Here is an 86,414-nt window from a genome sequence, read left to right on the forward strand (position 1 = left end):
CCCGCACTATGTCTGACATAGTGCGGGAATCAACGCATCATGCGAGAACGGACGCCGGGGCCTGCGACGCAGGAGTCGGGACTGCTCGTGTCGCGTAAGTTCTGTGCCCCGATCAGGCTGCGCCGCAAGGTCTGACACACTGGATGTCGTGATCAGAGTGGGCCTGACCGGCGGCATTGGAGCCGGTAAATCGACCGTCGCGAAAACCTTCATTGAGCGGGGCGCTTATCACGTCGATGCCGATAAAATTGCGCGGGAAGTCGTCGAACCGGGGACACCTGGTCTAGCCCAACTTGTGGAAGCATTCGGACCAGAGATCCTCGACGAAGCGGGCGCTCTTGACCGCCCGTCGTTAGCAGCGCGGGCCTTCGCTGACGACGACAGTCGCAAGCTGTTGAACTCGATAACTCATCCCCTGATCGGTGCTCGCACCCAAGAACTGACCGACGCCGCCCCAACGGGATCAATCATCTTGCACGACGTTCCGTTGCTGGTGGAAGGCCATATGGCGCCGTTCTATCACCTGGTGGCCGTGGTTCATACCGACGCCGACGTGCGACTCGATCGCCTGGTCAATCTACGCGGCATGGACGTAGACGACGCGCGATCGCGCATCGCCGCGCAGGCAACAGACGAGCAGCGCCGCGCCGTTGCCGATCTGTGGCTTGAAAACTCGGGGGCGCCGGAAGCGTTGGCGGCACAGGCCGTCGCGGCTTGGGACGAGCGCCTGATCCCGTTCCGCGACAACGTTGCTTCCGGGACCGCGGCGCCAATGCCGACAGACGTCGTCTCCTACGACCCCGAGTGGGCCGCTTTGGGGCAGCGCGTCGTGAACCGCATTTGGGCACTGGTCGGCGGAAATGCGTCGGCGGTGGTCCATGAGGGACCGACTTCGGTGGTGGGACAAGCCGCGGCGCCCGTCGTCGACATTGCCGTTACGGTCTCCGACTTCAGCGTTGCCGATTCGTTGGCCGAGGCGCTCGCGAAGGGCGGTTTCCCACTGGTGTCGTCGACGCACGACGAACGCCTTCACGCCAGCGCCGACCCCGGTCGCCACGTGCGAGTGCACGTGCGCGCTTAGGTTTCCGGCCCCATCACCTGACGCAATAGGCTGCAGGTCCACAACGAGAAATGCGCTGAGACTCGTAGAGTCCCAGCGCATTTCTCTTGAGATAACTGGTCGCTATGCGACTTCCTCGCCGTCGCGCTCGGCAACGAGGTTGAGGGCGATGTCGACAATCATGTCTTCCTGGCCACCAACCAGGCGACGCTCGCCGCACTCGGTCAGGATGTCGCGGACGTCGAGGTCGTAGCGCTTAGCTGCGGTCTCGGCGTGACGCAAGAACGACGAGTACACACCGGCGTAGCCCAGGGTGAGGGTCTCACGGTCCACGCGGACCGGACGGTCCTGCAGCGGGCGAACGATGTCGTCAGCGGCATCTTCCAGCTTGTTGAGGTCGCAGCGGTGCTCGAAGCCCGACAGGTTCGCAACCGCAACGAAGGGCTCGATCGGGCAGTTGCCTGCACCGGCACCGTGACCGGCGAGCGAAGCATCGACGCGGTACACGCCGTTCTCCACGGCGACCACCGAGTTCGCGACCGACAGCGACAGGTTCTCGTGAGCGTGGATACCGATCTCGGTTTCCGGCTTCAGCGCACCGCGGTACGCCTTCACCCGGGCCACGACGTCGTTCATCGTCAGGCGGCCGCCCGAGTCGGTGATGTAGACGCAGTTGGCGCCGTACGATTCCATCAGCTTGGCCTGCTCGGCCAGCTTCTCCGGGGTCGACATGTGCGACAGCATCAGGAAGCCCGACACGTCCATGCCAATTTCGCGTGCGGCGGCGATGTGCTGTGCGGAGACGTCAGCCTCGGTGCAGTGCGTGGCGATGCGGACCGAGCGGACACCGAGGTCCCAAGCGTGCTTCAGCTCTTCGACGGTGCCGACGCCCGGCAGAAGCAGCGTGGTGAGGCGAGCGTTCTTCAGCACGCTCGCCGCAGCTTCGATCCACTCCCAGTCGGTGTTGGAACCGGGACCGTAGTTGACCGAACCGCCGGCCAGTCCGTCACCGTGTGCGACCTCAATGGCGTCAACACCAGCTTCGTCGAGCGCCGAAACGATGCGCTTCACATCGTCGGTGCTGATCTGGTGGCGGAGGGCGTGCATGCCGTCACGCAGGGTGACGTCCTGAACGAAGATCTTGTGGCTCATGCCGTTGCTCCTTCTTCTGCGCTGTTGGCCTTCAGCGCCGCGATCCGCTCGGCGTACTGCAGGCCTGCGGAGGTCATGATGTCGAGGTTGCCTGCGTAGGCGGGCAGGTAGTGGGCAGCGCCCTCCACTTCGAGGAACACCGAAACCTGGTGCGTCGGAGCCGATTCCGGCTCTTCGGTCATCAGGGTGCCGACGGTGGCGTCGGGCGCGATCTCGTTGATCTGCACCTTCTGCTTCAGGCGGTAGCCGGGGACGTACGCCGACACATCGGCAACCATCTTCTCGACCGAATTGCGGATCTGATCCTGGGTGTCCAGGTCGGGGGCGTCGACCAGCGCATACACGGTGTCGCGCATGATCAGCGGCGGCTCGGCCGGGTTCAGGATGATGATGGCCTTGCCGTTGCGGGCACCGCCAACCTGCTTGATGGCTTCCGAGGTGGTCTCGGTGAACTCGTCGATGTTGGCGCGGGTGCCGGGACCCGCCGACTTGGAGGCGATCGACGCGACAATCTCGGCGTAAGCGACCGGTGCCACGCGGGAAACAGCGGCGACGATCGGGATGGTGGCCTGGCCACCGCAGGTCACCATGTTCACGTTCTGGGCGTCGAGGTGATCGTCAATGTTGACGGCGGGCACCACGTAGGGGCCGATCGCGGCGGGCGTCAGGTCAACCATGCGCTTGCCGAGCGGTTCCAGGATCGACGCATTGTGCTTGTGCGCGCCAGCCGAAGTCGCGTCGAAAACGATCTCGATCTCGTCGAAGTTCGGCAGCTTGACGAGGCCCTCGACACCCTCGTGGGTGGTCGGGACGCCGAGACGCTTGGCGCGGGCCAAGCCGTCGGAGTCAGGGTCGATGCCGACCATCGCACCCATTTCCAGGTACTTGGACGTGCGGATCACCTTAATCATCAGATCGGTACCGATGTTGCCCGAACCGATGATGGCGACCTTGGTCTTATTTGAGTCGGTAGAACTCATTGGGGGTTCCCTTCACTAAAACGAGCATTCACCGATCCGAGGCCCGAGATCTCAACGACAACCTCGTCACCGGATTCGATAGGACGCATGGGGCCGAGCGCACCGGACAGGATGACCTGGCCTGCGCGCAGGGGTTCGCCGAAGTCGCGGGCGGCCTTCGCCAACCACGCCACAGCGTTGAGCGGATCACCGAGGCAGGCCGCACCGTTTCCGGTCGACACTTCCTCGCCGTTGATCAGCATGGACATGCCGGTCTCGACCGGGTTGAACTCGTCGAGAGTTTTGTGGACGGTGCCGAGAACGTATACGCCGGACGACGCATTGTCGGCGACCGTGTCAGCAAAAGCGATATCCCAGTTCTTGATCCGGCTGTCGCAAACCTCGATGGCCGGGACACCGTAGTCGATGGCATCGCGGATCTGCGCGACGTCGAGTGGTCCGTCAGCGAGATCGGCCTTCAAGACAAAGGCGATCTCAGCTTCGGCTTTCGGCTGTAGCAAACGGTCCATCGGAACCAATTCACCGTTGTCGTAGGCCATATCGTCGAACAGCACACCGAAGTCGGGTTGGTCGACACCCATCTGCTCCTGAACGGCCTCGGACGTCAGGCCAATCTTGCGCCCGATGATCGTGGCACCCCCGGCGACGCGGCCGGCGGTGAGTCGTTCCTGGACGCGGTAGGCGGCCGGAAGGTCAGTGGGTCCGATGAATTCACGAACTGGGGCGCAGGCCTCGCGGGTCTGCAGCGCGGTCAGTAGCCGCTGGGCCGCCTGCGCTTCGGCGGCATCGCGATCAGAGTTGTCGGTCATGTTCACTATGCTCACCGCTCAACGATCAAGTGAGAAGCCTGGCGTCTCACTGAGCGAGACGAACCCACGTAAACTTGCCCCATGTCCCGCGCCACGCCTCCACGACCGCCGTTGACCTCGGATTCTGCGATCGTCGACCTGGATACGGTCGTCGGCAAAGTTGTGACAATACTGCGCGCATTCACCGTTGACGACGCTGAACTCACGCTCGCCGAATTGGTCCGTCGAACCGGACTCCACAAGGCGACGCTGCATCGTCTCGCCGGTGAGCTTGTCGGCGTTCGACTGCTCGATCGCACCGACGGCGGCTACCGACTGTCCGGCGGCCTTTTTGAGCTCGGCATGTTGGCGTCGGTGGAGCGGAGCCTGCTTGAGATCGCCATGCCTTTCCTTCAAGATCTCTACGCCCGCACCCATGAGACCGTCCACCTTGGCGTTATCGATGGCCACGAGGTGGTGTACGTCGCGAAAATCGGTGGTCATCGACAGGCGTCGGCTCCGTCACGTACCGGCGGTCGTATGCCGCTGCACTGCACGGGAATCGGGAAAGCCCTTCTGGCCCACAGTGATCCGAGCTTGCAGGCCGAGGTTCTCGCGGGCCCCCTCGAGCGCCGGACGCCGCGCACCATCGTCGCCCCAGGCATCCTGTCTCGACAGTTGCATACGATCAGGGAGAAGGGTGTCGCCTTCGAATACGAGGAGTCGGCACCCGGAATCGCCTGCGTCGCAGCGCCCATCCTCGACGTCGGTGACAACTCCGTCGTCGCCGCGATCAGTGTGACCGGGCCACTAGCTCGCTACCGGCCCGAAGCACACGCTGACGCCGTCCGAGCTGCAGCCACCGGCATCGGGTCAACACTCGACCGACGTCGCGCCCTGCGTTAAGCCCGTCCACGACCAGAACGATTGTTAATGTTGCGGATATGTCCGCAACCGAGGCCGCCTCCGACAGCGCGGAAAGCTATCCGCAACTCCCCGCCACCAGCTGGGCTGTCCTCGGCATGCTCACCCTGGGCGAAGGGCTCACCGGTTACGACTTGAAGAAGTGGGCCGACTGGAGCATCGGCTACTTCTACTGGAGCCCCTCGGTGAGCCAGATCTATGCCGAGTTGAAGAAGCTCGAGAAGGCCGGCTTCGTCACGTCGGAGGTCGTTTCTGAGCCTGGCGAACGTGGTCGGCGCGTATACCAAATCACCGAAGCCGGAACACGTGCGGCGCGCAACTGGTCTCGCGATGCACCGGTCGAACAGCCCGTCCTCAAGCACGGTCTCATGCTGCGACTGTGGATGGGCCATCTCAACGACCCCGAGCACCTCAAGCAACTCGTTCGTACGCACATCGCCAATTTGGAAGACCTGCGCGATCAGACTGTTCGGCGCGGAAAGTTGGCCAGTAACGAGCCAGCCTGGGCGTACACCGTGATGAGCCTGGAATGGTCGCAAAAGTACTTCCAGAACGAGATCGACCTCGCCCACGACCTTCTCACTCAGATCGACCGCGCCACCGAAATCTATGCCGAAGCCGATCCCGTCGACCGGTTCGGCAATCCCGTTCTGCGTGAGCAAGGGGTCTGGCGCAGCGGCGACATCTAGACCCCAATTCATTGGCCTCGAAGCTTAGGCCTCGAATCTGGCAATCACCGTTCCGAGTCCGTCAACGGTGCAGTTGGCAGTGCGGTCGACGATCGCCGATTGAGCGCCAACGTCGGCGACGAGGACAATCATGTCAGCGGCGAGATCGATTCCATGACTGCGGCATCGATCAAGGACCCCAATGAGTTCTCGGGACCGCATCCCCAACTCCCCATCTTCCGCAGGTACCCACTCACCGATGGCGAATCCAGCTAGCGACGCATTATCGGCGATCGCGTCGGCGTTGGTCGCGAACCGTGAGCCGTACCGCGAGTCCGTGACGATCAGGGCCACCGCGACTGCGGAAACTTCGTCGATCGAGGATGCGGTCGTGGTCGAAAGCCGGTACGCCACTGCAGGTTCCACCTGCGGACTGATGAATCTGGAGAGCGAAGCCACTGCCCCACCGTCGTCAATCGCCATCGCGTCCGTGACTCGACCAACCATCCCCGCACGCCCGACGACGCCCACCACGCGTTCCCCCCGCATGGCGCGGCGGTTCACCAGCGCCTCTTGAACGCGGTAGGCGGCAGCGTCGTCGAATACCGCACGCACCCGATCGTCGGAGGCGATACTCGGCGTCTCGGCGCATCCGCGTTGGGCCGCATCCAGCACGATGGCCAGGGCCCGAATCTCGTGTTCGTTGAGGGAAGTCATTGCCCCCACTGTGATACCTGCCACTCAATTGTTCAAATCGCCGGGTAAGGAGCAACCGCCCCAGGCCGAGGCCGCGGTTCTGCAAGCAACACGGCACCATCCCTGGAACGATAGGCAAACACGCGCGGGCTTTAAGTGGCGGGGTTTGCGCCCCAGGGACTGTGCCCGTCGAGATTGTGCCCGTCGAGGTTGTTGCGCTTTCGATTTAAGGAGCCGTGAAATGTTCAACAAGATTCTGGTCGCCAACCGCGGAGAGATCGCTATCCGCGCCCTGCGCGCAGCAGTTGAACTCGGTATCGCCACCGTCGCCGTCTACCCTCACGAAGACCGCAACTCCGCGCATCGCTTCAAGGCTGACGAGGCCTACCAGATCGGTGAGCCCGGTCATCCCGTGCGCGCCTACCTCGATGTCGACGAGATTCTCCGGGTTGCCCGCGAATCTGGCGCCGACGCCATCTATCCCGGCTACGGCTTCCTGTCGGAGAACCCCGATCTCGCTCGCGCCTGCGAGGAAGCCGGCATTACCTTCGTCGGACCGTCCGCCGAGGTACTTCAGCTGACCGGTAACAAGTCTCGGGCCATAGCCGAGGCCAAGGCAGCCGGGTTGCCGGTACTGGCATCGACCGAACCCTCCACCGACCCCGCTGCCCTGCTGGCCGCCGGCCTGGAAATGACATTCCCGGTGTTCGTAAAGGCCGTCTCCGGCGGAGGTGGTCGCGGTATGCGTCGCGTCGACGATCCGCGCCAATTGGGCTCTGCGCTGCAGGAAGCTTCCCGCGAGGCCGAATCGGCGTTCGGCGACGGTGCCGTGTACATCGAACAGGCGGTGACCGCGCCACGCCACATCGAGGTACAGGTATTCGGCGATGCCTCCGGTGAGGTGGTCCACCTCTACGAGCGCGACTGTTCCGTTCAGCGACGCCACCAGAAGGTCATCGAGCAAGCGCCCGCCCCCGATCTCCCGGCAGACTTGCGTGACCGCATGTGCGCCGACGCCATCACTTACGCGCGCCATATTGGCTACACCCTCGCCGGAACCGTCGAATTCCTCCTCGATCGCCGCGGCGAGTACGTATTCATCGAGATGAACCCGCGCATCCAGGTGGAGCACACCGTGACCGAAGAAGTCACCGATGTTGATCTGGTTCAGACCCAGTTGCAGGTGGCTGCGGGTGCCAAGCTGGCCGACCTAGGCCTCACGCAGGACACCATTTCCATCCACGGATTCGCGATGCAGTACCGCATCACGACCGAGGATCCGGCCAATGGGTTCCGCCCCGACACCGGACTGGTCACCGCGTACCGGTCGCCGGGTGGTGCCGGAATTAGGCTCGACGGCGGCACTACCGTCGGTGCCGAGGTGGGGGCCTACTTCGACTCCATGCTGGTCAAGCTCACGTGCCGAGGCTCCAATCGGGAAATGGCGTTGGCCCGGGCCCGTCGTGCGTTGAAAGAGTTCCGCATTCGCGGCGTCACCACAAACATTCCGTTCCTGAAGGCGGTGCTCGACAATCCGACGTTCCGCGCGGGTGCCGTCGATACGGGGTTCCTTGCTGAGCATCCGGAGTTGCTCAATGCTCACGCGTCCGCCGACCGCGGCACCCGACTCCTGAGCTATCTGGCTGATGTCACGGTGAATGCCCCGCATGGTCGGGCACCGAGCGGTGTCGATCCGATCACCAAGCTGCCCCCACTCAGCAAGGAGCCGGTGTCGAGCGGCTCTCGGCAGCGCCTGTTGGAATTGGGTCCGCAAGCATTTGCCGCAGATTTGCGCGCGCAGTCGGCCCTCGCGATCACCGACACCACATTCCGCGATGCCCACCAGTCACTGCTCGCCACGCGCGTTCGTACCAAGGATCTCACGGCTGTCGCTGGCCACGTGGCAAGCAGCCTGCCCAACCTGTTTTCGATTGAGGCCTGGGGCGGTGCCACCTACGACGTCGCCCTTCGCTTCTTACATGAGGATCCGTGGGATCGGCTCGCGAAGCTCCGCGAGGCAGTGCCTAATATCTGCTTGCAGATGCTGCTGCGCGGCCGCAATACGGTGGGCTACACCCCGTATCCGACGGAAGTCACGGATGCCTTCGTTGCGGAGGCTGCCGCGTCGGGTATCGACATCTTCCGAATTTTCGATGCCCTCAACGACGTCGAGCAGATGCGTCCGGCCATCGAAGCCGTCCGCGAGACGGGGAGCGCCGTCGCTGAAGTAGCCCTTTGCTATACCGGGGACCTGTCGAATCCCGCAGAGAATCTGTACACGCTCGACTATTACTTGCGGCTCGCGGATCAGGCTGTCGAAGCGGGTGCCCACATCCTGGCAATTAAGGACATGGCTGGCTTGATGCGCGCTCCGGCGGCAACCACGCTGGTCACTGCCTTGCGTTCACGGTTCGATCTGCCCGTTCACGTGCACACGCACGACACCGCTGGCGGCCAACTCTCGACCTATCTGGCCGCATGGGCGGCCGGTGCGGATGCCGTCGACGTCGCGGCAGGCCCGATGTCGGGCGGCACCAGCCAGCCGTCGATGGCCGCCGTCGTTGCTGCGACCGCGCACACTGATCGCGACACCGGAATCAGCCTCGACGCTGTCTGCGACCTGGAGCCGTACTGGGAGTCGATGCGCGGTTTGTATCACCCGTTTGAGGCGGGGATTCCGGCACCGACGGGCCGCGTGTACACGCACGAAATCCCCGGTGGCCAACTGTCGAATTTGCGCGCCCAAGCCAAGGCGCTGGGGCTCGCCGATCGGTTCGAGGACATCGAAGACGCTTACGCTGGTGTCGACCACGCGCTGGGCAGGCTCATCAAGGTGACGCCGTCGTCGAAGGTCGTTGGCGATCTGGCACTAGCGTTGGTTGGCTCGGGAATTTCCGCCGAGCAGTTCGCGGCCGATCCACGCGTCGTCGACCTTCCGGCATCGGTCACCGGATTCTTCCGCGGCGAACTCGGAACCCCTGCCGGTGGTTGGCCGGAACCGCTGCGCACCAAGGCACTCGGCGGGGCACCCGCGGTAGTCCCCCCGTTGACGCCACTGTCGGAGGATGACCACGCTGGTCTCGCCGGCGAGCCGGAGACCCGCCGAAACACGTTGTCCCGGTTGTTGTTTCCTGGTCCCACCCGCGACTTCAATGACCACTGCAGGCTATTTGGCGATACGTCGGTGATCGGTACTCGCGAGTTCCTGTACGGACTGGTCCACGGCACCGAGCACAACGTGCAGTTTTCGCCCGGCGTCACCATGCTGTTGGTGCTGGAATCAATTTCGGAGGCCGACGAGCGCGGTATGCGCACCGTGATGTTCTGGATGAATGGACAACTTCGCCCGGTCCGCGTTCGCGACCGGTCGATCGAGGACGCGCGCCCGCGCGCCGAGAAGGCCGATCCGAATGTGCCCGGCCAGGTGCCTGCACCGTTTGCTGGCGTCGTGACGCTGACCGTGGCCGAAGGCGATGAGGTTGCTGCGGGCGACGCCATCGCCCATATCGAGGCCATGAAGATGGAAGCTGCCATCACCACGCCGGTCGGCGGCACCGTCTCCCGCGTCGCTGTGCCGGAAGTCGCGCAAGTGGAGAACGGCGACCTGCTGATCGCTATCACGCCAAGCAGGTAGGTTCGGGTTCGCTCTCACCCGCATCCTCAGCACCATCCGCCAGGCGGCAATGGAGGTAACCGAAGCGGCGGCGATTGCGCCCGCAGCATCCGGTGACAGTGTCCTCCGAGTTCGGAGTCGGGGCACTACCACGAGCTGACTAGAAATCGACTAGATGAGGGGGCTCTGAAAATGGGCGAGGACGTCTCACGCCACTACTTCACACGCCAAGATCGATCGCGCTTTCGGGAGCGGGTGAATCGCTGTCTGGAAGCGCTCGCCCAGATGCTGGCACAAGATGAATTTGATGTCGCCGAGCCCAAGATCGGCATCGAAGTCGAGCTGAACCTTGTCGATTCTGATGCCGAGCCGGCGATGGCGAACTCGCAAGTGCTGGAGGCAGTCGATGACGACACATTCCAATCCGAGCTCGGGCAGTTCAATATTGAGATCAACATGCCCCCGCACCCGCTGCGCGGCCAGCACCTACTTAAGTTCGAATCGAGCCTGCGCGGCGTGTTGAATTCGGCGTCCGGCCACGCCCGGACGTCGGGACATGAATTGGCGATGATTGGCATCCTTCCGACGCTGCGCGAGGAACACCTGACACGCAAGGCGATTTCCGACGACCCCCGCTACGGGCTGCTCAACGAGCAGATGGTCAACGCCCGCGGAGAGGGTATCGAACTGCACATCACCGGCATGCCACTTTCAAATTGGAGCGCGCCAGAGCAGCTGGATACCAGCTTCGAGACCATCGCGCCCGAGGCCGCCTGCACGTCACTGCAGTTGCACCTACAGGTACCACCCGACCAGTTCGCCGCCCATTGGAATGCCGCGCAGGCGATCAGCGCGGTGCAAGTTGCCGTCGGTGCCAACTCCCCCTTCCTATTCGGCCGCGCCCTCTGGCATGAGACGCGTATGCCCCTGTTCGAGCAGTCCACCGACATTCGTCCGCCAGAGCTTGTCAACCAGGGAGTGCGGCCGCGAGTCTGGTTCGGGGAACGGTGGATCACCTCGGTCTTCGATCTATTCGAGGAGAACTCGCGCTACTTCACGGCATTGTTGCCCGTGTGCAGCGACGAAAACCCGCTAGAGGTCCTCGCTGCGGGTGGAACTCCACGCTTGGCCGAACTCCAGATGCACAACGGCACCATCTACCGATGGAACCGCCCCGTCTACGACACCGCCGACGGTGGACACCATCTGCGCCTAGAGAATCGAGTGTTACCGGCGTGCCCGTCTGTGGTCGATACCCTCGCCGACGCGGCGTTTTACTACGGGCTGGTGCGTGGGCTAGTCGACTCGGATCGGCCGCTGTGGTCGCAGATGGACTTCGACATGGCGAGCGAGAACCTCACCGCGGCTGCGCGCGGCGGATTCGACGCACGGCTGCATTGGCCGGGCGTGGGCTCTGTGGGGCCTAGCGCTCTGGTGCTGCATCGGCTGCTGCCGATCGCGCACGCCGGCCTCGCCTCCTTTGGCGTGGATAGCCCAGTGCGCGAACGATATCTCGGCATCATCGAGCAACGGTGTGCCGCAGAGAGAAACGGTGCGCGATGGCAGCGGGACGCGGTGCGTGCACGGGAAGACGCGGGCGCATCTCGAAAACAGGCGCTCACCGAGATGCTCCATGACTACCTCACCCTGATGGGAGAGGGCGAGCCCGTGCACACCTGGCCAACATAGGCCGCGTCAACGGCCGGATCGCCGCGCCTCAGTCGTTCTTCCTGTCGTGCTCCCGGCCGATGTGGAGCTTGTCCTTCACCCGCGCAAGGCCCTCGGACGCGAGTGCCTTCGCCGAGTCCCGGATGACATCCAACTCCTCCGGGTCGCCCTTAAGCAGCGCCTCACCGGTGTTCTTCGCGAACTCGAAGGCGATGTGCGGCGGGAGCGGCGGCACGTTCTTGCTGGTGTACGCGTCGATGACGGTGACACCACGGGTGGCGAACGCGGTGTCCCATGCTGCGGCCACATCGTCGTCGTGCTCGACGCGAATTCCGGTGAAGCCGAGCAGTTCTGCCCACCCGGCGTAATCGACGGATTCGACGTCCTGCGCAGTGGACCACACCGGGTTGGCGTCCTGCGTGCGCATCTCCCACGACACTTGGGTGAGGTCGTTGTTGTGCAGCACCATGATGATCAGCTGCGGATTGTCCCACTCCGTCATGTACTTCTTGATGGTGATGAGCTCGTTCAGGCCGAGCATCTGGAACGCTCCATCACCAATCGTGCAGATGACCGACCGGTCTGAGTACGCGAACTTCGCCGCGACCGCGTACGGCATGGCTGCGAGCATGCTCGCGAGCCGCCCAGACAGATCGCCCATCATGCCGCGGCGAAACCGGATGTGGTGGCCGTACCAGTCCGCGGTCGTTCCGGCGTCGGCGGTGACGATGGCGCGCGGCGGAAGCCGCTTGTTGAGTTCATGGTAGACCCGCCGCGGGTTAACGCCGTCCGGATAGGTCAGCATTGCCTGGGCCTCCATCTCGTTCTCCCATTCGACCATCTCGTCTGCGACCGTGCTCTGCCACGACAGGTCGGTCTTCTGTTCGAGATGCGGGATCAGGGCGGCCAGGGTCGCCTTCACATCACCCCAGAGGTTGAGCTCGGTGGGATAGCGCAAGCCCATCTGCTCCGGCTTGAGGTCCACTTGGATGGCCCGCGCCTGTCCGCTGGCCGGCAGGAATTGGCTGTAGGGGTAGTTGGTACCCAGGAACACGAGAGTGTCGCAGCCGCTCATCTGATGCAGACTCGGCCTGGAACCGAGCAGCCCCAGCTGCTGGGAGTGGTACGGCACGTCGGAGGGCACGACCTGCTTGGCGCGCAGCGCGGTGATGACGCCGGCACCGCACAGCTCGGCGGCCTTCACCACCTCGTCGGTCGCGCCGTTCGCGCCGTGGCCGACGATGAAAGTGACCTTGCTGCCAGCGTTGATGATGGCGGCGGCCTTCAGGATCTCGACCTGCGGCGGGATGATCGAGATGGACGGCGCAACGGCACTTGAGCGCGAGACCCAGTTCGTCGGGATCAGCTCAGGCATTTTCATCCCCTGCACGTCGTGGGGAATGATGACCACCGTCGGCCCGAGCCGCACGCGTGCCGTCCGGAACGCCGTGTCCACGACGGCCTGCGCCTGTTCCGGAGAGACGATAGTCTGCGCATACAGCGCGACGTCCGCCACGACGCGTTCTATGTTGCTTACCTGCTGCGTGAACGTGCCCAGCGCGTTCACCCCCTGCTGCCCGACGATGGCCACCACCGGTTGGTTGTCCATCTGCGCGTCGTACAACCCGTTGAGTAGGTGGAATACGCCTGGGCTCGAGGTGGCAATGCACACGCCGATCTCGCCGGTGAACTTGGCGTGCGCTGTCGCCATGAGCGAGCAGATCTCCTCATGCGTCGGGCGCACATATTTCAATCCTTCACCCGCGCGCCCGGCCTTCTCGAGTGCGCCGTCGAACTCGCCAATGCCATCTCCTGGATAGGCGAAAACCCGACTGACGCCCCATTCTCTCACCCTTTGGATCACAAAATCGCTGACAGTTGCCATCGGATTCACCCTTCGTAGGACACCTGCGCCAGTCGGCTGGCCCCTCTACTTACTACTTTTGTTCGGCTCGCACCAGCGCCTCTACCTTGGTGCCAAGTTCGGCATCGACGTGCTTCCAGTAGTCGAACGCGCGCGCCAGCACCGGCTCTGTCACCCCGGCCAACAGATGCCCGGCGATGTTGTCCGCGAGTCGCTGCCGGCCAGCGTCGTCGAGCACGTCACGGACCAGCGTCCCCGCCTGGCCCCAATCGTCGTCCTGCTCATGCAGCGAGTACGCCTCCCGCACCATCTCGCCGCCGGACTGCCAGCCTGCCGGTTCACCAGCGACGGCGGGATCCGCGTGCGGCCCGCCTTTGGAGTTGGGCACGTAGACCGGGTCACCCGGATTTTGGTGGCGCATCGCGCCATCCTTGGAGTATGACCGCACCGTTGTCGCGCGCGGAGTGTTGACCGGCAACTCCTTGTAGTTGGCGCCGATGCGATGGCGATGGGAGTCCGGATAGGCGAATAGCCGCCCGAGCAGCATCTTGTCCGGGCTCGGGCCCGTGCCCGGCACCATGCTGCTGGGCTCGAAAGCCGCCTGCTCAATCTGCGTGTGATAGTCGTCCGGATTGCGATCGAGAGTCATCTTGCCGACCTCGATCAGCGGGTAGTCCGCATGCGGCCAGACCTTTGTCAGGTCGAACGGGTTAAACCGATATTCCGCCGCGTCCTCGAAAGGCATAATCTGCATCTTCAGCGTCCAGCTCGGCGCGTCCCCGTGCTCGATCGCCTGCCAGAGGTCGCGCACGTGGTAGTCGCCGTCCTCGGAGGCCAAACGGTCTGCCTCTTCTTGGGTAAGGCACTCGACACCCTGGTCGGTCTTGAAGTGGTACTTGACCCAGAACCGTTCCCCGCCTGCGTTCACCCACATGTAGGTGTGACTGGAATACCCGTTCATATGTCGCCAGGAGCGCGGTATCCCGCGATCACCCATCAGCCACGTGACCTGGTGGGCGGACTCCGGGGACAGGGTCCAGAAGTCCCACTGCATATCGTGATCGCGAAGGTTGTTGTCCGCTCGGCGTTTCTGCGAGCGGATGAAGTCTTGGAACTTCATCGGGTCTCGCATGAAGAAGACCGGCGTGTTGTTGCCGACCATGTCGAAGTTGCCTTGCTCGGTGTAAAACTTGACGGCAAAGCCACGGGGGTCGCGCCAGGTGTCGGGGCTGCCACGCTCGCCCGCGACAGTGCTGAATCGAACCAGTGTCTCGGTCACCTTCCCTGGCTGGAACAAGTCTGCCTTGGTATAGGCGCTGACATCGTTGGTGACCTCGAACCGGCCGAATGCGCCGCCGCCCTTCGCATGCGGTTGACGCTCAGGCACCCGCTCTCGGTTGAACTGCGCCATCTTCTCGATCAGGTAGTGATCCTGCAGCAAGATTGGGCCGTCCCTACCGACCGTCAAGGAAAGTTCGTCGCTGTACACCGGGACTCCGGCATCGTCTGTCGTGAAGTTGTTGTCAGTCATCGTTCTCCTCGGTTGTCTGCCATCCGGATAGCCGTTGGTCGACGTGCCACGCCAGCGCGTGATGGACCAACAGGTCACTCCTTGAAGGTGCCAGCAGCGGCCGCGTGCTCCATATGCCACACACCCAAACTCTGGTTACCCGTCTCGTCGGTTTTCAAACACTTCGACAATTGGTCCGCCCGGCTACAGGTCATCCCATGCAAGGTCTGCGAGCTCAGCGGGTCATTTCGAGGTCCAGACTGCTTGTACCGCAACGCCTTTCAGTTGACGTTCGAAGCAACCTCCGCGCCCGCAAATACAAAAGTGCCCCGAGAGCCGGAGCTCTCGGGGCACTTTTGTTAGCTAGCTAGCAGATCAGGCGTTGCCACCCGACAGCTTCTCGCGCAGAGCAGCGAGCTGCTCATCGCTGGCCAGCGAGCCACCGGTCTGAGCCGGTCCGCTGGTCGACGACGAAGACGAGCTCGAGGTCGATGCGGCCGCAGGGGCCTCGCTCGACGACGAGTAGTCGGTCGGAGCGTTCTCTGCCTCGGCAGCAGCCGCGGCGAACTTCTCCATCTGCGTGGTGTGCAGCTTGTGGCGACGCTCAGCCTCTGCGTAGCGGGCTTCCCACTCTTCACGCTGCTTGTCGTAGCCTTCGAGCCACTCGTTGGTGTCGGCGTCGAAGCCCTCGGGGAAGATGTAGTTCCCCTGGTCGTCGTAGCTGTCTGCCATGCCGTACTTCGAGGGATCGAATTCCTCGGTGTAGTCCTCGTTGGCCTGCTTCAGCGACAGCGAGATGCGACGACGATCGAGATCGATGTCGATGACCTTCACCAGCGCGTCGTCGCCGACAGCAACAACCTGGTCCGGGACCTCGACGTGGCGCTCGGCCAGCTCCGAGATGTGGACCAAGCCCTCGATGCCCTCTTCGACGCGCACGAATGCACCGAACGGAACCAGCTTGGTGACCTTGCCCGGCACGATCTGACCGATCGCGTGGGTGCGGGCGAACTGACGCCACGGGTCTTCCTGCGTTGCCTTGAGCGACAGCGAAACGCGCTCGCGGTCCATGTCGACGTCGAGAACCTCGACGGTGACCTCGTCGCCAACGGTGACAACCTCGGACGGGTGATCGATGTGCTTCCAAGAGAGTTCGGAAACGTGGACCAGGCCGTCGACGCCGCCGAGATCGACGAAGGCACCGAAGTTGACGATCGAGGAGACGACGCCCTTGCGGACCTGTCCCTTCTGCAACTGGTTGAGGAACTCGCTGCGGACCTCAGACTGGGTCTGCTCGAGCCAAGCGCGGCGCGACAGAACGACGTTGTTGCGGTTCTTGTCGAGCTCGATGATCTTGGCTTCGACCTCCTTGCCGATGTACGGCTGCAGGTCGCGGACGCGGCGCATCTCCACCAGCGAAGCGGGGAGGAAGCCACGGAGGCCGATGTCGAGGATCAGGCCGCCCTTGACGACCTCGATGACGGTGCCCTTGACGGCCTCGTCCTTCTCCTTGAGCTCCTCGATCGTGCCCCAGGCGCGCTCGTACTGTGCACGCTTCTTCGAAAGAATCAGGCGGCCTTCTTTGTCCTCTTTGGTGAGAACCAGGGCCTCGACCTCGTCACCAACGGTGACAACTTCGTTGGGGTCGACGTCATGCTTGATCGACAGCTCACGCGAAGGGATAACACCCTCGGTCTTGTAGCCGATGTCGAGCAGAACTTCGTCGCGGTCAACCTTGACGATGGTGCCCTCGACGATGTCGCCATCGTTGAAGTACTTGATCGTGGAGTCGATAGCGGCGAGGAAGTCCTCCGCAGTGCCGATGTCGTTGACGGCTACTTGCGGCGAGGTGATCGTGGGGGACGACATATGTTGAGTTGCTCCGGACAGGTATCTAGTAGGTACGGTAAACCCGGCAGTCTTCGCAGGCTGGACCCGGTTTCCTTGTTGTTCGCGCACCGCCTTGACGAGACCGCCCCGGCTGGTGCAAAGTATGCGCTCCGCGCACACACGTGGATCAGCGTACTACCCCCGGTCGACCTGCACAAATAGGGCTGACAAGCGCGCTAACCCAAGGAGTCTCAAGTTGCCGCATTCGATAGAAATTCTCCTCGATTCGGACACTGATGCAGCCATTCGTGACCAGTGGCACACCTTGGAGGAGGCTGGCATACCCAATTCGGGTCAAATTCGCGCGGGTACCGTGTCGCCACATTGCACACTCCTGGTGGGAACCACCATTTCGCCCGCGGCCGACACCGCCGTCGCGAGCACCGCCCAACGCCTCCCCTTTACCCTGAGCGTCGGTGGTGCTCTCGTGTTTCCGACCAAGAATCGATTTATCCTCGCCCGGTCGGTGGTGCCGTCGTCAGAATTGCTGGCGGTGCACGCAACCATGTTTCGCCTGGCCGACGACCACGTGACAGGGTTGGTGCAGCACTGCGCCCCGGGACAATGGACCCCGCACGTCACACTGGGCCGTCGTCTTACTGCCGAGCAGGTGGCGACAGCGCTCGACGTTCTGTCGTGGTCGAAGATCGACGGTCGTGCCGCGCGCCTGCGCCGTTGGGACAGTGACGAGAAGGTTGAAGTTGTCGCACCAGGTCGTGCCTGTTGAAAGGATGCCGACTCCCGTGAACTCCACTCCCCGCCCACCCCGCGTCCTGAGCGATGTCGATTCCGACGTAAGCCAGCGGGCGGCGCGCAACTGGTGGAACGACGAAGCCGCCGACTACCAGTCTGAGCATGGCCGCTTTATTGGCGACTCAACACCGGGCGGCGAATTTGTTTGGGGCCCCGAACGCTTCCGCGAGGCCGACGCACACCTACTCGGCGACGTCGAAGGTCGTGCCATTTTGGAAATTGGTTGTGGCTCGGCACCCTGCTCACGGTGGCTAAAAGCGCACGGTGCCAACGTGATTGGGCTCGACGTTTCCATCGGCATGCTGCGCAACGGCATTGAGGCGATGAAGCTCGACGACGCCCCCGTACCCCTGATCCAAGGTGGCGCCGAACACTTACCGTTTGCCGATGCCTCCTTCGACATCGCGTGCTCGTCGTTTGGTGCCGTCCCGTTTGTCGCCGATTCAGCGCGGGTGATGCGCGAAGTTGCGCGGGTTCTGCGACCCGGCGGCCATTGGGTATTTGCCACGAACCATCCGATGCGGTGGATGTTCCTCGATGACCCCGGTCCAGACGGCCTCGTTGTGCGGATGTCGTACTTTTCGCGGACCCCGTATTCGGAGGCCAACGACGACGGCGAGATCACTTACGTCGAACATCACCGCACCATCGGCGACCGAGTGCGCGAGATCGTCGGAGCTGGCTTAGTCCTGGAGGACATCGTCGAACCTGAATGGCCGGACGACCTCGAAGACGAATGGGGTCAGTGGTCCCCGCTGCGGGGGTCGTACTTCCCCGGCACCGCGATCTTTGTTTGCCGTAAGCCCTAACCCGTTCGAGCGGCGATTCGCGCCTGGACTTCGGGCCGTCGCAATGGCGGGACGGTCTGCGGTGGTTGTCGTCGTGCGGGAAGCTCGCCGAGTAGTTCCCGGGTTGCCGCAGCAACTGCTTCGACGGCCCGCTCCATCGGTTCCCGATTCGCCTCAGTAATTTTCCGAATCCCCGACACCTTCCGCACATATTGCAGCGCGGCGGCCTCAATCTCTTCCTCGGTCGCGGCAGGCTCCAGCCCTCGCAGTTCAGTGATGTTTCGGCACATAAACCAAGGCTACGAGCGTCCGCGGCGGGTGTCGATAGGGCGAAGGTTCGCCACGAACATCCGTTGCAATCCCATCGGACCACGTCGATTCCGAGGGCTTTGAGACGCGCTTCTCGACGTTTCTCGTCCCGTAGAACGTCGTACGCCGTCCTGGTGCCGGAGTTGTAGTCGAAGTACTTTCCGTAGCCGTCGAACTCACCGACTACCAAGCCGTCCCAGTCGAAGTCAGATCGCGCGACGAAGTCTCCATGTGCATCACGGAATCGGTGCTGCAGTCTCGGCACGGGAAGACCTCCGAGGATCATCTGCGCACGACTCCAGGACTCCCCCGGATTCGCAGCACCGGAGTCGGCGAACTCGAAAGCACGCCGAGCGATGCCAATCCCCTTGCGGTTGGACTGCAGTGCTGCCTCCAGCGAACGACGAGAAACCCCGGCGCGTAAAGCCGAATCCAGAACGGTCAGCGCGCCGGCGAAACCCATCGGCGAAGTACAAGCGACGGTGATGGCAGTCAAAGCCCGTGAGGTCGCACGTATGCCATCACGCTCATCGACGTCGTCGTCCTGGAGATCAAGAACCCGGCGCTGTAGTCCCTGCGCCCGAACGCGCCTCGGGGCGACGATCTCGACGGCATCGAAAGCAGGCTTCAACATCGAAAACCCATGGACCACGGCTGCAGCCTCATGTGAAAGCACCATCTCCGGATGAGCCTGAGACACTGCGCGGGCTTTCAACAGGTGTAGTTGCCCAGGAGTCCGGTCCTCTGAGACCACGAATACGCCCGTCAGGAGGCGCGTCAACTCGCCAGCCTGAACTGCCCTCGATAAGCGGGACCTATCCACCCCAGCTTTGACGGCACGACGCGCGTGCAGAATTCCGTTGGCATCGAATGGCAAGCTTTCAATCTTCATGCCAGTTAGACGCAGCAACGCCCGGATTGGTTCAAAAGTCGACACGTCAGCGTGTCGACGCGTGCCACGATCGTGCTTACAGCAGCTTCGACAGGAACTCTTGCGTTCGTGCTTCCTTCGGGTTGCTCAGCAAGTCGCGGGGGTCGCCGCGTTCGACGACGACGCCGCCGTCCATGAAGACGAGTTGATCGGCGACTTCTCGAGCGAAGCCCATTTCGTGGGTGACAACGAGCATCGTCATGCCTTCGGAGGCGAGATTTCGCATGACCTCGAGGACATCACCGACAAGTTCGGGGTCCAGGGCCGACGTTGGCTCGTCGAAGAGCATCAGTTTTGGATCCATCGCCAACGCACGCGCGATCGCGACTCGCTGCTGCTGACCACCGGAGAGTTGCGCGGGGTAGGCATCCGCCTTTGCTCTCAGACCCACCTGGTCGAGAAGATCGAAGGCACGCTCAACGGCCTGCGCTTTCGACTTGCCGCCAACGAGAACTGGTGCCTCGGTGATGTTCTCAAGTGCCGTGCGATGCGGGAACAGGTTGAAGTGCTGAAACACCATGCCAATCTCGCGGCGTTGGCGGGCCGAATCGCGCGGGCTCATCTCGTACAGCTTGCCGTCACGCTCGCGGTAGCCGATCAACTCACCATCGACGACGAGACGGCCAGCGTTGACCTTCTCAAGATGGTTGACGCATCGCAGGAACGTCGACTTACCCGAGCCCGATGGCCCGATCAGGCAGGCGACCTCACCTCGCTGGACCTCGAGGGAGACACCTTTGAGGACCTCGAGAGCCCCAAAGTTTTTGCACACGCGGTCGGCGGAAACCATCGGCACCGCTTTGGTCCCGGCGTTCGAAGCGGCGGTCATTTACCTTCCTCCACGATCGTCGTATTCGCCGCAGCCAAGGCAGCTAGCTGCCCGTCGGTCAGCTGGCGCGAAGCACCCTTTTGATAGTGCTTCTCCAAGTAGTGCTGACCGACCATCAGGATCGAGGTGACCACCAAGTACCACGTGGAGGCCACCAGCAGCATCGGGATTGGTTGAAAGTTGACGCCCGAAATATCGCGCGAGCGACCGTAGAGTTCCAGGCTGAACGGCACGGCCGCCACCAAGCTCGTTGTCTTTAACATGCTGATCACTTCGTTGCCCGTCGGCGGGATGATCACACGCATAGCCTGCGGCAGCACGGTTCGACGCATTGTCTGCCACCACGACATACCCAGGGCAACCGACGCCTCCATCTGGCCCTCGCCTACCGAGCTGATGCCGGCACGCACAATCTCCGCCATGTACGCGGCCTCGTTCAGGGCCAAACCAATCACGGCGAGGACAAATACGTACTCGAGGCTGAGTTGCTGAATGTCGATCGTGAACGCTGTCGGCCCAAACGGGATACCAACATTCACCGTCTTGTAGATGGACCCGACGAGGCCCCACAGCACCAACTGGACGTAGATCGGCGTCCCGCGGAATACCCACAGGTATACCCACGCCGTTGAACTGAGGACTTTGTTGGGTGACATCCGCATCACTGCCACGATGACGCCAAGCACCACACCGATGATCATCGCGAGCACAGTCAGCGCGAGCGTGTAGCCGACACCCGACAAGATTCGCTGTTCAAACAGGTAGTCCCAGTACGTGCCCCAGCGGAACGCGGAGTTGGTGGCGGCCCCGTAAATGAATAGGCCAGCCAGGGCCAGCACAATGACCGACGCCACCCACTGCCCGGGGTGCCGGAGTGGGATGGCCTTAATCGGCTGCTGGTCGTGCGGGGTGCCTACGGGTTCAGTGATCGTCATCGGTTCAGCCCTTCGCCCCGTTGATCGTCGACCGGGTAATCATTCCTGCTTCCACTCCCCAATGTTCGGCAATCTGCTGGTACTGGCCGTTGTCGATGAGGTACTGCAATGCCGCTTGAATCGCCTTCGCCAGCTGCGACCCCTTGGGCACCGGATACCCGTAGGGAGCGGCATCGTAGAGCGGACCCACCTGGACCAATTGGCCGTCGGTCTTCTTCACCGCGTACGCCGTAACTGGCGAGTCGGCTGAAAACGCGTCGACCTGCCCCAGTAGGAGTGCATTGACCACCTGGTCTTGCGTTTCGAACTTGACCTTGATGATCGGGTCCTTGCCCGCCTTGACGCACGCCGCACTCTTGGCAGGCACCTCGTCCGTATCTTCGACCGTCGTGCTCTGTACGCCGACACGCAATCCGCAGGCATTGTCCGGGTCGACGTTGTCGCCCGATCGCTGCGCCCACTGGATGCCCGCGCTGAAGTAGTCGACGAAATCGACTTCCTTCTCCCGCTCCAGCGAATCGGTGAACGACGACATCCCGATATCGAAGGTGCCGCCCTGCATGGCCGGAATAATCTTGTCGAAGTCGGCCTCGTTATAGATGGCCTTGATACCGAGGACGCTAACGATGGCGTTCATCAGGTCGACGTCGAAGCCAATAATCTCGCCGTCGCGGTTCTTGAACTCATTCGGCTGATAGGGCGGATTAGTGCCGACTTGGAGGACCCCGGCCTCAGCAATCTTGGCTGGCAGCAATGCGGCGATCTCCGGCTGTTTCTCCACCTGCAGGGACAACGGTTGGGTGTCGAGCGCCGACTCGTCGACGACACACCCCGTCAACGACGGTAGTGCCACCAACCCGGCGACTACGCCCGCCAGCACGGTGGCCCGCAACGATCGCTTTCGCATCCATTACCCCTGAAGAGACTTTGATCCGGTTTGCTCGCTCCGATTCACCGGTTTGGCGAGTCAATTGAGTATGGCGGATTGGCGCCCGACAGTCGCAGAGAGGGCCGAGAGTGCGCAGAGAGGTCCGAGAGTGCGCAACGAGGGCCGACAGTGGTGGCAGCTGCGAACCGGTTCATGTCAGGTGAGCGACGACCGCAGCGCCAAAGTCGCGAGTCGATGCCTTGCCGCCCAGATCTGCGGTGACCGTTCCGTCCGCGAGTACGTGCGCGACCGCACCGTCAATCGCATCGGCGGCGGCTTCGGCCCGAGCATCACCGGAACGGCGACCGTGCCACCGCAACAGCATTGCGACCGACAAGATCATGGCCACCGGGTTGGCCGTCCCGGTCCCCGCGATTGTCGGTGCCGCCCCGTGCACGGCTTGAGCCATCGCCTGCGTGTGTGAGGCGTTGATCGACGGTGCCAACCCGAGCGACCCAGACAACTCGCCCGCCAAGTCGGAAAGGATGTCGCCGAACAGATTCTCGGTGACGATGACGTCGTACTCTGCGGGCCGACGGACCAACAGCGCAGCCATGGCGTCAACATGCTCGGTGTCGACCCGCACGTCTGGATAGTCCTTCGCCACTTCGAGGCACACGTCGCGGAAGAGTCCAGTCGTTAACGCGAGCACGTTCGCCTTGTGAACAATCGTGACATGACCGCGACGGCGACGAGCCGCGTCGAAGGCTTCTACCGCGATCCGCTGCGACGCGGCTCTCGTCACCACGCCGACCGCCATCGCGATATCGGGTGTTGGCATGAACTCGCCGCTGCCGATCGTCATGTTGCGGTCGGCGTAGAAGCCTTCGCTGTTTTCCCGAACAATCAGCACATCAATGTCGGGCGAAGTTGCCGCCACGCCTGAAAGTGCTTGGGCCGGTCGAAGGTTCGCGTAAAGACCGAATTGCTTGCGGAGCACCGCACCGGGCGGTGGCGTCTGCAGTTCCCGCGGATACGCCGCATTATCGTGCGGTCCGACAACCCACAGGTCGAACCGTTCGAGCGAGTCGAGGGTCGCCGCAGGAAGCGGAGTGCCGTCACTGTCGATCGCCGTCGCTCCATAGGCGAGTGGAACTGCGTCGACGGTCAGTCCGTGGGCCGCGAGCGCCGCTTTCGCAACGTCCATGGCCACCGGAACCACTTCCGGACCCACGCCATCGCCTTCGAGGACCGCGACCCGCAGCACATCGCTGTGATCATCGTTGTGCTTGCTGGTCACTGACCGCTCCTCACGTAGCAGGATCCTTCGGCAAACTTTGCACAGACTCGTTGGGCCTCGGCCTCGCTGGCTGTCGGCCTCACCACGACATACGCGGACGTTGAACCGACGCGTGAACCGGGCAAGATCACCGCACCGTCGTGGAGCGACACTTCGGCCTGCGCATTGTCGTAGTTGTTGTACGCACCAAATTGGGCGTACCACGGACTCGATGGTGACTGAACCGGAGGCGTCGCCGCCGTTGCGGGGAGTGACGTCGGTGCCGTCGCGTGGGCGGTTGCCGTCGGCACGGGGGTGGCGTTCACGATACTTGTCACGACGGGCTGTTGAGCCGCAGCCGGTTCCGGTTCGCCGCCCGCATTGGTTTTCAGCAACCACAACAGCATTCCGGCCACACCAACGACCACCACACTGATGGCCGAAATCGCCACCACTAGCCAGTTGGCGGGTTTACCCGGCGGTCGTGGCGGCGGCGGGTACGAGGACAGTGGAAGCGGCTCTCCGTGCAGCGTCGAGTGCCGGTCAACATGTCCCCGATCGAAATCGTTCATGTGCACGGCTCACTTTCAGTGTGCGGCGTCGTCCCAACTGCGACCGTAGCCGACGGACACTTCCAGCGGCACCGACAATTCAATGGCACCGCCCATCTCTTCGCGAACCAGACTCTCTACGAAATCACGTTCGCCAGCAGCCACTTCGAGGACGAGCTCGTCGTGTACCTGAAGCAGCATCCGAGTCTGCAAGCCTTCCGACCGCAAACGCTTCTGCACGTTAATCATTGCGACCTTGATGATATCGGCGGCAGTGCCCTGAATCGGTGCGTTGAGCGCCATTCGCTCGGCCGACTGACGGCGCTGGAAGTTGTCGGAGTTCAGGTCGGGCAGGTAGCGGCGGCGGCCGAAAAGTGTTGCCGTGTACTCGTTTCGCCGTGCTTCTTCGACGACATTGTGCAGGTAGTCGCGGACGCCACCGAAGCGGTCGAAGTACGCTTCCATCTGCTGTTTGGCTTCCTCGCGACTGATTCCGAGCTGGGCCGCTAGGCCGAACGCCGACAATCCGTAGGCCAAACCGTACGACATCGCCTTCACCCGCGATCGCATCGTCGCGTCAACCTGGTCGACGGGTACCCCGAAGGCGCGAGAGCCAACGAAATTGTGGAGGTCCTCACCCGTGTTGAAGGCTTCGATGAGTCCGGCATCTTCCGACAGGTGCGCCATGATCCGCATTTCGATCTGCGAATAGTCCGCTGTCATCAGCGACTCGAACTCCGTGCTTCCCGCACCTCGGGCAACCGGTCCCGGCGCCACGACGAAGGCGTGACGAATCTGCCGGCCCGCCTCGGTACGCACCGGAATGTTCTGCAAGTTCGGGTCCGTGGACGACAGTCGCCCGGTAGCTGCGACCGTCTGATTGAACGTGGTGTGGATACGGACATCGTCGGCGATGGTCTTCTGCAGGCCTTCGACGGTGACGCGCAGTCGTGTCGCGTCACGGTGTTCTAGCAAGTGGCGCAGGAAGGGGTGCTCTGTTTTCTCGTACAGCGAGGTCAGCGCATCCGCGTCGGTGGTGTACCCGGTTTTGGTCTTCTTGGTTTTCGGCATGTCCAGCTTGTCGAACAAGATGGCCTGCAGTTGCTTCGGCGAACCGAGATTCACTTGCTCACCGATGACCTCGTAGGCGGCTTCGGCGGCGTCGCGCACCCGCTGCGCAAACTCCGATTCCAGGGCATCGAGATGGTCGACGTCAACCGCGATGCCCGCGCCTTCCAACTCGGCGAGCTCGAAGGCAAGCGGAAGTTCCATGTCTTTGAGCAACGCCAACGAATCGATGCGCTCGAGTTCGGTATCGAGGGTGTCGGCGAGTTCGGCGACGGCCTGCGCGGACAGCATCAGCTGGTCTGCTGCGCGCTGCGTATCGGCATCGTCGTCGAGGAGCGACAGTTGTCCGTCGCCGCCTGCGGAGTCGTCGGCCTTCAGTTCCCGACGCAAGTAGCGCAATGCCAGGTCGTCGAGATTGAACGACCGCTGCCCCGGACGGACCAGGTACGCTGCCAGCGCGGTGTCGGACGTCACTCCCTTGAGGGTCCATCCACGGCCGCGGAAGGCATGCAGCGCCCACTTGACTTCGTGGATGGCCTTGGGCCGAGTGGCGTCGGCGAACCAATCGGCCAGTGCCGCATCATCTTCGACGGTCAGGATGGTGGGATCGATGAACGCTGCTTCGCCGTCGACGCCGGCAATCGCCAACGACTCGACGTCACTGCCAACCACCTGGCGCGGCGCCGAGATTGCCAGCCCACTCCGACCGGTACCGGTGTGCTCAGCCAACCAGTCAGCAACCGAACCGGGAGCAAGGCGCGTGCCGCGGAGGTCGAAGCCCGACTCGGCTTCCGGTTCCACCGAGGTGAGTGTCGAGAAAAGCCGATCGCGCAAAACTTTGAACTCGAGATCGTCGAACAGCCGATGAATGCGGTCACGGTCCCAACCGTGAAGTGCGAGATCTTCCGGGGCTGCCGGAAGCGTCATGTCACGAACCAACTCCGTGAGCCGCCGATTCATTATGACGCCGGCCAAGTTCTCGCGTAGCGAGTCTCCAACCTTGCCGCGAACTTCGTCGGCTCGGTTAACGAGTTCCTCGAACGAACCGTATTCGCGGATCCACTTGGCTGCGGTCTTCTCGCCGACCCCGGGAATACCGGGGAGATTGTCGCTGGGGTCGCCGCGCAGGGCGGCGAAGTCGGGGTACTGCGCGGGCGTGAGACCGTACTTCTTCTCGACTTCTTCCGGCGTGAAACGGGTGAGTTCGGAAACCCCACGCTTCGGGTAGAGCACGGTGATGTTGTCGTTGACCAATTGCAGCGCATCGCGGTCGCCAGTCACGACCAGCACTCGGTACCCCTCGGCATCGGCCTGAGTCGCGAGAGTGGCGATGATGTCGTCGGCTTCAAAACCTTCGATCGCCATGACGGGGATTCCCATCGCCTCAAGAACGTCTTTGGTGAGGTCGACCTGGCCGCGGAACTCGTCGGGTGACTTGCTGCGCTGCGCCTTGTACTCGGGGAACATCTCCGACCGAAAGGTCTGGCGGGAGACGTCGAATGCCGCGGCGATGTGGGTGGGTTCTTCATCGCGCAGAAGGTTGATCAGCATGGACGTAAAGCCGTAGACCGCGTTGGTTGACTGACCGGTGTTTGTCTTGAAGTTTTCTGCTGGCAGCGCGAAAAACGCGCGATAGGCCATGGAGTGGCCGTCGATCAGCATTAACGTCGGCCGACTGCCAGCCTTGCCTGATGTACCGGAACCGGATTTGGTCGTTGTCTGCGCTGCACTCACGCCCACGAGTCTAGGGCTTACCCCCGACAAGATTCGCGGGCGATCGACTTCGGTGTCAGTCCCCGAGAGTTTCGACGACGATCTCGGCGACCGCCTTCATGGTGGCGCGCTTGTCCATGGCGTTCCGCTGAATCCACCGGAAGGCTTCGGGCTCGTTCATTCCGCGCTTGTCCATGAGTAGGCCCTTGGCGCGATCGATCAGCTTGCGAGCCTCGAAACGGCCACTGATGTCTTCGATTTCGGCCTCAAGAACCTTGAGTTCCCGGTAGCGGCTCAACGCGACCTCGATGGCGGGAACCAGGTCGGCCTGAGTGAATGGTTTCACCAGATACGCCATGGCACCGGCGTCGCGGGCACGTTCAACAAACTCCCGCTGACTAAAAGCGGTAAGCATGACGACCGGGGCGATGCGCTTGCGGGCAATCTCGCTGGCGGCGTCGATGCCGTCGCGGACGGGCATTTTGACGTCCATGATCACCAGGTCGGGCTTCAGCGATTCGGCGAGATCGACGGCGACCTGACCGTTCGGCGCTTCGCCCACAACGTCGTAGCCTTCGTCGCGCAGCATCTCGATGAGATCGAGGCGGATCAGCGAATCATCTTCTGCGACAACCACTCGGCTCGCGCGTTGCGCTGGTTTGCCGGTGTCATTCATGGACTGAACTCCGATCGCGGTCGGCGACTGGTGCCGTGAGTGCCCCGGGCCGGACTTGAACCGGCACCTCGTTAGAGACCGCATTTTGAGTGCGGCGCGTCTGCCAATTTCGCCACCGGGGCCGGTGGTGGTGCGAGAGCAAGTGTACGCATATCCCCCGGGCTGCCTGCAAACCCACCCCCGAAAAACGCTTATCTCCGTTTTGGCTCTTCCATTTTCTCGCGACGTCACCCTATTGTTACCTGAGAGTCAGGTAACAGAGCGGCAATTTTGTGCCGCCCATCATCACGCCGGCTTGGTCCTTTGGGGAGGAACCACAGAAGTGAAGAAGTCGATGTTTCGTCGTGCATTTATTGTGCTGATCGCCGGTTTGACGATGGTGCCGCTAGCAGGCAGTCCACCGCTCGCGGGTCCGTCCGAGGCTGCGGTCTACGGCGCGATGGGCGCCAAGTGGACCCGCACCCACGATGGGAAGCAGAAGTACTCCGGCTACCAGGTGACGCCCGACGTACCAATCCGCATGTCGGACGGAACCCTGCTGCGCGGCAACCTGATTCGGCCCACCGATCGATCTGGAAAGCCCGTCAGCACCAAGCTTCCGACCATCGTCAACATGACGCCGTACACCAAGATGGTGTCGGCCCTGGCGTCCGAGGTGATGAACTATCCGGTCTTGGTGCCACAGCTGGTTAACCTGCTGAACGGCATCAACCTGCAGGGCACAGTGCTCTCCGGCTATAACGAGCTGGTCGGAGCACTGCGCGGCGGGCTCGTCCAAACCTTCGCCTACGACCCACAACTCATCAAGAGCGGCTACAACATGCTGGTGGTCGACGTCCGCGGCACCGGCTTCTCGCAGGGCACCTGGCAGGTCTTTGGTGACCGCGAACGTCGCGACACCGTCGAAGTGGTCGATTGGGCATCGAAGCAGCGATGGTCGAACGGCAAGACCGGCATGGCCGGTGTCTCTTACTCCGCGATCAACCAATTGCAGGCCGCGTCCGACGCGCCAGGCAAGTTGGGCGCGATCTTCCCCGTGGTCCCCGGTGCCGACCTGCTGCGCGACATCATCGCGCCCGGCGGCGGCGTCGGCTTTGGGTTCATTGCCCCGTGGTTGTCGCTGGTCAACGGTTCCAAGATGATCCCGAACGTGGCGTCCATGTTGAACGGCACCTTCGACTGGCGGTGGCTGGCCGACCGCGTGAAAGATCCACTCACCTACTTCGACGTGGTCCTTGAAGCACTCACCACCCGCGATGTCCGCGATATTCGTGGCACCACTCGAGCGCTCATCACTGACGATTCCGCACGTCGAAAGTCACTGTTCACCGACGTCAGCAAGGTCACCACGCCCACCTTCGCGATCGGCGGTTGGAACGATCTATTCACTAACTCCGAATCGCGCTTGCTCAGCGGCCTGAAGCAACTGTCCTCGGCGCAGAAGAAGCTGATCATGGATGACGGCTACCACATCACGTCGAGTTCCAACTTTGGTCAACCTGGGCATCCGCCGCGCATCGATGTGCTGGCACGTGCCTGGTACGACAAGTGGCTCAAGGGCATTGACAACGGCATCGATCGCTATTCTCCAGCCACGCTCGCCTCGGAACCCACCGGAAACTTCCTGCAGGGACCGACCTATCCACTGCCCGGCTACAACTACCAGCGCCAGTACTTGCGCGGTACGCCGTCGCGGTCGGTCAACACTCCGGTGGCTGGAGACGGCTCATTGAGTTCGACGAAGCCTGCCGCCCGCGCGACGCGAGAGGTTAAGCCTGGCCTCTCGAGTTTGTGTGACCGGGACGCGGCTCAGGCCGCGGCCGGAATCACCATTCTGTTCGACTTCTGCGGACAAGACACCCGACTGTCGGAGACCGCTGCACAGACCTTTACCGGCAAGCCCGTCGGCACCCTCACCCGGATCAGCGGGACCCCGGTGGTCCACCTACGGCAGCGACTCAATGCCACGGACGGCTACTGGCATGCGACGGTCAACGTCGTTTCACCCGACGGTCGATCACGGATCGTCTCGATGGGCCAGCTGATGGTGTCGTTGCGCACCGTCGACAAAACCAAGAGCGGTTACGCGCCGAACGGTGACCTCACCGACCCGGTGCTATATCTCTCGCTCAATCACTACAACAAGGTCAAGCCCGGCCAAGTCCTCGACATTGACATTCCAATGTCGGCAACGCAGGCCGCGCTACGTCCGGGCGACCGTCTCCGGGTCGACATCTACTCGTTCAACTTCCCGAAGTCGGTTCCGCTTGGGCCCGAACTGTGGTCATCGCAATTGCGTCCGCAGTACATCGAGATTGACCCGGCCAACCCGAGTTGGGTCAACGTACCCCTGTCACGGCCTCTCAATTGAGCGTCGCCGTCGAGATCGCAGTCCAGGATGTGGCGGGCGCCGTCGTCGCTCGCGACGGCGGTGCCGACCGCGTCGAGTTGTGTACGGCGCTCGGTGCAACTGGTGGGCTGACCCCATCGGTTGGTCTGCTCAACGCGGTGTGCGCGGTGGGAATTGGTGTGCATGCCCTGATTCGGACTCGACCGGGCGGATTCGTGTACTCCGAAGCCGAAGTCGATGTTCTGGTGGCCGACGTCCGCGCAGCAGTACGTGCGGGTGCCAGCGGTGTAGTGGTCGGCGCACTGCGGTCAGACGGCTCGCTCGATGTCGAGGCCATGACCCGATTGGTTTCGGCAGCGAGGGAGGCTGAATCGTCAGGTCGCGCAGTCGATATCACCTTTCACCGGGCCTTAGACGCGGTGGCGGATCCGGTGGCAACCATCGGCGAACTCGGGAAACTCGGGGTCGATCGAGTCTTGACCTCCGGTGGCGCCTCGCGCGCCGGTGACGGGTTAGCGGTATTGGCTGCCCTCGTCGGTGCAGAAAGTGGCGTCACCGTGATCGCGGGAGGCGGCGTGGATCTCGCGTCTGTGCCAGCGTTACTCGCCGCCGGAGTCGACGCCATTCATCTGTCCGCCAAAGCCAACATTCCTGATCCCGGCAACACCGGGCCAGGCGGGGGTACCGCGAACACCTTGGAGGTGACCGACGCGGCGACCGTCGCCGGCATCGTGGCAGCAGTCAAGCGAGCCTCATGAATTGCCGCTGCCGCAGCTACAACAGCACTCCACGCCTGAGTTGGTCTTCCGAAACCAGGGTGCGGTAAGTATCGCCGATAGTCAGGGTGTACATGCCAGCGGCGCGAACGTCCTGAACTTCAAACTTCTGCAGGCAGATACCGCTCGGCAACGTCGTGGGGCGGCCCAGTGTGGTAGACCCGTACTTCTCACCGGTGCTGGCGTCGAGAATGCTCAACACTGCCCCGGGCCTGGCCGGACGACTCACGGATTCTTGTGGATCAGTGATGCATGAGACTTCGATCGCACCCGACGCATTGAAGTGACTCGCGGCGATAAGACCCAGGATGCTCGCAATGACACCGCCGGCGACCAGCACGACCGCCGCGAGAATGCTGCCGATGCGGATGCCGCTCTTCCAGCGGTGCTGCCAATTGCGGCGTGGCAACTGCGGTCCCTGCGGGAGAAAGAAGCGCAATTCCGGCGTCGGCGACACGTTGCTGTCGAGTTGATTCTCGGATGTGGTCATAGGCGTCAACTCCGAGGAGGGAAGTACTTAATCAGGGCTTCCTGCACCACCGATGTCGCGAGAGTGCCATCACGCTGAAAGAACCTTCCCGAACCGATACCTCGGGAGCCCGCCGCAACCGGGGATTCCGTCGCGTAAAGCATCCACTCATCAAAGCGGAATTCGCGGTGGAACCACATCGAATGGTTGACGGTCGCCGCGAACAACCGGTCAATCCCCCACGACAGTCCGTGGGTGGTGATGATGGAGTCGAGGACCGTCGTGTCAGACGAATAGGCCATCGTCGCGACATGCATCAACGGGTCGTCGGGCAGGGTGCCATGCGTCTTCATCCACGCGCGATTGTGGTTGAGTTGCTCTCCGGTCCCCTTCATCACCCACGTTGGATCGTTAGCAAATCGAATATCGACCGGATGCAATGCATTCACAAACGATTCGATCTTGTCTTCGTAGCCTTTGAAGTGTTCGGTGATCGGCGGAAGGTCTTCGGGGAAGGGAACTTCCGGAATTTCGACAGCATGCTCCAGGCCAGCCGAATTATCTTGGAAGGCAACGAGCATCGTGAAGACCACCTCACCGTCCTGCTTGGCGGTGACTTGCCTGTTGGCAAAAGCCCGACCATCGCGGTATCGGTCAACGTGGTACTCCAGAGGCTTGGTGACATCGCCTCCGCGGACAAAGTGAGCGTTCAGCGCGTGGACCGGCGGGTTGCCTTTGACGAGCGTCCGGCCAGCAGCGACCACACCCTGCCCGAGCAGTTGCCCGCCAAAGGTGCGCGGCAGGACCTGGTCGGGGTGCTGGCCGACGAACAGGTTGTCGTCGACGCGTTCCACATCGAGCAGTTCGATGAGTTTCTGCAAGTCAGCAGAAGGTGCCGCTGCTTTCGGATCGCCAGTTGTCATGCCGTCCAGACTATGTCAGCGGTGCGGGGTAGCTCACGCCCGCACCGCTGATCTGTAGTCCAGGAAGGTCAGTGGTCCTGTTCACCGATGCGGTGGACGTGCACAAAGTTGGTTGAGCCGATCACCGAGGCGGGGGCACCGGCGATGATGACGACCGTGTCGCCCTTCTTGACCCGGCCATTGGCGGTGAGCACCTCGTCGACCTGATCGATCATCGAATCGGTGTGGTCCATGCGCGGGACAAAGTACGGTTCCACACCCCAGCTAACCGAAAGCTGCTTTTGCGTTGCCTCGGTCGCGGTGAAAGCCAACAGCGGGACGCGCGAATGTAGGCGGGCGACCCGGCGGACGGTATCGCCGGATTCGGTAAAGGCAATAATCGCTGCCGCACCGAGACGCTCGGCGATGTCGCGGCCCGCGTAGGTCACGACGCCACGACGGGTGCGCGGCATGTGCTTGAGCGGCGGAACCTCACGGGTGCTGGTTTCCACTGCTTCGACGATGCGACTCATGGTCCGGACAGTGTCGTGCGGGTACTTACCGACCGAGGTCTCACCCGACAGCATCACCGCGTCGGCACCGTCGAGCACCGCGTTGGCGACATCGGACGCTTCGGCGCGGGTCGGGCGTGAGTTTTCGATCATCGAGTCGAGCATCTGCGTGGCGACAATGACTGGCTTGGCGTTCTCGCGGGCCATCTGGATGGCGCGCTTCTGGACCAGCGGAACTTCTTCGAGCGGCATCTCGACGCCGAGGTCGCCGCGGGCCACCATGATGGCGTCAAAGGCGAGTACCACGGCTTCGAGGTTGTCAATGGCTTCGGGCTTTTCCAGCTTCGCAACCACCGGCACGCGTCGGCCGACGCGATCCATCACTTCGTGGACGAGTTCAATATCTGACGGGCTGCGGACAAACGACAGGGCGACGAGGTCGACACCGAGGCCCAATGCGAACTCCAGGTCCGCGATGTCCTTCTCTGACATCGCGGGAATCGAGATGTTCATCCCGGGCATCGACAGACCCTTGTTATTGCTGACCGTCCCGCCTTCGGTCACGATGCAGACAACATCGTTGCCTTCCACCCGGACGACCGTCAGACCGACCTTGCCGTCGTCGATCAGCAGGCGATCGCCGGCAACTGCGTCCTCTGCCAACTGCTTGTAGGTGGTGGAGACGCGGTCATGGTTGCCAATAATCTCGTCAACGGTGATGCGGACTTCTTCGCCGTCGGCCCAGTCGACAGCCCCGTTGGGTCGACCGTTGTCTTCGAACTTTCCGAGCCGAATCTTGGGGCCCTGCAGGTCGGCGAGAATGCCAACCGGCTTGCCGGTAGCGGCGCTAGCGGCACGAACAGCGTCGTAGACGCTCTGGTGGTCGGAGTGGGCACCGTGGCTGAAATTAAGCCGGGCAACATCCATACCGCACTCTACGAGTTCGGTAATCCGGTCGACGGTGTTGGTAGCGGGGCCCAGGGTGCAGACGATCTTGGTACGACGAGTCACCCTTTAAGGCTAGCCGCCCAACCGCACGGTGTCGCCTCAGCCCTAGTCGCCGCTGGGTGCGGCGTTGTGTGTAGCCTCCGGTTCGTCGGAATCGTCGGAATCGGGCTCGGCCCCCGAATCTTCGGGCTCGTCGACCACATTGTCCGATGCTCGGCGAATCTCGATGGCTCCGGCGGATCCGCCAGGATTCTGCTCGATGATCGTAATGCCGGACAGTTCCTCGTCGTCGGCGGGGACGATCGTGTAGCCGCGGTCGGAGATTGAGTCAGTGATCGACGGTTCCTTCCCCGGAATCACCCGATGCACGGGTTCCGGCGTTGGTTCTGCGGGCGGCTCGGCGGTCTCCGCCTCCGCTGCCTGTTCAGCGTCGACTTCGGCGACCGCAACGTCCGGTTCGGGCTCGACTTCAGCTTCCGGCTCGAGCTCGGCCTCGACGTCCTGCTCGACTTCGGGTTCCGGCTCGAGTTCGGGTTCCGGCTCGACGTCCTGCTCGACTTCGGGTTCCGGCTCGACGTCCGGCTCGGCTTCAGGTTCCGGTTCCGTCTCGACAACGCTCTCCGCTTCGGGCTCGGCGTCAGCTTCGGGCTCGAGTTCGGCGTCGGTGCCAGTTTCGGCGTCGGACCCAGTTTCGGTGTCCGACCCAATCTCGGTGTCCGACCCAGTCTCGGTGTCCGACCCAGCATCGGTGTCCGACTCTGCATCTACGGCTTCAGGTTCGTCGTCAGCCAGTTCGGTCGCCAATAATTCCTCGTCCTCGACGACGCCCGTCTCAGCGTTATCCATTGGCTCGGTGACTGACTCGGGCTCGGCATCGGGTTCGATCACACCGTCATCGACGTTCTCATCTGCGGCGAAGAGTTCTTCGCTTGAGGTTGCTACCTCAAACTCAGGCTCAGCAGCGTCATCTGCGTTGCCATCGAACTCGATGTCTTCGATTTCCCTATTTTCGATATCGCTGTCTTCGAACTCGCTGGTTGGGGCAACCACCGTGCTTCCCGTGGCCGCCGCGTCGCTTGCTTCCCGGTCGAGGTCGTCGTCCGACATTTGCGGGGGTACGTAGCCGACGGCACCTTGCTCAGCGAGTTCCTCGGCACGATGCGGCCAGTACATGCTGAGGCCCTTTTCGCGGCCCCGCGGTGCCAACACCACGTACAGCGCGGCACCCAGGAACACGATCGCCGACGTGAACACGTTAATTCGGATTCCGAAGATGTGGGTCGCGAAGTCGTCGCGCATCAGTTCCACGCCGAAGCGCCCAATGCAGTAACCAGCAACGTACATGGCGAACAGTCGACCGTGACCGATACGGAAGTAGCGGTCGATCAGGACCAGCGCGATCACGATGAGGACATTCCAAATCGCTTCGTACAAGAACGTCGGGTGCACAATCGCGTACACATTGCCGGTGGAGACACCGTCTATCAACTTGTACGAGACAGCGCCGCTCGCATTTGTGCGGTCGAAGATTTCCAGACCCCAGGGTAGCGTCGTCGGACGGCCGAAGAGTTCCTGGTTGAAGTAGTTGCCGACGCGGCCAATGGCCTGCGCCAACAGGATTGCCGGGGCGAGGGCATCGCCAAAGGGCGGCAGTTTGATGCCCATGTTCCGGGCGCCAATCCAAGCACCGACCGCGCCGAGCGCCACCGCACCCCAGATACCTAGGCCACCGTCCCAGATCCGCAGTGCCCCGCCGATGCCCTTGCCGTTGGGCCCGAAGTACACGTCCCAGTCGGTAAGGACGTGGTAGAGCCGCCCACCGATGAGGCCGAACGGCACCGCCCACAGGGCGACGTCAATAACCTCGCCCGGTTGCCCGCCACGCGCCTGCCAACGTCGGCTGCCCCACCAGACAGCAACAACAATTCCGACAATGATGCAGAGCGCGTAAGCGCGAATCGGTACATCTCCGATGTGCCATACACCCTGCGACGGGCTCGGGATGTACGCAAGGACGGTTCCGTCAATCACAGGTGCCACAGTATCGTGTGCCCGCGCCGACAACGGTGCCGACCTCTTCCGGTCCCGTCGAACCAGGCACGATTACCTCCCCCAGTTCCCCGAGTGGAGGTTTTCACTCACCCAGTTTCCCCTTTTGTGTCACAACAACGCATGTCGCGGTCGCCGTTCCGTCACCGATCACGGCCTGCGGTGATGGAACGGCCGAATCGTGACAGAAAAGGGGAATTAGGAGCGGGAGCGGCGGACGCCGGCGGCGAGGTCAGAGACGAGGTCGGCGACGGCTTTCTGGCCGTGGTCGGCGGCCGAGACAATGGCCGAACCGACGATGACACCGTCGGCGTACGCACTGATCTCTGCGGCCTGATCACCATCGCGGACGCCCAGTCCCACCCCAATCGGAATATCCGAGTACTCGCGGACCCTGGCGCACAGTTCCGGCGCAGCGTTCGACACACTGCTCCGCGCACCAGTCACACCCATCGTCGACGCGGCATACACAAAACCGCGGCACTCATCGACGGTCAGTGCGATGCGCTCCGGGGTCGACGACGGCGCCACCAAATAGATGCGGTCAATGTTGTGCGCGTCCGACGCCGCATGCCACTCGGCGCCTTCTTCCGGAATCAGGTTCGGCGTAATCATTCCCGCACCACCGGCCGCGGCCAGATCGCGAGCGAAAGCGTCAACGCCATACTGCAGAATAAGGTTCCAGTAACTCATGACCACCGGTTGTGCACCGGCCTTGGCAATCGCTTCGGCCGCGACCATCACATCGCGCACCCGGGTACCCCCGGCGAGTGCCTTCTCTGCGGCGCGCGCAATGGTCGGTCCGTCCATCACCGGGTCCGAGTACGGGATCCCGATTTCGACGATGTCGCAGCCAGCCTCAACCATGGTGCGGACCGTCGTCAAGGACGTCTCCAAGTCGGGATAGCCGACCGGGAAGTAGCCGATCAGTGCGGCGCGGTTCTCCGCACGGCACGCGGCGAAAGTATCGCCCAAACGAGAGGGCGGAGTGGTGTGGACGCTCACTTGGTCTCCCCCGATGCTGCAGAGTTGGTCGATGCGGACTGGGCCGCGAGGCTGGCCGCATATTCGGCCTCCGACGGCGGTTTCTGGAAGAGGTTGAACCAGTGGGCTGCCGTGTCGACATCTTTGTCGCCGCGCCCGGACAGGCAGACAACGATGATCGCGCCGTCGCCCATCTCGCGGCCCAACTTCAGCGCACCGGACAAGGCGTGTGCCGACTCAATGGCCGGAATGATGCCTTCCTTACGAGAGAGCAAGGCGAGGGCATCCATCGCCTCGGTGTCGGTGACGGGTCGGTACTCGGCGCGTCCGATATCCCGCAGGTGGGCATGCTCGGGGCCAACGCCGGGGTAGTCCAAACCGGCTGAGATGGAATGCGATTCGATGGTCTGACCATCTTCGTCTTGCAGCAGATACGAGTAGGCACCCTGGAACGCTCCGGGCGTACCACCGGCAAAAGTGGCTGCGTGCCTACCCGTTTCGACGCCGTCACCGCCGGCTTCAAAACCGACCATGCGCACGTCGCCGTCTTCGATGAACGGATGGAACATGCCGATCGCGTTAGAACCACCACCGACACATGCCGTGACCGCATCCGGCAGGCGCCCCACCTTCTCCAGCATCTGGACACGAGTTTCCATACCGATGATTCGCTGGAAGTCGCGGACCATCATCGGGAACGGGTGCGGCCCGGCTGCCGTACCGAAGCAGTAGTACGTCGTATCAGCGTTGGTCACCCAGTCGCGGAGTGCCTCGTTGATGGCATCCTTCAACGTTGCCGAACCCGTTTCAACGGCGACAACGGTGGCACCGAGCAACCGCATCCGGGCGACATTCAATGCTTGGCGCTCGGTGTCGACGCGTCCCATGTAGATGAGGCACTCCATGCCGAACAGTGCGCACGCTGTCGCGGTGGCGACGCCGTGCTGACCGGCACCGGTTTCGGCAATGATGCGCGTCTTGCCCATCGACTTCGCGAGGAGCGCCTGACCGAGCACATTGTTGATCTTGTGCGAACCGGTGTGATTGAGGTCTTCACGCTTCAAGAAGATGCGTGCACCACCGGCATCCTCGCGGAGTCGTTCGGCTTCGTACAGGGGCGAAGGCCGACCCGAGTAGTCCCGCTGCAACCGATCGAGTTCGTTCAGGAACTCACTGTCGGTGCGCAGTTTCTCGTAGGTGGAGGTGACCTCTTCGATCACTGCCATGAGTGCTTCGGGAACGTGCCGACCACCGAAATCACCCCAGTGTCCGAGCGCATCGGGTCCGATGGGATGAATATCGGCTACGCCGTCGCTCGCCTGCGGGAAACCGGCTGTTGCGGCTTTGGGATTGTCACTCACGCGTTCAGTATCCTCGTCGTTCGATCCGGGCAGCAACTCAATTTCCGGTTGCCCGAAGGACAACCGGAATGCTGAGAAGAGGGAGCTGCGAAGTGGGTTTAGTTAGCGGGACGGCTTCGGGCACGACGGATGCGAGCCCGCAGTTACCAGGTCCGCGACAGCCAGCCGCGGGTCCCCGCTGGTAACGACGCCCTCGCCAACCAGGATGGCGTCGGCACCGGCACCGGCATAGGCGAGGAGATCGGCAGGGCCACGAACCCCGGACTCGGCAACCTTAATCACACTCGACGGCAGTCCCGGCGCGATCCGTGCGAAAGCATCGCGATCGACCTCAAGAGTCTTCAGGTTACGGGCATTAACGCCCACCACCTTGGCACCGGCTTCCAGCGCCCGGTCGGCCTCTTCCTCCGTGTGGACTTCCACGAGGGCAGTCATGCCCAACGACTCGGTGCGATCGAGCAACGAGGCCAACACCGGCTGTTCCAGCGCCGCGACGATCAGCAAGATAACGTCCGCGCCGTGCGCCCGTGCCTCATGAATTTGGTACGGCCCGACGATGAAGTCTTTCCGAAGAATCGGAATGTTGATGGCCGCACGGACCGCATCCAAGTCCGCGAGCGAGCCGCCGAATCGGCGTTCCTCAGTCAAGACACTGACGATGCGGGCACCGCCATCCTCGTAGGCCTTGGCCAGTTCGGCGGGATCGGGAATGTTCGCGAGCTGACCCTTCGACGGGCTCGACCGCTTAACCTCGGCGATGACGGCGATATCGGACTGGCTGAGTGCGGCCATCGCATTGCGCGGTGCCGGTGCGGCTGCGGCTGCCTGCTTTACGGCGGAGAGATCGAGGATCGCTTCGCGCGCGGCGACGTCAGCCTTGACTCCCTCGATGATCGAATCGAGCACTGACTGATTGGTCACGGCAATCGGCCCCTTTCCTTACGTGCCTTCAAGAGTAAGCATCGCGGCCCACAACAGGGAGGCCGGGGTCACTTCCGGTACGCACGGTGCAGGTGATATCGGACTCAAACGTGACTCGTCAACGCCAACTACTTGGCCGACCCGGGCTCGTCATCGATGCCATCGTCCGTCGGATCAAGACCCTCGTCGAGCGAATCCCACATGATTCGCTCACTCGGGGCCGCCTGGTCTGCGGCAGCAGCACGGTCGCGCGCCGCGAAAACCTGACGTTCGAGTTCTTCCCGGCGGGCCGCCGGCGACGAGTACTTCGACGACATCGCGTCCTTGCGTGCCGTACGCGCCATCGCGATGGCACCGACGATCGCGCAGATCGCCGACGCGATAACGAGATAGCCCGGCGTGGACTCGATCGGGATGCCGAAGAACGCGGCCCGAGCGGGCACGTCGACCATCTTGGTAATGAAGAGATTGTCCTGGCCCTCAGTCAGCAGCGAAATCGCCGGGAACAGGGCCAAGACACCGCCAAGGGCAACCAGGATCGCCACGATTCGCAAGGCCCAACCACGGACCGCGAACTGTGCAATAACCGCGGCAACCATCGCCAACGCCACCGGCACCAGCCACGGACTCCAATCCGATCCGCGCACGGGAATGTCGACACCGGGACCGAGATCAGGCTTCACCAAGATAGTCGCCCACGTCATTCGCGAGGCCGCCCACAATCCCAGTGCCGCCAGCAAAATCAGCAGTGACGCGATCAACTGCAGACGGCGGTTCTTCGACTTTGCCGCTGCTTCCTCCGCAGCGGCCAATTCGGTCGCAGTCGCCGGTTGTGAATCGCTCATTTTCGTTTCCTACCTATTCCTGAGGGTCCGCAGCGCTGGCACCCGCAACGGTCTCCATCGTTCCGGCAGCAGCGACTGCGGCCAGTACCGCCGAGGCCTTATTCGTGGCTTCATTGAACTCATACTCGGCGTCGCTATCGGCGACCACGCCTCCACCGGCCTGCACATACGCGGTGCTGCCCGACATCAGGGCAGTCCGAATAGCGATCGCGGTGTCAGCGTTGCCCGCGAAATCGAGGTAGCCGACGACGCCGCCGTACAGTCCGCGACGCGTGATCTCGTTAGCTTCGATCAACTCCATCGCCCGCACCTTCGGCGCGCCCGTCAGAGTTCCCGCCGGGAAGCACGCGGTCACCGCGTCGAGTGCACCGCGATCATCCTGCAAAGTCCCCGAAACCGTCGACACCAGATGCATCACGTGGCTGTAGCGCTCAACACGGCGATAGTCGTTCACCCGAACCGTGCCCGGCTCACAGACGCGACCGAGGTCGTTTCGTCCAAGGTCAACGAGCATCAGGTGCTCGGAATTCTCTTTCTCGTCCTCCAACAACCCCTTGGCAAGCAAGCGGTCTTCCTCGTCGGTTGCCCCGCGCCACCGAGTACCCGCGATCGGGTGGGTGGTCGCGACCCGGTCGGTCACGGTAACGAGGGCTTCCGGTGACGAGCCAACGATCGAGAACGAATCCCGGCCAATTCCCGGCATCTGCAGAAAATACATGTACGGACTCGGATTTGACGCCCGCAGAACCCGGTACACATCGAGCGGATCGGCGACCGTATCGATTTCGAAACGCATCGACGGCACCACCTGGAAGGCCTCACCGGCCTCGATCTCACCGACCAAGCCTGCGACAATCTCGCGGTAGTCATCGAGTGAACGCTGCGACCGATAGTCCGGCGTGGGCCGATCAAAAGTCGAAACAGTCGACGGATCCGGTGCCGCCAGCGCCGCAGTCATCGCATCCAGACGGGCGACCGCATCGTTGTAGGCCACCTCGGCATTGGCGTCACTACCATCCCAGTTGACAGCGTTGGCGATCAGCGTGATGGTGCCCTCGTGGTGGTCGAAAGCCGCGAGATCGGCAACCAACAGCCAAAACATATCCGGCAGGCCAAGGTCGTCGATAGTGGTCTCCGGCAGACGTTCCAGACGGCGCACAAAATCGTAGGCCATAAAACCAACAAACCCGCCCGTCAACGGCGGCATGTCGGCGAGAGGCTCGGTATGCAGGAGTCGCAATGATTCAGCGAGCGCCTGAACCGGATCCCCGCCAACCGGTGCACCAGCCGGAGCGTCGCCCCACCAATGCGCTTCGTCGTCCACCACGGTCAGCGCAGACCGGGTACCCGCGCCGATAAACGACCACCGCGACCACGACTCACCATTCGGCGCCGACTCCAGCAAGAACGTTCCATCGCGCAGAGTCAACGTCCCCCCGTCGCTTCGCTCGCCCGCTAACTTCCGATAAGCCGACAGCGGCGTCTCCGAATCGGCGAGCACCGTCCGCGTCACCGGAACTACCCGATGATCGACAGCCAAGTCGAGGAAAGTTTCGAGCGACGTTGTTCCGGCGGTCATCCGATCGGCTCCCCGCCCACACCCCAATGTTGGCCGGGGACTTCAGTAATCGTCACCCACACCGAATCCGGGTTCTTACCCGTCGCCTTGGCGTAGGCCTCGGTCACAGCGGCGATCGTCTCGCGCTTCACCCGATCCGACAATCCCGGCGTCTGAGAAATCTGAATCAGCGGCATCGGCTCACCGTCCCTCTTGGTTAAAAACAGCAGCATTGAGATCGGGCGCATCGACGGGCCCCGCATCCTGGAACCTCAGCGGCACCGTGTCGAAACAACTGTGATTACCGGTGTGGCAAGCCGCGCCCACCTGGTCGACCGTCAACAACACGGTGTCACCGTCGCAATCGACGCGGATGTCGTGCACGTACTGCGTGTGCCCACTAGTCTCGCCCTTAACCCAATACGACTGCCGCGACCGCGAAAAATAGGTGGCCTGGCGGGTAGCAAGGGTGCGCTCAAGCGCTTCATCGTCCATCCACGCCATCATCAGCACGATGCCGGTGGACCGTTCCTGCGCGATCGCCGCAAACAGTCCGTCATCATTACGTTTCAGCGAAGCGGCTAACTCTGCTGGCAGAGCCATGGGTTTCCTCTTTCCTGCGTGAAGGGTGCGTCAGCGGACGATGATGTGATCGGCGGCCATCGCCGCTTTCACCTCGCCGATAGTCATATCGCCAAAGTGGAACACCGACGCAGCCAGAACCGCATCGGCACCGGCGTGCACCGCGGGGGCAAAGTCGGAGACCTTGCCTGCGCCGCCGCTGGCGATCACCGGGATGGTGACGGCCGCTCGGACCGCCTCAATCATTCTCAAGTCGAAACCGGCCTTGGTGCCGTCGGCGTCCATTGAGTTCAGCAGGATCTCCCCCACACCCAACTCTTGTCCACGCAGCGCCCATTCCACGGCATCAATGCCGGTACTGCGACGACCGCCGTGAGTGGTGACCTCCCAGCCCGACGGTGTTGCCGCGTTACCTTCCGGAACGGTCCGCGCATCGACCGAAAGGACGATGCACTGCGAGCCGAACCGCCCGCTCATTTCCGAAAGGACTTCCGGACGGGCAATCGCAGCCGTGTTGACGCTGACTTTGTCGGCACCGGCACGCAACATCACATCGACATCATCGACGGTACGAATACCACCGCCGACCGTCAACGGGATAAAAATAGCGTCGGCGGTGCGCCGGACCACGTCGAGCATGGTGCCGCGGCCGGAACTGGAAGCCGTGACATCCAGGAAAGTCAGTTCGTCGGCACCTTCGGCGTCATAGCGGGCCGCGAGTTCCACCGGGTCTCCGGCGTCGCGGAGATTCTCAAAATTGACACCTTTAACCACCCGGCCGTCGTCGACGTCCAGGCACGGGATGACGCGAACTGCCACGGTCACGGGTGGGGCTCCTTGTTTGAATTAATGCTGAAATGAAAAATTGGTCAGTCACCGAGTCCGGGCATGGCTTCGGCGACCACACTGAGCAATTCTCCATGAAGGAGACGATTGCCGGTTACCAGCGACTTGGAATGCACGGTCCACGGGTTGCCTGCGAGGTCGGTCGCCAGCCCGCCCGCAGCACGGACGAGCGCGGCACCTGCAGCGTTGTCCCACGCCTTAGTGCTGAACGAGACCGCGCCACCAAAGACGCCAGCTGCCACATAAGCGACGTCAATGCCGTTAGACCCCGTCATCCGGAGTCGGCCAGCTCGGTAGCTCAAACGCCGCTGCAATTCGGCCCGCGCCGCGCCCGGATAGCGTCCGCCAGCTTTCGCGTTGAACGCGCCGAAACCGATGACGGCCGTTTGTAGCGGACTGTCGGGCACCGGTGGGATCGCCACACCGTTCACTAGCAGCGGCCCGCCGACGTGCCCGGCATAGGACTGCCCGAACAACGGAATTCTGGTGAGACCGAGGACCGGCTCCCCGTCGACGGTCAAAGCCAACAGCATGGCCGCCATCGGCATGCCGACCGAATAGTTGAAGGTGCCGTCGATCGGGTCCAAAATCCACATGGTCCCTTTGTCCGGTGCCGATCCACCAAACTCTTCACCGTGCACCTCAATGCCGGTCCGCCGCTCCAACAGGTTGCCGATTCGATTCTCGAGCGCCAAGTCAACATCGGTCGCAAAATCTCCGACGCCCTTGATGTGGATGCCAGGTGATCCCAAACCGTCAACGAACACACCGGTCACCTCATCAAGGACTGCTTCGGCAATCCCCATCAGCGCCGGCAGGTCGAGGCGATCGATCATCGAAGTGCTCACCGGGTACTGGCAGCTGCCACCGCGTCGAGTGCTTCTGGCAATGTGAAACGACCTGCGTAGAGGGCTTTACCGATAATGGCGCCCTCTACCCCGAGCCCGGTCAGTTCAGCGATCGCGAGGAGATCGTCAACCTTCGAGATGCCGCCCGACGCCACGACGGGCGAATCAGTGGCGCGAGCGACCTGCTCAAGGAGTTCCAGATTGGGTCCGGTCAGGGTGCCGTCCTTGCTGACGTCGGTCACCACGTAGCGAGCGCAACCGTCGTTATTGAGGCGCTCAAGGGTCTCCCACAGGTCGCCACCCTCGGTGACCCAGCCTCGCCCACGGACGGTGTAGGAATCGCCATCGCTGGTGACATCGAGTCCCACGGCAATCTTGTCGCCGTATTCGGCGATCGCCCGGGCACACCACTCGGGGTTCTCAATCGCTGCAGTCCCCAAATTGACGCGGGTACATCCCGTCGCGAGCGCCGCCTTCAGCGAGGCATCGTCGCGGATACCGCCGGACAACTCGACGTTGACCTCAACCTCGGCAGCTACCTGCGCGAGGAGTTCGCGGTTGTCACCGCGACCGAAGGCCGCGTCTAAGTCGACCAGGTGCAGCCACTGCGCGCCGTCACGCTGCCAGGCCAACGCCGCATCGCGCGGCGAACCGTAAGACGTTTCCGATCCGGCTTCGCCCTTCACCAGGCGCACCGCCTGGCCGTCGACCACGTCGACAGCCGGGAGCAATTCCAGAATGCCCATCAGTTCTGCTTCTCTTCTCTTCTGTTAACCGACGCGTCGGCACGACTGTGCTCAGTTGCCAGTTCCGCTCGTCGGCGGTCGATTTCGTGTTGAATGCCGGCCGTCATTTTCCGTGAGACGAGGGCAATAACGGCCACCATCAAGACGATGGCCATGATCGCCACGCACAGTGCCGCTATCGGGTACGGCCGGGCGAGCGCCACGATGATGGGAATCATTACCGCTAGCGTGAGGGTCCCGGCCCCCAGCGCGTAGAACACCAACTTCGCGATGGAGAACTTTTCGGGCGAGAACTGTTTGGGCTCGCTGCTCTTCGCGCTCACGTTAGGCGAGCCCCTTCATCCAGTTCCGCAGCAATTCGGCTCCCACGTCGCCCGACTTTTCCGGATGAAATTGGGTCGCCGACAGTGGCCCGTTCTCGACGGCAGCCAGGAATCGGCCGCCGTGCTCGGACCACGTCAACTGTGGCGCGGTCAGCGGCGAACCTTCCGAGTCCATCCCCCACTCCTGCACCGCGTACGAGTGCACAAAATAGAAGCGAGCATCGTCGTCGATCCCCGCGAAGAGTTTGGTGTCAGCCGGCGCCTCCACGGTGTTCCACCCCATGTGAGGCAAAACGGGCGCGTCAAGTCTGGTCACTGCACCGGGCCACTCGTCACAGCCAGGTGTGTCGACACCGCCTTCGACACCGTGGGAGAACAGGATCTGCATCCCGACGCAGATGCCAAGCACCGGACGGCCACCGGCCAGTCGACGGCCAATGATGCGGTCACCGCGCACGGCCTTCAGCCCAGCCATGCAGGCGGCGTAGGCCCCAACTCCGGGAACCAGCAGTCCGTCAGCGTTCAGGGCCGTCTCAAAGTCAGAGGTGATCTCGACGTCGGCACCGGCCCGTTCCAATGCGCGCTGCGCCGATCGTAAATTGCCCGACCCGTAGTCGAGCAGCGCGACGCTCTTGTTTCCAGCGCCCATCTACAGGGCACCCTTCGTCGAGGGGATACCACTGACGCGAGGATCAGGTTCAACGGCCTCACGCAGCGCACGGGCCACCGCCTTGAACTCGGCTTCCGTGATGTGGTGCTGGTCGCGGCCATACAGGACACGGACGTGCAGGGCGATCCGCGCATTAAGCGCGATCGATTCGAATACGTGCTTGTTCAAGACCGTCGCGTACGAGACGACCGGCTTGTCGCCGCCCGAGAAGCCGCCGATGACCGCGGTGAGCAGATGCTCGGGTTCGCCCGAGTGCACACAATACGGGCGGCCCGACACGTCGACGATGGCCTGCGCGAGGGTTTCGTCCATCGGGATCCATGCGTCACCGAAACGTCGAATACCCTTCTTATCGCCGAGCGCCTCACCGATCGCCTGTCCTAGCACGATGCACGTGTCCTCAACGGTGTGGTGCGCTTCGATGTCGATGTCGCCTTTGGCGTGAACCGTCAGATCGAAACTGCCGTGCGCGCCGAACGCCGTCAACATGTGGTCGAAGAACGGAACCGAGGTGTCGATGTCGGTCTTGCCGGTGCCATCGAGGTTGATCTCGACGGTAATCGACGATTCCCGAGTGGTTCGCTCGACGCGCGCAATGCGCGGGTTTCCGCTGGTGGGCTGGGCTGTGGTCACGGCTGCTACTGCTGCTTTCGGTCTGTTTCGGCCAGTTCGGCGCTCACCTTGAGGAAGGCGTCGTTCTCGGCGGGTAATCCAATAGTCGCACGCAGGTGGCCCTCGATGCCGACATCCCTGATCAGGACGCCGCGGTCGAGGTACCGCTGCCAGCTTGCTGCGGCGTCGGCGAAGTCGCCGAAAAAAACAAAGTTCGCGTCCGACGGTGTCACCCGGAACCCGAGATCGGTGAGCACCGCGACCACGCGGTCGCGTTCAGCGGCGATCGCCGCGACTCCCCCGAGGGTTTCCACGGAGTGCTGCAGGGCGGCACGCGCGGCAGCCTGCGTCACCACCGACAGGTGATATGGCAGTCGTACCAGAAGCAACGCTTCGATCATGGCTGGTGCCGCCGCGAGGTAACCGAGACGACCGCCCGCGAAGGCAAAGGCCTTGCTCATGGTGCGCGACACGATGACCTTGGCCGGATACTCATCGATCAGTTCCACCGCGCTTGCCTGCGATGAGAACTCGCCGTACGCCTCGTCGACGATGACGATGCCCGGTGCCGCATCACCGATGGCGCGCAAGTCGGCCAGCTGCACGCTGCCGCCGGTCGGATTGTTGGGCGAGGTCACAAAGACGACGTCGGGTTGGTGCTGCTCAATCGCGGCGACCGCGGCCGTCACATCGAGGGAGAAGTCCGCAGCGCGCGGAATCGGAATCCACTCGGTTTGGGTGGCATCGCTGATGATCGGGTGCATCGAGTACGACGGGACAAAGCCCATCGCGCTGCGACCGGGCCCGCCAAAGGCCTGCAGGATCTGCTGCAGGATTTCGTTGGAGCCGTTCGCGGCCCACACATTGTCGACCGACAGGTCGACGCCGGTCGCATTGCGCAGGTAGGCGGCGAGGTCTGATCGAAGACCCATGGCGTCGCGATCGGGATACCGGTGCAGTTCCTCGGCTGCCGCGCCAACAGCTTTGGCGACATCGTCAATCAGGGCTTGGCTCGGCGGGTGCGGATTCTCATTGGTGTTCAAGATGACCGGCACCTGCAACTGCGGTGCACCGTACGGCGACTTGCCGCGCAACGATTCACGTAGCGGCAGGTCGGTCAGCGTGACACCGGAGCCCGGGGCCGGCGCGGGTGCCTCGGAGGTCACTTAGTGCCCCGATCATTAGCTGCCGCACCGAACCGCGCCTGCACGGCTTCGCCGTGTGCCGGGAGGTCTTCGGCATTAGCCAGAGTCACCACGCGATCAGCGATCTCGGCGAGGGCGTCCCGGTTGTAGTCAATGACGTGGACCCCGCGCAGGAAGGTCTGTACCGAGAGGCCCGACGCGTACTTCGCCGAACCCGACGTCGGGAGAACGTGGTTGGAGCCCGCGCTGTAGTCGCCGAGGCTGACCGGCGAATAGGTGCCGACAAAGATCGCGCCCGCACTGGTAACTCGATCAGCGACCGCCTGCGCGTCACGCGTCTGGATTTCGAGGTGTTCGGCCGCGTAGGCGTCGACCACCTTCAGTCCGGCATCGACATCGTCGACCAGCACGATTCCCGACTGCGGGCCGGCCAGTGCGGTCTGCACTCGCTCGGAGTGCTTGGTGTTGACTGCTGCCGTTGCGACGGCTTTGTCGACCGCGTCGGCCAGAGCTTCGCTGTCGGTGACGAGCACCGAGGCCGCGAGCACATCGTGTTCGGCTTGGCTGACGAGGTCGGAAGCGACGACCGCCGGGTCGGCGGAGTCGTCGGCGAGGATCGCGATCTCAGTGGGTCCGGCTTCCGAGTCGATGCCGACCACGCCGCGTACCAGGCGCTTGGCCGCGGTCACGTAAATATTGCCGGGGCCGGTGATGAGGTCGACCGGGTCCAGGATTCCACCGTTGGTGTCAGTACCGCCGTAAGCCAGCAGGGCCACGCCCTGTGCGCCACCGACGGCCCACACTTCCTCGACTCCGAGCAGCGCGCACGCCGCGAGGATCGTCGGATGCGGCCAACCACCGAAGTCGGCTTGCGGCGGCGACGCGACCACCAGCGAAGCGACGCCGGCTTCTTGAGCCGGAACAACGTTCATGATGACGCTCGACGGATACACGGCATTGCCACCGGGGACGTAGAGGCCAACGCGGCGGACCGGGATCCACTTCTCGGCGACGGTGCCGCCAGGAACTACCTGGGTGAGAGTGTCCTGCCGGCGCTGGTCGGCGTGGACCAGTCGGGCGCGGCGAATCGCTTCCTCCAACGCATCGGTGACGGCCGGGTCGAGTTCTTCGCGGGCGCGGGCGATGACGTCGGCCGGGACACGCACGGAAGTCGGACGCACTTTGTCGAACTTCTCGGTGTAGTCGAGGGCTGCGGTGGCACCATGCTCAGCGATCGCTTCGACGACGGGAGTCACCGTGGGAAGTACGGCGTTGACGTCGGTTCCGCCGCGAGGCAAGGCCCGACGCAGTTGGCTCAGCGTCGGGGTGGTGCCCCGCAGATCGGTTCGGGTGAGCATGTTCTCTCCACTCCGCATTGTGGTTGGTCGATCCGGGATTCCGCGATCCCGGAGAGCCAACGCTGCATGTTGGTTAACACCAGGATATGCGGTCACCGCAAGTGGTTTCCGCACCGGTCCGGCATGCGTTTTCCGCCCTGCGGCGTCCGTCACACCCGGGGTGCAATGCCCGCCCGACTTCGAGTTAGGTAAGCCTATGCTCTTTAATGGGCTGTATTCGGGATCGAATCCCCGTATGAGTCAACACAAGAGGAGACAACACATGTACACCGACGCCTCGCGAGCTGACGAGTACGACTACCCCACCGAGCCGATCGCTCCTCCTGTTCTCGATGCAACTGATGCGGAACCGTCAACCCAGTCACCGTCGTCAAAACTGATGGGGCCTGCAGCATCGTCGTCAACCAACTGGGCGACGGTCCTCGCCTCCGCTGGCGCCGCCGCGGTGGTCGCCGCACTGATCTTGTCGATCGGCGTCGTGGGATTCTCGATGGCCGGCAGAAATGCCGCTCCGGTCGCGGCACCCGCGACGGTGGTGCAACTCGGGCAGGCAATACCCGCTCCGAGCGCGCCCGCGGCCGCCAGTTCGGCGGCTCCGAGCGCAGACCCGGACGCACCTGCCGCGCCAGCTGCGCCGCCGATTCCGGCGGAAGCGCCTGCTGCCGCTGCTTCGTCGAGCGTCCACGAACCGGCTTCCTCCACGCCTGCGCAACCAGCGAATCTCGGGGCCAACTTCACTGTCACCGCAGTCCGCCCAACCCTGACTGATCTCGGGAACATCGTGAAGTTCCTGGTCGAGACCCAGGCCTCCGATGAAGCCAAGGCCGCCAACGTCGAAGGGGGTATGGCTGCGGTCGTGGTGCCGCGCACCGTCTACAGCCTCGGGTTGTTTCGCGCTCCGCTCGGCTGGAACAAAGTGACCGGCCCCCTGGTTCAGCAGGGCTCGTCGGTCACTGCAACGCTCAACAGCGGTTCGGCGGGCCGGCCCACCATTCGCATGACAATCGAGTTCAAGAAGATTGACGGCAACTGGCGACTCGCGGCAAGTTCCCTCTGTCAGGGTGTGAAGGCCGTCGGGCTCAACATCTACTGCAACCGATGATCTCCACAACCGGCCTGACTGTTCGCTACGGATCGGCCACAGTTCTCGACGACGTGTCGACGCAGGTTCGCGATGGCCGCCTCGTGTACCTTCTAGGCCGTAACGGCGCGGGCAAGTCGACGTTGCTGCGCTCGATGTGCGGTATCGCCCTTCCCGTCGAGGGCAACGTTGCCATCGACGGGATCCCGCCTGGCCGGTTACCCGCTCCGGCATTGGCAATCGGGGTGCATCTGGGTGCCGATGCCGCGGGGTCACCCAGCGGCCCGAATCCGTCACACACCGGCCGCCGACACTTGCGATGGCTAGCGGCCGCCGCGGGAGTCGGCGGTAACCGCATCGACCCGGTCCTCAAGCGCGTTGGCCTGGCCGACGCGGCAGACCGTCGCGTCGCCGACTATTCACTCGGCATGCGTCAACGGCTGGGCATTGCCGCGGCGCTGCTGTCTGACCCGCCGAACCTCATCTTCGACGAACCAGTCAACGGCCTCGACATCGATGGCATCCGGTGGCTGCGGACACTGCTGCGCGGACTGGCCGACGAGGGCCGCGCGATCGTGATCGCCTCGCACCTCTTCGAGGAGGTGACCCGCACCGGCGACGACGTGATCGTGATTGAGCGCGGTCGCAAGGTGGCAGACGCTCCGATTGCTGATTTCATCGGCGCTCACGAAGACCTTGAATCGGCCTACCTACATCTCATCCGTCCGACCGCGGTTGGAAGTATCCGATGACCGCGGCGGTTGGACTAGGTCCGCTCGGCCCCCTCACCCGTGCACTGCGGGCCGAGTTGGTCCGCTTCGGCGGGAACCGCGGGCCTCTCGTCTTCGCGGCTATCCCCATCGCGATCGTGATGCCGCTGGTGGTGACGTTTGCGATCGCGGCGGTCGCCGAACGGTTCGCAACCATGTCGTCGACCATCCAGGTCACGTCGGTCCAGACCAGCAATTCGGTGTACTGGGTCCTCATCTTCGGCGCGATGGTGTGGGCGCTGATCGCTGCGACCGCGCAGGCCGGAGCGGCCCGCGGCGCGGCAGGCGACCTGGAACGTTACCTGTTTCCCCGAATATGGACGGTCCCTGCCGCACGGTGGATGGCATACGGATCGCTCTCCGCTGTCAGTTCATTTTTGCTGGTGACAGTCGTGCTGCTGGTGTTACCGACGGCGTTCCCAACCGTTTACGGCGCGGTGTCGATTGGCTCGCCAGAGGGTCTGCGGTTTCTGTTGACCGTGCCGCTTTACGCCTTTGCTGCCTGCGGAATTGGCGTCGGTGTCGGTGCCATCATCGGGCAACCCGTGGTCACCGCTGCGGTGTTGCTCGGGTGGGCATTCGTCGTCGAGAATTCGATTGCATTGGTACCGAAGGGCTACACCCTGCAGGGATACATGCCATTTCTCAACGGACAGTTCGGTACCGGTCAGGAGTTGGCGTTCACTCCGCCGTGGGGCCTCAACGGCGCGCTGTTCTATACAACCATTGTTGCGTTGGCGTTGTTCGTGCTCGGTTGTTGCCTGCTCCGATGGCGGCGCAGAACCCGATGACCCCCAGCACCCGATGACCCCAGAACCCGATGATTAGGCTCAAGCCATGACCAAGACCAAGCCGACCGCTGCATCGGTGGACGACTTTCTCGCCGGTGTTGCCGATGAACGTCGGCGCGCAGATGCTTACGCCGCTGTCGCATTGATTCGCAAGGTGACCGGCACCGATCCGGTGATGTGGGGAACCATGATCGGCTTCGGTCATCAGCCGTACACGACGGCCGATGGCAAGAAGCATGAGACGTTTGCCGTCGGCGTCGCACCACGAAAGCAGGCGCTGACCCTTTACGGACTCACCTACTACGGGTCTAACGCCGATCTACTCGAAAAGCTTGGCCCGCACACCACCGGCAAAGGGTGCCTGTACCTCAAGCGGTTCGGCGAAGTCGACCGGGAAGTGTTGCGGGAGTTGATTGTCCGCGGCTGGGCCACCAACCACACAGACGGTGACTAGCCCACACAGCAAGGACTAACCGTCGCGCCTCATCGGCACATGAACAATGCCGTTCTCGACGAACTCCGAACCGTAGGCGCGGTAGCCCCACTTCTCATACATACCCACGAGATGCTTCTGGGCGTACAGGATGCTCGAACGATCCCCGAGCACAGCGACGGCAGCGTCCATCATCGCCTGGATGAGTCCGGTCCCCCGCATGTCGCGGCGAACACACACCCGGCCGATTCGGGGTTCCTCGGCGCTGTCACCGTCGTCCGGGTTCAGAATCCGGCGGGTGGCCGTCACCCGGCCATCCGCGTCGACGCACCACAGGTGTGTCGTGGTCGGATCGACGTCGAGCCCGTCCAGTTCGGCGTACGCGCAGTCCTGCTCGACGACAAAGGTGTCGATCCGGAGCCGAATCAGATCGTGAAGAACGAGCGGATCCATGTCGGCTAATCCTGCCGAGTGAACGGGATGAGACACCCCAAGATGATGCCCGGCGATTAGTCCCGAGGCAGCCTCACACACGCCCAATTACATATCGAGACCGAAGTCCACGACCGTCACCGAGTGAGTCAGAGCGCCAACGGCGAGGTAGTCGACGCCGGTGCGGGCGTAGTCGGCCGCGACGTCAAGGCGCAGTCCGCCCGACGATTCGAGTTTGGTGTCCGGAGCGCTATTGTCGCGGCGCTGGACAGCCATTTGCGTGGCCCAGGGTTCAAAGTTGTCGAGCAATACCAGAGCGGGCTTCAACGCCAACACCTCATCGAGTTGCTCTAGCGAGTCCACCTCAACCTCCACCGGAATGTCGGGTGCGGCAGCGCGTACGGCTTCGAGAGCCGCAGCGACGCCGCCCGCAGCGACAACGTGGTTGTCCTTAATCAGCGCAGCGTCGCCGAGGCCCATGCGGTGATTGACACCGCCACCGGCGCGGACCGCGTACTTCTGCAGAGCGCGCAGGCCTGGCAGTGTCTTCCGTGAGTCGCGAATCTGAGCTCCGGTCCCCTCGACGGCTGTCACCCATTCGGCGGTCGCTGTCGCGATACCCGACAGGTGGCAGAGCAGGTTCAACGCCGTGCGCTCAGCCGTCAGCAGGGATGTCGCTGGCGCACGCAGAGCCATCGCCACCGACCCCGGCTCCACCACAGAACCGTCTTCGGCCTGTTCGGTGACGACATAGTTGTCGGGGCCGATCACCGTGTCGAACACGGCACGCACCACCGGCAGGCCTGCGACGACACCGTGCTGACGCGAAACGATCTTCGCCTCGGCAACGGTATCGGCGGGCACTGTCGCGATGGTCGTGATGTCAGGCCCATACCGCAGGTCCTCAAGCAGAGCCGTTCGGATCAGTGCCTCAAGTTCATCGTCGACGATCAACTCGAGGTTGCCTGTGGCCCGCTCTTGTCCGATGAAGGCCCCCATGCGGCTATTCCCCGCTTCCGGGCTGGCCGATGGCGATCATGCGCTCGACGGACTTGCGCGCCAGATCCATGATCTCGGTGCTCAACACAATCTCGTCTTTACCTTCGGTGAGGCATCGCAGGAGTGCGGCCGGGGTGATCATCTTCATGTACGGGCATGCCGCACGATCGTTAACCGCGAGGAAGTCAATCTCGGGCGCAGCCTTTCGCAACTGATGCAGCATGCCGACCTCGGTCGCCACCAGCACCTGCTTGGACTCGCTTTCGCGAGCGGCGTCGATCATGCCGCCCGTCGAGAGGATCTTGACCCGCTCCTCGGGCACGATGCCCTCACCCGACAGGTACAGCGCAGACGTGGCACAACCGCACTCGGGGTGAATGAACAGTTCGGCGTCCGGGTGGCTCTCGGTCTGCGCGGTGAGTTCGTCACCGTTGATGCCCGCGTGAACGTGGCATTCACCCGCCCAAATGTGGATGTTGTCGCGGCCAGTTTCACGCTTGACGTGCGCTCCCAGGAACTGGTCAGGCAGGAAGAGCACGTCGATGCTCGGATCGATCGACGCAACCACGTCGACGGCATTCGACGAGGTGCAGCAAATGTCTGTGAGCGCCTTGACCTCGGCGGTCGTGTTCACGTATGAAACGACCATGGCGTCGGGGAAGTCGGCCTTCCACTCGCGCAGTTCATCGGCGGTGATCGAATCAGCGAGCGAACAGCCTGCCCGCTCATCGGGAATCAGCACGCGCTTGTTGGGGCTGAGAATCTTCGCGGTTTCGGCCATGAAGTGGACGCCGCAGAAGATGATCTCGTCGGCCTCGGTCTCGGCCGCAATCCGCGACAGGGCCAGCGAGTCACCGACGTGATCGGCAATATCTTGGATCGCCGGCAGTTGGTAGTTGTGCGCCAGGATCGTCGCGTTGCGTTCCTTCGCCAGGCGCTTGATCTCTGCGGCCCACTCTGCATTCGGTTCCACGCCACCGTAAGCGGCCGGAATGCTATGCCGCGGGTCGGGCATCCCGAGGTCGGTCTCGGTCCGAGTAATCACCGTTCCAGTAGTCATGCCGACTGCTCTCCCATCGCATGTTCTCCGATGCGGGGCTACGCTCCGGAGGTTTTCGACCATAGGTCGAAAACATGCAGCCATGCTAACACTTGTTACCGAAGACACGTTTTCTCGGACCACGTCGAACGGGCAAAAACAATGGCTCACCGCAGGAAAACCGCTCTGTTGGCCACGGTCGTTGCACTCCTGATCGCCACCGTTGCCGCTGGTGCGGCCATCCTCATCATGGACACGGCCACCGACGACGTCCCCCAAGCTGCGCCCACGACCGCGGTAGTTACCGAAGTCGTAACGCCCCCTGTGCCGTCGACGGTGACGGTAACGCCAGCACCTGCCCCACCGCCAGCAGTCACCATCACCGAGGAACCCTCTGGCTCGGAAGTAATCCAGGGCGGTGTCTGCCAGGCGAGCGAGGTTCGCACCTTCGGCGTTGACCCGTCGGGACAGAGCCTGGTGTGCGGCTACTCTGGCACGCCAACGCCTCATTGGCTCCGCCATGGCCCCGACGACGGTGGCGTTCACGTGGTCGGAGAACCGTGTGATTCCCGCGTCGACAGCGTTTCACGCGACTCTGCGGGTCTCTTCATCATGTGCGGCGGCCAAACGTGGGTGACCCACCCCTGACCCGACGTGACGACCCGCCTCCTCCGCCGGAGTACGACGACTCATTAACCTGGACGCTATGGAACCCGACAGCAAGGCCGCAACGACCGTTCGCGTCGAGGTACTGACCGCGGTGTTCCAGGTCAGCGAACCCGACGCGGGCGAACCGGTCCTACGGGTACTCCTCCGACCCTGCGAGGTCGCTGGCTGGGCATTGCCGGGCGGGCCCATCGTCGAACGCGAAACCCTCGGATCGGCTGCCGTCAGATGGTTGGGAACTCGGGCCGGTCTGACGCGCGTCGCTCACCTCGAGCAACTCTCAGTGTTCTCCGATCCCGACCGCGTTCCCGGAGAACGGACAGTCGCGTCGACCTTCCTCGGACTCGTTCCCAGCGATATTCCCGCTGAAACGGTCGCCGACGCACGCTGGTTCGACGTCAAAGAACTACCGGCCCTCGCCTACGACCACCGCGACGTCATCGACCTTGCCCGTGCGCGCCTGGCGGGCAAACTGTCGTACACGAATATCGCGTTTGCGTTGGCACCCAGCCAGTTCCCCATGTCCGAACTGGCCGAAATCTACGGTGCCGCACTGGGTTACGCGGTAGATGCGACAAACTTGCTGCGCGTCCTGTCGCGGCGCGGCGTCGTCGTCGCCACCGGGACAGTCGGACGCACCGGACGCACCGGCGGACGTCCACCCGCGCTGTACGCATTCGCTGACACGCGACTGCGTGTCACAGACGAGTTTGCGGCTCTGCGTCCCCCGATGTGACAGCAGCGACTCCCCGATCCTCGGTGCCAGCTTCGGCAAGAACCTGCACTGACGGTTGCGCGGACTGATCATCGCCGCGGCCCAGATCAGCATGCGACGACAGCAGCGCGCACGCCAGATAGACAAACAGCGCCACCGTTGGCGCGCACAGAAGCAACACCCAGGAGGGCCCCAAATCATTAGCCATCCAAAGATTGGTGGTGCCCCGGTAGGTCCCCGGAACCGCGGCATCGACGTCGCCGTTCACCATTCGGCCGAATCGACCTGCGAGGTCAAGGGCTATCGCCGATGTCGCGATCGACATCAGGACCACGAAAAACAGGCCGCCCAATCCGCGCGACGACCGCAACCCAAACCACGCAGCGACGGCGATCAACGCGCCCAAACCCATCGTCAGAAACGCGAAAACCGCGACCCCGTCGAACATTTTCGCCGGGTCAAGTTCGGTAGCAAATTGCACCTCGCCGTGACGTTCCACCACGAGATTGACCGCGGGCGCGAGCCACGCCCACAATCCGGCGACAACAAACGTCGCCGCGAGCAATCCGACTACCACCGCAATAACCCGGCGAATGTTCATCGCTGACCGACCTCCGAGGAGTCGACAGTGCCGTGCCGTGAACAACGCGCATCCCAGCCGTCTGGACGCACCTGCACCACCATTCGTCGACCGCATTGCCCGCAGAAACGCGGAGGTTCCAAACCCAACTGCGCGGCCGCAGGCACCGCTTCCGGTGACTGCAGTTCAGCCTCGATGCCCGTGTACACACCAAAGCGCAGGGGTTCCTGCAGTGGTCCCGAACTTTGGGGTCCCGAATTTTGGGGTCCCGAACTTTGGGGTGCCGAACTTTGCGACCCAGAGCTTTGGGCCCCAGGGAATGAAGATCCGGGGATCACACTCGTCATCGTCGACGCCTCCTGAAATCTGATCGCAGCGGCCGACGGAACGTCCGACATACGCGTTAGACCTTCGAGGCTACCGGTGCTCTCACCTGCCGACGCGATCACAGGGTGTCGTTCAGCGCTTTGATGGGCATTTCGAGGTCGCCGAGCAGATCCAAGTCATTTTCGGCTGGCCGACCAAGGGTGGTCAGGTAGTTGCCAACGATGACGGCATTGATACCGCCGAGGATGCCCTGCTTGGCTCCGAGGTCACCGAGGGTAATTTCGCGACCACCGGCGAATCGCAGAATTGTTCGCGGAAGCGCGAGGCGGAACGCGGCGACCGACTTCAACGCCTCCGACGCCGGCAGCACGTCGAGGTCACCGAATGGGGTTCCCGGTCGCGGGTTCAGGAAGTTCAACGGCACTTCGTCGGGATCGAGTGACGCCAGGTCCGAGGCGAATTCGGCGCGCTGTTCAAGGGTTTCGCCCATTCCGAGGATGCCGCCGCAGCAGACTTCCATGCCTGCCTCCCGAACCATCTTCAGGGTGCCCCACCGTTCTTCCCAGGTGTGGGTGGTGACGACGTTCGGGAAGTGGCTGCGCGCAGTTTCCAGGTTGTGGTTGTAACGATGTACCCCCATGGCAGCAAGTTCGTCGACTTGCTCCTGGGTCAGCATGCCCAAGCTGCAAGCGATCTGAATGTCGACTTCGTTGCGAATCGCTTCAATACCGGCGGCAACCTGCGCCATCAGACGCTTATCGGGACCTCGCACAGCGGCGACGATGCAGAATTCCGTGGCACCGGACTTTGCGGTCTGCTTGGCCGCCTCAACGAGCGACGGGATATCGATCCACGCACTGCGAACGGGCGAAGCGAACAGACCCGACTGGCTACAAAAGTGGCAGTCTTCCGGGCACCCGCCGGTCTTCAGCGAGATGATGCCCTCAACCTCCACTTCTGGTCCGCACCAACGCATCCGAACATCGTGGGCCACCTGGAGCAGTTCGGTGAGCCGCTCGTCATCGAGTTGCAGCACCGACAGAACCTGGTCGCGAGTGAAGCCTTCGCCACGCTCGAGCACCTGCTGGCGTGCAACCTCGAGAATGTCAGTGCCTGTCGTCTCTGCGGCGGCAACTTCGGCGGTCGTGGTCATAGGTGAATCTCCTTCAGGGGGACGGTTTCTTGAGTATGTGCAGGATGGAAAGCTCCGGCTTCGACCCAGTCGGGTGCGGCAGCACGGAAGTCAAGGCTGGCGAGTCGACCGGAACCGGTGGGTATCGATGCGACGACCGGGATCCCGGTCAGCCGCGGCAAATCCGCGAGATTGCAGGTCATCGCCAGGTCGGGGGCGTCGGGCCAACTCCCGATCACAAGTCCACGGACGCGGACCCCCGCAGCATGTGCGGCGCGCACAGTCAGTTCGGTGTGGTTCAGGGTCCCCAGGCCGGGGTCGGTCACCACCAACAGATCGGCATCGAGTCGGTTCGCCACATCCAAGATCGTGAGGTCCGATGCCAGTCGAACCAACACACCCCCGGCACCTTCGACGAGGACCAGATCAGCGTTGACCGCGAGTTCGGCGACGGCATCGACAATCTCGGCCAAGGTCACCGGCGGCAGCCCCGCGCGAGCGGCCGCAGTCTCCGGCGCCAAAGGTTCGGGGAATCGGGCCGGTTCGCGGGTCGGCAACGAACCTGCCAGTCGTTCAACCTCGGCAAGGTCGGCCGGTTCCCCCGGGGCGACTCCGGTCTGAGCAGCCTTGCACACGGCCACCCGCAAGCCGGCAGCGCGGGCCGCAGAGGCGACAGCGGCCACGGCAATCGTCTTACCGATGTCAGTCGATGTACCGGTCACGACAACAATGTCGGCGCTCATGACACCTCCACCGCACGCCGGGCACCCACTTCGCGGAGCGCATCGACCACCACACCCGACACCAGGGCCAAGTCGTCCTGGCTGAGGTCGGCTCGGACCGTCAGACGCAGGCGAGAGGTTCCCTCCGGCACCGACGGCGGTCGAAAGCACCCGACGAAGACGCCCCGCGAGCGGCACAGTTCGGCGGCACGCACAGCGGCGACGGGATCGCCGACGATAAGCGAGACCACGGCGGCATCGGGCGTCTCTGCACCGCACGCGCGCGCGAGCTGCCGGACACCGGCGCGCAGTCGTTCCGGCATCAGCGGATCGGCACGCAGCAGTCGCAAAGCCGCATGTGCCGCGCCGACTGCCGCCGGGTTGAGGCCGGTATCGAAAATGAAGGTGCGGGCGTGGTCGATGAGATGGTCGCGCAGGAGGTCCGTGCCGAGTACGATGCCGCCTTGGGCACCGAGGGATTTGGAGGCGACGGTCGTGATGATGAGTCCCGGCGCCCCGGACAGTCCCTGCTCGGCAGCCACTCCGCGCCCACCCGGACCGCGCACGCCGAGTGCATGGGCTTCATCGGCCAGCAAAATGGCACCATGATCGACGGCGGCGTCGTACAGGCCGCGCAGCGGTGCGACCTTGCCATCGATGCTGTAAATCGAATCCGTCACCACCAAGGCGCGTTCTTCGGTGCGCTCAGCGAGGACGCGGCGGACCGCGTCTACGTCACCCCGCGGCACCACCTCAACGCGGGCCCGCGACAATCGGCAACCATCAATCAATGAGGCGTGAGCTCCGGTATCGCTGACGATGAGATCACCACGGCCGACCAACGCGGTAACGGCACCGACGTTTGCCAGGTACCCGGAGGAAAACGCCAGGGCCGCCTCAAAACCCAGAAAATCGGCGAGGTCGTTCTCGAAGTCGAGGTGCGCTTGCGTGGTTCCTGCGACCAATCGCGAAGCCGTCGAGCCGGTACCCCAGCAGTCGAGCGCGGCATGTGCCCCGGCGATGACTTCCGGATGCGTCGAGAGCCCAAGGTAGTCATTCGACGCGAGGTTGATCTCAACCGTATCGGCCCGCCTGGCGACCGGAGAGCGATGCAATCCCGCCGCACGTGTTCGTTCGGCGATGTCGGCCAACCACGGCGCGCTCATGAGACGAGCTCCACCGGGTGGGTTGTCGCCGCCAGCGAAGCGCGAGTCGCCGCTGTCATGCCGTCGGCCAACCGGTCAAGGTCCACGTCGTTGATGATGAATGGCGGCATCGCGTAGATCAGTTTTCGGAACGGTCGTACCCAAACGCCTGCGGCGACTGCGGCTTCGGTCGCGGCAATCATGTCGACCTCACGATCCAATTCGATGACGGCAATGGCACCGAGGGTGCGGACGTCGGTAACTCCGTCGACTGCCAGCAGCGGTGCCAATCGGTCGGCCAGATGGCGCCCGATCGCCGGCACCCGTCGCTGCCAGTCGGATTCTGCGAGTACCGTCAGGGAGGCTTGGGCGACAGCGCAAGCGAGCGGATTGCCCATGAAGGTGGGCCCGTGGGCCAGCCCACCGGCTTCGCCTCGACTGATGACCTCGGCGATCTCGTCTGTCGTCAGCGTGGCGGCGAGGGTCAAGTACCCGCCGGTCAGCGCCTTTCCGACACACATAATGTCGGGGCTAATTCCGGCTGCGTCGACCGCAAACAGCGATCCCGTACGGCCAAACCCGGTCGCAATCTCGTCGCAGATCAACAAGACCTCGTGGCGATTGCATAGTTCGCGAAGGCCCGCGATGAGCGATGGCGAATGAAAGCGCATCCCACCTGCCCCCTGGACCACCGGCTCAATGATGACGGCGGCAAGGCGGTGGCGATGACGCGCGAGATGGTCGTCGAACATCTGCAGGTAGGCCTCGTCGGCGGCACGACCATCGCGCGAATCGGGCGGCGCAGGTACAAAGAGTTGCTCGGCAATCACGCCCCGCCACATCGAGTGCATTCCGCCGTCGGGATCGCAGACGCTCATCGGCGCAAATGTGTCTCCGTGGTAACCGCCGCGCCATGTCAGCAGGGTGCGCTTCTCGGTTTTGCCCCGGCTACGCCAGTACTGAAGTGCCATCTTGACCGCGACTTCCACCGACACAGATCCAGAATCGGCGAAGAACACTTTCTGCAGCGGCGCCGGTGTGATGGCGACAAGCTGTGCTGCCAGTGCGGCAGCTGGCTCGTGGGTGAGTCCACCGAACATCACATGCGACATGAGGCCGGCTTGCTCGGCCAGCGCCCTGTCCAGTTGCGGGTGACGGTAGCCGTGGATTGCGGCCCACCAGGAACTCATGCCATCGATCAGTTCGCTGCCGTCGGCGAGCCGAATGGTGACACCTTCGCAGTCGCTCACCACGAGCGGCGTCGTCGTCGACGGAAATCCGCCGTACGGATGCCAGACGTGCCGCGCGTCGATCTTTGAGATCGTTGCTGCATCCACGGTGATCTCTCCCTCTTTCGCTTCTGAACGTGGTGCCGGGTAAACCGGTAACCCTGGACACCGTACAGGACATACCTGTACGTCGTACAGGGAACTCCTGAACGACGTACACTGCAGGTCAATCGTCTACCGGCAAGCTAAGGTGACATCCGTGAGTAATACGAGGTCCGACATTCTCGCCGCAGCTCGAGGCATCCTTGCCGAGCACAGCCTTGCCGATCTCACGATGCGACGCCTGGCCGCCGACCTCGGCGTGCGCCCGAATGCGCTCTACTGGCACTTCCCCAACAAGCAGACGATGTTGGCCGCGCTGGCCGAGGACATTCTCGCCAGCATTCCGGGACCGTCACCCGACATCGACTGGCTCACGGAGCTGCATCGGTTAGCCACTGATCTGCGCGCCGTTCTGCTAGCCGTTCCCGACAGCGCCGAAGTGGTGTCGTCGGCCTGGGCGTCCGGGCTCGCCGATCGCAGTATCGAGAAGACGATTGCCGACGTCGCAGCACGTGGTCAGCTGTCCGCGCAAGCGTCATCCGGGCTCGCAACGGCCATCTGCCAGTTGACAATTGGTCTCACTATCGAGGAACAAACGCGCACCCAGATGGAAAGACTCGGCGTTACCGGTTCGTCGGGGCGAGTCTTTTCCGCCGAGTTCGACGACGCCCTCGACATCATCCTCGACGGTGCCCGTGCACGCAGCGAGATCAACACCGTCGCCTAACCCGGAATCCCCTTCTTTTGTGTCACTTCGACACGCCACTCCCCGCCCATTCCGTCACCGATCGTGGCGTGTTGTGATGGAACGGTCGAATGGTGACGGAAAAGGGGGAAGCGGCAGTTGCGGCTTCGTTGTGGTGGACGTCGGTACGATCATCAGCGATTAACTATTCGACTGCCCGAGTTGCTCCGTGCCATCGAGAGATCGACGTCCGACGGAGGAGAGGTATGCCACGCACCACCCTCGAACCCGTCGCCACCTATCGGGTACAACTGACGCCCGACTTCACCTTCGCCGAAGTCACCGGAATCCTCGGACACCTCTGCGACCTCGGCGTGAGCCACCTGTATCTCTCCCCCATCCTGGAAGCGATGCCAGGGTCGCAGCACGGCTACGACTGGTCGCCACCGGCTCGAATCGCACAAGCTCTCGGCGGTCTCGACGGCTTCCGGTTCCTGCGTGAGCATGCGCGGGCCCTGGGCATCGGCATGATTCTCGATCTCGTGCCCAACCACGTCGGTGTGGCATCAGTCGCCCACAATCCGTGGTGGGAGCACGTGCTGACGTTCGGCTTCGACTCCCCGTATGCGACCTACTTTGACCTCTATCCGGCCGACACCGACACCATCTATCTCCCCTATCTCGGTCGAGCCGAAGACCTCGCAGATCTCCGCCTCGACGAACGCGATTGGCTGGTACTCGGCGACATTGCCGTCCCCACCGCCCCGGGAACCGTTGCGCCGGGTGATGATCCACTTGAGGTCCATCAACGTCAGCACTACCGACTCGTTGCCCACGATGGCACGCAAATCGGCTATCGGCGGTTTCTCACGGTGAACGGTCTCGCCGCGCTGCGGCAAGAGATCCCCGCCGTGTACGACGCGACACACGGTTGGCTTCAAGAACTCGTAGCGGACGACCTTCTCGACGGCGTGCGCATCGATCACCTCGACGGGCTTCGCGACCCCGTTGGCTACCTCACCCGCCTCCGGGCCGACCTCGGTGCTGACCGCCTCATCTACGTCGAGAAGACTCTGGCAATCGCCGAAGAACTCGACCCTTCCCTACCCGTCGACGGAACCACCGGCTACGAGACTTTACAGCTGATCGAGGCACGTTTTACCGCACCGACAGGTGCCATTGAATTGGAAGAAACATTCCGTACCATCTCCGGTGGCCGCGAAGGCGACGGAGATCGCCTGTGGGAACGAGCCCGCGAACTGCGCGAAAGCGTGTTGGTGAGCAGTTTCCCCGATCGCCTACAACGAATCACGGACCTCCTGTCGGCCCGCGATCACCAGGTTCCGCCGCACATCCTCAGGCAAGCGGTATCTCTGCTCGTGAGTTCGTCGCCGGTCGCCCGACCCGGATATCCGGCGACGACGGAAGCGGTCCTCAACCGGATCGACAACCTGGCGGCCGAAAATCTCGTCGCAGCACCCGGGTGCGAGGTGCTCGCCACGGCGATCGCCGACCCCGACTATGCACCGGAAGCGGTGGCACGTCTCGGCGAAGCGACGGTTGCGGTGTATGGCCAGGCCATCGAAGGGATCGGCTATAACCGGACCGCGCGCCTCGTATCGAGTCAGGAACTCGGCTGTTCGCCCCTGATCCCGGCAATCAACCAGCCCGACTTCGACGAACGCTGCAGTTGGCGGGCCGCGCACTGGCCACGCGGACTCAACGCGCTCTCGACGCACGATACGAAGCGTGCCGAAGACGTGCGGGCCCGGATCGCGGTGATCGCCCAAACCCCGCAGCGATGGCGGATCTTTGTCGACGAGCTTTGGCGTATGGCACCGCCTCCACACAGTTGGGTCTGCTACTACCTGCTGCAGAATCTGGTCGGCGTGTGGCCGGATCAAGCGCTCCCCGACGAGCAGATGCGCGCGCGTTTCTCGGCATTTGCGTCCAAAACCTTGCGCGAAGGTCAGGTGGTGTCTTCGTGGTCCGACCCCAACCCCCGAGCCGAAGCCGACGTCCTGCGGTGGCTCGACACCATTCAAACCGGTATCCCGGGCTTGGCAGTTTCGTCGTTCGTGTCCCTCATCGCCGACGCTGGCCGTGAAGAATCGCTGTCGCGCAAGGTCATCTCGTTGACACTGCCCGGAGTCGGCGACATCTACCAGGGCACTCAATGGTGGGACGATTCGCTGACCGACCCCGACAATCGGCGACCCGTCGACTACACGCGCAGCCTGGACCACCCGAAGGTCCAGGCGGTTCGCGCCGCCTTGGCTGTCCGACGCCGCCACCTCGACTCATTCGGTCCGGGCAGCGACTATGCGAGTCTGACGGTTCGCGGCCCCGCCGCAGCCCATCTGATTGCGTTCTCACGCGGTCATCGCGGAGTGGCCGCGGTCGTCGTCGTGGGTGTCCGTTTGGCATTGATGTTCAACAGTCCCGTGACCCGCGGGAAAGCCTACGTCGAACTACCGCCCGGAATATGGGTCGAGACGACTGCGGGCGAGGAGTTCACCGGCTCAATCTCGGCCGACGCTCTCCTCGCCGACAAGCCATATGCCCTGCTGGAGCTTAAAAGTTAGTCCTTAACCTCCGGGCACGGGTTCCGGAGCAGGTGCAGGTGCAGGCTGTCCCTGCGCAGCACCCACCGTGACTCCCGGACCAAAGTCCATGGCGCTGACCAGCCATTCGCCGTCAACCTTGTCGACCTTCAGTTGCAAGAGCAGTGCGTTCTTGGCGGGGCCACCGCTGGTCGGGCTCACCCCGGTGACATCGACGCCAACCACCACGTCTGCGGTGTTCGCATCGAACGACTCGACCATCGTTGAAGTGACCGATGTGGTCAGATTCGTGATCTTTGAGTCCTGCATAAACTTCACAGCGTCGTCGGCATCGGAATCGAGTCGTGCCTTCAGGTCACCGGTCGTCAACGAGCCAACGGTTTTCCGCAGCGAATCCGGCGTCGCATTCTCTGCGCTCATCGCTTTCAGGTAGGTGACAACGAATTGCGCCCCAGCGGTCTTGCTGGCGTCGAAGGCCGCCAGTTCCTGCTTCTGGTCGTACAACTTCCACCCGCCGAAAGCGAGAACCGCAATCACTACCGCGGCCAGCAAACCTGCTGCGACTCGCTTGATGAGTCGAATTGGAATGGTCACTGCAGAAGTATCGGCAGACGCCGCCTTTGCCTGGCGCGCCGCACGGCGGGCAGCGTTGGATGCGGACCCATCCGCCGACTCGTTGGGGTCGTTTGATACTTCCTCAAGATCCTCGGTTGCCCCAGCATCCGAGATGTCTTTTGCATCAGCTGAACTCATACGTCCTTCATCACTCATCTGGCAGAGAGCACTTACCTGCCAGCGCTCTCAATACTTCTGTCTGGGCCTGTCACTACTTATCGAGCGGAACCGTCCGAGCGTTCGGATCGTAGTTAGCTGGCGGTCCGGCCGTGTCGTCGCCCTTCGGACGTGGAGCATTGGCTGCGCCACGCGTCAGCATCGTCGGGTCCTCGGTCACACAGTACAGATTCTTCGGAATCGCCATGCTTTGGATCTTCGTTGGATCTGACGGCGCAATCGAATAGTTGCATGTGGGGCGTGGGAAAATCGTCGCCAACGCCCACCAGGCGCCGCCGTGGAACATCGCCTGCGACTGAATAACGCCATCGCGGACACTGGGAAACAGGTTTGCCAACGCTGGCGCACGCAACGCACCCTGACGAGCGACGTCGAGGAACTGAGTCAGCACATCCGACAACGGGTCAGTGATCGCCGCGAGCGAACCCGCCAAGCTAGTCAACTGTGCAGGCCCGTTGCCCAACAGTCCGCGCAACTCCGCATCGGCAGCTTTGGTCGCCGAGAACAATTCGTCGATACCGCCAACCATCCGCTGCAAATCCGGTTGGATGCCGGACGTTGTCTTCAGGATGGTTCCGGTGTTCTCAATCAATTTTGTTGTCTGCGGGAGCACCTTCGCGAGATCGGCAAAAATCACGCCACCCGATTGGAAGATCGACTTGAGTTGGTTCGGGCCGTTGTCATTGAGGCCAATCTCAAGTTGCTGCAGTGATGCCGTCAGCTTGGGGGCATCGATCTGGCCAATCACGTCGAGAGCCGACTGGAGCATGCCGGGAAAACCCGCAGTCACGTGCGTTTGCGTTGCCTGAATCTCGTCGCCATCGCTCAGGTATGGCCCGTCGTCGGTAGTTGGCGTGATGTTGACGTACTGCTCTCCGGCTGCGGACAACCCCAACGCCGAGAAGGTCGCGTTCTTGTTGATTTTGAAGTCGTCTCGCAACTTCAACTTCACGTCGACGGTCTTCGAGGCGACCTTGATGCTCTCGACATTCCCAATCTCCGAACCCCGCAACATCACCAGACTGGTTTCCTGCAGCCCTCCGGATGCCGGGAAATGAACGGTGACCGCGTAGGTACTTTGCCACGGACGCCAACTCAAGCTATTGAAAGCCAGGAACGCCAGCCCCAGCAACATCACCAGCACCAGCCCGAGGTTGCCGAGAATGATCTTGTGCTTCCGTAACCAAGTCATCATGAGCAGCATCCCCTCGTACCGGACAGCCGCGCAATAATGCGCGCAAGTGTCTGCTCCATGCTGTTCATACCCTTGGTGATGTCTGACCCCTCAGGCAGTCGGGTGGCCGCGTCGAAACCGACTCCCGGCGTGAGCCAGAAGATCTTTGCCGACACGGCTGCGGCACTACCGGATGTCGCCTTGATCCACTTCGGATTCAACTCGGCCATTCGATCAGCCAACGGCCCAAACATCGGGGCTGACTTGTTCAATGCCACCAGCGTGGTGTTCAGGTGACCGAGCATTTCGGTGAAGTCGTCCTGCTCGGTATTTAAAAAGTCGTTGGTCGCGGTCGTGATCTTGTTCGACTTATCGAGCGTCGTCAAGATCATTCCCAATTGATCGTTCACCACGTTGATTGCGGCAGGCAACTTGTTCACTGCCGCTGAAATCTGCGTGCGACCATCGGCCAACTCTTTGGTGAACTTCGCGGTGTTGGCCATGGCCTCGTCGACCAGTGCCGAGTTTTTGTTGAACTTGTCGATGGCCGTGGTGAAGCCCTCGATCGCACCACGCAATTCCGGGGCATTGCCGCCGACGGCGGTACTCAACTCCGTAAAGATTGTCTGCAGCGAACTGATCGAACCGGAATCAACGAGACCGGTCATCGACACCAGCAGGTCCTCGATGGTCGCGGCTGCCGACGTCGGCCCGGTGATCGTGCCGCCGTCCTTGACCGGCGCGGCCGTCGACTTAGCTGGCGGTTGTAGAGCGATAAAGACATCGCCGAGCGGTGTCGCCTGGCGCAGTTCGGCTGCCGTATCGACGGGGATATCGGCGTCACGTGAGACATTCATTGTCACTTCAGCCCGATAGTTCTTCGCGATGATCGACTCAACTTCACCCACCTCCATGCCACCGAGGCGCACCTTCGCTTTGTTCGGCAAGTTCAGCGCATTGTCGAATGACGTGTGGATGGTGATTGCATCGCCGATGCCACCCGGTGCGGGCAGCGGAATCTGTTCAACAGTGAGGCCTGGAATCGCGCCGCATGCGGCGAGGCTCACAGTAGTTACCAGCGCAACCGCGGCGACCCCGGCCTTCTTCTTCAGTGTCATTTGCTCATCAGCCCCAACAGTCCCGAATAGATACCGAGGTCGGGACCGAAGTCCTTCAACTGACCGGTTTCGCAGCCTCGCTTGTCGAGTTGGATAACTCGGCACAGCGCCGACAGCGACTGGTTGTCAAGCAGGGATTTGTCGACCGGAACCCCGGCACGCCACGCGCCCTGTTCGACGGACACCGAGTTCGAGAGGTTCTGGAACACCATTGGCGTCTGGTCGATGGTCTCCACGACTTCACGGGAAAAGTCCGACAGATTGGCCAGCAGGGCCGCAAGCCGTCCCGTTGATGCGCCAATCAATCCCGAGTTGCCCGACAGGAAATCCGACGTATTTTGCAGGGTCTGGTTCAGGTCACCCAGAGAGGCGACCAAGCCGACCGACTGGTTGCCTAACATCTCCGATACCTGGGTGATCGACGAAGAGAACTGCTTCATTTTCGGGTAGTTGTCGGTGAGCGCTGTCGTCAACGTCTCAAGGTTCTTGATGATGGCAACGAGAGCGTCCCCGTTATCGGCGCCGAGCTTGCCTGCCTTCGACAACGCCGCGAGCGCCTCGCGCAGCTTCTCCCCATTGCCCGAGGCGATGCCAGAAGTGACATCGACAAAGTCGGCGATCGGGCCTTCACCCGGTCGGTCACCGGACATCGACTTCACAATGGCGTCAATTGAGTCGAATAGCGTACCGATCTCGACGGGCGATTCGGTGTTCTTGATGACGCCGCCGTCTTCGAGTTTGGGACCCTCCTGGTAAGTCGGTGACAGCTCGATGTGGCGTGTTGTGACAATCGACGTGTTCACGATGGCTGCCGTGACATCGGCGGGGACATCGATTGAGTTGTCGACGGTCATCGTCACCTTGACACGCGTGCCTTGCGGTTCCACCGAAGTGACTCGGCCGACCGGCATTCCGAGAACCGCGACGTCGTTGCCGTCGTAGATGCCCGACACGTCGTCGAAGTAGGCCGTCACCGTATTGGCTTGTCCCGCTGCGGCCGTCCACGTCGCGGGCACCAGTGAGCAACCGGTCACCGTCAACGCTGTCACCGTTGCGAGTGCAGCACCGACAATGGCCCGCTTGCGGCGCATTGGCCCTTGCTCGCGCTGGGTTACGTTCAGCATCCGTTCACCACCTTTGCCAAGCACAACCAGTTGTCGGGAAATAGACCCCACGGCAGGTAGCCGGTTGTGTAGGGGCCGTCGCCCATGATGTTGGCTGCCTGTCGCGTCGCGATAGGCAGGGCTTCGAGCAGCTTGCGGAGGTTAGCCCGGTTCTTCTCCAGGCCATTGGTCATGGTGTTCAAGTTGGCCATGACCGGGGCGAACTGGTCGCGGTTCTCAGCAGCGACGGCGCTCGCCTGGTCGGTGAGCCTTGCCAATCCATCGAGCATGCGGGTGACGAGTTGCTCGCGGGCCACAATTTTGTTGGCCAATTGCGCGCCCTGCCCCACAATGATCGAGAGTTGGAACTGCGTGTCGACGACCTGGCTGGTGACTGCATCGGTGTCTTTCAACATCTGATCAATCTGATCGCGACGATTGTTAAGCACATCCGACATCCGCGTCAGCGACTCAAGCGTGGGCCCCATGATGGCTGGCGCACCGGCCATCTGTCGCGACAGCGTCCGAATACTGTTCGTCAACTCGTCCGCTTTGATGCCTGCGATGATCGGGGTGCCTTTGGCAAGGGTCTGCTGAAGGTCGTAGGGCACGTAGGTCTGCTTAATCTTGCCGTCGGGAGCTGCGGCATCGCTCGTTCCCAACACAATGTCGATGTAGCGCTGCCCCAGCAGGGTCGACATTTTGATCTCGGCCGAACCGTCGTCCTTCACGACCACGTCCCTGTTGACCTTCATGGTGATCGTGACGTGATTGCCGTTGAGTTCGGTGGTATCGACCTTGCCGACATCGATGCCAGCAACGCGGATCTTGTCGCCGGGACGAATACCGCCGGCTTGAGCAAAATCGGCGGTGTACGTCTTCTGTCCGATTCCCGCAGAACTGAAGGCGACGATGCCAACCAGCAATGCGACCAACCCCAGGGCACCAACGATGCCGTACCAGAGGCCACGATTGCCGTTAAATGAAGACTTCAGACGGTTTTTCATCGACACACCACCGAGTGCTGAGTACCACCGATTTTGTTAATCAGGCCCGGCGGGAAAAGCACGTTGCCGATCGAGATATCAAGGTCACACATGTAGATGTTCAAGTACGCGCCCTGCGAAATAACGACGGACAGGTGGCCGAGGAAGACCGGTAGGTCACCGGCGAGTCGATCCATTTTGGAGCCGCTGGAGATCAGCTGGTTGGTGGCCTGCAGTGCGGCGTTGCCAGCCGATTGGAGACTGGCCCGGTTCTTCGCGAATACATCGGCAAAACCGGATGCGGTACGGCCGATCTGATCGATCGCCTTGCCGAACTGGGCCGAGCTGCCGTTGAGTCCTTCGACCAGTTTGCCAGCGCTGTCGATCAGGGTCTGCAGCTGATTGCCCTGCGAGGCGAGTTCTCGAACCACCACACCGACGTTGGTGATGATGGCACCGAGCACTTGATCACGGTTCGCCATGTCATTAGCGACCTGCCCGATAGATTCCAACGTGCGAGAGAGCGACACCGCGTTGCCTTGGAAGGCCTGGATCAGGCTTTCCGAGAGCAAGTTGACCTGATCGGGCGTGAGCGTGTCGAAGACCGGCTGGAATCCGGCGAGCAACTTTGTCACGTCGAAGGAATCTTCACTCGGCAGGCGCAGTGCCGACCCCGGGCTCAGCTTCGCTCCCGGTGTGGGACCGTTCAGCGACAGCGCAAGGTATCGCTGACCGATCAAGTTCTGATACCGGATCGCAGCCTGCGTGTTGGCGTAGACCTGCTGATCGTCTTGCACCTCGAACTTCACCGCAGCCTTGCCGTCCGCCAAGTCGATACTGCTGACTCGACCGACGCGGACACCCGCCATCCGGACGTCATCGCCCACTGCCAACCCCGACGCATCGTTGAACGTGGTCGAGAAGTCGGTAGTCGACCCGCTGACAGACCGCTCCAGCGTCGACCAAATCAGATAGGTCATAAACAACGCGGCGATGGCGAACAGCGAGAAGCCAATCAGCGGCTTCCGAATGCTTGTCGAAGAATTACTCACTGGCCTCCCTCCCTTGGCGTGACTGCGGATACCAGCGGACCCAGCATCAGGCTGTCCGCGGACGACGGCTTGCGGCCGAGTGCATCCTTCAGCGTTTTCGAATCCTTACCGGTGGTGACACCACTGACCGGTTTGGTGGCCGACGCTCGGTGCATCCCGGGCGGATAGATCGTTAACGGACCAGAGCTTGTCGGCCCGGTTCCGGTGCCCGGACCCACGCAGCCCGGGCCGCGGGTCTGTCCGTAACGCCCGCCGTTGTACACCGGACAGTTCTGACGCGTATACATCTGGTAAGCACCAAAGTTCACGCCAAGATTCAGCTGCGGGCGCCCGTTGGTGCCGGTAAAGACCGAGAGTGCCTTACCTGCGAGGACGTACAGTTCCCGCAGCGCATCGGGCATGGCGTCCGGTTCCATCACGATGGCACCCAGCATGGTGTTGAGGTCCCGGACAATTCGCTTTCCGCCATCAGCGTTCTTGGCGAACAGCGTTTGGAGTTCGTCGATCGTTCCCTGTCCCGCCGAAAGCAGCGCGGTGAGCTGGTCGGCGTTGTTGGCGATCGTCATCGCCGGGACCACCGACTTGCCCAGGGCATCAAGGAGTTCCGGCGTCGACTTCGCCAGGCCGCTGACGGCATTGTTGAAGTTCTCGAAGCCCGAGGGCGCACCGGCTGGGAACTGGGCATTGATGGTTTTCCAGTAGTTATCGAGGACACCGACGAAGGTCGAGAAAGTGGCACCGCCGCCCTTGAGGGCGTCAGCGATCGTGCCCAGGACCATGCCGAGATCTTCCGGCGGTACCGCACGGAGCAATTCACGGAGTTCGTTCTGCGCGTCCTGCAGCCGGATCGTCGGCTCCGAGGTATCGGCCTTCACGACAGCACCCGTCGCCAGCGTCTGGGTCGACGGGTTCGCCGGGGCGATGAGTTCAATCGAGTTCACACCAAACAGGTTCGACGGGACGGTGCGAGCGGTGGTATTCGCGGGGATCCCGGAAGCCTGCTTCGGGTCAAGAATCAGCGCCACATCCTTAACCGGATTGTCGCCGGTGCCGACGCTCGTAATCGTGTCGACGGTCCCCACAATGAAACCGTTGTAGCGAACGTCCGCCCCGGAAACGAGGCCGTCGCCGACGTCGGTCAGCTGTGCCGTCACATCGGTGCGACTGTCGAACTTGCCTTCATAGCGAGCCAAGAGGAGCCCGAGCACGACGGCCCCGACGGCGAGGAATGCCAAGCCGCGGATGAAGTACGTCTTCAAGGACGGATCGCGTCCGCCAGTATCAATTTTCATCTGCTATCCCGAAATCTTGATGCCTGCAGAGGTACCCCAGAAGACCAGGGTCAGGATGAGGTTCGCGAAGACGATTGTGATGATCGAAAGCCGGATCGCGTGACCGGCCGCCACCCCGACACCTTCCGGGCCACCCGAGGCGAAGTACCCGTAGTAGCACTGGATAAAGGTGGTGAGCAGCACAAACACGATCACTTTGAGGAACGAGTAAAAAACATCCTGCGACAGCATGAACTGGTCGAAGTAGTGCAGGTAAGTACCCGAGCCTGCACCGGACTGCAACTGGAACATCACCTGCGCGGCAACGTAGTTGGCGGCCAGCGAGATGGCGTACAGCGGAATGATCGACAAGACGGCCGCCGCCATGCGGGTGGTGACCAGGTACGGAAGCGGTCGGATCGCGATCGACTCAAGGGCGTCGATTTCTTCGCTGATTCGCATCGAGCCCAATTGCGCGGTGAAACGGCAGCCCGACTGTGCAGTGAAGGCAGTGGCCGCCAGTAGTGGCGCGATCTCCCGGGTGGTGGCGAAGGCCGACAACCCGCCCGTCACCGGCGACATACCGAGCAGATTCAGGGCGGTGTAGCCCTCGATGCCGACGGTCGCACCGCCCATGAGCCCGAGAATAATCATGACGCCGACGGTTCCGCCGCCGACCACGATGGCCCCATTACCCCAGGCGACGTCGGAGAGCAGTCGCCACACTTCCTTGCGGTAGTGAGTAAATGTGATGGGTGCCAGTCCGATGGACTTCACCAGGAAAGTAATGAGATGGCCCATGGCGACGACCCCGTCGCGCGGGACTTCCCATAACTTTTTCAGCCACGAAAGCGGCCGCAAAACCGGTGGTACATACGGGGAAGCCGTCAACTCACACCACCTTGGCCGGGACGACGAGCGCGAAGATCTGCGTCAAGATCACATTCACGGTGAACAGCAAGATCACCGAGTTGACCACTGCCGCGTTCACGGAGTTTGCGACACCTGCCGGTCCACCGGTGGTCGACAATCCGCGGTCACAGGCGACAATCGCAACGATGGCCCCGAAGATGACGGCCTTACCGAGGGCGAATAGGAGATCAGGCGTGCCAGCGAACGAGGCGAACGTGCCCGTATAGCTGCCCGGTGTTCCACCCTGGAAGTACACGTTGAAGAGATAGCCGGTGATGAACCCCACGAAACACACGAAACCGCAGAGCAGAAATGCCACAACCATGGTTGCTAGCAGTCGCGGCGAGATCAGCCGCTGGACCGGGTTAACGCCCATCACGCGCATGGCGTCGATCTCTTCGCGGATCGTGCGAGATCCCAGGTCTGCGGCGATTGCGGAACCCACAGCGCCAGCAAGCAACAGCGACGTGACCAGCGGTGCGCCCTGGCGGATGACGCCAAGACCCGTGGCGGCACCGGCGAAGGAAGTCGCACCAATCTGACCGGCGATGTTCGATACCTGGATGGAGACAATGACGCCAATTGGGATGGCGACCAACAGGGTCGGAAAAACTGAGGTCGACGCCATGAAGGCGCACTGTCGGACAAACTCTTTGAACGGGAAGCGCTTCTTCACAATGTCTTCGATGAGGACTTTAAAGACCTCGACGAACATTGCCAGTTGCCGACCGAAGGTCTCGAAGGACTTCTTAATGTGGCCGTCGAACCATTTTCCCGCTCCGCTATCGGACCATCGACGTTTGGCCACTGGCTGGTGCTGCGCGGGTTGGCGCTGCTCCGGCTCCACCGTTCCTGTGTCCACACCCCTACCTTCATGTTGAGTTCACACTCCGCAGGGAAAATTTGGCGCGATGCCGTATCCCCCATACGTACGATCCTGCCGGATCGTCTGGTCGTAATATACACAGCAATTTCCGGTCATTGTGCGCCGGGCCACACATAACTTCACCTATGAAGGAAATTGGTCAGTTCCCGGCACTGACCTCGAAACATACTGGTAATACCTGAGTTTCAGGAGTTCCAAATTCTGGACGCGAGAAAGGGCAGACACTTGTGAATCTGGGCGAGGACGAGAGAAGCCGACGAACCGCTGCACTCACGGCAATCCGCCGCATCCGCGACCGGATCGATCGCGAATACGATCTGCCGCTCAATGTGGAGCAACTCGCCCGGGATGCGTACATGTCACCCGGCCATATGAGTCGCGAATTCAAACGGATCTACGGCGAGTCGCCATACTCGTATCTCATGACGCGCCGGGTCGAGCGGGCGATGACACTGCTGCGAGGTACCGACATGTCAGTCACCGAAGTGTGCTTCGCGGTGGGATCATCCTCACTCGGCACGTTTAGCACGCGGTTCACCGAACTGGTTGGCGTGTCACCAGCGGCGTATCGACGCGCAAATACCGGCGAGCTAGAGGGCATTCCCCCGTGCCTGGCGAAAGTGGTTGCCAGACCGATCAGGAATCGAGAAGCCAAGCCGCCGCCGGAAGCTTAACGTCGAAACCATGAACATTGAGATTACGTACGCGTTCCTTCCACACACCAACGCCGATGCGGCCTTGGGCTTCTACCGAGACACGCTCGGATTCGAGGTCCGAAAGGACGTCGGCTACCAGGACATGCGGTGGCTCACGGTGGGACCTGTCGGTCAGCCTGAGGTTTCGATCGTCCTACATCCGCCAGCCGTCGATCCCGGCATCACCGATGATGAGCGGCAGACCGTCTTGGATCTGATGGCCAAGGGTTCGTACGGTGCGCTGACTCTGTCGTCTGACAACCTGGAAGCCCTGTTCGACACCCTCGCTGCCGCCGACGCCGACATCGTGCAGGAGCCCACCGACCAGGACTACGGTGTCCGCGACTGCGCGGTCCGCGACCCCTCGGGCAATCTGATTCGAATCAACCAGAAGTCCTGATCCCGCCTCGAGCACGGTACCCCGGCGCTACGTGAGGTAGCGGTAAGCCGGGGTATCCGGCTCAAGCAGTTCAACGTCGAGGCGCGAGCGTTTCATCCGATCTTGGAGCCCTTCTAGGCCATTCCGGTCGCCGAGTTCGATACCGACGAGCGCCGCACCGGTTTCTCGGTTGTTCCGCTTGACGTATTCGAAGAGGGTGATGTCGTCGTCGGGGCCAAGCACCTCGTCGAGGAAACGACGCAATGCACCTGGCTCTTGCGGAAAGTTCACCAAGAAATAGTGCTTGAGTCCACGATGGACCAGCGACCGCTCAATGATTTCCCCGTAGCGCGAAATGTCGTTGTTGCCACCGGAAATTAGCGCGACGACCTTCGCGTCCTTGGGTAGGTCGAGCTCCTGGACCGCAGTGACGGCCAGCGCGCCGGCAGGTTCGGCGACGATTCCTTCGTTCTGATAGAGCTCCAACATGGTGGAGCAGATCGCACCTTCGCTGACCGACGTGATCGTGACACTGCCGGGCGCAAAGTCAATGTCGGCCTTGTCGATTACCGCGACCTGCGGATCGTCGGTGATCTCTGAAAGGATTGGGTGCGTCACTACGCGAGCGCCGGCGTCGGCCATCACGTCGTGTCCCAGCGCACCGATTCGCTTCACCGCAGCGCCATCGACAAACGGATCAACCGTCGTCAGCGTGTATGGCTCACCGTGTACAAGCGCCGCGGACAACGAAACCGCACCGTGCGGTTCCACACCGATGATGGCGACGTCGGGGCAGACGTCGCGCAGGTAGGTGAGGATGCCTGCCATGCACCCGCCGCCACCGACCGGAAGCACCACGACGTCGGGGTCGGACCCCAACTGCTCGACGATTTCCTTCGCGATAGTTCCCTGCCCCGCAGCGGTGCGCGGGTCATCAAAGGCGTGGATCCATGTGGCACCGGTCCGAAGCACATCACTTTGCGCGGCGGAAGCTGCGGCATCGTAGGTGTCACCGACGGCAATCAGTTCAACAAATCCCTTGCCATGCCAGTGGATTCGGTCACGCTTCTGTTTAGGAGTGGTGGTCGGAACGTAAATCCGACCATTCACCTTCATTCGAGCGCAGGCATAAGCCACACCCTGTGCGTGGTTACCGGCGCTAGCAGCGACCACGCCAGCGGCGAGTTCGGACTCACTCAACTGCGCCATCACGTTGTAGGCGCCGCGAATCTTGTACGACCGCACGGTCTGCAAGTCTTCACGCTTAAGGAAGATCTTGGCCCCGGCTTCCGCGCTCAATCGGGGGCAGGGTTCGAGCGGTGTGCGGCGGACGACGCCGTCCAACCGACTTGCCGCATCCCTAATGCTGTCCGGAGTTAGACCGAGTTCAACAGTGGGAACGATGTTCGGCGATGAAGTCACGTTCTCCATCGTCCCACCGCGACCCACCGATGCGGTAGCCACCCCACCAGACAACAACGACTGCCGCCGCACTAGCCCACATGGCAGCGTTGCCAGACCCGGTGAACCAGAACGCAAGACCTGCCGCGACGAAGCCCACGACGACCGCCGCAAGCTTATGGATCGGCCATGGAACACCGAACACCGACACCGATGCCAAGGTGCGCACGCGTGAGGCCTCCGGAATCAGCTGAATCAGTGTTGCCATGACTCCGAGTGTACGCGAGCCGTCAAACAAAGTTTCGGCTCACCGAAACCTGATGCGCGGGTTGGTTGGATCGAGACGGTCGGTCAGGTCAGGCAGCCCGGACCAAGGAGCGCCTTAAGGTCGCCCATCAGCGCTGACGTTGGTGCAACGCGGAGGGAGTCGGTGAGGCGCAACTGGGTTTGCTTGCGCTCGCTGACCAGCGTCACATGGACGTCGGACGTGCCAGGGTGACGTTCCAGGATCTGCTTAAGAGCACCGACGCGGTCCGGCGTGCAGACTCGTGCCGTCAAGGTCAGGTTCAACGGCTTCGTGGTCCCTGCCGCCGAGAGGTCCGGCACGGCGAGGTCGTTGGCGCTGATCATTGTCGAATCGTCACGCTTATTGACACGAGCCCGAACCAGCACGATATTGTCCGCGACGAGGTCCATGCCGTACGCCACGTACGCGCGGGGGAAGAAGTACACCTCCACGCCACCAACCATGTCTTCCAGCGTCACGGCGGCCCACGGCTCGCCCTTCTTGTTGACCCGTCGGGTCACCGAGGAAATGATGCCGCCGATCGTGATCTGCGCACCATCTGGCACCGTGCCTTCCAGCAACGTGGTGATCGACGTATCAGTTTGCGCGGAAAGGGCATGTGCCACGCCAGCCAGCGGATGGCCCGACACATACAAGCCCAGCATGTCGCGTTCCAGAGCGAGCTTGTGCTTCAGTTCCCATTCGTCTTCGGGGACCTTGACGGCAAAGACGTCGGCCGTTGCGTCGTCTCCTCCCCCGGCACCGCCGAACAGATCGAACTGTCCGATCGCTTCGGCCTTCTTTGTCGACAGGACAGCGTCGATCGCATCAGCGTGGACCAAGAACAGGCCCTTGCGGTCGTGGCCGAGCGAGTCGAAACCGCCAGCCTTGATCAGCGACTCGGTGACCTTCTTGCTGCACGCTTGTACGTCGACCTTGCCGAGGTAGTCGGAGAAGTTCGCGAACGCCCCCTTCTCCTCGCGGGAAGCGATAATCGACGCGACGACGCCTGATCCGACATTGCGGATCGCGGCCAAGCCAAAGCGAATGTCTTCGCCGACGGCCGCAAAGTCCGCGCGTGAGGCGTTAACGTCCGGCGGCAACACGGTGATGCCCATCTTGCGGCAATCCGCCAGATAGATCGCGGCCTTGTCTTTATCGTCGCCGACCGACGTCAGCAGGCCCGCCATGTACTCGGCAGGGTAGTTCGCCTTGAGGTAAGCGGTCCAGAACGACACCAGGCCGTATCCGGCGGCGTGCGACTTGTTGAACGCGTAGCCGGCGAACGGAAGGACCGTGTCCCACAGCGCCGTAATCGCTTCCTGTGAGAAGCCGTTGTTCTTCATGCCTTCGGCGAACCCGCCGTAGGCCTCGTCGAGGATTTCCTTCTTCTTCTTACCCATGGCGCGACGCAACAGGTCGGCCTGACCAAGCGAGTAACCGGCCACCTTCTGAGCGATCTGCATGATCTGCTCCTGGTAGACGATCAGGCCGTACGTCTCGGAGAGGATTTCCTTCAGCGGCTCTTCGAGCTCAGGATGGATCGGCTTGACGTCCTGCAGACCGTTCTTCCGCTTGGCGTAGTCGGTGTGCGCGTTCACCCCCATGGGACCGGGCCGGTACAGCGCCAACACTGCGACGATGTCCTCAAAGCCGGTGGGCTGCATCATTTTCAGCAGCTCACGCATGGCGGCACCGTCGAGTTGGAACACGCCCAGGGTGTCACCGCGCGCCAGCAACTCGTAGGTCGCTGTGTCTTCCAGTGGGAGCTTGTCGAGATCGATGTCGATCCCGCGGTTGGCCTTGATGTTCTCAAGGGCGTCACCGATGACGGTGAGGTTGCGCAAGCCCAGGAAGTCCATCTTCAGCAGGCCGATGGCCTCACATGATGGGTAATCCCAGCCGGTGATGATGGCACCGTCCTGTGGGCGCTTCCATACCGGGATTGCGTCGGTCAGCGGCTCGCTCGACATGATGACCGCGCAGGCGTGCACACCTGCGTTGCGAACCAGCCCCTCAAGGCCGAGCGCGGTGTCATAGATTCGCTTGACGTCAGGGTCGGTCTCGATGAGCGTGCGGACCTCGGTTGCCTCCGAGTACCGCTCGTGTTTCGGGTCGGTGATGCCCCACACCGGGATGTCCTTGGCCATGATGGGCGGAGGCAGCGCCTTGGTGATGCGGTCGGCGATAGCGAAGCCCGGCTGACCGAACTGGACGCGGGCGGAGTCCTTAATCGCTGCCTTCGTCTTAATGGTGCCGAACGTGATGACCTGCGCGACCTTGTCGTGTCCCCACTTCTTGGAGGCATAGGTGATCATTTCGCCACGACGACGGTCGTCGAAGTCGATATCGATATCGGGCATCGATACGCGCTCAGGGTTCAGGAACCGCTCAAACAGCAGACCGTGCGGGATGGGGTCGATGTTGGTGATGCCCATCGCGTATGCGACCAACGAACCGGCGGCGCTACCTCGTCCGGGGCCGACGCGGATGCCGACTTCAAGGGCGTGGGCGATGAGGTCGCCGACGACGAGGAAGTAGGCGGGGAACCCCATCTGGTTGATGACGCGGAGTTCGTACTCGGCACGGGCGATGTATTCGTCGGTGGGGCGACCGTCGAATCGACGATCCAGTCCGGCCATGACTTCCCTGGCCAGCCATGTCTCCTGGGTGTAACCCTCGGGAACCGGGAAGATCGGCATGCGGTCGTGGTGGCTGTAGACGTCCTCGTAAGACTGCACGCGCTCGCCAATTTCGAGCGTGTTGTCGCAGCCGCCGGGAACGACGTCGTCCCAGAGGGCACGCATCTCCTCGGCGGACTTGAGGTAGTAGCCGTCGCCGTCGAACTTGAAGCGAGTTGGGTCGGATAGCGTTTTGCCGGTTTGCAGGCACAGCAGTGCTTCGTGGGCCTCGGCGTGCCCGCGGGTGACGTAGTGGCAGTCGTTGGTCACCAGGGGTTTAATGCCCAGTTTGTTGCCGATGTCGAGCAGGCCGGTGCGGACGCGGCGCTCAATCTCCAGGCCGTGCTCCATCAGTTCCAGGTAGAAGTTCTCCTTGCCGAAGATCTCCTGCCATTTACCTGCGGCCTCAAATGCTTCGGCATCGTGGCCCAGTCGCAGACGGGTCTGGATCTCGCCGGACGGGCAACCCGTCGTCGCGATGATGCCTTCGGCGTGCTGGGCGATGATCTCGGCGTCCATCCGCGGCCATTTACCGAGTTGACCTTCGGTGGACGCCAGTGAGGACAACTTGAAGAGGTTGCGCAGCCCGGTGGCATTCTCGGCGACCATCGTCATGTGCGTGTACGCACCGGAACCGGACACGTCGTCGGATTTTTGATCTCGCGTACCCCACAGCACGCGCTTGGTGTTGAAACGGGAGTCGGGGGCAACGTAAGCCTCGATGCCGATGATCGGTTTGACGCCGTGCTTTTTTGCGGTGTTGTAGAACTCGCTAGCACCGAACATGTTGCCGTGGTCGGTCATGCCGATGGCGGTCATTCCCAGTCGCTCGGCTTCGTCGAACAGCGGCGACATCTTCGCCGCACCGTCGAGCATCGAATATTCGGTGTGGTTGTGAAGATGAACGAACGACCCGGACACGCAGCAACTCCTCTACAAAACAAACACCGATAACAGAAACCTTGTCCTGCAATGGAACTGCGATCGCCATGATTTTCATCCCGCGACCGCGATCCGCCTGCGGTGCCTCCACTTTAGAGAAGACCTCTGACAAGATCTCCCCGGCGCGCTGACCTGTGACAGATGAGGCAGGACGGGCCCAACTGTCGGCCCTGGCCTACGATTCGCGCAAGACGTCCAAAGCGTGCTGCAAGTCTTCGGGATAGTCGGCTTCGAACTCAACGTAACGACCATCGGCGGGGTGAGCGAAACCCAACTTCCGCGCATGTAGCCACTGACGAATCAGTCCGAGCCGTGCCGCCAACTTCGGGTTCGCACCGTACGTCGGGTCCCCACAGCATGGGTGATGCATCGCGGAGAAGTGCACACGAATCTGGTGCGTGCGCCCGGTCTCCAGGTGCACGTCGAGCAACGAGGCCGCAGCAAACATTTCAATGGTGTCGTAGTGCGTAATCGACGGACGCCCATTTGCTGTCACCGCAAACCGCCACTCCCCGCCGGGGTGTCGCCCAATGTCGGCATCAATCGTGCCCGAGAGCGGATCCAAATGCCCCTGCACCAAAGCGTGATACCGCTTGTCGACAGTGCGCTCCTTGAATGCCCGCTTCAGCAGCGTGTAAGCGTGTTCGGAAGCCGCCACGACCATCACGCCCGAAGTGCCAGCGTCGAGCCGGTGGACAATGCCCTGACGCTCGTGTGCGCCCGACGTGGAGATGCGGAACCCGGCAGCCGCAAGTGCCCCGTTCACCGTTGGACCCGTCCACCCCAGCGACGGATGCGCGGCAACCCCGGCCGGCTTGTCGACGACAATGATGTCATCGTCTTGATAGAGGACTTTGAGGTCTTCGACGGGAGTCGGCTCCACCGTGAGCGGTTGCTCGGGTGCGGGCAACGTCACGTCGAGCCAGGTGCCTGCCACGAGTTTGTGCGACTTACCGACGGCGACGCCGTCGACGAAGATGTCACCGGCGTCTGCCAGATTCGCGGCCACCGTGCGCGAAAGGCCGAGCACCCGGGCCACTCCGGCGTCGACGCGCATCCCCTGCAGCCCGTCGGGAACCGGCATTGCCCGTGAATCACGCATTCGCATCTCCATCATTGTTTGCGGAAGTGGTGTCTGCCTCGGAGCCGGTCTCGGCGTCGTCGGGATCGTTTCGTGCCGCCCAGCCGGTACGACTGCCGTCGTAGTCGTAGCCGAGAAGTGTCAGGACCACCAGCAGGATCGCGCCGCAGACGACAGCGGAGTCTGCCATGTTGAACGTCGGCCACCAACTGCCGACCTGAATGAAGTCGACGACGTGGCCGCGAAGCGGTCCCGGATCGCGCAGCATGCGGTCGGTCAGGTTGCCGAGCGCACCGCCCAGGACCAATCCGAGTCCGATTACCCAGCCGAGGGAGCCGAGCCGCTTGGCATAGCGGGCAATCACCACCACAATCGCCAGCGCAACAAACGTCAACACCCAGGTATAGCCCGTGGCCATCGAGAAGGCCGCGCCGCTGTTGCGGATGAGTCGAAACGTAAGGAAGTCACCGATCACCGACACCGTCTGATACGGCTCCATCGTGGCAACGACCAGCACCTTGCTCAGCACATCGATCAGGTAAGCAGCAACAGCCACACCAATCAGGACGGGGATCAACGCGACCCCGCCCCGACGCTTCGACGCTTCGACGCGCGGCGCCTCGGGTTCACTCATATCGTCAATTGTCCACGCTGAGGCCGCCAACGCCGAACTCGCCCGGCGCGGGGACCTCTCTGACGCGCAAACGGACCCACTACTGTGGCTTTCGTGAGCAACGCGTCAGTCTTCGTGCACCGGCCGTCTTCGGCAACTGCGTACACACCGAAATCGGTACGGCGAGCCTTCGGGGTGACGGCCGCCGCCCTCGTTATTGCGGGTGGCATTACCGCCTGTTCCTCGGACGACACCGCAGACGACGGCCCCTGCGCGCCAACCGCCGCCAGTCGGACCGACGGTGCCCGCCCCATTTCGCTGTCGACACCCGAAGTGAAGCTCGTGTCGCCGGGGACCGGTCCCGCGCAAGAACTGGCAGTCGTACCGGCAACCACAGCCCCGCAGAAGGTGACGTTGACAACGTCGTCGTTGGAGGCGAGCATCGCGCCGACCGACCGTGGGTCCGACGCCAACCAGGTGCAGCGGACGCAGCAGCAGTTGGCGACACCGATTACCGCCCGCACGGTCTGCGACGATCCGTCGAGCCTGGAATTCTCCATCGGTTCCCCGACCAGTAAGGACCTTGAGCTCAGTGAACTACTCCCCGAGCTCGACGGTTCGACGGGCGGACTGTCGTACACGGACGGCATGGTGCCGACCCGCCTGCGGTTGAAGCCAACCGATGGATCGCAGTCGCCAGCGCGCAGCGCGCTTGAACAGTCCCTACTGGAGGCACTGAACTATTCGGTTCCGTTGCCAACCTCGCCTGTTGGGGCTGGTGCCACGTGGACGTCGGTCCGTACGGTATCGGCAGCGGCGACCGTCACCCAAACGATGAACGTGACGCTGGCTCGCCGCGACGGCAACGTGGTAACCCTCGATGTGAAAATCGACGAGACCCCGGTGAACTCGATCTTCTCGATCCCCGGCTCGGACGACAAACTGCACATTTCCCGGTTCTCGATGAGTGGCTCGGGCACGCTGACCGTCGACTTGACGAAACGCTTCCCGGTCGCCGGAAGTCTCGCTGTCAAGGGGGGCCGCGAGTTGGTCGGCGATGACGCCAACCGGCCAATCCTGCAGCAGAACGAGTTCACCCTCACCTGGAAGGCGACAAAATAGCGCCCACCCGGCGAGGGTGAAGAGTCTTCAGCGGCGGGTTATCCCGCTGACTTGCTGGTGCTCGGAGCCTTCTTCTTGGTGCTCGAGCCGGTCTCCGCACAAAGTGGCGACTTCACGTCGGCCTGGCTTAGCAGCGGGCAGACGGTCTGCTTCGACAACTTCCAGCGACCGTCGTCGAACACGATGGACGCGTCGATCTTGGTTGGCGGGTTGTTGGGAAGCTTGATCTCAACCTTCACCTTGGCCCGGTTGGGGCCAGCCTTCTGGACCGGACGCTTGATCTGGTAGGTAACGTCCGGGTTGTCCTTCTTGGCCTTCACCAGTTCCTTGAACAGGTCGGGGTCAACCTCGGCACCCTCGACGAGCTGCACCTTGTCTGCCGGCTTGATCGACGGATCGAGCGCTTCCTGCAGCATGTCGTTCAGCGCCGCAACGCTGGGCACCTTCTTCGGGTTCGTCAGCTCGGCCTCGGTGCCGGTCGCCGCGGTTGTCGCGGCCGCACTGCTCGAGGTTGCAGTCGGAACCGGAGGCGTCACTGCATCGTTACCGCCACATGCCGCGGTCGCCGCAACAGCTCCGGCGATTACGGCACCGGTCACGAATTTACGAATCTTCACCGAAAATGTCCTCACATTGGTTAGTACTAAGCGGGCCCCAAGGCCCGAACTCAAACCACTATGCCAAAGTCCCGGCGATGTGCGCAGTTACCTAACTTGCTCTCAGACTCTCTCAGCGTTGTCTCATGTGTCTCGTCAGCACCAAGCGACCTGCGCACATTATTCGGTGCGGGATGGAAGAATTGCCCCCATGAGTACTCGTCAAGTCGTGATGATCACCACTGGCGGCACCGCCGCTTCCCGCACCACCGACGACGGCGCGGTCCCCGTTTTGCATGCTGCGGACCTGCTGCCGGACGTTGCCGGTGACGTGGTGGTGCAGCCCATGGAACTGATGGTGAAAGACTCATCGGCGATGACGGTCCGCGATCAGTTCACGATCGTCGCAGCTATCGCCGAGGCACTGAACGATCCTGCCGTGACCGGAGTGGTGGTGACGCACGGGACTGACACTTTAGAAGAGACTGCTTTTCTCGCCGACGTTTATGCCGCTGACCCGCGGCCTGTCGTGTTCACCGGCGCCCAGTTCCCCGCTGATCACCGTCTCTCCGACGGGCCGGCCAACATTGCCGCGGCCGTCGCGCTGGCCGCCGATGCTGATTCGCGTGGCCGCGGTGTTCTGGTCGCGCTTGGGGGCCGCGTGTTAGGTGCCCGCGGCGCATTTAAGACCTCCACCACCGACCTCATCGCATTCGACACCGTCCATACCAACCTGCCGCGACCACTGGTCTCTGATGTACTACCGGAGGGCCATCCTGCACGTGTAGATCTACTGGCCCTGTATCCCGGAGTCTCTCCCGGCACCATCGCCTCTGCAGTCGCACAACGGGCCGCCGGGATCGTGCTGTCGGCCACCGGATCGGGCAATACTCACCCGGACATCACGGCCGAGGTGAACCTCGCGGTTAACCGCTCGGTGCCGGTGGTGGTATCGACACGCGTGCCCTATGGCGAGGTCCAGCCGACATACGGCGGTGGTGGCGGTGGCGTCGACCTCGCGCGGGCCGGGGCGGTGTTTTCCCCGTGGCTGCGCGCACCGCAGGCACGCATGGCGCTGATCGCCTTGCTCTCGGCAGGTGCCAGCGGCGAGGCCGTAAAGGCCTTCTTCGACGCCTCCGCGCCAGCCTGAACTACGGCTCCGGAGATTCTTCGCCTGTTAGATCCCAGGCGAGGCTGTCCAGTGGGTCAGCCCGGACCAGCGTGGGCTCCGGAAGTCGAAAGGTATGTGCCCGGCCCGGGCCGGTGGCACGTGTTTCAAATCGGACAGTGACGAATCCGTGGCCGCCGCCCTGCACCCACCCGTGACCGTGGTCGGGATGGAAAACATCTGTCCCCGTTGGCCATTGCTGAAGCTTTGCCGGTTCTGGCGACGCGTCGGCGTCGGCCATCGGCGCTGTCTCGTCGAGACCGTCAATTGGTTCTGGTTCCTCGTCGAGTTCGGGAAACAGCGACTCCTGCTGGGTGGTCGACAGCCCCGAGTAGCCAACCCCGACGAGCCGTATCGGGCCGACGACGAGTGGGTCCAGCGTCACCCGGTATGCCGCCGCAGTCAGCGTCTCTAGCTCGGTGGTCGCGGCAGGCAGTGTGATCGATCGGGTCAGAATCGACATGTCCGACCGCCGCAGTTTCACCACGACGGTTCGCGCCCCACGACCGTCATTGAGCAGACGTCGATGGGCATGCGCCGCGGCACCGGCGACTGCGGAACGAAGGTTGGCCATATCGACAATGTCGACGGCGAAGGTCGTCTCGGCACTGATTTGCTTACTCTCGGCACGTTCTGTCACCGGACGCTCGTCGATCCCGCGGGCCAGTCGGTGCAGCGCGGGCCCCACCGTCGCACCGAGAACCGATGTCACTTCGGCTTCGGCGAGCGCCGCCAGTTGCCCAATTGTTTCAATTCCCAGTCGGGCCAACCGATCCCCGGTCACCGGGCCAACTCCCCACAGCTTCCGCACCGGCAGTCCCTGCAGAAAACCGAGCTCAACAGACGGCGAAATCACTTTCACCCCATCGGGTTTCGCCATTCCTGAGGCGATCTTGGCGATCTGTTTGCCCGACCCGAAACCCACCGATGCGGGCAGCCCGGTCTGTTCTCGGATTACCGTCCGGACTCGCTCGGCAAAATCTGCTGCCTCCGCCGCACTCGCCCCGGCCAGTTCGGTTGGTTCGCCGAAGGCCTCATCGAACGAGAGGGTTTCGATGATGGGGATGAACGTTCGCAAGATCCCGAAGACGCGCTGGGACACCACGGAGTACACGCCGCCGCGCGGTGGCACGACCACCGCGGTTCCGCCCACCAGGCGTCGGGCCTGATGCATGGGCATCGCCGACCGCGCACCGTAGACGCGTGATTCGTAGCTGGCACCCGCGACGACGCCACGCCCCCCTGCCCCGCCTACCAGAACCGGTCGGCCCGCGAGCGTTGGGCGAGTCAGTTGCTCCACCGATGCGAAGAAGGCATCCATGTCGATGTGCATCACCCAGCGGGCGCTCCGCTCGGAATCGGTCCCGCTCGCCGCATCGCGACCGCTCGCCGAATTAGCCACGTTTGTGTCGGCACCGATCGAGAACGCGGGGATCAGTGGTCGTGAAGCGTTCGACTTCTTCGCCAGCATCGCAGCGCAATAGTGCGATGACGGCCGAGTCGCTGCGGAGAGAAATGACGTCCCACTGAGCACCGTTGTCTTCCCAGCGCTGAAGTTTTTCGAGGTCATCGACGTCCATGGATCAATTCTATCGCCAGTCCACTGCACGGCGACGTCCCTGTGCCCGTGTTGCCGGTAGCCTGGAGCGCGTGAGTTTTCAGCGCTTTGTCGCCCTGGGCGACTCGTTTACCGAAGGTGTTGGCGATCCGGCCCCGGAGCTACCAAACGGAGTTCGCGGTTGGGCCGACCGCGTCGCTGCCGAACTTAGCCGCCTCGATCCCGCGTCCGAGTATGCGAATTTGGCCATTCGCGGTCGCAAGCTCGGCCCAATCGTCGCTGAGCAGATCGACGCCGCGATTGCTTTGCGACCAGATCTCGTTTCGATCTATGCCGGCGCCAACGATATTTTGCGGCTGAGCGTCGACCTTGATGCGTTGCTGGACGAGTATGACGCCGCGATCGCTCGGTTGACGCAGTCGGGTGCGACCGTCGTGATGTTTACCGCGCACGATCCGGGTGACTGGCCGTTGTTCAGTGCCTTGCGCGGCCGGTTTGCGATCTACAACGAGGGGGTGCGCGGTATCGCCGATCGGCACGGCGCGACGATCGTCGACTTCTGGCGCATCCCCGATTACCGGGATCGGCGGCTGTGGGCCTTCGACCGACTGCATATGTCGTCGATCGGTCATCAGCGGATGGCGATCGCCGTACTTGAGGCACTCGGCATTGACCATGCCCTCACGCCTATGGAGTTGCCTGCCCCAACAACCCCGTCGACCGTCGAGCAGTTGTCAGACAACCTTGCCTGGGCGAGCGGTTTCGCTGCGCCGTGGCTCGGCCGCCGACTGCGGGGAACCTCAAGCGGTGACGGCCTCGCCCCGAGGTACCCGACCCCCACCCCCCTGCCCTGACTTCCCGCATGATG

Annotated in this window: 82 protein-coding genes and 1 tRNA gene; 22 read left to right on the plus strand and 61 right to left on the minus strand. The window is 62.6% G+C overall.

Annotated features, from left to right (window positions below):
* Positions 1–148: 148 nt before the first annotated feature.
* The gene (gene coaE / locus WBA38_RS06145) at positions 149–1,081 is read left to right on the plus strand and encodes a dephospho-CoA kinase (RefSeq protein ID WP_424322311.1); all 933 of its coding nucleotides are present in this window, start codon (positions 149–151) and stop codon (positions 1,079–1,081) included.
* A 102-nt stretch (positions 1,082–1,183) separates the two neighbouring features.
* Here coaE and dmpG read toward each other — a convergent pair whose 3' ends face one another.
* From dmpG to WBA38_RS06160, 3 genes are read right to left on the minus strand one after another with little or no spacing between them, the layout of a single operon-like run.
* Positions 1,184–2,212 carry a 4-hydroxy-2-oxovalerate aldolase gene (dmpG, locus tag WBA38_RS06150; RefSeq protein WP_424294250.1) on the minus strand — a complete coding sequence of 343 codons (1,029 nt, stop codon included), beginning with the start codon at positions 2,210–2,212 and terminating at the stop codon, positions 1,184–1,186.
* Positions 2,209–3,192 carry an acetaldehyde dehydrogenase (acetylating) gene (locus WBA38_RS06155; protein ID WP_424294249.1) on the minus strand — a complete coding sequence of 328 codons (984 nt, stop codon included), beginning with the start codon at positions 3,190–3,192 and terminating at the stop codon, positions 2,209–2,211. The genes dmpG and WBA38_RS06155 overlap by 4 nt, the downstream gene beginning before the upstream one ends.
* Positions 3,189–4,001, minus strand: coding sequence for a 2-keto-4-pentenoate hydratase (locus WBA38_RS06160; RefSeq protein ID WP_424294248.1), 813 nt, complete (start codon positions 3,999–4,001; stop codon positions 3,189–3,191). Before WBA38_RS06160 ends, WBA38_RS06155 begins: the two co-directional genes overlap by 4 nt.
* 81 nt (positions 4,002–4,082) lie before the next feature.
* Between WBA38_RS06160 and WBA38_RS06165 the strand changes: the two genes are divergently transcribed.
* The gene (locus WBA38_RS06165) at positions 4,083–4,886 is read left to right on the plus strand and encodes an IclR family transcriptional regulator (RefSeq protein ID WP_424322312.1); all 804 of its coding nucleotides are present in this window, start codon (positions 4,083–4,085) and stop codon (positions 4,884–4,886) included.
* A 38-nt stretch (positions 4,887–4,924) separates the two neighbouring features.
* The gene (locus WBA38_RS06170; RefSeq protein WP_424322313.1) at positions 4,925–5,593 is read left to right on the plus strand and encodes a PadR family transcriptional regulator; all 669 of its coding nucleotides are present in this window, start codon (positions 4,925–4,927) and stop codon (positions 5,591–5,593) included.
* A 24-nt stretch (positions 5,594–5,617) separates the two neighbouring features.
* On the opposite strand, the gene WBA38_RS06175 is transcribed toward WBA38_RS06170, so the two are convergent.
* Positions 5,618–6,289, minus strand: coding sequence for a 4-oxalocrotonate decarboxylase (locus tag WBA38_RS06175; protein ID WP_424322314.1), 672 nt, complete (start codon positions 6,287–6,289; stop codon positions 5,618–5,620).
* A 220-nt stretch (positions 6,290–6,509) separates the two neighbouring features.
* On the opposite strand from WBA38_RS06175, the gene WBA38_RS06180 reads away from it, so the two are divergent.
* Both WBA38_RS06180 and WBA38_RS06185 read left to right on the plus strand, forming a co-directional pair.
* The gene (locus WBA38_RS06180) at positions 6,510–9,902 is read left to right on the plus strand and encodes a pyruvate carboxylase (RefSeq protein ID WP_424322315.1); all 3,393 of its coding nucleotides are present in this window, start codon (positions 6,510–6,512) and stop codon (positions 9,900–9,902) included.
* 171 nt (positions 9,903–10,073) lie between these two features.
* Positions 10,074–11,570 (plus strand): glutamate-cysteine ligase family protein, encoded by a 1,497-nt coding sequence (locus WBA38_RS06185; RefSeq protein ID WP_424322316.1) that lies wholly within the window; start codon positions 10,074–10,076, stop codon positions 11,568–11,570.
* A gap of 28 nt (positions 11,571–11,598) precedes the next feature.
* On the opposite strand, the gene WBA38_RS06190 is transcribed toward WBA38_RS06185, so the two are convergent.
* The 3 genes from WBA38_RS06190 to rpsA all read right to left on the minus strand — a co-directional run bounded on the left by WBA38_RS06190 (position 11,599) and on the right by rpsA (position 16,792).
* Positions 11,599–13,434, minus strand: coding sequence for a thiamine pyrophosphate-requiring protein (locus WBA38_RS06190; protein WP_424294242.1), 1,836 nt, complete (start codon positions 13,432–13,434; stop codon positions 11,599–11,601).
* 52 nt (positions 13,435–13,486) lie between these two features.
* Positions 13,487–14,944 carry a catalase gene (locus WBA38_RS06195; RefSeq protein ID WP_424294241.1) on the minus strand — a complete coding sequence of 486 codons (1,458 nt, stop codon included), beginning with the start codon at positions 14,942–14,944 and terminating at the stop codon, positions 13,487–13,489.
* A 354-nt stretch (positions 14,945–15,298) separates the two neighbouring features.
* Positions 15,299–16,792: a 30S ribosomal protein S1 gene (gene rpsA / locus WBA38_RS06200; RefSeq protein WP_424322317.1), complete on the minus strand. Its 1,494-nt coding sequence runs from the start codon at positions 16,790–16,792 to the stop codon at positions 15,299–15,301.
* 358 nt (positions 16,793–17,150) lie between these two features.
* Here rpsA and WBA38_RS06205 point away from each other — a divergent pair, with 358 nt between their 5' ends.
* Positions 17,151–17,540, plus strand: a complete 390-nt coding sequence (locus WBA38_RS06205) for a 2'-5' RNA ligase family protein (protein ID WP_424295364.1) — start codon at positions 17,151–17,153, stop codon at positions 17,538–17,540.
* Between the two features lie 4 nt (positions 17,541–17,544).
* Complete coding sequence (locus WBA38_RS06210; RefSeq protein ID WP_424322318.1) at positions 17,545–18,375, plus strand: class I SAM-dependent methyltransferase; 831 nt, start codon at positions 17,545–17,547, stop codon at positions 18,373–18,375.
* Here WBA38_RS06210 and WBA38_RS06215 read toward each other — a convergent pair.
* From WBA38_RS06215 to WBA38_RS06255, 9 genes are all read right to left on the minus strand, one after another.
* The gene (locus WBA38_RS06215; protein WP_424295366.1) at positions 18,372–18,644 is read right to left on the minus strand and encodes a DUF2277 family protein; all 273 of its coding nucleotides are present in this window, start codon (positions 18,642–18,644) and stop codon (positions 18,372–18,374) included. The genes WBA38_RS06210 and WBA38_RS06215 overlap by 4 nt on opposite strands.
* Before the next feature lie 987 nt (positions 18,645–19,631).
* Positions 19,632–20,384 carry an amino acid ABC transporter ATP-binding protein gene (locus WBA38_RS06220; protein WP_424295385.1) on the minus strand — a complete coding sequence of 251 codons (753 nt, stop codon included), beginning with the start codon at positions 20,382–20,384 and terminating at the stop codon, positions 19,632–19,634.
* 35 nt (positions 20,385–20,419) lie between these two features.
* Positions 20,420–21,358, minus strand: a complete 939-nt coding sequence (locus WBA38_RS06225) for an amino acid ABC transporter permease (RefSeq protein WP_424322319.1) — start codon at positions 21,356–21,358, stop codon at positions 20,420–20,422.
* Between the two features lie 4 nt (positions 21,359–21,362).
* Positions 21,363–22,265 (minus strand): ABC transporter substrate-binding protein, encoded by a 903-nt coding sequence (locus WBA38_RS06230; protein WP_424295369.1) that lies wholly within the window; start codon positions 22,263–22,265, stop codon positions 21,363–21,365.
* Positions 22,266–22,437: 172 nt separating this feature from the next.
* The gene (locus tag WBA38_RS06235; RefSeq protein WP_424322320.1) at positions 22,438–23,526 is read right to left on the minus strand and encodes an isocitrate/isopropylmalate dehydrogenase family protein; all 1,089 of its coding nucleotides are present in this window, start codon (positions 23,524–23,526) and stop codon (positions 22,438–22,440) included.
* Positions 23,523–24,077 carry an SPOR domain-containing protein gene (locus tag WBA38_RS06240; RefSeq protein ID WP_424295373.1) on the minus strand — a complete coding sequence of 185 codons (555 nt, stop codon included), beginning with the start codon at positions 24,075–24,077 and terminating at the stop codon, positions 23,523–23,525. The genes WBA38_RS06235 and WBA38_RS06240 overlap by 4 nt, the downstream gene beginning before the upstream one ends.
* A gap of 15 nt (positions 24,078–24,092) precedes the next feature.
* Entirely contained in the window at positions 24,093–26,786 is a 2,694-nt protein-coding gene (polA, locus tag WBA38_RS06245; protein WP_424322331.1) for a DNA polymerase I, read from the minus strand.
* 127 nt (positions 26,787–26,913) lie between these two features.
* Positions 26,914–27,513, minus strand: a complete 600-nt coding sequence (locus WBA38_RS06250; RefSeq protein ID WP_424295374.1) for an ANTAR domain-containing response regulator — start codon at positions 27,511–27,513, stop codon at positions 26,914–26,916.
* Between the two features lie 40 nt (positions 27,514–27,553).
* Positions 27,554–27,635 (minus strand) — tRNA-Leu (locus WBA38_RS06255).
* A 254-nt stretch (positions 27,636–27,889) separates the two neighbouring features.
* Here WBA38_RS06255 and WBA38_RS06260 point away from each other — a divergent pair.
* Complete coding sequence (locus WBA38_RS06260) at positions 27,890–29,884, plus strand: CocE/NonD family hydrolase (RefSeq protein ID WP_424295389.1); 1,995 nt, start codon at positions 27,890–27,892, stop codon at positions 29,882–29,884.
* Complete coding sequence (locus tag WBA38_RS06265) at positions 29,881–30,621, plus strand: copper homeostasis protein CutC (RefSeq protein WP_424322321.1); 741 nt, start codon at positions 29,881–29,883, stop codon at positions 30,619–30,621. Before WBA38_RS06260 ends, WBA38_RS06265 begins: the two co-directional genes overlap by 4 nt.
* Positions 30,622–30,637: 16 nt before the next feature.
* Here WBA38_RS06265 and WBA38_RS06270 read toward each other — a convergent pair whose 3' ends face one another.
* The 19 genes from WBA38_RS06270 to hisD all read right to left on the minus strand — a co-directional run bounded on the left by WBA38_RS06270 (position 30,638) and on the right by hisD (position 48,318).
* A complete protein-coding gene (locus WBA38_RS06270) occupies positions 30,638–31,129 on the minus strand; it encodes a hypothetical protein (protein ID WP_424295377.1) in 492 nt (163 codons plus the stop codon).
* 5 nt (positions 31,130–31,134) lie between these two features.
* Positions 31,135–32,031: an acyl-CoA thioesterase gene (locus WBA38_RS06275; RefSeq protein ID WP_424295379.1), complete on the minus strand. Its 897-nt coding sequence runs from the start codon at positions 32,029–32,031 to the stop codon at positions 31,135–31,137.
* Positions 32,032–32,099: 68 nt separating this feature from the next.
* The gene (gene pyk, locus WBA38_RS06280; protein WP_424295381.1) at positions 32,100–33,533 is read right to left on the minus strand and encodes a pyruvate kinase; all 1,434 of its coding nucleotides are present in this window, start codon (positions 33,531–33,533) and stop codon (positions 32,100–32,102) included.
* 42 nt (positions 33,534–33,575) lie between these two features.
* Entirely contained in the window at positions 33,576–35,501 is a 1,926-nt protein-coding gene (lgt, locus tag WBA38_RS06285) for a prolipoprotein diacylglyceryl transferase (RefSeq protein ID WP_424295383.1), read from the minus strand.
* 216 nt (positions 35,502–35,717) lie between these two features.
* On the minus strand, positions 35,718–36,524 hold the full coding sequence (gene trpA / locus WBA38_RS06290) for a tryptophan synthase subunit alpha (RefSeq protein ID WP_424294427.1): 807 nt from the start codon (positions 36,522–36,524) through the stop codon (positions 35,718–35,720).
* A complete protein-coding gene (gene trpB, locus WBA38_RS06295; RefSeq protein WP_424294426.1) occupies positions 36,521–37,864 on the minus strand; it encodes a tryptophan synthase subunit beta in 1,344 nt (447 codons plus the stop codon). Before trpB ends, trpA begins: the two co-directional genes overlap by 4 nt.
* Before the next feature lie 102 nt (positions 37,865–37,966).
* The gene (trpC, locus tag WBA38_RS06300; RefSeq protein ID WP_424294425.1) at positions 37,967–38,785 is read right to left on the minus strand and encodes an indole-3-glycerol phosphate synthase TrpC; all 819 of its coding nucleotides are present in this window, start codon (positions 38,783–38,785) and stop codon (positions 37,967–37,969) included.
* A gap of 128 nt (positions 38,786–38,913) precedes the next feature.
* Positions 38,914–39,630, minus strand: coding sequence for a TIGR02234 family membrane protein (locus tag WBA38_RS06305; RefSeq protein ID WP_424322322.1), 717 nt, complete (start codon positions 39,628–39,630; stop codon positions 38,914–38,916).
* 13 nt (positions 39,631–39,643) lie between these two features.
* Positions 39,644–41,209, minus strand: coding sequence for an anthranilate synthase component I (locus WBA38_RS06310; protein ID WP_424294423.1), 1,566 nt, complete (start codon positions 41,207–41,209; stop codon positions 39,644–39,646).
* Positions 41,206–41,385 carry a tautomerase family protein gene (locus tag WBA38_RS06315; RefSeq protein WP_424294422.1) on the minus strand — a complete coding sequence of 60 codons (180 nt, stop codon included), beginning with the start codon at positions 41,383–41,385 and terminating at the stop codon, positions 41,206–41,208. Before WBA38_RS06315 ends, WBA38_RS06310 begins: the two co-directional genes overlap by 4 nt.
* Before the next feature lie 4 nt (positions 41,386–41,389).
* Positions 41,390–41,791, minus strand: a complete 402-nt coding sequence (gene hisI / locus WBA38_RS06320; RefSeq protein WP_424294421.1) for a phosphoribosyl-AMP cyclohydrolase — start codon at positions 41,789–41,791, stop codon at positions 41,390–41,392.
* A 30-nt stretch (positions 41,792–41,821) separates the two neighbouring features.
* Positions 41,822–42,595: an imidazole glycerol phosphate synthase subunit HisF gene (hisF, locus tag WBA38_RS06325; protein WP_424294420.1), complete on the minus strand. Its 774-nt coding sequence runs from the start codon at positions 42,593–42,595 to the stop codon at positions 41,822–41,824.
* A 44-nt stretch (positions 42,596–42,639) separates the two neighbouring features.
* The gene (locus WBA38_RS06330) at positions 42,640–43,452 is read right to left on the minus strand and encodes an inositol monophosphatase family protein (RefSeq protein WP_424294419.1); all 813 of its coding nucleotides are present in this window, start codon (positions 43,450–43,452) and stop codon (positions 42,640–42,642) included.
* Between the two features lie 8 nt (positions 43,453–43,460).
* Positions 43,461–44,210 (minus strand): bifunctional 1-(5-phosphoribosyl)-5-((5-phosphoribosylamino)methylideneamino)imidazole-4-carboxamide isomerase/phosphoribosylanthranilate isomerase PriA, encoded by a 750-nt coding sequence (gene priA, locus WBA38_RS06335; RefSeq protein ID WP_424294418.1) that lies wholly within the window; start codon positions 44,208–44,210, stop codon positions 43,461–43,463.
* A complete protein-coding gene (locus WBA38_RS06340; RefSeq protein ID WP_424294417.1) occupies positions 44,210–44,533 on the minus strand; it encodes a hypothetical protein in 324 nt (107 codons plus the stop codon). Before WBA38_RS06340 ends, priA begins: the two co-directional genes overlap by 1 nt.
* 1 nt (position 44,534) lies before the next feature.
* Positions 44,535–45,182, minus strand: coding sequence for an imidazole glycerol phosphate synthase subunit HisH (hisH, locus tag WBA38_RS06345; RefSeq protein WP_424294416.1), 648 nt, complete (start codon positions 45,180–45,182; stop codon positions 44,535–44,537).
* On the minus strand, positions 45,183–45,836 hold the full coding sequence (gene hisB, locus WBA38_RS06350; protein ID WP_424294415.1) for an imidazoleglycerol-phosphate dehydratase HisB: 654 nt from the start codon (positions 45,834–45,836) through the stop codon (positions 45,183–45,185).
* A gap of 5 nt (positions 45,837–45,841) precedes the next feature.
* Entirely contained in the window at positions 45,842–46,981 is a 1,140-nt protein-coding gene (locus tag WBA38_RS06355) for a histidinol-phosphate transaminase (RefSeq protein ID WP_424294414.1), read from the minus strand.
* On the minus strand, positions 46,978–48,318 hold the full coding sequence (hisD, locus tag WBA38_RS06360) for a histidinol dehydrogenase (protein ID WP_424294413.1): 1,341 nt from the start codon (positions 48,316–48,318) through the stop codon (positions 46,978–46,980). The genes WBA38_RS06355 and hisD overlap by 4 nt, the downstream gene beginning before the upstream one ends.
* 640 nt (positions 48,319–48,958) lie before the next feature.
* Between hisD and WBA38_RS06365 the strand changes: the two genes are divergently transcribed.
* The 4 genes from WBA38_RS06365 to WBA38_RS06380 are packed head-to-tail and all read left to right on the plus strand — an operon-like array spanning position 48,959 to position 51,414.
* Positions 48,959–49,420, plus strand: coding sequence for a hypothetical protein (locus tag WBA38_RS06365; RefSeq protein ID WP_424294432.1), 462 nt, complete (start codon positions 48,959–48,961; stop codon positions 49,418–49,420).
* The gene (locus tag WBA38_RS06370) at positions 49,417–50,151 is read left to right on the plus strand and encodes an ABC transporter ATP-binding protein (protein WP_424294412.1); all 735 of its coding nucleotides are present in this window, start codon (positions 49,417–49,419) and stop codon (positions 50,149–50,151) included. Before WBA38_RS06365 ends, WBA38_RS06370 begins: the two co-directional genes overlap by 4 nt.
* Positions 50,148–50,960, plus strand: coding sequence for an ABC transporter permease (locus WBA38_RS06375; RefSeq protein WP_424322323.1), 813 nt, complete (start codon positions 50,148–50,150; stop codon positions 50,958–50,960). The genes WBA38_RS06370 and WBA38_RS06375 overlap by 4 nt, the downstream gene beginning before the upstream one ends.
* 46 nt (positions 50,961–51,006) lie before the next feature.
* On the plus strand, positions 51,007–51,414 hold the full coding sequence (locus WBA38_RS06380) for a DUF1801 domain-containing protein (protein WP_424294410.1): 408 nt from the start codon (positions 51,007–51,009) through the stop codon (positions 51,412–51,414).
* A gap of 15 nt (positions 51,415–51,429) precedes the next feature.
* On the opposite strand, the gene WBA38_RS06385 is transcribed toward WBA38_RS06380, so the two are convergent.
* From WBA38_RS06385 to nadA, 3 genes are read right to left on the minus strand one after another with little or no spacing between them, the layout of a single operon-like run.
* Positions 51,430–51,882: a GNAT family N-acetyltransferase gene (locus WBA38_RS06385; protein WP_424294409.1), complete on the minus strand. Its 453-nt coding sequence runs from the start codon at positions 51,880–51,882 to the stop codon at positions 51,430–51,432.
* Positions 51,883–51,933: 51 nt separating this feature from the next.
* Positions 51,934–52,824 (minus strand): carboxylating nicotinate-nucleotide diphosphorylase, encoded by an 891-nt coding sequence (nadC, locus tag WBA38_RS06390; RefSeq protein WP_424294408.1) that lies wholly within the window; start codon positions 52,822–52,824, stop codon positions 51,934–51,936.
* Between the two features lie 4 nt (positions 52,825–52,828).
* Complete coding sequence (gene nadA, locus WBA38_RS06395; RefSeq protein WP_424294431.1) at positions 52,829–53,839, minus strand: quinolinate synthase NadA; 1,011 nt, start codon at positions 53,837–53,839, stop codon at positions 52,829–52,831.
* Positions 53,840–54,052: 213 nt separating this feature from the next.
* On the opposite strand from nadA, the gene WBA38_RS06400 reads away from it, so the two are divergent.
* The gene (locus tag WBA38_RS06400; RefSeq protein WP_424322324.1) at positions 54,053–54,511 is read left to right on the plus strand and encodes a hypothetical protein; all 459 of its coding nucleotides are present in this window, start codon (positions 54,053–54,055) and stop codon (positions 54,509–54,511) included.
* A gap of 58 nt (positions 54,512–54,569) precedes the next feature.
* Positions 54,570–55,265: an NUDIX hydrolase gene (locus WBA38_RS06405; protein WP_424294406.1), complete on the plus strand. Its 696-nt coding sequence runs from the start codon at positions 54,570–54,572 to the stop codon at positions 55,263–55,265.
* Here the strand turns inward: WBA38_RS06405 and WBA38_RS06410 are convergent.
* The 6 genes from WBA38_RS06410 to WBA38_RS06435 form a co-directional block, all read right to left on the minus strand.
* A complete protein-coding gene (locus WBA38_RS06410; protein ID WP_424294405.1) occupies positions 55,228–55,845 on the minus strand; it encodes a DUF2567 domain-containing protein in 618 nt (205 codons plus the stop codon). The genes WBA38_RS06405 and WBA38_RS06410 overlap by 38 nt on opposite strands.
* Positions 55,842–56,057: a hypothetical protein gene (locus WBA38_RS06415; protein ID WP_424294430.1), complete on the minus strand. Its 216-nt coding sequence runs from the start codon at positions 56,055–56,057 to the stop codon at positions 55,842–55,844. The genes WBA38_RS06410 and WBA38_RS06415 overlap by 4 nt, the downstream gene beginning before the upstream one ends.
* Before the next feature lie 212 nt (positions 56,058–56,269).
* Positions 56,270–57,304: a biotin synthase BioB gene (gene bioB, locus WBA38_RS06420; protein WP_424294404.1), complete on the minus strand. Its 1,035-nt coding sequence runs from the start codon at positions 57,302–57,304 to the stop codon at positions 56,270–56,272.
* Positions 57,301–58,026 (minus strand): dethiobiotin synthase, encoded by a 726-nt coding sequence (gene bioD, locus WBA38_RS06425; protein ID WP_424294403.1) that lies wholly within the window; start codon positions 58,024–58,026, stop codon positions 57,301–57,303. Before bioD ends, bioB begins: the two co-directional genes overlap by 4 nt.
* Complete coding sequence (locus WBA38_RS06430; RefSeq protein ID WP_424294402.1) at positions 58,023–59,171, minus strand: 8-amino-7-oxononanoate synthase; 1,149 nt, start codon at positions 59,169–59,171, stop codon at positions 58,023–58,025. Before WBA38_RS06430 ends, bioD begins: the two co-directional genes overlap by 4 nt.
* The gene (locus tag WBA38_RS06435) at positions 59,168–60,487 is read right to left on the minus strand and encodes an adenosylmethionine--8-amino-7-oxononanoate transaminase (RefSeq protein WP_424294401.1); all 1,320 of its coding nucleotides are present in this window, start codon (positions 60,485–60,487) and stop codon (positions 59,168–59,170) included. The genes WBA38_RS06430 and WBA38_RS06435 overlap by 4 nt, the downstream gene beginning before the upstream one ends.
* A 151-nt stretch (positions 60,488–60,638) precedes the next feature.
* On the opposite strand from WBA38_RS06435, the gene WBA38_RS06440 reads away from it, so the two are divergent.
* A complete protein-coding gene (locus tag WBA38_RS06440) occupies positions 60,639–61,208 on the plus strand; it encodes a TetR/AcrR family transcriptional regulator (protein ID WP_424294400.1) in 570 nt (189 codons plus the stop codon).
* 224 nt (positions 61,209–61,432) lie between these two features.
* The gene (gene treY, locus WBA38_RS06445) at positions 61,433–63,751 is read left to right on the plus strand and encodes a malto-oligosyltrehalose synthase (protein WP_424322325.1); all 2,319 of its coding nucleotides are present in this window, start codon (positions 61,433–61,435) and stop codon (positions 63,749–63,751) included.
* Between the two features lie 3 nt (positions 63,752–63,754).
* Here the strand turns inward: treY and WBA38_RS06450 are convergent, their stop codons facing one another.
* From WBA38_RS06450 to WBA38_RS06490, 9 genes are all read right to left on the minus strand, one after another.
* A complete protein-coding gene (locus WBA38_RS06450; RefSeq protein WP_424294398.1) occupies positions 63,755–64,483 on the minus strand; it encodes a hypothetical protein in 729 nt (242 codons plus the stop codon).
* 73 nt (positions 64,484–64,556) lie between these two features.
* A complete protein-coding gene (locus WBA38_RS06455) occupies positions 64,557–65,717 on the minus strand; it encodes an MlaD family protein (RefSeq protein ID WP_424294397.1) in 1,161 nt (386 codons plus the stop codon).
* Complete coding sequence (locus WBA38_RS06460; protein ID WP_424294396.1) at positions 65,714–66,814, minus strand: MCE family protein; 1,101 nt, start codon at positions 66,812–66,814, stop codon at positions 65,714–65,716. Before WBA38_RS06460 ends, WBA38_RS06455 begins: the two co-directional genes overlap by 4 nt.
* The gene (locus tag WBA38_RS06465) at positions 66,811–67,938 is read right to left on the minus strand and encodes an MCE family protein (protein WP_424294395.1); all 1,128 of its coding nucleotides are present in this window, start codon (positions 67,936–67,938) and stop codon (positions 66,811–66,813) included. The genes WBA38_RS06460 and WBA38_RS06465 overlap by 4 nt, the downstream gene beginning before the upstream one ends.
* Positions 67,932–68,924 carry an MCE family protein gene (locus WBA38_RS06470; protein ID WP_424294394.1) on the minus strand — a complete coding sequence of 331 codons (993 nt, stop codon included), beginning with the start codon at positions 68,922–68,924 and terminating at the stop codon, positions 67,932–67,934. The genes WBA38_RS06465 and WBA38_RS06470 overlap by 7 nt, the downstream gene beginning before the upstream one ends.
* Positions 68,921–69,955 (minus strand): MCE family protein, encoded by a 1,035-nt coding sequence (locus WBA38_RS06475; RefSeq protein ID WP_424294393.1) that lies wholly within the window; start codon positions 69,953–69,955, stop codon positions 68,921–68,923. Before WBA38_RS06475 ends, WBA38_RS06470 begins: the two co-directional genes overlap by 4 nt.
* Complete coding sequence (locus tag WBA38_RS06480) at positions 69,952–71,247, minus strand: MlaD family protein (RefSeq protein ID WP_424322326.1); 1,296 nt, start codon at positions 71,245–71,247, stop codon at positions 69,952–69,954. Before WBA38_RS06480 ends, WBA38_RS06475 begins: the two co-directional genes overlap by 4 nt.
* A gap of 3 nt (positions 71,248–71,250) precedes the next feature.
* The gene (locus WBA38_RS06485; RefSeq protein WP_424294391.1) at positions 71,251–72,117 is read right to left on the minus strand and encodes an ABC transporter permease; all 867 of its coding nucleotides are present in this window, start codon (positions 72,115–72,117) and stop codon (positions 71,251–71,253) included.
* A gap of 1 nt (position 72,118) precedes the next feature.
* A complete protein-coding gene (locus WBA38_RS06490) occupies positions 72,119–72,946 on the minus strand; it encodes an MlaE family ABC transporter permease (RefSeq protein ID WP_424294429.1) in 828 nt (275 codons plus the stop codon).
* A 311-nt stretch (positions 72,947–73,257) separates the two neighbouring features.
* Between WBA38_RS06490 and WBA38_RS06495 the strand changes: the two genes are divergently transcribed.
* Together WBA38_RS06495 and WBA38_RS06500 are read left to right on the plus strand one after the other, a co-directional pair.
* Entirely contained in the window at positions 73,258–73,698 is a 441-nt protein-coding gene (locus tag WBA38_RS06495; protein ID WP_424294428.1) for a helix-turn-helix transcriptional regulator, read from the plus strand.
* Positions 73,699–73,708: 10 nt separating this feature from the next.
* On the plus strand, positions 73,709–74,119 hold the full coding sequence (locus WBA38_RS06500; RefSeq protein WP_424294390.1) for a VOC family protein: 411 nt from the start codon (positions 73,709–73,711) through the stop codon (positions 74,117–74,119).
* 27 nt (positions 74,120–74,146) lie between these two features.
* On the opposite strand, the gene ilvA is transcribed toward WBA38_RS06500, so the two are convergent.
* From ilvA to lspA, 5 genes are all read right to left on the minus strand, one after another.
* The gene (ilvA, locus tag WBA38_RS06505; RefSeq protein WP_424294389.1) at positions 74,147–75,529 is read right to left on the minus strand and encodes a threonine ammonia-lyase IlvA; all 1,383 of its coding nucleotides are present in this window, start codon (positions 75,527–75,529) and stop codon (positions 74,147–74,149) included.
* Complete coding sequence (locus tag WBA38_RS06510) at positions 75,486–75,767, minus strand: hypothetical protein (protein ID WP_424322327.1); 282 nt, start codon at positions 75,765–75,767, stop codon at positions 75,486–75,488. Before WBA38_RS06510 ends, ilvA begins: the two co-directional genes overlap by 44 nt.
* Positions 75,768–75,850: 83 nt before the next feature.
* On the minus strand, positions 75,851–79,387 hold the full coding sequence (dnaE, locus tag WBA38_RS06515) for a DNA polymerase III subunit alpha (RefSeq protein WP_424294387.1): 3,537 nt from the start codon (positions 79,385–79,387) through the stop codon (positions 75,851–75,853).
* Positions 79,388–79,583: 196 nt separating this feature from the next.
* Entirely contained in the window at positions 79,584–80,510 is a 927-nt protein-coding gene (locus WBA38_RS06520) for an RluA family pseudouridine synthase (protein ID WP_424294386.1), read from the minus strand.
* The gene (lspA, locus tag WBA38_RS06525; protein ID WP_424294385.1) at positions 80,503–81,123 is read right to left on the minus strand and encodes a signal peptidase II; all 621 of its coding nucleotides are present in this window, start codon (positions 81,121–81,123) and stop codon (positions 80,503–80,505) included. Before lspA ends, WBA38_RS06520 begins: the two co-directional genes overlap by 8 nt.
* A gap of 93 nt (positions 81,124–81,216) precedes the next feature.
* On the opposite strand from lspA, the gene WBA38_RS06530 reads away from it, so the two are divergent.
* On the plus strand, positions 81,217–82,224 hold the full coding sequence (locus WBA38_RS06530) for a hypothetical protein (RefSeq protein ID WP_424322328.1): 1,008 nt from the start codon (positions 81,217–81,219) through the stop codon (positions 82,222–82,224).
* Between the two features lie 38 nt (positions 82,225–82,262).
* On the opposite strand, the gene WBA38_RS06535 is transcribed toward WBA38_RS06530, so the two are convergent.
* Positions 82,263–82,841, minus strand: a complete 579-nt coding sequence (locus WBA38_RS06535; RefSeq protein WP_424294383.1) for a hypothetical protein — start codon at positions 82,839–82,841, stop codon at positions 82,263–82,265.
* Between the two features lie 190 nt (positions 82,842–83,031).
* Here WBA38_RS06535 and WBA38_RS06540 point away from each other — a divergent pair, with 190 nt between their 5' ends.
* Positions 83,032–83,970: an asparaginase gene (locus tag WBA38_RS06540; protein ID WP_424322329.1), complete on the plus strand. Its 939-nt coding sequence runs from the start codon at positions 83,032–83,034 to the stop codon at positions 83,968–83,970.
* A 1-nt stretch (position 83,971) separates the two neighbouring features.
* Here the strand turns inward: WBA38_RS06540 and WBA38_RS06545 are convergent, their stop codons facing one another.
* Positions 83,972–85,321: a DNA polymerase IV gene (locus WBA38_RS06545; RefSeq protein ID WP_424296466.1), complete on the minus strand. Its 1,350-nt coding sequence runs from the start codon at positions 85,319–85,321 to the stop codon at positions 83,972–83,974.
* A gap of 61 nt (positions 85,322–85,382) precedes the next feature.
* On the minus strand, positions 85,383–85,568 hold the full coding sequence (locus tag WBA38_RS06550) for a hypothetical protein (protein WP_424296462.1): 186 nt from the start codon (positions 85,566–85,568) through the stop codon (positions 85,383–85,385).
* A gap of 70 nt (positions 85,569–85,638) precedes the next feature.
* Here WBA38_RS06550 and WBA38_RS06555 point away from each other — a divergent pair, with 70 nt between their 5' ends.
* Positions 85,639–86,400 (plus strand): SGNH/GDSL hydrolase family protein, encoded by a 762-nt coding sequence (locus WBA38_RS06555; protein ID WP_424322330.1) that lies wholly within the window; start codon positions 85,639–85,641, stop codon positions 86,398–86,400.
* Positions 86,401–86,414: the final 14 nt, after the last annotated feature.

Origin of the sequence: Gordonia sp. (in: high G+C Gram-positive bacteria) (assembly GCF_049647785.1) — a bacterium.
Classification (GTDB): domain Bacteria; phylum Actinomycetota; class Actinomycetes; order Mycobacteriales; family Mycobacteriaceae; genus Gordonia.

What these genes read in the sequence shown, in the direction of transcription:
- WBA38_RS06315 (WP_424294422.1), bottom strand. Translation starts at nt 41,385, where the DNA reads ATGCCGCTGATTCAGATTTCTCAGACGCCGGGATTGTCGGATCGGGTG.
- WBA38_RS06240 (WP_424295373.1), bottom strand. Translation starts at nt 24,077, where the DNA reads ATGAACGATTTCGATCGGGGACATGTTGACCGGCACTCGACGCTGCAC.
- WBA38_RS06455 (WP_424294397.1), bottom strand. Translation starts at nt 65,717, where the DNA reads ATGATGACTTGGTTACGGAAGCACAAGATCATTCTCGGCAACCTCGGG.
- WBA38_RS06170 (WP_424322313.1), top strand. Translation starts at nt 4,925, where the DNA reads ATGTCCGCAACCGAGGCCGCCTCCGACAGCGCGGAAAGCTATCCGCAA.
- WBA38_RS06275 (WP_424295379.1), bottom strand. Translation starts at nt 32,031, where the DNA reads ATGACAACTGGCGATCCGAAAGCAGCGGCACCTTCTGCTGACTTGCAG.
- WBA38_RS06430 (WP_424294402.1), bottom strand. Translation starts at nt 59,171, where the DNA reads ATGAGCGCGCCGTGGTTGGCCGACATCGCCGAACGAACACGTGCGGCG.
- hisD (WP_424294413.1), bottom strand. Translation starts at nt 48,318, where the DNA reads ATGCTCACCCGAACCGATCTGCGGGGCACCACCCCGACGCTGAGCCAA.
- WBA38_RS06185 (WP_424322316.1), top strand. Translation starts at nt 10,074, where the DNA reads ATGGGCGAGGACGTCTCACGCCACTACTTCACACGCCAAGATCGATCG.
- WBA38_RS06230 (WP_424295369.1), bottom strand. Translation starts at nt 22,265, where the DNA reads ATGCGAAAGCGATCGTTGCGGGCCACCGTGCTGGCGGGCGTAGTCGCC.
- WBA38_RS06545 (WP_424296466.1), bottom strand. Translation starts at nt 85,321, where the DNA reads ATGCACATCGACATGGATGCCTTCTTCGCATCGGTGGAGCAACTGACT.
- WBA38_RS06500 (WP_424294390.1), top strand. Translation starts at nt 73,709, where the DNA reads ATGAACATTGAGATTACGTACGCGTTCCTTCCACACACCAACGCCGAT.
- WBA38_RS06465 (WP_424294395.1), bottom strand. Translation starts at nt 67,938, where the DNA reads ATGCTGAACGTAACCCAGCGCGAGCAAGGGCCAATGCGCCGCAAGCGG.
- WBA38_RS06520 (WP_424294386.1), bottom strand. Translation starts at nt 80,510, where the DNA reads ATGCGTGATTCACGGGCAATGCCGGTTCCCGACGGGCTGCAGGGGATG.
- WBA38_RS06405 (WP_424294406.1), top strand. Translation starts at nt 54,570, where the DNA reads ATGGAACCCGACAGCAAGGCCGCAACGACCGTTCGCGTCGAGGTACTG.
- WBA38_RS06225 (WP_424322319.1), bottom strand. Translation starts at nt 21,358, where the DNA reads ATGACGATCACTGAACCCGTAGGCACCCCGCACGACCAGCAGCCGATT.
- WBA38_RS06470 (WP_424294394.1), bottom strand. Translation starts at nt 68,924, where the DNA reads ATGAAAAACCGTCTGAAGTCTTCATTTAACGGCAATCGTGGCCTCTGG.
- WBA38_RS06270 (WP_424295377.1), bottom strand. Translation starts at nt 31,129, where the DNA reads ATGACCACATCCGAGAATCAACTCGACAGCAACGTGTCGCCGACGCCG.
- WBA38_RS06160 (WP_424294248.1), bottom strand. Translation starts at nt 4,001, where the DNA reads ATGACCGACAACTCTGATCGCGATGCCGCCGAAGCGCAGGCGGCCCAG.
- WBA38_RS06190 (WP_424294242.1), bottom strand. Translation starts at nt 13,434, where the DNA reads ATGGCAACTGTCAGCGATTTTGTGATCCAAAGGGTGAGAGAATGGGGC.
- rpsA (WP_424322317.1), bottom strand. Translation starts at nt 16,792, where the DNA reads ATGTCGTCCCCCACGATCACCTCGCCGCAAGTAGCCGTCAACGACATC.
- WBA38_RS06250 (WP_424295374.1), bottom strand. Translation starts at nt 27,513, where the DNA reads ATGAATGACACCGGCAAACCAGCGCAACGCGCGAGCCGAGTGGTTGTC.
- bioB (WP_424294404.1), bottom strand. Translation starts at nt 57,304, where the DNA reads ATGACCACGACCGCCGAAGTTGCCGCCGCAGAGACGACAGGCACTGAC.
- WBA38_RS06310 (WP_424294423.1), bottom strand. Translation starts at nt 41,209, where the DNA reads ATGACCGCCGGAACAACGTCGCTCGAAACTTTCCTCGACTTGGCTGTC.
- WBA38_RS06510 (WP_424322327.1), bottom strand. Translation starts at nt 75,767, where the DNA reads ATGGCAACACTGATTCAGCTGATTCCGGAGGCCTCACGCGTGCGCACC.
- WBA38_RS06375 (WP_424322323.1), top strand. Translation starts at nt 50,148, where the DNA reads ATGACCGCGGCGGTTGGACTAGGTCCGCTCGGCCCCCTCACCCGTGCA.
- WBA38_RS06210 (WP_424322318.1), top strand. Translation starts at nt 17,545, where the DNA reads ATGCCGACTCCCGTGAACTCCACTCCCCGCCCACCCCGCGTCCTGAGC.
- WBA38_RS06215 (WP_424295366.1), bottom strand. Translation starts at nt 18,644, where the DNA reads ATGTGCCGAAACATCACTGAACTGCGAGGGCTGGAGCCTGCCGCGACC.
- WBA38_RS06220 (WP_424295385.1), bottom strand. Translation starts at nt 20,384, where the DNA reads ATGGTTTCCGCCGACCGCGTGTGCAAAAACTTTGGGGCTCTCGAGGTC.
- WBA38_RS06305 (WP_424322322.1), bottom strand. Translation starts at nt 39,630, where the DNA reads ATGAGCGATTCACAACCGGCGACTGCGACCGAATTGGCCGCTGCGGAG.
- hisH (WP_424294416.1), bottom strand. Translation starts at nt 45,182, where the DNA reads ATGGGCGCTGGAAACAAGAGCGTCGCGCTGCTCGACTACGGGTCGGGC.
- WBA38_RS06380 (WP_424294410.1), top strand. Translation starts at nt 51,007, where the DNA reads ATGACCAAGACCAAGCCGACCGCTGCATCGGTGGACGACTTTCTCGCC.
- ilvA (WP_424294389.1), bottom strand. Translation starts at nt 75,529, where the DNA reads ATGGAGAACGTGACTTCATCGCCGAACATCGTTCCCACTGTTGAACTC.
- WBA38_RS06165 (WP_424322312.1), top strand. Translation starts at nt 4,083, where the DNA reads ATGTCCCGCGCCACGCCTCCACGACCGCCGTTGACCTCGGATTCTGCG.
- WBA38_RS06180 (WP_424322315.1), top strand. Translation starts at nt 6,510, where the DNA reads ATGTTCAACAAGATTCTGGTCGCCAACCGCGGAGAGATCGCTATCCGC.
- polA (WP_424322331.1), bottom strand. Translation starts at nt 26,786, where the DNA reads ATGCTGATCGACGGCCACTCCATGGCCTATCGCGCGTTTTTCGCGCTG.
- WBA38_RS06550 (WP_424296462.1), bottom strand. Translation starts at nt 85,568, where the DNA reads ATGGACGTCGATGACCTCGAAAAACTTCAGCGCTGGGAAGACAACGGT.
- WBA38_RS06540 (WP_424322329.1), top strand. Translation starts at nt 83,032, where the DNA reads ATGAGTACTCGTCAAGTCGTGATGATCACCACTGGCGGCACCGCCGCT.
- WBA38_RS06480 (WP_424322326.1), bottom strand. Translation starts at nt 71,247, where the DNA reads ATGAAAATTGATACTGGCGGACGCGATCCGTCCTTGAAGACGTACTTC.
- WBA38_RS06195 (WP_424294241.1), bottom strand. Translation starts at nt 14,944, where the DNA reads ATGACTGACAACAACTTCACGACAGACGATGCCGGAGTCCCGGTGTAC.
- treY (WP_424322325.1), top strand. Translation starts at nt 61,433, where the DNA reads ATGCCACGCACCACCCTCGAACCCGTCGCCACCTATCGGGTACAACTG.
- WBA38_RS06460 (WP_424294396.1), bottom strand. Translation starts at nt 66,814, where the DNA reads ATGACACTGAAGAAGAAGGCCGGGGTCGCCGCGGTTGCGCTGGTAACT.
- nadA (WP_424294431.1), bottom strand. Translation starts at nt 53,839, where the DNA reads ATGCCCGACCCGCGGCATAGCATTCCGGCCGCTTACGGTGGCGTGGAA.
- nadC (WP_424294408.1), bottom strand. Translation starts at nt 52,824, where the DNA reads ATGGGGGCCTTCATCGGACAAGAGCGGGCCACAGGCAACCTCGAGTTG.
- WBA38_RS06155 (WP_424294249.1), bottom strand. Translation starts at nt 3,192, where the DNA reads ATGAGTTCTACCGACTCAAATAAGACCAAGGTCGCCATCATCGGTTCG.
- WBA38_RS06450 (WP_424294398.1), bottom strand. Translation starts at nt 64,483, where the DNA reads ATGAGTTCAGCTGATGCAAAAGACATCTCGGATGCTGGGGCAACCGAG.
- priA (WP_424294418.1), bottom strand. Translation starts at nt 44,210, where the DNA reads ATGGGCATTCTGGAATTGCTCCCGGCTGTCGACGTGGTCGACGGCCAG.
- dmpG (WP_424294250.1), bottom strand. Translation starts at nt 2,212, where the DNA reads ATGAGCCACAAGATCTTCGTTCAGGACGTCACCCTGCGTGACGGCATG.
- WBA38_RS06330 (WP_424294419.1), bottom strand. Translation starts at nt 43,452, where the DNA reads ATGATCGATCGCCTCGACCTGCCGGCGCTGATGGGGATTGCCGAAGCA.
- bioD (WP_424294403.1), bottom strand. Translation starts at nt 58,026, where the DNA reads ATGAGCGCCGACATTGTTGTCGTGACCGGTACATCGACTGACATCGGT.
- hisI (WP_424294421.1), bottom strand. Translation starts at nt 41,791, where the DNA reads ATGGCTCTGCCAGCAGAGTTAGCCGCTTCGCTGAAACGTAATGATGAC.
- lspA (WP_424294385.1), bottom strand. Translation starts at nt 81,123, where the DNA reads ATGAGTGAACCCGAGGCGCCGCGCGTCGAAGCGTCGAAGCGTCGGGGC.
- WBA38_RS06175 (WP_424322314.1), bottom strand. Translation starts at nt 6,289, where the DNA reads ATGACTTCCCTCAACGAACACGAGATTCGGGCCCTGGCCATCGTGCTG.
- WBA38_RS06370 (WP_424294412.1), top strand. Translation starts at nt 49,417, where the DNA reads ATGATCTCCACAACCGGCCTGACTGTTCGCTACGGATCGGCCACAGTT.
- WBA38_RS06260 (WP_424295389.1), top strand. Translation starts at nt 27,890, where the DNA reads ATGGTGCCGCTAGCAGGCAGTCCACCGCTCGCGGGTCCGTCCGAGGCT.
- WBA38_RS06410 (WP_424294405.1), bottom strand. Translation starts at nt 55,845, where the DNA reads ATGAACATTCGCCGGGTTATTGCGGTGGTAGTCGGATTGCTCGCGGCG.